Source organism: Pseudomonas fjordensis, from assembly GCF_976987115.1.
This window is the reverse complement of the sequence record NZ_OZ336860.1, coordinates 6,076,281-6,187,485: the sequence shown is the minus strand read 5'-3', so window position 1 is coordinate 6,187,485 and position 111,205 is coordinate 6,076,281. Positions and strand designations below refer to the sequence as shown.

Below are 111,205 nucleotides of genomic sequence, written 5' to 3'. Positions count from 1 at the left end.
TACCGGTGCTGAAGCTCGGCGGCAGGAAGCCGGATTGGCGACGGTCGTCGATCGGGAAGTAGATGTACGGGGTGTACAGGATCGGGATGTTCTTGATCCGCAACGTCGCGTTGGTCGCCGTACCGAAACCGGTGGCCGGGTTCAACGTGATGTTGTTGCCCTTGAGCTGCCAGGCGTTGCTGTCCGGCTCGCAGGTGGTGTACGTACCGTCCTTGAGACGGATAATCGCGTTTTCTGCACGCTTGGCGTACAGCGCGTTACCGCGGATGCGTGACTTGTGCATCACGTATTCGGCGTTGTCGATCTGGGCGGCGCCGGTGTCGAGCTGGACCTGGGCATGGTCGCCCACGATCAGGGCACCGTTGTCGCGCAGGCGCACTTTGCCGTTCAGTTCGCCACGGTTCTCGGCCTGGTACAGGCTGGCTTCGTCCGCTTCCAGCTGCATGCTGCCCTGGCGCATGACCACGTCACCGGCCAGGGTGGCAACCTGCTGCTCCTGCTCGTAACGCGAGGCCTTGGCGCCGATGAAGGTCGGCGCATCGCTTTTGTCCGTCTTGTCGTTCATGCCAGGACGAGTCGGCTCGATGTACGCGCCGCCGCAGTAAGGGCCGGTTTCGGCCAACTGTGCTGCGGTCAGCTTGTCGCGAGGTACCCAGTCCAGGTGGCTGTAGTCGGCACTGCGCGAACGCAGGCCACGGCCCTTGGATTCGGTGACCAGCATGGTCTTGGGCTCGGCGTCGACGCTGCCGCCAGCTTTGCCTTGCGGCGTGCTGTTGGCCGAGCTGACGGCAGCGCCGTCATGCACCGGGCGCGGCGGCAATGGGGCGGCGGCCGTCTTCGGCGCGCAATCCCAGGCACCCGAAGCAGAGACTGAGCAGTCATACTGTTCCGCGGCGACCACGAATGAGGTGGCGAAAGGTTGCAAGGCCAGCAGACTGCCGGTTACCAGCAACGGAAATTTTCTACGAAACGCGGGGGATTTCAATGCCATCTTATTAGTCCGGGCTTCCTGCGTGCCATCTGCCCGCGGTTTGGGCCGCACGCCTCTCGATGGTCTGAAAGTTGGGTAGGAGCAGACCATTTCTGGTCTGCTCCCCCCTAAAAACCGTACGTGCGCCTTTCAGCGCATACGGCTCAAGTCTTTACGAAGCCCCCCCTTGGGGGAGCCGGTTTGTACACTGTTAGTCCACGAGCGTGAAGCTGCTGGTGGCAAATGGGATGCAATAGTACCCGGTTGTCCAGCGAGTCACCACCGCCTTGTGAGCGATAAATGATGTGGTGGTCGTGCCACCCAGTCTCCCTAGATATTGGGCTTTTGCATAGTACGCACAGTCCTTTTTGGGATTGAAATAGATGAAGAATTTGTTTGCGGTACTTCAATTTCCCGAGCATCCGGGACATCCGCAATGCCTCTCCCATTTCTTCCATAGAGGGATCAAACGGATTGAAATCCCCGCTGATCTTCCTGTGCCTCTCAATCGGCGTGGCCTCTAGGGCGTATAACCGAATTGCCTCTTTGCCTCCTGACTCCGTTATGACCGTGGTGGCAAACACCCAGCTTCGATTTTCGTAGGTTTGGAAATACTTCTCCCTTACCCAATCGAGACTTTTATTTGGGTGCCGCCTTTTCGCCCAACGCCAAAGCGCTTGGAATATTTGGTGGTCCATGCGGCTGTACGCCTTCTTGGCGACCACAGGCTGGTGATACAGCGCCCAGCCTCGCAGTATCGGATTAAGCAGGCGGATCAACTCCTCCTGTTTCACCGCTTTGTTAGTGCTGATGACCTCTTTTACCTTCCTATAGAACGCTTTCACGTTCTTTTTGGCAGGTTTGATCAGGAGTTTTCCGCCGTATTTGCGGAAATTCCAACCAAGGAAGTCGAAGCCTTCATCTATGTGGACGACGTGGGTTTTCTCAAGCGACAGCTGCAATCCTCGCACCGCGAGAAACTGCTCAACCCAAGGTTTGATCTCATTTTCGAGCATCTCTTTCGAGCTACCGGTAATCACAAAATCATCCGCATATCGCACCACGTTAATTTTCAGCTTCTTCGCCTTCGTCACGCCCAGATGTCGCTTGAGCTGTGATTCCAGTCCATCCAGCACCAAATTTGCCAAGGTGGGCGAGATAATCCCGCCCTGTGGTGTACCGGCATTCGTTGCCTGTAGCTGGCCTTTGTGAATCACTCCAGCTTTCAACCATTTTCGGAGGATTTCTTTGTCCGTTGGGACATTTTCGATCAGCCAGTCATGGTTGATGTGATCAAAGCAGCCTTTGATGTCCGCTTCCAATACCCATTGGGCCGAAGCCTTCTTGGATAGACAAACGAACAACTGTGCCATCGCATCCGCCGTGGAGCGTTCGATCCGAAAGCCGTAGCTGTTTGGATCGCCGGTGGTCTCAGCGATAGGTGCCAGGGCTAGCAGGTATAGCGCCTGCATAGCTCTGTCAGTCATGGTTGGAATGCCCAGAGGGCGTTCTTTTCCATTCGACTTCGGGATAAACACACGCCGTAGTGGCCGTGGCTTATACCCGTGGCGCTTCAACCCATTTGCCGCTTTCCATTTGGCATCGGGTGTATCCCAGAGCACGCGGTCGACTCCCGCCGTGCGCTTGCCCTGGTTTTCAGTGACTCGCCGTATGGCCAAGTATCTGGCCGAACGAGAGCGGGTTAACATCCGTTGCAGGGCTTTCACCCGGCGCCAGTTGCCTTCCCGACAAGCCTTCGCAATCCGTATCTGCATCGCCCGTACGTTCTGCTGCACACGACACCAATCGATGTCATGCCAATGCTGCGGAACGCCGGAAGGCGCAGACCCGGCCAGTTGGCTAGGTACTAACATGCTGCCTTCCTCTCAAGTTTCCCGAGCAGAAGACGTACGCATCCCCTGACGGGAATGGACGCTCCCGTCAGGAGTGGATGAATAAGAAGCCCATTACTGCCGGACTTCGAAGATGATTGAGACAGGTTTACTCAGCGTTCATGCGATAAAAGACCACGCAGAAGTCTGCCCGGTTTCCCGTGGGGTAATGTTCCAACCCCTGTCCGCGCCATTACAGCTCGGCGTTCGCTTTTTCTGCGATCCCATACCCGCACAGCCAACAGATCCCCTTGCGGTTCACCTGCCCGAAGGCGGCCATACGGGCTTACCACGTTCCCTACCTGTCACACGATTGGTTTAGGGTCTGCCTTTTCACCGGAGGCCTTGTAGCGACGTATTCCCACATCCCACAGGAATAACTGGCCCCATACCTTTTGGTCCATGCCTGACAGCAGTTTTGGCATGTTTATCATTACGGCGTTTATCAGCAGTTCACTTACGTTACCCATGCCAACCAGCCTAGCGTCTCGACCCGGTACTGCTCCGAGCGTCTGTACTTTGCCTCACGGCAAAAGCACACCCTGATGGGGACTACATTGTCGGAAAAGCTTCACACCCCACCGTTACCAGTGACGCATGTTTTCCTAGGCTATCGTTGGTCGCACAACGAGTCCGCTGCTATCTCAAAATAAGATAGTTGGACAATGACAGACAGAGTTTTCGCTCGTGTCTCCGGTTTGATGTGAGCGGAGGACTGCAAGGCAGCACGCTCAAAGAGTATTTCCTCCTGTTTTAAGGCAGGAGGAATCCCTGCGGGGATTCATCCCGCAAGGGTAGGCCTAGGGCCTGAGTGGATTCGCTATCTGATGTAGAAGACGGCGCAAATAATTACGACCGTAAAGGCCGATATCATTCCCGCAAATTTCCAAGTCAGTCGATACAAGACGTCATCGAGAGCTTTGGAGATATCTGTCTGACTTGCCGATACCTCAGCTTTAAGGGCTAGACGTTTCCGCATAGAGACCTCATCAGTAGTGAAGTAGGCACTCCCAGTCCGAAATTCGGACCATAGCCGCGCTTCTGAGTGCTAAGCGGCTTTGGGGTTCGCTATTGTCGCCGCAGCGACAACGAGTCCTTCTAAGCAGTGGGACCCCTGGGCTGTTTTGTTTCCCGGATTGGCTACCGGGCTATCGGTTTTCTTGGGGAAAACCATTGACGGTGACGTCTCACCGCCAACCTGGAGACACGCTACGCGTGTCGCACAAGATGCGTGATAATAAAGCATGCCCCGCTTGACGGCTAGCGCCGTCGGAGACCCTTGTAATGCCCGAGCAAGATCTACGTTTACAACAGCTGGAAGTCTGGCTGGATGAGCAGTTGCCGATCCTCTTCAACGCTCAGGACTGGGGCCCCGTGCCCCCGGCCACATTGACCGCGGCCAGCAGCGACGCGAGTTTCAGGCGTTACTTCCGATGGGAGGGCGGTGCCCATACGTTCGTCGTCATGGACGCGCCACCCCCCCAGGAAAACTGCAAACCTTTCGTCGATATCGCGCATTTGCTCGCGAAATCGGGAATAAATGTGCCAAAAATTTATGCAGAAGATTTGCCCCGAGGCTTTCTTTTGCTCAATGACCTGGGCACAAAAACCTATCTGGACGTGATTGACGGTGAAAACGCCGACCAATTATTTGCCGATGCCATCGACGCGCTGCTGGCTTTTCAGCAATTGCCGATGGATGCACCGTTGCCCAGCTATGACGTGGCTTTATTGCGTCGCGAGCTGGAATTGTTCCCGGAATGGTACGTGCGTCGTCACCTAGGCATCGACCTCGATGCTGAGCAACAGGCCCTCTGGCAACGCGCCAGCCAGCAGTTGATCGACAGCGCCCTGGCCCAGCCCAAGGTGCTGGTGCACCGCGACTACATGCCGCGCAACCTGATGATCAGTGAGCCGAGCCCTGGCGTGCTGGATTTCCAGGACGCGGTCTACGGCCCGGTGACCTACGACATTACCTGCCTGTTCAAGGACGCCTTCCTCAGTTGGCCCCAGGCCCGCGTACGCGAATGGCAGCGTGGCTATTGGCAGCGTGCCGGGCAGTTGGGCATTCCCGTACAGGACGACTTTGAAGAGTTCCTGCGTGCCAGCGACCTGATGGGCGTGCAGCGTCACCTCAAGGTCATCGGCATTTTTTCGCGTATCTGCCACCGCGACGGCAAGCCACGCTACCTGGCCGACGTGCCGCGTTTCTTTGCTTATATAGAAGCGGTGCTGGCCGACCGACCTGAGTTGAGTGACCTGGGCGAGTTACTCGCCAGCCTGCGCGAACCTGTCGAGGCTAGCGTATGAAGGCGATGATCCTGGCGGCGGGAAAGGGCGAACGCATGCGTCCGCTCACCCTGCATACGCCCAAGCCGCTGGTGCAAGCCGGCGGCAAGCGGCTGATCGAGTATCACCTTGAAGCCTTGGCGAAGGCCGGCTTTACCGAGATCGTGATCAATCACGCCTGGCTAGGCCAGCAGATTGAAAACTACTTGGGCGACGGCGCCCAGTTTGGTCTGCGCATCCGCTACTCCCCAGAGGGTGAACCGCTGGAGACGGGGGGTGGGATATTCCAGGCGTTGCCGCTGCTGGGCGACGAACCGTTTCTGGTGGTCAATGGCGATATCTGGACGGACTACGATTTCACCCAGCTCAAGCAGCCGATCCGGGGCCTGGCGCACTTGGTGATGGTCGACAACCCAGCGCACCACCCGTCGGGCGGGGATTTCTACTTGGATCACGGCGTGCTTCATGATGCCGCGCCCGGTGCCGATAACCTGACCTTCAGTGGCATTTCAGTGCTCGACCCTAAATTGTTCGCGGGTTGCAGCGCCGGTGCCTTCAAGCTGGCCCCGCTGTTACGCGCGGCCATGGCCAAAGGTTTGGTAACGGGGGAGCACATGGCAGGACGCTGGGTGGATGTGGGGACGCTGGAGCGACTGGCGCAGGTCGAAACCTTGCTGACAGCGGGGCAGTAGGATGTTGTGGCCAGGGACGCTGATCGGCGCGGGGGCTGGCTTTGCCATTGCCAGTATTCCGGGGGCTCTGTTGGGGGCATTGCTGGGGCAGGCGCTGGACCGCCGCCTGCAATTGCACAGTTGGGCGCAGTTGCGTGAACGCCTGGGTGGGCGCCCGGCCTTGCGCAACGATGAACTGTTGTTTGTGCTGCTGGGGCGCTTGGCCAAGAGTAACGGCCGGGTAGTCGATGGGCATATCCAGCAAGCGCGCCAGGAAATGCGTGCACTGGACATGACTGAGCCGGCCCAGCGCCGCGCGATCAGCGCCTTCAACCGTGGCAAATCTGGCAGCGACCGGGTACGCAGTTACCTGCGGGTGCTCAAGACGCAGCCCCATGCGGCGGAAGGCGTGCTGCGCGCCTGTTGGCGCATGGCGTGGGCGGACGGTCAGGCGGATACTGCCGAGCGCGACCTGATCGACCAGTGGGGCAAGTGGTTGGGCTGGACGCCGCAACAGCTACAGGCATTGGCGAGCGATTACGCGCCGGAGCGCAAGCCACTGGCCAATCGTGGCGGGGCCTATCAGGAGGCATTGCGTATTTTGGGGGTGACGGCAACCACTGAGCCATCGGTGATCAAGCGCGCCTACCGCCGCCTGCTCAGCCGCCACCATCCGGACAAGATCGCCGGCACGGGTGCCAGCCCCGCGCAAGTGCGTGAGGCGACCGAGCGAACCCGAGAGCTGCATAACGCCTATGCATTGATTCGTGAACGGCGGGATTTTCGCTGAGGGGCCATCGCCACTCCACTCCATGTTGTAGGAGCGAGCTTGCTCGCGAAAAACTCCCAGGCGCCGCGTTTATTCAGGAAGCACGCACTATCGTTGACGTTTTTCGCGAGCAAGCTCGCTCCTACAGAAAGCGATGTCGCCCCCGATAGCGGAGTGTCAGTCTGCGCCGCCCTGCGGGCTCAACCACCCGCGCACCCTGCGGTATAACTGCTCTTGCTGCGCTGCGCTATTACCGGGCAACGCCGTGAGCGACACCTGCTTATAGCCGTCATTCTTCGAGCGCTTGGCCGCTTGAAGTCGTTCCTGAGCGTTTTTGCGGTCCTGGGCGCCTTCTTGATAGAACACGTCCGCCGTGGGCACCTTCAAAGCCGGCGCCAGTTGTTGCAGGTCCGGTTGGCGAGCCGCAGGCGTCTTGCCGGCCACCATCACCAACCTCTGCACCTGGGAGGGTTGTTTCTCGCTCAGGTAGCGGGCCGCCCACCAGGCGCCGGTGCCATGGCCGAGCAACACCACGCTGCGGGCGCTTTGGGTCTGGGCGAAGGCGACGGCGGCGTCGATACGGTCGAAGATGCGCTTGGCGTCGGTCTTGTCCTGTTCATCCGCCCCCGGCACCACCGCCGGGTCAGTGCCTTCGGCCTCGGCGCTGGCGGCCTGTTCGACCGGCTTGGCTGCGGTGCTGCCTTCCTTGCTGCTGGTATCGACCGCCGCTGTCGGCGGCTCGATGACCCGTGGCGGCAGGGTGTCTACATTGACGTCAGGCAATGACAGGCTGAGGGTGCCCCAGGCGGCGTCCGGCAACTTGCGCCGCAGAGGCGCGATGGCCTGCGGCCAGTCCGCGTTCTCCCCAGCACCTGGTATGAGGATCACCACACCCTCGGCTTCGGCGCTGTTGGCAGGTTTCCACAGCGCCAGGAACGAATCGCTACCCGCCTGCAATTGTTGTTGCTCCTGCTGCGGCACCTGGCGTTCGAGCGCACTGGCTTCTTGCTGGCTACGCTCGGGCAAAGGCTGGCGTTCAGCCGGTTTTTCGACGGCAGGCGAGGGCGCATCCTCGGCCTGGACAGGCAGTGCGCTGGTAAACAGAAGTGACAGGCACAATGCTGGCAGTGCCGAACGGTGAAGAAAAAGCATCGTTGATTCCCGGCCAGAAGTGATTCCAGCAGCCTAATGGGTTGGTCGGTATTTGTCAGGGGTATGCGGCGCGGTTCTCGTTACCAACAGGCTATCGGCGGTTTGTACGCCGCCTTGATGGGCGCGGCGCGACCATTCAACCAATGAATGGCAGACAACACGCCAGGGGCGGCTATTCTTGTGCCAGCCCATCATTCATAAGAGGCCGCGCACATGAGTACTTCCTCATTCAAGATCGCCCACAAACTGCTGACCGGCGCAGGTGCCATCGAACAACTGGCTGCCGAACTCACGCGCCTGGATGTGGATAACCCGCTGATCGTCACCGACGCCGCGTTGGTCCAGTCCGGCACCGTGGCGCTGGCCCTGGAGCATCTGGGCGATCGAGCCTATGAAATTTTCGACCGAGTACTGCCCGACCCGGAAATTGCCATCGTCGAAGACTGCATGCGTGCGTACCGCGAAGGCGGGCATGACGGCCTGATTGGTGTGGGTGGCGGCAGTGCCATCGACATCGCCAAGAGCGTGGCGGCCTATGCCGGTTATCACGGCGCGCTGGCGGACTTGTTTGGCGTCGATCAGGTGCCGCGCAAAGGCCCGCCGTTGATCGCCATCCCCACCACGGCGGGCACCGGCTCGGAGGTGACCAATGTGGCGATACTGTCTGACAAGGCTGCACAGCTGAAAAAAGGCATCGTCAGCGATTACTTGTTGCCCGATGTCGCGCTGATCAGCCCGCAAATGACCTTGACCTGCCCACGGGGTGTCACTGCTGCCAGTGGTGTAGACGCCTTGGTGCACGCCATCGAGTCCTACCTGTCGCTGAATGCCTCGCCGATTACCGATGCCCTGGCCATCGGTGCGATCAAATTGATTGCCAGCGCGCTGCCCAAGGCTTACGCCAACCCGGCGAACCTGCAGGCCCGTGACGACATGGCCACCGCCAGCCTGATGGCCGGCATGGCCTTTGGCAACGCGGGCGTCGGTGCGGTGCATGCACTGGCGTACCCGTTGGGTGGGCGCTTCAATATTGCCCATGGCGTAAGTAACGCGCTGTTATTGCCGTATGTGATGCACTGGAACAAATTGGCCTGCGTCGAGCGCATGCAGGACATTGCCCAGGCCATGGGCGTCAATATCGCCGGGCTGAGCGTGAATGACGCTGCCGACCAGGCGGTAGAGGCGATGACACGACTGTGTGCGGCAGTGGAGATCCCGTCCGGCCTGCGTAGTTTCGGCGTGCCCGAGGACGCCATCCCGGCCATGGCCAGTGAAGCCGCAGGTATTGAGCGCTTGATGCGCAACAACCCGCGCAGGCTCAGTGCCGCCGATATCGAAAAAATCTACCGGGCAGCTTACTAACCGTTGAGATAGGTCACGGTGCGCGCAGCAAAGCATGAGGTATACAATGCGCGCCATCGTGATTTAGCTCAAAAAAGGTGCGTCATGCAGCCCTTCGTCATTGCTCCATCGATTCTCTCTGCCGACTTCGCCCGCCTGGGTGAGGAAGTGGACAAGGTGTTGGCCGCCGGTGCCGACTTCGTGCACTTCGATGTCATGGACAACCACTACGTACCCAACCTGACCATCGGCCCGATGGTGTGCGCCGCGTTGCGCAAGTACGGCATCACCGCGCCGATTGATGCGCACCTGATGGTCAGCCCCGTGGACCGTATCGTCGGTGACTTCATCGAGGCGGGTGCGACCTACATCACCTTCCACCCGGAAGCCACGTTGCACGTTGACCGCACTTTGCAGCTGATCCGCGAAGGCGGCTGCAAGGCAGGCCTGGTATTCAACCCGGCTACTCCGCTGAGCGTGCTTGAGTACGTGATGGACAAGGTCGACATGGTCTTGCTGATGAGCGTCAACCCAGGCTTCGGCGGGCAGAAGTTCATCCCTGGCACCTTGAATAAGCTGCGTGAAGCCCGTGCGCTGATCGATGCGTCGGGGCGTGACATCCGCCTGGAGATCGACGGTGGGGTCAACGTCAACAATATCCGTGAGATCGCCGCTGCGGGTGCCGATACCTTCGTGGCCGGCTCGGCGATCTTCAACGCCCCGGACTACCAGGCCGTCATCGACCAGATGCGTGCCGAACTGGCGCTGGCGCGTCCATGAGCGGTTTTGAGCAGTTGTTCCCCGGTAAATTGCCACGGCTGGTGATGTTCGATCTGGACGGTACCTTGATCGACTCGGTGCCCGACCTGGCGGCCGCGGTGGACCAGATGCTGCTCAAGCTGGGGCGCAAGCCGGCAGGGATTGATTCGGTGCGCGAATGGGTCGGCAATGGCGCGCCGATGTTGGTGCGCCGGGCCTTGGCCAACGACATCGATGCCACGGGTGTGGATGAGGTCGAGGCAGAACATGCCTTGGAGCTGTTCAATGCCGCTTATGAAAGCAGCCACGAACTGACCGTGGTTTACCCCGGCGTGCGCGATACCCTCAAGTGGTTGAACAAGCAGGGCGTGGAAATGGCCCTGATCACCAACAAGCCGGAGCGCTTCGTTGCGCCGTTGTTGGACCAGATGAAAATCGGTCGCTACTTCCGCTGGATCATCGGCGGCGATACCTTGCCGCAGAAAAAGCCCGACCCGGCGGCCCTGTTTTTCGTGATGAAAATGGCCAATATCCCGGCGTCTCAATCGCTGTTTGTCGGCGATTCGCGCAGTGATGTGCTGGCGGCGAAAGCGGCGGGCGTGCAGTGCGTGGCCTTGAGTTATGGTTACAACCATGGCCGGCCGATTGCGGAAGAGTCCCCAGCGCTGGTCATTGATGACCTGCGACTGCTAATCCCCGGTTGCTTGGGCGCTGGCGCTGAGATAACGTTGCCCGACATTGAATCGTCCCCTTCTGGAAATTCCATCGTGGTGGTCACTCGCAAACTCTGGATGAAAGTCATCAAGGCCTTGGCCCGCTGGCGTTGGCGCGCCTGACTGATCCTGGCCGCGTGTGCGGCACGTTTGCCTACCTGACTGTTTGACCCTCACACCACGAGGCACCTCATGACCCGCGAAGAATTCCTGCGTTTGGCCGCTGCCGGCTATAACCGTATCCCCATGGCTTGCGAAACCCTGGCCGACTTCGATACGCCGCTGTCGATCTACCTGAAGCTGGCCGACGAGCCCAACTCCTACCTGCTCGAGTCGGTACAGGGCGGTGAGAAGTGGGGCCGTTACTCGATCATTGGCCTGCCATGCCGCACGGTGCTGCGGGTACACGACCATCATGTGAGCATCACCCATGACGGCGTGGAGATCGAAAGCCATGACGTAGAAGACCCGCTGGCCTTTGTCGAAGCCTTCAAGGCGCGCTACAACGTGCCGACCATTGCTGGCCTGCCGCGTTTCAATGGCGGGCTGGTGGGATACTTCGGCTATGACTGCGTGCGCTATGTGGAGAAGCGCCTGGGCAAATGCCCGAACCCGGACCCGCTGGGGGTGCCGGACATTTTACTGATGGTGTCCGACGCGGTGGTGGTGTTCGACAACCTCGCCGGCAAGATGCATGCGATTGTTCTCGCCGACCCCGCCCAGGCTGATGCCTTCGAACAAGGCCAGGCCAACCTGGAAGCGTTGCTGGAAAAACTCCGCCAGCCGATCACCCCGCGTCGCGGCCTCGACCTCAGCCGCCCACCCGCGGCCGACCCGGTGTTCCGCTCAAGCTTTACCCAGGATGACTACGAGCGCGCCGTCGATACCATCAAGGAATACATCCTTGCCGGTGATTGCATGCAAGTGGTGCCGTCGCAACGCATGTCCATCGACTTCAAGGCGGCGCCGATTGACCTGTACCGCGCACTGCGTTGCTTCAACCCGACGCCGTATATGTACTTCTTCAACTTCGGCGACTTCCACGTCGTGGGCAGTTCGCCGGAAGTGCTGGTGCGGGTTGAAGACAACCTGATCACCGTGCGCCCGATTGCCGGTACGCGCCCCCGTGGTGCGACCGAAGAAGCCGACGTGGCGCTGGAAGAAGACCTGCTCAGCGATGAAAAGGAAATTGCCGAACACCTGATGCTGATCGACCTGGGGCGCAACGACACTGGGCGTGTTTCGGAAATCGGCTCGGTGAAACTGACCGAGAAGATGGTCATTGAGCGGTATTCCAATGTGATGCATATCGTGTCCAACGTCACCGGCGAGCTGAAGGCCGGGCTGACGGCGATGGACGCCCTGCGGGCGATTTTGCCGGCGGGCACCTTGTCGGGGGCGCCGAAGATCCGTGCGATGGAAATCATCGACGAACTGGAGCCGGTCAAGCGCGGTGTCTATGGCGGCGCCGTCGGGTATTTCGCCTGGAACGGTAATATGGACACCGCCATTGCGATCCGTACGGCGGTGATCAAGGATGGCGAACTGCATGTGCAGGCCGGTGGCGGGATTGTGGCGGACTCGGTGCCGGCCCTTGAATGGGAAGAAACCCTGAACAAGCGCCGGGCGATGTTCCGTGCGGTGGCACTGGCAGAGCAAACCCCACAAGACTAAAGCTGAAATAAAAAATGTGGGAGCGGGCTTGCCCGCGATGGCGGTGTGTCACTTGAGATATTCAGTGACTGATCCACCGCCATCGCAGGCAAGCCAGCTCCCACATTTGTTTTGCGCAGTATTTAGAAATCCAGACTGACCCCGACATTGACGCCTTGCTGGGTCAAATTGTCATCCTTCCGCACGTTATAAGCTGCCCGCAACGCCAGGTCCTGAGTCAGCTTGTGGCTGACACCCAGGCTCAAACGGTCAGAGTTGCTGCGAGGCGTATACCCGTCCAGCTTGAAGTCGATTCCCTGCACGCTGTTGAGCGAGATGTTCACCTTCTGGGTGTCATTTTCAAACTCATGCTCGTGCGCCACTTCGCCAAAAACTTGCGTTTGCGGCGTGATGCGGTAGCTGCCTTGCAGGCCGACGCCCAGGCGCTTGGAGTCACGTTGTTGATCGTCAAAGGTCAGGGCGGTGGAGCGGCTGTTTTTCTCCGAGTAGCCATTGACTTCAACCCGCGCGTAATCGGCGCTGATGAAGGGCGACAGGTGCCAGTCGCTGCCCGGTGCGGCGATGTCATACCCCACGCGGCCACTCAAGGCCCAGAGCCAGCCATCGGTGTCACCTTTCTCCGAACCTTCGCTGACGCCCAGGACGAACTTGCGCTTAAGGCTGTCGAAGTCCAGCTTGCCGCCGGTCAATGCAGCATCGGCCCACCAGTGATTTTGCTGGTACTGAGCGAAAGCCGTGCCCATATAACTGTTGAGCTTGTAGTCCGAATCATTGGCACCGGGTTCGAGTGTCTGCCGATACAGGCCGGCGGCAACGCCCACGCGCCAGTTTTCATCGAGCCGGTAGCTGCCACCGATATTCAGGTTGTAGCCGCTGCCGTCGCCACTGGCCGAGCTGCTTTGATCATCGAAATCCAGGCGTTGGCCGCCACCGGCCACGATGGCGCGCCATTGGCCGACGGCTTGCCAGCTGCCGTTGTCTGCTTGCCATTGGTTGCGCAGTTCGTCCTGGTGGGCGCGCAAGGTGCCTTGGGCCATTTCCGGCAGCAAGGTCAGTTCCCACGGCGCGGCGAGTAGCGAATAGGCGTAGTCGGCAATCAAGCGTTGCCCGGCCACGGTAGGGTGGACCGAGTCGTTGTAGATCAGCTTGGTCGGGTCCGGGTTGGTACCACCGATGCCGTAGGTTGGGTTGGCGGTGCAACTGTTACCGCTGAAGCAGGTGCCCGTCAGGTTCTGCCCGGTGGCGAGGCCGAAGCGGGCCGGATCGGCGAAAGCCTCGTTCAACAACAGCGGGATGTTCAGCGGGATAACCTGCGCATCCACTTGTGACAGACGCTGTACCAGGGACTGGTTGAAAATATTACTCAGGGCCGAAGTCGCTGCTTGCTGTGGGGTGCCATTGATGGCCGGCGTCAGCCCCAGGTCGGGTAGCATCCAGACCATGATGTAGCGCGCGCCGGCTTGTTGCAGGGCCTGGGCGCTGTCCGCCAGCCTGCCACCGGCGGCGACCGCTTGAGCGGGGCTGAGGACCCGGCCCTGCAGGAAGTCATTGCCGCCCCCTGAAAGAAAGTAAAGCGCGTTCGGGTCGGCTCTCCCACCATTAGCCGGCAGATAGCCCTGCCGGCTGCGCAATACAGTGCCGCCCCCGGGGTTGCCTGGGGGAATTGCAGCATTGGAGACTGAGGTAATGGAGTCGAGGATATTGTCAGTGCGGTAGCCACCCACTGCCCAGTTGTTGCCGTCTGGCAAACCCTGGGCTGCGCGAACCGGTGAGGTGGAGGCATTCAGGTCGTTGGGAGCGACGCCCAGTTTTGCGCCCAGCAGGGTCGAGGAGACCAGGCCATATTCACCCTGGAAGTTCGCCCCGGTTCGGTTGGTAAAACGTAATGTGGCGCCGGCCGAACCGTCGGGAAACTGGCCCGCATCCGCCAGGCTGTCACCGAAAACCACCATGGTTGAATAAGGTGACGGGGCTGCGAACGCCTGGGCACAGGCCAATGACAGGAGGCAGCCGGCAAGCGGCGCGTAAAACGCTGGTCTGAGCATGCAAGATTCCATTCGGTTGTTTTTATGTTGGAGGTGAAACACTAGCAAAGTTTTTGGCATTTTTTGTAAGGAAAACCGGAATCCGCCTACGTTGCGCCCCCGTATTTGCGGCTCCATATTGCACCGCTGGCGAGCCTACGTTACTGTGCCTGAACGTATGAATGAGACCCTCCCCGTGTTGATCATCAGCAAACTCTTGATGCGAGTAGTCAAGGCACACGCCCGTTGGCGTTGGCGCGCCTGACATTTTTCTCTGCCGGCCTGGCCGGACCTGTACCGATTTGCCTTCTTCACCCGTTGTCTGACGCCCCTTGCCAACTCCCCCTGGCAACCGGAACGTGCGTCTGGCAGCGGGTCACGCTCTTGGAAGGTGGTCATTTGAAATCAGTGAATTCAAGAGGTTTGAACCCACATGTTGCTGATGATTGATAACTACGACTCCTTTACCTACAACGTTGTGCAGTACCTGGGCGAACTGGGTGCCGAGGTCAAGGTGGTGCGCAACGATGAACTTACTGTTGCCGAAATCGCCGCGTTGAACCCCGAGCGCATCGTCGTCTCACCTGGCCCGTGCACGCCGACCGAGGCGGGCATCTCTCTGGAAGCCATCCAGTATTTCGCCGGCAAGCTGCCGATCCTGGGCGTCTGCCTGGGCCATCAGTCCATCGGACAGGCGTTTGGCGGTGATGTGGTGCGCGCGCGCGAGGTCATGCACGGCAAGACCAGCCCGGTGTTCCATCGCGACCTGGGTGTGTTCCATGGCCTGAACCTGCCGGTGACCGTGACCCGTTACCACTCACTGGTGGTCAAGCGTGAAACCTTGCCCGAATGCCTGGAGCTGACCGCCTGGACCCAGCTGGAAGACGGCTCGGTCGACGAGATCATGGGCCTGCGTCACAAGACACTGAACATCGAAGGGGTGCAATTTCACCCTGAATCAATCCTGACCGAGCAGGGCTACGAGCTGTTCGCCAACTTTCTCAAGCAGAGCGGCGGCACGCGCTAAGGACTTTTCATGGATATCAAGACTGCCCTGAGCCGTATCGTCGGCCATCTGGACCTGAGCACCGCGGAAATGAGCGATGTGATGCGCGAGATCATGACCGGTCAATGCACCGATGCTCAGATCGGCGCTTTTATGATGGCGATGCGCATGAAGAGCGAAAGCATCGACGAAATCGTCGGTGCGGTGTCGGTGATGCGTGAGCTGGCGGACAAGGTCGAACTCAAGACCCTCGACGGCGTCGTCGATGTAGTGGGCACCGGCGGTGACGGTGCGAATATTTTCAACGTGTCGACCGCCTCATCTTTTGTGGTGGCCGCCGCTGGTTGCACCGTCGCCAAGCACGGTAACCGTGCAGTGTCTGGCAAGAGCGGCAGTGCCGACTTGCTGGAAGCGGCCGGTATTTACCTGAACCTCACGCCGGTGCAAGTAGCGCGCTGCATTGACAGCGTTGGCATTGGCTTCATGTTTGCCCAGTCCCATCACGGCGCGATGAAGCACGCTGCCGGCCCGCGCAAGGACCTCGGCCTGCGTACCCTGTTCAACATGCTCGGCCCGCTTACGAATCCGGCCGGTGTGAAGCATCAGGTGGTGGGCGTGTTCAGCCAGGCGCTGTGCCGGCCGCTGGCCGAAGTCTTGCAACGCCTGGGCAGTAAGCATGTGCTTGTGGTGCATTCCAAGGATGGCCTCGACGAATTCAGCCTGGCAGCGCCGACCTTTGTGGCGGAGCTCAAGAACGACGAGGTCACCGAATATTGGGTCGAGCCCGAAGACCTGGGGATGAAAAGCCAGAGCCTGCACGGCCTGGCGGTGGAAAGTCCGGCAGCTTCGTTGGAGTTGATTCGTGATGCCTTGGGGCGTCGCAAGACCGAAAACGGTCAGAAAGCTGCGGAAATGATTGTCCTGAATGCTGGCGCAGCCCTTTACGCGGCCGACCATGCCTATAGTCTCAAGGAAGGTGTTGCCTTGGCCCACGATGCGCTGCATACCGGCCTGGCTCGCGAGAAGCTCGAAGAGCTGGGAGCATTCACCGCCGTATTCAAGATGGAGAATGAAGGATGAGTGTGCCAACCGTTCTGGAAAAGATCCTGGCCCGCAAGGTTGAAGAAGTGGCCGAGCGCCGCGCCCGTGTGAGCCTGGCCGAGTTGGAAGCGCAGACGAAAAGCGCCGATGCGCCACGCGGCTTTGCCAAAGCCTTGATCGCCCAGGCCAAGCTCAAGCAGCCGGCCGTGATCGCCGAGGTCAAAAAGGCTTCGCCGAGCAAAGGGGTGATACGCGAACACTTTGTGCCCGCTGAAATCGCCGTCAGTTATGAGAAGGGAGGGGCGACCTGCCTCTCTGTGCTGACGGATATCGACTACTTCCAAGGTTCCGACCTGTTTCTGCAACAGGCGCGCGCCGCGTGCAAGTTGCCGGTGATCCGCAAGGATTTCATGGTCGACCCGTACCAGATCGTCGAAGCCCGTGCCTTGGGTGCCGACTGCGTGTTGCTGATTGTCTCCGCGTTGGATGACGTGAAGATGGCCGAGCTGGCGGCCGTGGCCAAAAGCGTTGGTTTGGATGTATTGGTCGAAGTGCACGACGGCGACGAGTTGGAGCGCGCATTGAAGACCCTCGATACACCGCTGGTGGGCGTCAACAACCGTAACCTGCATACCTTCGAGGTCAGCCTGGAAACCACCCTCGACCTGCTGCCGCGTATTCCGCGCGATCGTCTGGTGATTACCGAAAGTGGCATCGTCAACCGCGCCGATGTGGAACTGATGGAAATCAGTGACGTGTACTCGTTCCTGGTGGGCGAGACGTTTATGCGCGCCGAGAACCCAGGGGCGGAATTGCAGCGCTTGTTCTTCCCGGAGCGTGGTACGACGATCAGCGGCTCGACATTGGATTGATGTGAAGCCAGCTCCCACATTGCTTTTGTGGTTATTCAGGTAGGTAGGTGTTCGATGCTCCAGCCCGTGATCATGACTGTCGAAGCAGGCCTTGCCGCCGAGCAAGACCTATTGGCAGCCGTTTGCGCGGGTGAGCAGGCGTTCGGATTGCTGTTCTGGCAGCCCAGTGACCAAGCGCTGGTTATGCCGCGCCGTTTGAGCCGGTTGCCGGCATTCGAGGCGGCGAGCCAGGTCTCGGTCGATGCGGGTTGGCCGGTGTTGCTGCGTGAAACCGGCGGTGAGCCGGTGCCGCAGTCCGGCGCCACGGTCAATATCGCCCTGGTCTATGCCCCGCCGCGCAGTGAAGGCGACCCGGGGCGTATCGAAACCGGCTATCGGCGCTTGTGCCAACCGATCTGTGATCTGTTGATCGAGTTGGGCGGCGATGCGTCCGTCGGCGAAATTGACGGTGCTTTTTGCGACGGTCGTTACAACGTCAACCTCAATGGCCGCAAAATGGTGGGCACTGCCCAGCGTTGGCGACAAAGCGGTGGCCGCCCGGTCGGGTTGGTGCATGGGGCGATGTTGCTGGAGAATGATCGTGAGCAATTGATTGCGGCGGTCAACCGCTTCAACCAAGCCTGCGGCTTGGAGCAGCGAGTTCGCGCCGACAGCCATATCGCACTGCACGAAGCCTTTCCCGCACCGGATGCTATCAGTCGGCTCGACACGTTGTACCGTCAGATGCTGGCTGGCTTCCTGCCGGTTTAACGGGTGCCGTACACCACCATCGTCTTGCCTTTGACGTGCACCAGGTTGCGTTCTTCCAAGTCCTTGAGCACGCGGCCAACCATTTCTCGTGAACACCCGACAATACGTCCGATCTCCTGGCGCGTGACTTTGATCTGCATGCCGTCGGGATGGGTCATGGCATCGGGTTGCTTGCATAGCTCCAGCAGGCAGCGAGCAACGCGACCGGTGACATCAAAGAACGCCAGGTCGCCGACTTTGCGCGTGGTGTCGCGTAGGCGCTGGGCGATCTGTCCGCTCAGGGCGTACAAGATATCCGGATCATGCTGGGCCAGTTCGCGAAATTTCGTATAGCTGATCTCGGCCACTTCGCACTCAACTTTGGCCCTTACCCAAGCGCTGCGTTCCTGCTCTTTGCCTGCTTGTTCAAACAGGCCCAGCTCCCCGAAGAAATCCCCGGTGTTGAGGTAGGCAATGATCATCTCACGGCCATCTTCATCCTCGATCAGGATGGTGACCGAGCCCTTGATAATGAAGAACAGGGTTTCTGAACGCTCGCCGGCGCAGATGATGTTGTGCTTGGCCGGATGACGTCGGCGCTGGCAATGCAACAGCAGCTTGTCGAGGTTCTTGATCTTGGGTGTGGGAGTAAGAGCAACCATGGTTGTATCCCGAAAAGACTGCAAGGTGTAGTTGGCGTTGTTTTTATCCAGCGGCCTCTCATTGATAGACGCTGTACAAGTCATGGCAATGCGCCATTCATTTGGCGCCAGCTTACCAGACACCTTCTGTCACGATTAGCCAATTTACCGGGCAAACGCTGTCATTTATCGAATTTATGCAGGGCGCTGCTGTTTCAAAGCCCTGTGCTAAGCTGGCGACCCTTTTTTAGCAGTGGAGTCTGGGCGATGAAGGCACGCATCCAATGGGCGGGCGAAGCCATGTTCCTCGGTGAGTCGGGCAGCGGCCACGTGGTGGTCATGGACGGTCCGCCGGAAGCCGGCGGGCGTAACCTGGGTGTACGCCCGATGGAAATGTTGCTGCTGGGTGTGGGCGGTTGCAGCAATTTCGATGTGGTCAGCATCTTGAAGAAGTCGCGCCAGGCCGTGGAAAGCTGCGAAGCCTTCCTGGAAGCCGAGCGCGCCACTGAAGACCCCAAGGTTTTTACCAAGATCCATATGCATTTCGTGGTCAAGGGCCGGGCGTTGAAAGAAGCCCAGGTCAAGCGTGCCATCGAGTTGTCTGCCGAGAAGTACTGCTCAGCATCGATCATGCTGGGGGCGGCGGGCGTGGTCATTACCCACGACTACGAAATCATCGAGTTGGGTTGATTGCAGCAGGGAAAAGAAAGGGCGCTTCGGGCGCCCTTTTTTTCGGTTCAGATTCGATAGGTGCTTTTGGTCATGACCTTGGCCAACAGGCTCATGCCGAACCGTACCGGGGCTGGAAAGCGGAAGCCGCCCGCATCCAGCGCGCTTTCTGCATGGTGTTCTTCGTCGATACGCATCTGCTCAAGAATGGCCCGGGACTTTTCGTCTTCGGCCGGCAGTTGCTCCAGGTGTTCATCCAGGTGCTTGCACACCTGATGTTCTGTCGCGGCTACAAACCCCAGGCTGACTTTGTCGCTGATCAGCCCGGCAGCCGCGCCGATACCAAACGACAAGCCATAAAACAGTGGGTTGAGCACGCTGGGATGGCTGCCCAACTGGCGGATGCGTTGTTCGCACCAGGCTAGGTGGTCGATCTCTTCCTCGGCCGCGTGCTCCATCGCCGTGCGTACCTGCGGCAACTTGGCGGTCAGCGCCTGGCCCTGGTACAGCGCCTGGGCACAGACTTCACCGGTATGGTTGATGCGCATCAGGCCAGCCACGTGACGGGTATCGGTCTCGCTTAGCTGTACATCTGGCTGCACGATGGCGGGCGATGGACGGTAAGGTTGGCCGCTGAACGGCAGCAGGGTGCGCATGGCCATGTCGGCTTGCAGCAACAGACGGTCAATCGGCGAGTAGTGACGTTGGGTAGTCATGCTGACCTCCGGGAAGAATCTCGGCGGCCAGTTTACCGCAAGAGAGCGTCCAGCGTTTGTGCTGAGTCAATTTGCCCTTGTGCACTCAGCCCGGCGGCCAGTTCATCTGGCGCTGACCCAGCACGTGCATATGGATGTGGTAAACGGTTTGCCCGCCGTCTTCATTGCAATTCATCACCACGCGAAAGCCTTTTTCGCAACCCTGTTCCACGGCCAGGCGCTGGGCGGTGAACAGGATATGGCCGGCCAGCGCCTTATCGTCCTCGGTTAGGTCGTTGAGGGTGCGAATGGGCTTCTTCGGGATAACCAGGAAATGCACTGGCGCTTGCGGGGCGATATCGTGAAAAGCCAGGACTTGATCATCTTCATAGATGATCTTCGCCGGTATTTCTCTGTTGATGATCTTGGTGAACAGAGTATCCACAGCTGTTTCTCCATCGTGAATGTCAGGTGAGTGTACGCAGGCGGTCAGCGTGGGCAATAGGCCTTGTTGATGGCACCGGCAATTTTGCGAGTCAGCCAGCGCGGGCTCAGGCGTGGGCTGAACGTCAGCCAACGGTTGCGGCGCCCGGGAATGATGATGGCTTTGTTCTTTTCCAGCGCACGCACGGTGTAGAGCGCGACTTCTTCCGGGCTCATCAGTTGCTGGCTGCGGTCGAGTTTCGCCGTATCCATCTGCGCGGTGCCGAAGAATGCGGTGCGCGTAGGGCCGGGGCACAGCACTGACACCTTGATGCCGCAGGTCTTCAGTTCTTCGCGCAACCCTTCGGAAAAGTGCAGCACGTAGGCTTTGCTGGCGTAGTAGCTGCTCATCCACGGCCCAGGCTGGAAGGCGGCGACCGAGGCCACATTGAGGATTTGCCCGCCGCCATGCAGGGCCATGGCATTGCCGAGCGCGTGGCACATGCGGGTCAGGGCCAGGATGTTGACTTCGATGAGGTCCTGCTCGGTCATCCAGTCCTGGGCCAGGAACGGCCCGCTGGTGCCGATGCCGGCGCAGTTGACCAGCAGGTCGATCTGCCGCTCACCCTCTTCGAGCTCCAGCAAAAAGCCGGACAAACGCAGAGGTTCGCCCAGGTCACAGGCACGAAACAGCACCTCGACGCCGAAGCGTTGGGTCAATTCCAATGCAATGCTTTCCAACTGATCACGCTGGCGGGCCACCAGAATCAAACTGCGGCCGCGCCGTGCCAAGGCTTCGGCCAATGCCAGGCCGATGCCGCTGGAGGCGCCGGTGATCAGAGCGTAACGGGTCATGCCTTTCTCCATCGCAACGCCGCCGGCCCATGACAGTGCGTCACAGGTGGCAGGCGTTTCTTCACTGTTCTGGAGAGTCTACAGGTTCGGCTGCATCGTCAGCACTTTGCGCTGCGGCTTCATCAACGATAACGCTGTGATCGGCGTCTGCATCGGAGGTGATGGAGCTGCTTTCGTAGCTGCTGTCCATGTTGGCTTCAAGCTGGTCCAGGTAGCCGTTCATGCCCAGGGTGACGACGATGATGAGCATCAAGGGAATGAACGCCAGCCACAGCGAGGCCAGGATTTTCACCGCAGTAGAGTTGCGTGGTGGTGGCGCGCCGTATTGGTTGGCGCCCGTGTTGCCGGGCAATACCAGCAACAGCAGAGGGAAAACACTGTTGACCAGCGGAACCAGGTTCAGCAGGTACAGCCAGCCAGACCAGCCCAGGTCATGCAGGCGCTGCACGCCGATTTGCACGCTCACCACTACCAGTGCCACAAACAGCGCGAAACCCAGCAGCGAGCCAATAATGATGGCGATGGTTGGCGAGGCTGTCGCCACCGCGAAGCCCACGGTACTGATGATGCCCGCGGCCACCAACATCGCGACGGTCAGTGCCAGCGTCCAGGCCAGGTAGCGCAGGCGCCCGATGCGACCGTGGATGGTGAACACCTTTAGAGTGGCGAACTCCGGCAGGTCATCGCCAACAGCGGCGCGTGGCGGTGCATACGGTGAAGCGGCGGCGCGGTCAGCGGTTGACGAGCCTGTCTCGTGGGTTTCTGCCAGGCTGAATGCCACGGGGTGTTCCTCTTCGATGCGTGCGTCCACCCCGGCATTGTGCAGTGCCGTGAGGTAGGTTTCAGCGTCGGGGCGCGACAGGTCGCGCTTGAGCGCGACGGGGCGGCCGGTGAAGAGCTTTTCGATCGCTTCAACATCGCTTTTGAATAACTCGGCGAGGTTCAGCTTGGCGGTGGTGCTTTCGACACCTGGGCGCAAGGCTCCGTCAAACACAATCTTGAAACGGCTGTCGCTCATGCGGGCATCCTTGTCACTTAATCAGGGGAAGTGTGCAGGCCTGTCCAATTGGCAGGCCCGGCAGTGGGTCAGCGTGGCCAGCGCAGTTGCGCGGCATGCTCGCGTGCTTTGCGGTATTCGGCATCCAGGCGCGCTATGAGCTCATCCACACTGGGCACATCATTGATCTCACCGACGCCTTGGCCGGCAGACCATACAGTTTTCCACGCTTTGGCCTCATCGCTCAATGGCTTGAGCTTGGAACCGAAGTTGACTTCCCCTTTGCCTTGAAGCGCAGCGAGGTCAAAACCGGCATTTTCCAGGCTCTGGCGCATAAAGCTGGCAGGTACGCCGGAGACTGCAGGAGTGTGCACGATGTCGGCGGCGCGCGATGTGAGCAGCATCTCCTTATAGGCGTCCGGTGCCTGGCTTTCGGTGGTGCCGATAAAGCGCGTGCCGAAATAAGCGAGGTCTGCCCCCAGCACCTGGGCGGCGAGGATTTCGTGCCCATGGTTAAGGCAGCCCGCCAGCAGCAGGGTTTTGTCGAAGAACTGGCGAATCTCGGCAATCAGTGAAAAGGGGCTCCAGGTGCCAGCGTGGCCACCCGCACCAGCGGCTACGGCAATCAGGCCATCGACACCCGCTTCAGCGGCTTTCTCGGCATGGCGTCGGGTAGTGACGTCATGAAATACCAGGCCGCCGTAGCTGTGAACGGCATCTACCAATTCCTTTACCGCACCCAGGCTGGTGATGACGATGGGCACCTTGTGTTCGACGCAGATCGCCAGGTCGGCCTCCAGCCGCGGGTTGCTGTTGTGCACGATCAGGTTCACGGCATAGGGCGCAGGGTTGTCCAACTGCGCCAAACCCGCTTCGATTTCTTCCAGCCAGGCCTTGAAACCACTGCTTTCGCGTTGGTTGAGCGCCGGGAAACTGCCAACTACCCCGTTGCGGCAGCAGGCCAGGACCAGTTGCGGATTGGAGATCAGAAACATCGGCGCGGCCACCACGGGCAGGCGCAGACGTTGTTCCAGCAGAGCGGGCAGCGACATTGGAGGTTCCCCGAGTAATTGAAGTTAGAACGGTTTGACCACGACCAAAATTACGATAGCCAGCAATATCAGAACCGGGACTTCATTGAACCAGCGATAAAAGACATGGCTGCGGGTGTTCTCGCCACGGGCGAAGCGCTTTACCTGTGCGCCGCACATGTGATGGTAGCCAATCAGCAGGACGACCAGGGTCAGCTTGGCGTGGATCCAGGCGCCCGACTGGAAAATGCCGGGGTTGAGGGCCAGCATCCAGATGCCGAAGACCAGTGTGGCAACCATCGCCGGGCCCATGATGCCCCGGTACAACTTGCGCTCCATGATGCTGAAGCGTTCCTTGCTGACGGTGTCTTCGCTCTGGGCGTGGTAGACGAACAGGCGCGGCAGGTAGAACAGCCCGGCAAACCAGCAGACGATGCTGACGATATGGAAGGCTTTGACCCATAGATAGAGCATTTTAGTTATTCCCAGGTTCACGGTAGCGAAGATAGTAGTGGCTCATGCGCCCGTACGTCACGTTGACGGTTGTCGCAGGACGATACGGCCCCTATTATCGACGGCTTTCCAGTGGGTTCGTTGAGGGCAGGTTTATGGTCAAGGTCGGTATCGTCGGCGGCACGGGTTACACCGGTGTCGAATTGCTGCGTCTGTTGGCTCAGCATCCGCAAGCTGAGGTGGTGGTCATCACTTCCCGATCCGAAGCCGGGCTGGCCGTGGCCGATATGTACCCGAACCTGCGAGGCCACTATGACGGCCTGGCGTTCAGTGTGCCGGACACCAAGACCCTGGGGGCCTGCGACGTGGTGTTCTTCGCCACGCCTCACGGTGTAGCCCATGCGTTGGCCGGTGAGCTGTTGGCGGCGGGTACCAAGGTTATCGACTTGTCGGCAGACTTCCGCCTGCAAGACGCCGATGAGTGGGCCAAGTGGTACGGCCAACCCCATGGTGCGCCGCAGCTGTTGGAAGAGGCAGTCTACGGCCTGCCGGAAGTCAATCGCGAGCAGATCAAGCAAGCACGCCTGATTGCGGTGCCGGGTTGCTATCCGACGGCGACGCAATTGGGCTTCCTGCCATTGCTGGAAGCTGGCCTGGCGGATGCGTCGCGGCTGATCGCCGACTGCAAGTCGGGCGTCAGTGGTGCGGGCCGTGGCGCGGCGGTCGGTTCTCTGTACTCCGAAACGTCGGAAAGCATGAAAGCCTATGCGGTAAAAGGTCATCGTCACTTGCCGGAAATTCGCCAGGGCCTGCGCCGCGCTGCCGGCCGGGAGGTAGGGCTGACCTTCGTGCCGCACCTGACGCCGATGATCCGCGGGATTCACTCCACGCTGTATGCGACTGTCACTGATCGCTCGGTGGACCTGCAGGCGCTGTTTGAAAAACGTTATGCCAGTGAGCCGTTCGTCGATGTGATGCCGGCCGGCAGCCATCCGGAAACGCGCAGCGTGCGAGGCGCCAATGTGTGCCGTATTGCGGTGCATCGTCCGCAGGATGGCGACCTGGTGGTGGTGTTGTCGGTGATCGACAACCTGGTCAAGGGCGCGTCGGGCCAGGCGGTGCAGAACATGAACATCCTGTTCGGCCTGGACGAGAAGTTGGGCCTGTCCCACGCGGGCATGCTGCCTTAACGCAGACTTACCGTTGTGCAAAAGGCCCGTTGATCGGGCCTTTTGCATTTTTAATGGTCGCTGGGCAGATTGATATACCGTAACAATAGTTGACCGCTTTTCTAGGAGAAGCGGATAATACCGGCCATTACGCATATGGCGGCGCTACGCCGGGAGATTATCAGCATGAGCGTTGAATCCTTCACCCCCACGGCTTTGCAATTCACCCACGGTGCTGCGCACAAGGTGAAGAGCCTGGTCGATGAAGAGGGTAATGATCGCTTGAAGCTGCGCGTATTCGTTACGGGCGGCGGTTGTTCAGGGTTTCAGTACGGTTTTACCTTCGATGAAGATGTGGCCGATGACGACACTATCGTTGAGCGCGAGGGTGTGAGCCTGGTCGTGGATCCGATGAGCTTCCAATACCTGGCGGGTGCCGAGGTGGATTATCAGGAAGGTCTGGAAGGCTCGCGTTTCGTGATCAAGAACCCTAATGCCACCACGACATGTGGTTGCGGGTCTTCGTTCTCGATCTGATCGGTAGCAGATACAAAAACGCCGCTTGGCTCTTACGGGCCAAGCGGCGTTTTGCTGTCTGGGGTTCAGGCGGGGTAGATCGCGCCAAGCACTCGAAGCCCGCGAGCGCCAGTGACGCTGGGGCGATTGGCGGCAATGCCTTCAAGGCAGCAATGGGCCAGCCAGGCGAAGGCCATTGCTTCTACCCAGTCCGGGTCTACGCCGTAGGCCGCTGTAGTGCTGACATGGGTGGAAGGCAGTAGCGCGGTCAGCCGGCTCATCAGTGCCCCGTTATGGGCGCCTCCGCCGCAGATCAGCAAGGTCGTAGTGTCAGTTTGGGCGCTTTGCAGGGACTCGACGATGGTCAGGGCCGTCAGTTCCAGCAGGGTGGCCTGTACGTCTTGGGGTTCAAAGGCGGGCAAGCGGCCAAGGTGCTGCTGCAGCCAGGCCAGGTTGAACACCTCTCGGCCCGTGCTTTTCGGGCCTTTGGTCAAGAAGAACGGATCGCTGAGCAACGTGGTGAGCAACTGGGGCTGGACCTTTCCGCTGGCCGCCCATTGCCCGTCCCGATCGAAGTGTTCGCCGCGCTGCAGATGAATCCAGGCATCGAGCAGCACGTTCCCTGGGCCGCAGTCGAAACCGGCGACAGGCTTGCCCGTCTCGATCAGGCTGAGGTTGCTGAACCCGCCGACATTCAATACCGCGCGATTGCCCGTCTGCTCGCCGAACAAGGCTTCATGAAAGGCAGGAACCAAAGGAGCGCCTTGGCCGCCGGCAGCGACATCGCGGCTGCGGAAGTCGCTGACGACGGTGATGCCTGTGAGTTCGGTGAGAAGGGCAGGGTTGCCGATCTGAACGGTAAAGCCTCGGGCGGGTTCATGGCGAATCGTCTGGCCATGGCTACCAATCGCCCGAATGTCCTGAGGCTTGAGGTTCTGTTGATCCAGCAAGGCGTGGATGCCTTGGGCGGCGAGCGTGACCCATTGTTGCTGGGCGATTGCCGAGCGGGCGATCTCATCCGGGCCGCTGGCGCATAGGCTCAGCAGTTCTGTGCGCAAGGCGTCAGGCATCGGGATGTAGCGGGTGGCGATCAGATTGATCGCCGCACCTTGTTCGATAAGGGCGATATCCAGGCCGTCGAGGCTGGTCCCGGACATCACGCCGATATAGAGCGGCATACCTTAACGCTTCGCCGAAGCCAGCAAGGTGGAGCGCTCTTGATCCATCCGTGCCATCAGCGGCTGGCTCTGCTGCATGAAGCGCGCGCGTTCGGCCTTGGCAATCGGGTCGGCCATCGGCAGCTTCTGGCCCAATGGGTCGACGTGTACGCCGTTGACCTGGAACTCGTAGTGCAAGTGCGGGCCGGTGGAGAGGCCGGTGGTACCGATGTAGCCGATCACTTGGCCTTGTTTCACGTTGCCGCCAGTCTTGACGCCCTTGGCGAACCCTTGCATGTGGCCATAAAGCGTACGGTAAGTGTTGCCGTGCTGGATGATCACCGTATTGCCGTAACCACCACGGCGCCCCGCTAACAAGACCTTGCCGTCGCCAGCCGCCTTGATTGGCGTGCCACGCGGCGCGGCATAGTCGACGCCCTTGTGTGCGCGAATTTTGTTCAGAATTGGATGCTTGCGGCCCATGGAGAAACGCGAGCTAATACGGGCAAAGTCAACGGGCGTACGGATGAAGGCCTTGCGCATGCTGTTGCCATCAGCTGTGTAGTAGCTGCTGTTGCCTTGTTTGTTGGTGTAGCGCACGGCGGTGTAGGTTTTGCCACGGTTTGTGAAGCGTGCAGACAGAATGTTGCCAGTGCCGACCACTTTTCCGTTGGCTACTTTCTGTTCGTAGATCACGTCGAATTCGTCGCCTTGACGGATGTCCTGAGCGAAGTCGATGTCGTAGCCAAATACGCTGGCCATGTCCATGGTCATGCTGTGCGACAGGCCCGCACGCGCGGCCGATTGCGACAGGGAGCTGTTGATCACGCCATGTACATAGGCGGAACGCATGACGGGTTTGGTGGTGATTCGGTTGAATGCGAAACCTTTGGCGCCTTTGCTCAGGCTGATGCTTTCCAAGTCACTGATGCTGGTGTGCAGGTTGTTCAACTGGCCGTCTGGCGTCAGCTCAAATTCAAGCTTTTGGCCACGTTTGAGCTGAGTGAATTGCTTGGCTTGTTTATCGCTGGCGAGCACGTCACTTACAGCGGCGGCAGGCAACCCAACCTTTTCGAATAGGGTAGAGAGAGTGTCGCCTTTGCCCACGATGACTTCGCGATGCTGGGGAGTCTTGGCTGCGGCGGCCGCAGGTGCTTCCTGGGCGGCTTGCTGGGTGTCTTCGGGAGTGCTTTCGATCTGTGCGAAAGGTGATTCAGTTGCAGTGTTTGTGGCTTGTTGTGCGTCGGAAGCGTCTTGATCTTGTGTCAGTTGTTCAACTGGGCTTTCCAGATCAAGGCTCAGGGATGTTCGTTTGGCTTCAACGTCACTGGAAGGGAATACCAGCAGTGCCAGGCTGAGAAGGGCGGCGATACCACTTGCGGCGAGCAGGTGGGTCTTCGGGTAAAGCGGCGGCGCTTTAGACGGTTCAGTGGTCATAGGTAATTTTGACTTTGAAGATGAAATGGAAAAGATGAATGACATGATGAAGATGAAATAACTGTATAAAATATAACCAAATCATCTGTGGCGCAAGCTCGCGAACGCTGGGCTTGCTGAACGGTGTCCGTGCGCAGGGCAAAACTTGTAATTAGTCCCTGATCTTGTATGGTTGGTTCCCTTTTGAATCTGAGCCTTGCGGGTCTGTTATGAAGTCGGTTGAAGAGCAGCTAGCGCTGATAAAACGTGGTGCGGAAGAACTGTTGGTCGAGGCCGAGCTGATCGAAAAGCTCAAGCGTGGCCAACCCCTGCGTATCAAGGCTGGCTTTGATCCGACTGCGCCGGATCTGCACCTGGGTCATACCGTGCTTATTAATAAGCTGCGTCAGTTCCAGGAACTGGGCCATCAGGTCATCTTCCTTATAGGTGACTTCACCGGGATGATCGGTGATCCAAGCGGCAAGAGCGCTACGCGCCCGCCGCTGACTCGCGAACAGGTGCTCGATAATGCCGAGACCTATAAGACCCAGGTATTCAAGATCCTTGATCCGGCCAAGACCGAGGTGGCATTCAACTCCACCTGGATGGACAAAATGGGGCCGGCAGATTTCATTCGCCTGACGTCCCAGTACACCGTGGCGCGCATGCTTGAGCGCGATGACTTCGATAAGCGCTATTCGACCAATCAGCCAATCGCCATCCATGAGTTCCTTTACCCGCTGGTTCAAGGGTATGACTCGGTAGCGCTGCGTGCGGACGTCGAGCTGGGTGGCACCGATCAGAAGTTCAACCTGCTGATGGGGCGTGAATTGCAGCGCGCCTATGGTCAGGAGGCTCAGTGCATTCTGACCATGCCATTGCTGGAAGGCTTGGATGGCGTCAAGAAGATGTCCAAGTCCCTGGGTAACTATGTCGGTATCCAGGAAGCACCCGGTGTGATGTACGGCAAGCTGGTGTCCATTCCGGATGCGCTGATGTGGCGTTACTTCGAGTTGTTGAGCTTCCGCTCGATGGACGAAATCAATGCGCTGCGTGCGGATGTCGAGGCGGGCGCTAATCCTCGGGATGTGAAGATTAAGCTGGCTGAAGAAATCGTTGCGCGCTTCCATGGTGAGGAGGCTGCGGCCAGCGCTCACCGTGCGGCAGGTAATCGCATGAAAGATGGCGAGCTGCCTGACGATCTGCCGGAGATTGAGCTGACTGCTGCCGAGGCTATGCCGATTGCGGCTGTGCTTAATAAGGCTGGCCTGGTGAAGAATTCGGCGGTAGCGCGTGATCTCTTGGGTTCGGGTGGTGTGCGTATAGATGGTGAGGTGGTTGATCGCACCTTTATATACGAGCTGGGCGCCACTCACGTTTGTCAGGCGGGGAAGAAGGCATTTGCGCGTATTACGCTCAAATCCGAATAAGTCTGAAATAGGTGTTGACGGCGAATTATAACTGTCTATAATTCGCCCCACTTCCGGCGAAGTCGAAACGGAAAACTCCTTGGTAAACAATGAGTTACGTAGTTCTCGACAGCAAGTTGCTTCAGTTCATCGAAGCCAGAAGGAAGTTGAAAAAGAGGTGTTGACAGCAGCGTGTAACGCTGTAGAATTCGCCTCCCGCTTACGAGAGATCGCAAGCGCAAGTGGTTGAAGTTGTTGAAGAATTCTTCGAAAACTTCTGAAAATAACCACTTGACAGCAAGTGAGGCTGCTGTAGAATGCGCGCCTCGGTTGAGACGAAAGATCTTAACCAACCGCTCTTTAACAACTGAATCAAGCAATTCGTGTGGGTGCTTGTGGAGTCAGACTGATAGTCAACAAGATTATCAGCATCACAAGTTACTCCGCGAGAAATCAAAGATGTAACCAACGATTGCTGAGCCAAGTTTAGGGTTTCTTAAAAACCCAAAGATGTTTGAACTGAAGAGTTTGATCATGGCTCAGATTGAACGCTGGCGGCAGGCCTAACACATGCAAGTCGAGCGGTAGAGAGAAGCTTGCTTCTCTTGAGAGCGGCGGACGGGTGAGTAATGCCTAGGAATCTGCCTGGTAGTGGGGGATAACGTTCGGAAACGGACGCTAATACCGCATACGTCCTACGGGAGAAAGCAGGGGACCTTCGGGCCTTGCGCTATCAGATGAGCCTAGGTCGGATTAGCTAGTTGGTGAGGTAATGGCTCACCAAGGCGACGATCCGTAACTGGTCTGAGAGGATGATCAGTCACACTGGAACTGAGACACGGTCCAGACTCCTACGGGAGGCAGCAGTGGGGAATATTGGACAATGGGCGAAAGCCTGATCCAGCCATGCCGCGTGTGTGAAGAAGGTCTTCGGATTGTAAAGCACTTTAAGTTGGGAGGAAGGGTTGTAGATTAATACTCTGCAATTTTGACGTTACCGACAGAATAAGCACCGGCTAACTCTGTGCCAGCAGCCGCGGTAATACAGAGGGTGCAAGCGTTAATCGGAATTACTGGGCGTAAAGCGCGCGTAGGTGGTTTGTTAAGTTGGATGTGAAATCCCCGGGCTCAACCTGGGAACTGCATTCAAAACTGACTGACTAGAGTATGGTAGAGGGTGGTGGAATTTCCTGTGTAGCGGTGAAATGCGTAGATATAGGAAGGAACACCAGTGGCGAAGGCGACCACCTGGACTAATACTGACACTGAGGTGCGAAAGCGTGGGGAGCAAACAGGATTAGATACCCTGGTAGTCCACGCCGTAAACGATGTCAACTAGCCGTTGGAAGCCTTGAGCTTTTAGTGGCGCAGCTAACGCATTAAGTTGACCGCCTGGGGAGTACGGCCGCAAGGTTAAAACTCAAATGAATTGACGGGGGCCCGCACAAGCGGTGGAGCATGTGGTTTAATTCGAAGCAACGCGAAGAACCTTACCAGGCCTTGACATCCAATGAACTTTCTAGAGATAGATTGGTGCCTTCGGGAACATTGAGACAGGTGCTGCATGGCTGTCGTCAGCTCGTGTCGTGAGATGTTGGGTTAAGTCCCGTAACGAGCGCAACCCTTGTCCTTAGTTACCAGCACGTAATGGTGGGCACTCTAAGGAGACTGCCGGTGACAAACCGGAGGAAGGTGGGGATGACGTCAAGTCATCATGGCCCTTACGGCCTGGGCTACACACGTGCTACAATGGTCGGTACAGAGGGTTGCCAAGCCGCGAGGTGGAGCTAATCCCATAAAACCGATCGTAGTCCGGATCGCAGTCTGCAACTCGACTGCGTGAAGTCGGAATCGCTAGTAATCGCGAATCAGAATGTCGCGGTGAATACGTTCCCGGGCCTTGTACACACCGCCCGTCACACCATGGGAGTGGGTTGCACCAGAAGTAGCTAGTCTAACCTTCGGGAGGACGGTTACCACGGTGTGATTCATGACTGGGGTGAAGTCGTAACAAGGTAGCCGTAGGGGAACCTGCGGCTGGATCACCTCCTTAATCGACGACATCAGCTGCTCCATAAGTTCCCACACGAATTGCTTGATTCATTGAAGAAGACGAAAGAAGCAGCCCGAAATTGGGTCTGTAGCTCAGTTGGTTAGAGCGCACCCCTGATAAGGGTGAGGTCGGCAGTTCGAATCTGCCCAGACCCACCAATTTTGTGTGGGAAACGCCTGTAGAAATACGGGGCCATAGCTCAGCTGGGAGAGCGCCTGCCTTGCACGCAGGAGGTCAACGGTTCGATCCCGTTTGGCTCCACCACTACTGCTTCTGTTTGTATAAAGCTTAGAAATGAGCATTCCATCGTTGTGATGGTGAATGTTGATTTCTAGTCTTTGACTAGTTCGTTCTTTAAAAATTTGGGTATGTGATAGAAAGATAGACTGAACGTTACTTTCACTGGTAACGGATCAGGCTAAGGTAAAATTTGTGAGTTCTCTTAACTGAGAAATTCGAATTTTCGGCGAATGTCGTCTTCACAGTATAACCAGATTGCTTGGGGTTATATGGTCAAGTGAAGAAGCGCATACGGTGGATGCCTTGGCAGTCAGAGGCGATGAAAGACGTGGTAGCCTGCGAAAAGCTTCGGGGAGTCGGCAAACAGACTTTGATCCGGAGATGTCTGAATGGGGGAACCCAGCCATCATAAGATGGTTATCTTGTACTGAATACATAGGTGCAAGAGGCGAACCAGGGGAACTGAAACATCTAAGTACCCTGAGGAAAAGAAATCAACCGAGATTCCCTTAGTAGTGGCGAGCGAACGGGGACTAGCCCTTAAGTGGCTTTGAGATTAGCGGAACGCTCTGGAAAGTGCGGCCATAGTGGGTGATAGCCCTGTACGCGAAAATCTCTTAGTCATGAAATCGAGTAGGACGGAGCACGAGAAACTTTGTCTGAATATGGGGGGACCATCCTCCAAGGCTAAATACTACTGACTGACCGATAGTGAACTAGTACCGTGAGGGAAAGGCGAAAAGAACCCCGGAGAGGGGAGTGAAATAGATCCTGAAACCGTATGCGTACAAGCAGTGGGAGCCCACTTTGTTGGGTGACTGCGTACCTTTTGTATAATGGGTCAGCGACTTATTTTCAGTGGCGAGCTTAACCGAATAGGGGAGGCGTAGCGAAAGCGAGTCTTAATAGGGCGTCTAGTCGCTGGGAATAGACCCGAAACCGGGCGATCTATCCATGGGCAGGTTGAAGGTTGGGTAACACTAACTGGAGGACCGAACCGACTACCGTTGAAAAGTTAGCGGATGACCTGTGGATCGGAGTGAAAGGCTAATCAAGCTCGGAGATAGCTGGTTCTCCTCGAAAGCTATTTAGGTAGCGCCTCATGTATCACTGTAGGGGGTAGAGCACTGTTTCGGCTAGGGGGTCATCCCGACTTACCAAACCGATGCAAACTCCGAATACCTACAAGTGCCGAGCATGGGAGACACACGGCGGGTGCTAACGTCCGTCGTGAAAAGGGAAACAACCCAGACCGTCAGCTAAGGTCCCAAAGTTATGGTTAAGTGGGAAACGATGTGGGAAGGCTTAGACAGCTAGGAGGTTGGCTTAGAAGCAGCCACCCTTTAAAGAAAGCGTAATAGCTCACTAGTCGAGTCGGCCTGCGCGGAAGATGTAACGGGGCTCAAACCATACACCGAAGCTACGGGTATCACGTAAGTGATGCGGTAGAGGAGCGTTCTGTAAGCCTGTGAAGGTGAGTTGAGAAGCTTGCTGGAGGTATCAGAAGTGCGAATGCTGACATGAGTAACGATAATGGGTGTGAAAAACACCCACGCCGAAAGACCAAGGTTTCCTGCGCAACGTTAATCGACGCAGGGTTAGTCGGTCCCTAAGGCGAGGCTGAAAAGCGTAGTCGATGGAAAACAGGTTAATATTCCTGTACTTCTGGTTATTGCGATGGAGGGACGGAGAAGGCTAGGCCAGCTTGGCGTTGGTTGTCCAAGTTTAAGGTGGTAGGCTGGAATCTTAGGTAAATCCGGGATTCTAAGGCCGAGAGCTGATGACGAGTTAACTTTTAGTTAACGAAGTGGTTGATGCCATGCTTCCAAGAAAAGCTTCTAAGCTTCAGGTAACCAGGAACCGTACCCCAAACCGACACAGGTGGTTGGGTAGAGAATACCAAGGCGCTTGAGAGAACTCGGGTGAAGGAACTAGGCAAAATGGCACCGTAACTTCGGGAGAAGGTGCGCCGGTGAGGGTGAAGGACTTGCTCCGTAAGCTCATGCCGGTCGAAGATACCAGGCCGCTGCGACTGTTTATTAAAAACACAGCACTCTGCAAACACGAAAGTGGACGTATAGGGTGTGACGCCTGCCCGGTGCCGGAAGGTTAATTGATGGGGTTAGCTAACGCGAAGCTCTTGATCGAAGCCCCGGTAAACGGCGGCCGTAACTATAACGGTCCTAAGGTAGCGAAATTCCTTGTCGGGTAAGTTCCGACCTGCACGAATGGCGTAACGATGGCGGCGCTGTCTCCACCCGAGACTCAGTGAAATTGAAATCGCTGTGAAGATGCAGTGTATCCGCGGCTAGACGGAAAGACCCCGTGAACCTTTACTATAGCTTTGCACTGGACTTTGAATTTGCTTGTGTAGGATAGGTGGGAGGCTTTGAAGCGTGGACGCCAGTCTGCGTGGAGCCATCCTTGAAATACCACCCTGGCAACTTTGAGGTTCTAACTCAGGTCCGTTATCCGGATCGAGGACAGTGTATGGTGGGTAGTTTGACTGGGGCGGTCTCCTCCTAAAGAGTAACGGAGGAGTACGAAGGTGCGCTCAGACCGGTCGGAAATCGGTCGTAGAGTATAAAGGCAAAAGCGCGCTTGACTGCGAGACAGACACGTCGAGCAGGTACGAAAGTAGGTCTTAGTGATCCGGTGGTTCTGTATGGAAGGGCCATCGCTCAACGGATAAAAGGTACTCCGGGGATAACAGGCTGATACCGCCCAAGAGTTCATATCGACGGCGGTGTTTGGCACCTCGATGTCGGCTCATCACATCCTGGGGCTGAAGCCGGTCCCAAGGGTATGGCTGTTCGCCATTTAAAGTGGTACGCGAGCTGGGTTTAGAACGTCGTGAGACAGTTCGGTCCCTATCTGCCGTGGACGTTTGAGATTTGAGAGGGGCTGCTCCTAGTACGAGAGGACCGGAGTGGACGAACCTCTGGTGTTCCGGTTGTCACGCCAGTGGCATTGCCGGGTAGCTATGTTCGGAATAGATAACCGCTGAAAGCATCTAAGCGGGAAACTAGCCTCAAGATGAGATCTCACTGGAACCTTGAGTTCCCTGAAGGGCCGTCGAAGACTACGACGTTGATAGGTTGGGTGTGTAAGCGCTGTGAGGCGTTGAGCTAACCAATACTAATTGCCCGTGAGGCTTGACCATATAACACCCAAGCAATTTGACTACTCTAACGAGCATCAGATTGCGGTGTGTGAAGACGAAAATGAACCGAAAGTTCGACGCTCACAAAACACCGAGATCTATCACGTACCCAATTTGCTGAAGCGAGGCCAACTGGCCGCGACTCAGTACCCGAATTTCTTGACGACCATAGAGCATTGGAACCACCTGATCCCATCCCGAACTCAGCAGTGAAACGATGCATCGCCGATGGTAGTGTGGGGTTTCCCCATGTGAGAGTAGGTCATCGTCAAGATTAAATTCCGAAACCCCAATTGCGAAAGCAGTTGGGGTTTTGTTTTGGGCGCTCGAAAATCTCGATCCAGGCTGATATCCAGCCTTTCTATGCAATGACCCTGCGCATGGCTATCATGCGTGCCTCATTCTGAGGCGATATGTGCATGCTGACGTTGTTGAAACTTCTGAAAGATGGTCAGTTCCATTCTGGAGAAGCGCTTGGCGCTGCCTTGGGCGTTAGTCGCAGTGCCGTGTGGAAGCAGCTTCAGCATCTTGAGGCAGAATTGAATCTCCCCATTCATAAGGTGCGGGGCCGCGGATATAGATTGGCTGCGCCATTGGTGTTTTTGAATGCGCAGGAGATTTCTCTGGGCGCGGCTTCCTTGGCTTGGCCCGTTCACATTTTCGACTCCATTGATTCCACTAATGCTGAGGCTTTACGTCTTATCGGTGCGGGCAGTGCGGCTCCTTTTGTTGTGCTGGCGGAGCAGCAAACGGCTGGTAGGGGGCGACGAGGCCGAAAGTGGGTCAGCCCATTTGCGCAAAACGTTTACTACAGCCTTGTATTGCGTATTGAGGGCGGTCTGCGGCAACTGGAAGGGCTGAGTCTGGTGGTGGGGCTGGCAGTCCTGCAGGCTCTGCGTGAGTCGGGTGTGCGGGGCGCAGCTTTGAAGTGGCCAAACGACGTCCTGGTTGGGCAAAAGAAAATCTCAGGCATCTTGCTTGAGTTGGTGGGAGATCCTGCAGATATCTGTCACGTTGTGCTAGGGATAGGTATCAATGTGAATATGCAGAAGGCTGTAGAGGTTGATCAGCAATGGACTTCGATGCAGCTCGAGGCTGGCTCTCCTGTGGATCGTAATCACCTGGTGGCGCGTTTGGGTTTGCAACTACAAGCCTACCTAGATCGACACAAGGCTGCGGGTTTTGCAGGGTTGCAAGACGAATGGGAGCAGCATCACGCCTGGCAGGGGAAGTCCGTGTCGCTTATCGCGGGCGTCAATCAGATTGATGGGGTTGTGCTGGGCGTGGATCGTCAGGGCGCCTTGCGTTTGGATGTCGGTGGCGTTGAGAAAATATACAGCGGCGGTGAGTTAAGCCTGAGGTTGCGTGATGATTCTTGAGCTCGACTGTGGAAATAGCTTTATCAAATGGCGTGTTCTTGAGTCGAGTGAGGCAACTGTTCGCGCGGAAGGCATCGCAGGTTCGGATATCGCGCTGATCGATAGTTTGGTGGCTTTGCCTGGTCTATTGCTCACGCGTTGTCGGTTGGTGAGTGTTCGCGCGCTTGAGGAGACCGATAAGCTGATAGCAGCCTTGGTAGCGGCATTTGGCGTTGCTGTTTCCTGTGCCGCGTCTGCTCAAGAAATGGGCGGAGTGCGCAATGGCTACGAAGACTTCCAGCGCCTGGGGATGGATCGATGGCTGGCCATGCTGGGCGCGTTCAAGTTGGCGTCAGGTGCATGCTTGGTACTCGACTTTGGTACAGCGGCGACAGCAGATTTTATTGGTCCGGACGGTGGGCACCTGGGTGGGTTTATTTGCCCGGGTATGCCGCTTATGCGTAATCAACTGCGAACCCATACCCGCAAGATACGCTATGACGATGCGGCCGCTGAGCGGGCTCTGGAGCGTCTCTCTCCTGGTCGTACCACCGTAGAGGCTGTCGAGCGTGGTTGTACGCTCATGCTTAGAGGGTTCGTGCTGACCCAGCTCGAGTTGGCCCGAGGCTATTGGGGGGAGGATTTCACGGTCTTCCTCACTGGAGGCGATGCCGACCTGGTCAGGGAAGCTGCGCCTCAGGCTCGGCTGGTCCCGGACCTGGTGTTTGTTGGTTTGGCGATGGCGTGTCCTTTGTCTTGAGGTGATTATGCGCTGGCTGTTTTTACTTTTACTGGTTCTCAATGTTTTCTATTACGTCTGGCATCAGCAAGAGGCGCCATTGCGGGCCAAGGATGTCACGCCCTTGAGTCTCCATCGGGGAGCACAACAAGATATTCGCCTGCTGAGTGAGTCGGCAGATGCAGTGGCGCGGCGTGATCGGGCTAGGCCGGCGGAGGCGCAAAATACCTGCTTATACATCGGTGGGTTCTCTGATCGACGCCAAGCCTCCTCTCTCGAGCAGAGGCTCACGAGCCTGGATATCAAGGTCAAGGTCCAGTTGCTGAACGCACCGGACGCCTCGGGTTATTGGTTGCGCGTAGCCCCTGAGAGCCGTCGCCTGGCTGACGATCTGCCCTTTGAAAGCCTTGCTAATGAATTCAATGAGTTAAAACATAAAATAATGCTGTGTGAAGGCATTGCAACTCTCGAATAGTTTGCATAGAATGGCGCCCGCTTCGCAGTGAAGACCTTTAAGGGCTACAGTGCAAAGCTACCGTCAATGCAGCTAACCTCATAATTTAAATGAGAAAATGCTTGACAGAAGGTCGGCGTGATGTAAAATGCCGGCTCGCTTAGGAGGGGTTCCCGAGCGGCCAAAGGGATCAGACTGTAAATCTGACGTCTACGACTTCGAAGGTTCGAATCCTTCCCCCTCCACCATTTTTAGCGTGAGCTGCAAGCTCCGCGGGTATAGTTTAGTGGTAGAACCTCAGCCTTCCAAGCTGATGATGCGGGTTCGATTCCCGCTACCCGCTCCAAGTTTGCAGGTTGTGCAAGGTGTTTCGCTCTTGTAGCTCAGTTGGTAGAGCACACCCTTGGTAAGGGTGAGGTCAGCGGTTCAAATCCGCTCAAGAGCTCCATATAACAAGGCAGATATGAAAATATCTGCCTTTGTTTTAACAGCTGCCTCGGCTTGAATGTTGTTCGGTGTTTCAGGTCTTGTGGGGTTGGTTGTTGTAAAGTCTTTTTCAGGCCTGCATAATGGTCGGCCTGATTTTGTTTTAGGTCAGTAGCTCAATTGGCAGAGCGACGGTCTCCAAAACCGTAGGTTGGGGGTTCGATTCCCTCCTGACCTGCCAGATTCACGTGGTGTGTCTGGCTTTCTTTTCACAGGATCTTCATAGATGACTCCTAAGGCTGAAGCTCAAAGCTCTCGTTTCGATCTGGTAAAGTGGCTCGCTGTAGTCGCCTTGGTGGTCGTAGGCGTTGTTGGCAATCAGTACTATTCTGCTTCGCCGATCCTGTACCGTGTACTCGCTTTGCTTGCCCTTGCTGCTGTAGCTGCCTTTGTAGGCCTGCAGACTGCCAAAGGCAAGTCCTTCGCGGTACTGGTTAAGGAAGCTCGCACCGAAATCCGTAAAGTCGTTTGGCCGACTCGCCAAGAAACCACGCAGACCACATTGATTGTCGTGGCTGTTGTTCTGGTTATGGCGTTGCTGTTGTGGGGGCTTGATTCCCTGCTCGGCTGGCTTGTTTCCTTGATTGTTGGCTAAGGGTGTCCCGTGGCTAAGCGTTGGTACGTTGTGCATGCTTACTCGGGTTACGAGAAGCATGTTATGCGCTCTTTGCTGGAGCGCGTAAAGCTGGCAGGCATGGAAGATGGCTTCGGCGAAATTCTGGTTCCCACTGAAGAAGTGGTTGAAATGCGGAATGGGCAGAAGCGCAAGAGCGAACGCAAGTTCTTCCCTGGCTACGTGCTGGTACAGATGGACATGAACGAAGGTACTTGGCACTTGGTCAAGGATACCCCTCGCGTCATGGGTTTCATTGGCGGTACTGCCGATAAGCCTGCTCCGATCACCGACAAAGAGGCGGAAGCAATTCTGCGTCGTGTTGCTGACGGTAGTGACAAGCCCAAGCCGAAGACGTTGTTCGAGCCGGGTGAGGTCGTTCGCGTTACAGATGGTCCGTTCGCTGATTTCAACGGTACGGTCGAAGAAGTTAACTACGAAAAGAGCCGGATCCAAGTGGCAGTGCTCATTTTCGGTCGCTCTACTCCGGTAGAGTTGGAGTTCAGCCAGGTCGAGAAGGTCTAGCTGGGCAAGCATCCCAACCCCGCAGCTTCGGCTGTGGGGTTTTGTCGTCACTGGGATAAACGCGCAAGTAACCGGGGAGCCTTTCGAGGCGTTTGAACCCGTAATTGGAGTGCCTCATGGCCAAGAAGATTACCGCTTACATCAAGCTGCAAGTGAAGGCCGCTCAGGCCAACCCTAGCCCACCCGTCGGTCCAGCTCTGGGTCAGCACGGCGTGAACATCATGGAATTCTGCAAGGCCTTCAACGCCCGTACTCAGGGTCTTGAGCCAGGTCTGCCGACTCCAGTGATCATCACTGTATACAGCGACCGTAGCTTCACCTTCGAAACCAAGTCGACCCCGGCTTCGGTTTTGCTGAAGAAAGCTGCCGGTCTGACCAGCGGTTCCGCTCGTCCTAACACCGTTAAGGTTGGCACTGTAACCCGTGCTCAGCTGGAAGAAATCGCGAAAACCAAAAACGCGGATCTGACTGCAGCTGATATGGATGCAGCCGTGCGTACCATCGCCGGTTCTGCTCGTAGCATGGGCCTTAACGTGGAGGGTGTGTAATGGCTAAGCTGACCAAGCGCCAAAAGGCTATCGCCGGCAAAATCGAAGCAGGCAAGTCCTACAACTTCGTAGACGCTGCTGCCCTGCTGACCGAGCTGTCGACTGTCAAGTTCAGCGAGTCTGTTGACGTTGCTGTAAACCTGGGTGTTGACCCACGTAAATCCGACCAGGTCGTTCGTAGCGCTACTGTGCTGCCACACGGTACTGGCAAGACTGTACGTGTTGCTGTCTTCACCCAAGGCCCAGCTGCTGAAGCTGCTCTGGCCGCTGGTGCTGATCGCGTTGGCATGGACGACCTGGCTGCCGAAATGAAAGGCGGCGACCTGAACTATGACGTCGTAATTGCTTCCCCGGATGCAATGCGCGTTGTAGGTCAGTTGGGTCAGATCCTCGGTCCACGTGGCCTGATGCCTAACCCTAAAGTCGGCACCGTAACGCCAGACGTAGCTACCGCGGTTAAAAACGCCAAGGCTGGTCAGGTTCGTTATCGCACCGACAAAAACGGCATCATTCACACCTCCGTTGGCAAAGTCGGCTTCGATGCCGTCAAGCTGAAGGAAAACGTTGAAGCCCTGATCGCTGATCTGAAGCGTATCAAGCCTGCTTCCTCGAAAGGTATCTACGTCAAGCGCGTTACCCTGAGCACCACTATGGGCCCAGGTCTGGTCATCGACCAAGGCTCGCTGGACGTATAAGACATAAATTGGCGCAAGTAATTGCGCCAATTGAAAGATTGGGGTCCCTGCCTGGCGGGGGCTATCCAAGACCGTAGGCGACGCAAGTCTTAAACCAACAAGCCTACGCAGATGGTGCTCCCGGTTCCTTACCGAATCAGACACCAAAACGACATCAGGCCTAGGCCAGATGAAACGGTAACAAGCAGGAGTTAAACCCGTGGCAATTAATCTCGAAGACAAGAAGGCCATCGTCGCTGAAGTCAACGAGGCTGCCAAAGCTGCTCTGTCCGCTGTCGTGGCTGATGCCCGTGGTGTGACAGTAGGCGCTATGACCGGACTCCGTAAAGAGGCTCGTGAAGCTGGCGTATACGTACGTGTTGTACGTAACACCCTGCTCAAGCGCGCCGTTGCTGACACTGAATACAGTGTTCTCAACGACGTGTTCACCGGCCCGACTCTGATCGCGTTCTCTAAAGATCATCCAGGCGCTGCTGCCCGTTTGTTCAAAGAATTCGCCAAGAGTCAGGATAAGTTCGAGATCAAGGCAGCTGCGTTCGAGGGCAAGTTCCTCGCAGCTAACCAAATCGACGTACTGGCAACACTGCCGACCCGTAACGAAGCTATTTCGCAGCTGATGAGCGTGATTCAAGGCGCTACCAGCAAGCTGGCTCGTACTCTGGCTGCAGTTCGCGAGCAAAAAGAAGCTGCCGCAGCCTAAGGCTGAGCAAATTCTCTCGCGTATTTTTGTTTATTTCGATGGCCGCGTAGGCCGTCCCCCAATTCAGGAAATACAGCAATGTCTATCTCCCAAGACGATATCCTCAACGCCGTAGCTGAAATGTCGGTTCTGCAGGTTGTTGAGCTGATCAAAGCTTTCGAAGAAAAATTCGGCGTTTCCGCTGCCGCTGCTTCCGCTGGCCCAGCTGTTGCTGCTGTCGCTGCTGAAGAGCAAACCGAATTCAACGTCATGCTGCTGGAAGCTGGCGAGAAGAAAGTAAACGTGATCAAGGCAGTACGTGAACTGACCGGTCTGGGCCTGAAAGAAGCCAAGGCTGTAGTTGACGGCGCTCCTGCCCAGGTTCTGGAAGCTGTGTCGAAAGACGCCGCTGACAAAGCCAAAGCTACTCTGGAAGAAGCAGGCGCTAAAGTCGAGCTGAAGTAAGCATCGACCTTGCGTCTCCAGCCCAAGCGTTAAGCTGAAGGCTGATGGCTGGTGGCTCTTGCCACCGGCCTTTTTCCGTTCTTGGCTGTCGACTCGGTCGCCGCCATTAACGCGCTGTAGCCACCCGAAGCGGTGGTGCAAACCATGGGGTTTGCAAGATTTTCTGGCTGCTCCCGTCGGAGGGGCCAAACAAGCAGGTGACCAAGCTGGGGAACGCTGATGGCTTACTCATATACTGAGAAAAAACGTATCCGCAAGGACTTTAGCAAGTTGCCGGACGTCATGGATGTCCCGTACCTTCTGGCTATCCAGCTGGATTCGTATCGTGAATTCTTGCAGGCGGGAGCGACCAAAGATCAGTTCCGCGACGTGGGCCTGCATGCGGCCTTCAAATCCGTTTTCCCGATCATCAGCTACTCCGGCAATGCTGCGCTGGAGTACGTCGGTTATCGCCTGGGCGAACCGGCATTTGATGTCAAAGAATGCGTGTTGCGTGGCGTTACGTACGCCGTACCTTTGCGGGTAAAAGTCCGTCTGATCATTTTCGACAAAGAATCGTCGAACAAAGCGATCAAGGACATCAAAGAGCAAGAAGTCTACATGGGCGAAATCCCACTGATGACTGAAAACGGTACCTTCGTAATCAACGGTACCGAGCGTGTAATCGTTTCCCAGCTGCACCGTTCCCCGGGCGTGTTCTTCGACCACGACCGCGGCAAGACGCACAGCTCCGGCAAACTCCTGTACTCCGCGCGGATCATTCCGTACCGCGGTTCGTGGTTGGACTTCGAGTTCGACCCGAAAGACTGCGTGTTCGTGCGTATCGACCGTCGTCGCAAGCTGCCGGCCTCGGTATTGCTGCGCGCGCTCGGTTACACCACTGAGCAAGTGCTGGACGCTTTCTACACCACCAACGTATTCAGCCTGAAGGATGAAACCCTCAAGCTGGAGCTGATCGCTTCGCGTCTGCGTGGTGAAATTGCTGTCCTGGACATCCAGGACGAGAAGGGCAAGGTCATCGTTGAGGCTGGCCGTCGTATCACTGCGCGCCACATCAACCAGATCGAAAAAGCCGGTATCAAAGAGCTGGAAGTGCCACTGGACTACGTCCTGGGTCGCACTACCGCCAAGGTCATCGTTCACCCGGCTACAGGCGAAATCCTGGCTGAGTGCAACACCGAGCTGAACACCGAGATCCTGGCCAAGATCGCCAAGGCCCAGGTTGTTCGCATCGAGACCCTGTACACCAACGATATCGACTGTGGTCCGTTCATCTCCGACACACTGAAGATCGACTCCACCAGCAACCAATTGGAAGCGCTGGTCGAGATCTATCGCATGATGCGTCCTGGTGAGCCACCAACCAAAGACGCTGCCGAAACCCTGTTCAACAACCTGTTCTTCAGCCCTGAGCGCTATGACCTGTCTGCGGTCGGCCGGATGAAGTTCAACCGTCGTATCGGTCGTACCGAGATCGAAGGTTCGGGCGTGCTGTGCAAGGAAGACATCGTCGCGGTATTGAAGACCCTGGTCGACATCCGTAACGGCAAAGGCATCGTCGATGACATCGATCACCTGGGTAACCGTCGTGTTCGCTGCGTAGGCGAAATGGCCGAGAACCAGTTCCGCGTTGGCCTGGTACGTGTTGAGCGTGCGGTCAAAGAGCGTCTGTCGATGGCTGAAAGCGAAGGCCTGATGCCGCAAGACCTGATCAACGCCAAGCCAGTGGCTGCGGCGGTGAAAGAGTTCTTCGGTTCCAGCCAGCTTTCGCAGTTCATGGACCAGAACAACCCGCTCTCCGAGATCACCCACAAGCGCCGTGTTTCTGCACTGGGCCCGGGCGGTCTGACCCGTGAGCGTGCTGGCTTTGAAGTCCGTGACGTACACCCGACGCACTACGGTCGTGTTTGCCCGATCGAAACGCCGGAAGGTCCGAACATCGGTCTGATCAACTCCCTGGCTGCTTATGCGCGCACCAACCAGTACGGCTTCCTCGAAAGCCCGTACCGTGTGGTGAAAGACGCCCTGGTCACCGACGAGATCGTATTCCTGTCCGCCATCGAAGAAGCTGATCACGTGATCGCTCAGGCTTCGGCCACGATGAACGACAAGAAAGTCCTGGTCGACGAGCTGGTAGCTGTTCGTCACCTGAACGAGTTCACCGTCAAGGCGCCGGAAGACGTCACCTTGATGGACGTTTCTCCGAAGCAGGTAGTTTCGGTTGCAGCGTCGCTGATCCCGTTCCTGGAACACGATGACGCCAACCGTGCGTTGATGGGTTCCAACATGCAGCGTCAAGCTGTACCAACTCTGCGTGCTGACAAGCCGCTGGTAGGTACCGGCATGGAGCGCAACGTAGCGCGTGACTCCGGCGTTTGCGTCGTGGCTCGTCGTGGCGGTGTGATCGACTCCGTTGATGCCAGCCGTATCGTGGTTCGTGTTGCCGATGACGAAGTAGAAACTGGCGAAGCCGGTGTCGACATCTACAACCTGACCAAATACACCCGCTCGAACCAGAACACCTGCATCAACCAGCGTCCGCTGGTGAGCAAGGGTGATCGCGTTCAGCGTAGCGACATCATGGCCGACGGCCCGTCCACCGACATGGGTGAACTGGCTCTGGGTCAGAACATGCGCATCGCGTTCATGGCATGGAACGGCTTCAACTTCGAAGACTCCATCTGCCTGTCCGAGCGTGTGGTTCAAGAAGACCGCTTCACCACGATCCACATCCAGGAACTGACCTGTGTGGCGCGTGATACCAAGCTTGGGCCTGAGGAAATCACTGCAGACATCCCGAACGTGGGTGAAGCTGCACTGAACAAGCTGGACGAAGCCGGTATCGTTTATGTAGGTGCTGAAGTTGGCGCTGGCGACATCCTGGTCGGTAAGGTCACTCCGAAAGGCGAGACCCAACTGACGCCGGAAGAGAAGCTGCTGCGTGCCATCTTCGGTGAAAAAGCCAGCGACGTTAAAGACACCTCCCTGCGTGTACCTACCGGTACCAAAGGTACTGTCATCGACGTACAGGTCTTCACCCGTGACGGCGTTGAGCGTGATGCTCGTGCACTGTCCATCGAGAAGACCCAGCTCGACGAGATCCGCAAGGATCTGAACGAAGAGTTCCGTATCGTTGAAGGCGCGACCTTCGAACGTCTGCGCTCCGCTCTGGTAGGCCACAAGGCCGAAGGTGGCGCAGGCCTGAAGAAAGGTCAGGACATCACCGACGAAATCCTCGACGGTCTTGAGCACGGCCAGTGGTTCAAACTGCGCATGGCTGAAGATGCTCTGAACGAGCAGCTCGAGAAGGCCCAGGCCTATATCGTTGATCGCCGCCGTCTGCTGGACGACAAGTTCGAAGACAAGAAGCGCAAACTGCAGCAGGGCGATGACCTGGCTCCAGGCGTGCTGAAAATCGTCAAGGTTTACCTGGCAATCCGTCGCCGCATCCAGCCGGGCGACAAGATGGCCGGTCGTCACGGTAACAAGGGTGTGGTCTCTGTGATCATGCCGGTTGAAGACATGCCGCACGATGCCAATGGCACCCCGGTCGACGTCGTCCTCAACCCGTTGGGCGTACCTTCGCGTATGAACGTCGGTCAGATCCTTGAAACCCACCTGGGCCTCGCGGCCAAAGGTCTGGGCGAGAAGATCAACCGTATGATCGAAGAGCAGCGCAAGGTCGCAGACCTGCGTAAGTTCCTGCACGAGATCTACAACGAGATCGGCGGTCGCAACGAAGAGCTGGACACCTTCTCCGACCAGGAAATCCTGGATCTGGCGAAGAACCTGCGCGGCGGCGTTCCAATGGCTACCCCGGTGTTCGACGGTGCCAAGGAAAGCGAAATCAAGGCCATGCTGAAACTGGCAGACCTGCCAGAAAGCGGCCAGATGCAGCTGTTCGACGGCCGTACCGGCAACAAGTTCGAGCGCCCGGTTACTGTTGGCTACATGTACATGCTGAAGCTGAACCACTTGGTAGACGACAAGATGCACGCTCGTTCTACCGGTTCGTACAGCCTGGTTACCCAGCAGCCGCTGGGTGGTAAGGCTCAGTTCGGTGGTCAGCGTTTCGGGGAGATGGAGGTCTGGGCACTGGAAGCATACGGTGCTGCATACACTCTGCAAGAAATGCTCACAGTGAAGTCGGACGATGTGAACGGTCGTACCAAGATGTACAAAAACATCGTGGACGGCGATCACCGTATGGAGCCGGGCATGCCCGAGTCCTTCAACGTGTTGATCAAAGAAATTCGTTCCCTCGGCATCGATATCGATCTGGAAACCGAATAACACGTGACGCGAATCGAGAGCGGGGCTGTTTAGCCCGCTCTCTGCTCCGCCAGGAGGAAAGGCCTTGAAAGACCTACTGAATTTGCTGAAAAACCAGGGTCAAGTCGAAGAGTTCGACGCCATCCGTATTGGATTGGCATCGCCTGAGATGATCCGTTCGTGGTCGTTCGGTGAAGTTAAAAAGCCGGAAACCATCAACTACCGTACGTTCAAACCTGAACGTGACGGCCTGTTCTGCGCCAAGATCTTTGGCCCGGTAAAGGATTACGAGTGCCTGTGCGGTAAGTACAAGCGCTTGAAGCACCGTGGTGTGATCTGCGAGAAGTGTGGCGTTGAAGTCGCACTGGCCAAGGTTCGTCGTGAGCGCATGGCGCACATCGAACTGGCTTCGCCGGTTGCCCACATCTGGTTCCTGAAATCGCTGCCGTCCCGTATCGGCTTGCTGATGGACATGACCCTGCGCGATATCGAACGTGTTCTCTACTTCGAGAGCTATGTCGTTATCGACCCAGGCATGACCACCCTTGAAAAAGGTCAGCTGCTGAACGACGAGCAGTACTTCGAAGCGCTGGAAGAGTTCGGCGACGATTTCGATGCTCGCATGGGTGCCGAAGCTGTCCGCGAACTGCTGCACGCTATCGACCTGGAGCACGAGATTGGTCGTCTGCGCGAAGAGATTCCGCAAACCAACTCCGAAACCAAGATCAAGAAGCTGTCCAAGCGTCTGAAGTTGATGGAAGCCTTCCAGGGTTCCGGCAACTTGCCAGAGTGGATGGTGCTGACCGTTCTGCCGGTTCTGCCGCCAGACCTGCGTCCGCTGGTACCGTTGGACGGTGGTCGTTTCGCGACGTCCGACCTCAACGACCTGTACCGCCGCGTGATCAACCGTAACAACCGCTTGAAGCGCCTGCTTGATCTGTCCGCTCCGGACATCATCGTGCGCAACGAAAAGCGTATGTTGCAAGAAGCGGTCGATGCCCTGCTCGACAACGGTCGTCGTGGTCGCGCTATCACAGGTTCCAACAAGCGTCCTCTGAAATCCCTGGCTGACATGATCAAGGGTAAGCAAGGTCGTTTCCGTCAGAACTTGCTCGGTAAGCGTGTTGACTACTCCGGTCGTTCGGTAATTACCGTAGGCCCGACCCTGCGTCTGCACCAGTGCGGTCTGCCTAAGAAGATGGCACTCGAGCTGTTCAAGCCGTTCATCTTCGGCAAGCTGGAAATGCGCGGTCTCGCGACCACCATCAAAGCGGCCAAGAAAATGGTCGAGCGCGAACTGCCAGAGGTTTGGGACGTTCTCGCTGAAGTGATCCGCGAACACCCGGTTCTCCTCAACCGTGCACCGACCCTTCACCGTCTGGGTATCCAGGCGTTTGAACCGGTACTGATCGAAGGTAAGGCTATCCAGCTGCACCCTCTGGTCTGTGCTGCGTACAACGCCGACTTCGACGGCGACCAAATGGCCGTGCACGTACCGCTGACACTGGAAGCCCAGTTGGAAGCGCGTGCGTTGATGATGTCGACCAACAACATCCTGTCGCCAGCCAACGGTGAGCCAATCATCGTTCCGTCGCAGGACGTTGTATTGGGTCTGTACTACATGACCCGTGAAGCGATCAACGCCAAGGGCGAAGGTCGTGTGTTCGCAGACCTGCAGGAAGTTGACCGTGTGTTCCGTGCCGGCGAAGCCGCACTGCACGCCAAGGTCAAGGTGCGGATCCACGAAACGGTCAACGACCGTGACGGCGGCAGCGTGAGCAACACCCGTATCGTCGACACCACTGTCGGCCGTGCGCTGTTGTACCAGGTTGTGCCAAAAGGTCTGTCGTACGATGTCGTCAACCTGCCGATGAAGAAAAAGGCGATCTCCAAGCTGATCAACCAGTGCTACCGCGTGGTTGGTTTGAAAGAGACCGTTATCTTCGCTGACCAGTTGATGTACACAGGTTTCGCTTACTCGACTATCTCCGGCGTTTCCATCGGCGTTAACGACTTCGTTATCCCGGATGAAAAAGCTCGCATCATCAGTGCTGCCACTGACGAAGTGAAAGAGATCGAGAGCCAGTACGCCTCCGGCCTGGTAACCCAGGGCGAGAAGTACAACAAGGTGATCGACCTTTGGTCCAAGGCGAACGACGAAGTTTCCAAGGCGATGATGGCCAACCTCTCGAAAGAGAAAGTCATCGACCGTCACGGCGACGAAGTTGACCAGGAATCCTTCAACTCGATGTACATGATGGCCGACTCGGGCGCGCGGGGTTCTGCTGCGCAGATCCGTCAGCTCGCCGGTATGCGTGGCCTGATGGCCAAGCCGGACGGTTCCATCATCGAAACGCCGATCACTGCGAACTTCCGTGAAGGTTTGAGCGTACTTCAGTACTTCATCTCCACTCACGGTGCTCGTAAGGGTCTTGCGGATACCGCGTTGAAAACCGCTAACTCCGGTTACCTGACTCGTCGTCTGGTAGACGTTGCACAAGATCTGGTTGTAACCGAGATCGATTGCGGCACCGAGCACGGCCTGCTGATGACTCCGCACATTGAAGGCGGTGACGTTGTAGAGCCACTGGGTGAGCGCGTATTGGGTCGTGTTATTGCCCGTGACGTATTCAAGCCAGGTACCGAGGAAGTTATCGTTCCTGCCGGCACCCTGGTTGACGAGAAGTGGGTCGAGTTCATCGAACTCAACAGCATCGACGAAGTGATCGTTCGCTCGCCGATCAGCTGCGAAACCCGCTACGGCATCTGCGCCAAGTGCTACGGCCGTGACTTGGCTCGTGGTCACCAGGTGAACATCGGTGAAGCGGTCGGCGTTATCGCTGCCCAGTCCATCGGTGAGCCGGGTACCCAGCTGACCATGCGTACGTTCCACATCGGTGGTGCGGCAAGCCGGACCTCCGCAGCCGACAGCGTTCAGGTGAAGAATGGCGGTACCGTCCGCCTGCACAACCTCAAGCACGTTGAGCGAGTGGATGGCCACCTGGTTGCTGTGTCCCGTTCCGGTGAGCTGGCCATCGCTGATGACTACGGTCGTGAGCGTGAGCGTTACAAGCTGCCGTACGGTGCTGTGATTTCGGTTAAAGAAGGTGACAAGGTCGACGCTGGCGCAATCGTGGCCAAGTGGGATCCGCACACTCACCCAATCGTTACCGAAATGAAAGGTACCGTGACCTACGTGGGCATGGAAGAAGGCATCACGATCAAGCGTCAGACTGACGAATTGACCGGTATGACCAACATTGAAGTACTCGACGCCAAAGATCGTCCAGCTGCCGGTAAAGACATCCGTCCTGCCGTGAAGATGGTCGATGACAACGGCAAGGATCTGTTGCTGCCAGGCACTGACGTAATCGCTCAGTACTTCCTGCCAGCCAACGCCCTGGTCGGTGTAGCGGATGGTGCGAAGATCGCGATCGGTGATGTTATCGCGCGTATCCCGCAAGAAACTTCGAAAACCCGTGACATCACCGGTGGTCTGCCGCGTGTTGCCGACTTGTTCGAAGCTCGTCGTCCGAAAGAAGCGTCGATTCTGGCTGAAGTCAGCGGCACCATCGCGTTCGGTAAAGAGACCAAGGGCAAGCGCCGTCTGGTCATTACCCCGAACGACGGTAGCGATCCGTATGAAGAGCTGATTCCGAAGTGGCGTCACCTGAACGTGTTCGAAGGCGAACAGGTAAACCGCGGCGAAGTTATCTCCGACGGCCCGAGCGATCCACACGACATCCTGCGTCTGCTGGGTGTGAGTGCGCTGGCCAAGTACATCGTTAACGAGATCCAGGACGTTTACCGTCTGCAAGGCGTGAAGATCAACGACAAGCACATCGAGACCATCCTGCGTCAGATGCTGCGTAAAGTTGAAATCGCTGAATCCGGCGATTCCAGTTTCATCAAGGGCGACCAGATGGAACTGACTCACGTACTGGTAGAAAACGAGCGCCTGGCGAACGAAGAGAAATTTGTCTCCAAGTTCACTCGCGTGCTGCTGGGTATCACCAAGGCGTCGTTGTCCACTGAGTCGTTCATCTCGGCGGCCTCCTTCCAGGAGACCACTCGCGTACTGACCGAAGCAGCGGTAACCGGCAAGCGCGATTACCTGCGCGGCCTGAAAGAAAACGTAGTCGTGGGTCGTCTGATCCCGGCGGGTACCGGTTTGGCTTATCACAGCGAGCGTAAGCGTCGCCGTGATGCTGACAAGCCGCTGCGCGTAAGCGCCAGTGAAGTGGAAGCTGCACTGACCGAAGCGCTGAACTCAAGCGGTAACTGAGTTCTGCGATAGATGAGTCTGGGCCCTGACACTCCCATTCGTCGGATCGAGGCATTTTTGCCCCGGTTCGACGCGAGGGGAGGTCGGGGCCTTGCCTTGACTGGGGACAAGATCCTCTTTAGACTCTTGTACCCCTAAATTTGGCGGGAATTCGTTCCTGCCATTTTGCTTTTCTTGCAAGACAATAGCGTCGCAAGACAACAGTGGAGCTAGTAGATGGCAACTATCAACCAGCTGGTACGTCAGCCGCGTAAGCGTATCGTCGAGAAATCCGACGTACCTGCGCTGCAGAACTGCCCGCAACGTCGTGGCGTATGCACCCGTGTGTATACCACCACGCCGAAAAAACCTAACTCGGCACTGCGTAAAGTATGCCGTGTGCGTCTGACCAACGGTTTCGAGGTTTCCTCGTACATCGGCGGTGAAGGCCACAACCTGCAAGAGCACAGCGTGGTACTGATCCGCGGCGGTCGTGTAAAAGACTTGCCAGGTGTTCGTTATCACACCGTACGCGGTTCTTTGGATACTTCCGGCGTTAAAGGTCGTAACCAGGGTCGTTCGAAGTACGGTACCAAGAAGCCTAAGTAGTAGCGGCTTTTTGTAAACCTGAATCATCTTATTTTCTGAGTCGATAAGAGTAAGGTCGGAGGCGTCCCGAAAGGGCACCGATTCCGAGCGAACCTGAAGACCGTTTGAGGGCTTATCCATGCCAAGAAGACGCGTAGCAGCCAAGCGCGAAGTGCTTGACGATCCAAAATACGGAAGCCAAATTCTGGCCAAGTTCATGAACCACGTGATGGAAAGCGGCAAGAAAGCCGTTGCCGAGCGTATCGTTTATGGCGCGCTGGAAAAGGTTAAAGAACGCAAGAACAGCGACCCCCTGGAAATCTTCGAGAAAGCTCTCGACGCCATCGCTCCGCTGGTCGAAGTGAAGTCGCGCCGTGTAGGCGGTGCTACTTACCAGGTTCCGGTTGAAGTTCGCCCGTCCCGTCGTAACGCTCTGGCAATGCGCTGGTTGGTAGACTTCGCCCGTAAGCGCGGCGAGAAGTCTATGGCTCTGCGTTTGGCCGGCGAACTGTTGGACGCTGCTGAAGGTAAAGGTGCTGCTGTTAAGAAGCGTGAAGACGTGCACCGTATGGCTGAAGCCAACAAAGCTTTCTCGCACTACCGCTTCTAATTTTAGCTTCACTAATTTTGCGAGGGCTTTATGGCTCGTACTACTCCGATTAGCCGCTACCGTAACATCGGTATCGTCGCTCACGTGGATGCTGGTAAAACCACCACCACCGAGCGCGTACTGTTTTACACCGGCAAAAGTCACAAAATGGGCGAGGTGCATGACGGCGCCGCGACCACAGACTGGATGGTTCAGGAGCAGGAGCGTGGTATTACCATTACTTCTGCTGCTATTACCGCCTTCTGGAAAGGTTCCGAGAAGCAGTACAAAGACGAGCATCGCTTCAACGTAATCGATACCCCGGGCCACGTAGACTTCACCATTGAAGTTGAGCGTTCCCTGCGCGTACTCGACGGCGCTGTCGTTGTGTTCTGCGGCACCTCGGGTGTTGAGCCTCAGTCGGAAACCGTATGGCGTCAAGCCAACAAGTACGGCGTTCCACGTCTTGTTTATGTAAACAAGATGGACCGTGCTGGTGCCAACTTCCTGCGCGTGATCGGTCAGATCAAGCAGCGTCTGGGTCACACTCCGGTGCCTATCCAGTTGGCTATCGGTTCCGAAGACAACTTCCAGGGTCAGATCGATCTGATCAACATGGAAGCTGTTTACTGGAACGATTCCGACAAAGGTATGGTTCCTGTTCGTAAGCCTATCCCTGAAGAGCTTCAGGAGCTGGCTGACGAGTGGCGCAACAACATGGTTGAGGCTGCTGCCGAAGCCAGCGAAGAGCTGATGAACAAGTACCTCGAAGGTGAAGAGCTCACCAACGTGGAAATCAAGGCCGCTCTGCGTCAGCGTACTATCGCTGGTGAGATCGTCTTGGCTGTTTGCGGTTCTTCGTTCAAGAACAAGGGTGTTCCCCTGGTTCTCGACGCCGTTATCGACTACCTGCCTGCTCCAACCGACATTCCTGCTATCAAGGGTTCCAACCCTGATAACGAGGAAGAAGAAATGGAGCGTCACGCCGATGACAACGAGCCGTTCTCGGCTCTGGCGTTCAAGATCGCTACCGACCCATTCGTGGGTACTTTGACCTTCGTCCGCGTTTACTCGGGCGTGTTGGCCTCCGGCGACGGCGTGATCAACTCGGTTAAAGGCAAGAAAGAGCGCGTGGGTCGTATGGTGCAAATGCACGCAAACGCCCGTGAAGAGATCAAGGAAGTGCGCGCTGGTGACATCGCGGCCCTGATCGGCATGAAGGACGTCACCACTGGTGAGACTTTGTGCGACGCTGCCAAGCCAATCATCCTGGTTCGCATGGACTTCCCGGAGCCGGTTATTTCGGTTGCCGTAGAGCCTAAGACCAAGGATGACCAGGAAAAAATGGGTATCGCTCTGGGCAAGCTTGCTCAGGAAGATCCATCTTTCCGCGTCAAGACTGATGAAGAGACTGGTCAAACGATCATCTCCGGCATGGGCGAGCTGCACCTGGACATCCTGGTTGACCGGATGCGCCGTGAGTTCAACGTCGAAGCCAACATCGGTAAGCCTCAGGTTTCCTATCGTGAGCGCATCACGAAGAACTGTGAAATCGAAGGCAAGTTCGTTCGTCAGTCCGGCGGTCGTGGTCAGTTCGGTCACTGCTGGATCCGTTTTGCTCCTGCTGACGAAGGTCAGGAAGGTCTGCAATTCGTGAACGAAGTAGTAGGTGGTGTTGTTCCTAAGGAATACATCCCTGCTATCCAGAAGGGTATCGAAGAGCAGATGAAGAACGGTGTTGTTGCCGGCTATCCGCTGATCGGCCTGAAAGCAACCGTTTTTGACGGTTCTTACCACGACGTCGACTCCAACGAGATGGCGTTTAAGGTGGCTGCTTCCATGGCAACCAAGCAACTGGCCCAGAAGGGCGGTGGTGAGTTGCTTGAGCCAATCATGGCGGTAGAAGTTGTTACACCTGAAGACTATATGGGTGATGTCATGGGCGACCTTAACCGTCGTCGCGGCATGATCTTGGGTATGGAAGACACGGTTTCCGGCAAAGTGATTCGCGCCGAGGTTCCGTTGGGCGAGATGTTCGGTTATGCGACCGACGTTCGTTCCATGTCCCAGGGTCGCGCAAGCTACTCTATGGAATTCAAAAAATACAACACAGCTCCGGCGCACATCGCTGAAACTGTATCCAAAAAACAAGGCTGATTCAGTCCTTTAGGCAAGGAGTTAATTGTCGTGGCTAAAGAAAAATTTGATCGTTCCCTACCGCACGTCAACGTTGGCACCATCGGTCACGTTGACCACGGTAAAACCACTCTGACTGCTGCTCTGACTCGCGTTTGCTCCGAAGTATTCGGTTCCGCAATCGTTGATTTCGATAAAATCGACAGCGCGCCAGAAGAGAAAGCTCGTGGTATCACCATCAACACCGCGCACGTTGAATACAACTCGCTGATCCGTCACTACGCTCACGTTGACTGCCCAGGTCACGCTGACTATGTGAAGAACATGATCACCGGTGCTGCCCAGATGGACGGCGCAATCCTGGTTTGCTCGGCCGCTGATGGTCCGATGCCACAAACCCGTGAGCACATCCTGCTGTCCCGTCAGGTTGGCGTTCCGTACATCGTGGTTTACCTGAACAAGGCTGACCTGGTAGACGACGCTGAGCTGCTGGAACTGGTTGAGATGGAAGTGCGCGATCTGCTGAGCACTTACGACTTCCCAGGTGACGACACTCCGATCATCATCGGTTCTGCTCGTATGGCTCTGGAAGGCAAAGACGATAACGAAATGGGCACCACGTCCGTTCGTAAACTGGTTGAGACTCTGGACAGCTACATCCCAGATCCAGTCCGTGTTATCGACAAGCCGTTCCTGATGCCAATCGAAGACGTATTCTCGATCTCCGGTCGCGGTACTGTTGTAACTGGTCGTATCGAGCGCGGTATCGTCAAGGTTCAAGATCCACTGGAAATCGTTGGTCTGCGTGACACTACCGTCACCACCTGCACCGGTGTTGAAATGTTCCGTAAGCTGCTCGACGAAGGTCGTGCTGGCGAGAACTGCGGCGTTCTGCTGCGTGGTACCAAGCGTGACGACGTTGAGCGTGGCCAGGTTCTGGTCAAGCCAGGTTCGGTTAAGCCGCACACCAAGTTCGAAGCTGAAGTGTACGTGCTGAGCAAAGAAGAAGGCGGTCGTCACACTCCGTTCTTCAAAGGCTACCGTCCACAGTTCTACTTCCGTACTACTGACGTGACTGGTAACTGCGAACTGCCGGAAGGCGTAGAAATGGTAATGCCAGGCGACAACATCAAAATGGTTGTCACCCTGATCAAAACCATCGCTATGGAAGACGGTCTGCGTTTCGCTATCCGTGAAGGCGGCCGTACCGTTGGTGCTGGCGTTGTAGCTAAAATCATCGAGTAATCTCTCTTTTGAGTGAGCTTTGATGTTTTGAGAAAGCCCCCGCTTAGCGGGGGCTTTTTTATTGGGTTGACACCTATCTAGGGCGTCTATAGAATTGCGCCTCCTTTTAACGGGCGTATTGCGCCCGGTGGGAATAGCAGCCGGAGTCTGAAATCCAATGCAAAATCAGCAAATCCGTATCAGGTTGAAGGCTTTTGACCATCGCCTGATCGACCAATCCACCCAGGAAATCGTGGAAACCGCGAAACGTACTGGTGCTCAAGTGCGTGGTCCAATTCCACTGCCTACCCGTAAAGAGCGGTTCACCGTTCTGGTCTCCCCGCACGTCAACAAAGACGCGCGTGACCAGTACGAGATCCGTACTCATAAGCGCGTACTGGACATCGTCCAGCCAACGGATAAAACCGTTGATGCACTTATGAAGCTCGATCTGGCGGCCGGTGTGGAAGTACAGATCAGCCTCGGCTAAGACTTGGGTCTTAGTCGTGTAACGCTCTGAAATGGGCGGCCATAGCGGGTGAAAGCCCCGTACACTCATGAGGTTTACAACATGACTATTGGTGTAGTCGGTCGTAAATGCGGTATGACCCGTATTTTCACCGAAGAAGGTGTCTCCATTCCGGTCACGGTCATTGAGATCGAACCGAATCGCGTCACCCAGTTCAAAACTGAAGAAACCGATGGCTATCGTGCAGTGCAAGTCACTGTCGGCGAGCGTCGTGCTTCGCGCGTGACTGCTGCTCAAGCAGGTCACTTCGCTAAAGCAAACGTTGCAGCTGGTCGTACTGTCATGGAGTTCCGTCTTGAAGACGGCGACTACCAGGCTGGCGATCTGATCAACGCTGAAATCTTCGCCGCTGGTCAACTGGTTGATGTAACCGGTCAGTCCAAAGGTAAAGGCTTCCAGGGTACGATCAAGCGTTGGAATTTCCGTGGTCAAGACAACACTCACGGTAACTCCGTTTCCCACCGCGTCCCGGGCTCTATTGGCCAGTGCCAGACTCCTGGTCGTGTATTCAAGGGCAAAAAAATGTCCGGTCATATGGGCGCTGAGCGCGTGACCGTGCAGTCCCTCGAAGTAGTGCGCGTCGACGCTGAACGCAATCTGTTGTTGGTCAAGGGTGCTGTTCCTGGCGCTACTGGCGGCAACCTGGTTGTACGTCCAGCGGCCAAGGCTCGCGGTTAAGGGGAAGCTGACATGCAATTAAATGTAAATGACGCTCAAGCGATCGAAGTTTCCGAACTGACATTTGGCGGCGAATTCAACGAGACGCTCGTTCACCAAGCAGTCGTGGCCTACATGGCCGGCGGCCGTCAAGGTAGCAAGCAGCAAAAGACCCGTTCCGACGTACGTGGTGGCGGTAAGCGCCCTTGGCGTCAGAAAGGCACTGGCCGTGCTCGTGCCGGTACTATCCGTAGCCCAATCTGGCGTGGCGGCGGTACCACTTTCGCAGCTCGTCCACAGGATCACTCTCAGAAGCTCAACAAGAAGATGTACCGCGCAGCACTGCGCTCCATCCTTGCTGAACTCGTGCGTACTGATCGTCTGGTCGTGGTTCAGGACTTCGCTGTTGAAAGTCCAAAAACCAAAGATCTGCTGGGCAAACTGAACAACATGAGCCTGACCGACGTTTTGATCGTGTCCGAAGCTGTTGATCAGAACCTGTACCTGGCTGCTCGCAACCTGCCACACGTTGATGTACGTGACGTGCAAGGTTCCGATCCAGTTAGTCTGATCGCATACGACAAGGTGTTGATCACCGTGTCGGCCGTGAAGAAATTCGAGGAGCTGCTGGGATGAACCAGGAACGCGTATTTAAAGTTCTGCTTGGCCCGCACGTTTCCGAAAAGGCTACGGTTCTGGCTGACAAGAAAGGCCAGTTCGTTTTCAAGGTTGCAACTGACGCAACCAAGCTGGAAATCAAGAAGGCCGTCGAAAGCCTGTTCAGCGTGAAAGTAGAGCGTGTTACTACCCTGAATGTTCTGGGTAAGAGCAAGCGCACTGCTCGCGGTCTGGGCAAGCGTAATGACTGGAAGAAGGCAGTTATCTCCCTTCAGCCAGGCCAAGATCTCGATTTCAGCAGCAGTGCTGAGTAAGGAAGGGGTGCATCATGGCAATCGTTAAATGCAAACCGACTTCCCCTGGCCGCCGTTTTGTGGTCAAGGTGGTCAACCAGGAGCTGCATAAAGGCGCTCCTCACGCACCGCTGCTCGAGAAAAAATCGAAGTCTGGTGGTCGTAACAACAATGGTCGCATTACCACTCGTCACATCGGTGGTGGCCATAAGCAGCATTATCGTCTGGTCGACTTCCGTCGCAACGACAAAGATGGCATCGCTGCCACTGTCGAGCGTATCGAATACGATCCAAACCGTACTGCTCACATCGCTCTGCTGCTGTACGCAGATGGCGAGCGTCGCTACATCATCGCCCCTAAAGGCGTGAGTGCTGGCGACCAGCTGATCGCAGGTGCTCTGGCACCGATCAAGCCGGGCAACGCTCTGCAACTGCGTAACATTCCAGTTGGTAGCACCGTACACGGCATCGAATTGAAGCCAGGTAAAGGCGCACAGATCGCTCGTTCCGCTGGTGCTTCGGCTCAGCTGATCGCTCGTGAAGGTGTCTACGTGACCCTGCGTCTGCGTTCTGGTGAGATGCGTAAAGTACTGGCTGAATGCCGTGCGACCCTGGGCGAAGTCTCGAACTCCGAGCACAGCCTGCGTTCGTTGGGTAAAGCTGGTGCCAAACGCTGGCGTGGCGTTCGCCCAACCGTTCGTGGTGTTGCCATGAACCCGGTTGACCACCCACACGGTGGTGGTGAAGGTCGTACCTCTGGTGGTCGTCATCCGGTATCGCCATGGGGCTTCCCGACTAAGGGCGCGAAGACTCGTGGTAATAAGCGTACCGACAAAATGATCGTCCGTCGTCGCAAGTAAATAGAGGGATACGACAGTGCCACGTTCTCTGAAAAAAGGTCCTTTTATTGATCTTCACCTACTGAAGAAGATCGAAGTGGCGGCGGAAAAGAACGATCGCAAACCAGTTAAAACCTGGTCGCGTCGTTCGATGATCCTGCCACAAATGGTCGGTCTGACCATCGCAGTACACAACGGTCGTCAACACGTCCCAGTTCTCGTTAACGAAGACATGGTCGGCCACAAACTGGGCGAGTTTGCCGGTACCCGCACTTATCGTGGGCACGTGGCAGACAAGAAAGCCAAGCGTTAAGGGGTTAGGAAATGGAAGTAGCCGCTAAGTTGTCGGGCGCTCGAATCTCCGCCCAGAAAGCCCGCTTGGTCGCCGACCAGATCCGCGGGAAGAAGGTGGGCGAAGCGCTCAACCTGTTGGCTTTCAGCAGTAAGAAAGCCGCCGAGATCATGAAGAAAGTGCTGGAGTCGGCCGTAGCCAACGCCGAGCATAACGAAGGCGCAGACGTTGATGACCTGAAGGTCAGCACCGTTTTCGTCAACGAAGGGCGTTCGCTGAAGCGCATCATGCCACGTGCCAAAGGCCGTGCTGATCGCATCGTCAAGCGGTCTTGCCATATCACTGTCAAGGTTGCTGACAAGTAACGGAGTCGAAGAGATGGGTCAGAAAGTACATCCCATTGGCATTCGCCTGGGAATCGTCAAGGAGCACACCTCCGTCTGGTACGCAGACGGTCGGACTTATGCGGACTACTTGTTCGCTGATCTGAAGGTGCGTGAGTATCTCCAAGACAAACTAAAAAGCGCGTCCGTAAGCCGTATCGATATCCATCGTCCGGCCCAAACTGCACGTATCACCATCCACACCGCTCGTCCAGGTATCGTTATCGGGAAGAAAGGTGAAGATGTTGAGAAACTGCGTCAGGACCTGACCAAGCAAATGGGTGTGCCTGTGCACATCAATATCGAAGAGATCCGCAAGCCGGAGCTCGACGGTATGCTGGTTGCGCAGAGCGTAGCTCAGCAGCTGGAGCGTCGCGTAATGTTCCGTCGCGCTATGAAGCGCGCCGTACAGAACGCCATGCGCATTGGTGCCAAAGGCATCAAAATCCAAGTGAGCGGTCGTCTCGGCGGTGCTGAAATCGCACGTACTGAATGGTATCGCGAAGGTCGTGTGCCACTGCACACCCTGCGTGCCGACATCGACTATGCCAACTACGAAGCTCACACCACTTACGGTGTGATCGGTGTAAAGGTTTGGATCTTCAAAGGCGAAGTAATTGGTGGTCGCCAAGAAGAACTGAAACCACAAGCACCAGCGCCTCGTAAAAAAGCTGCTAAGTAAGGGGTACGCCAAATGTTGCAACCTAAGCGTACGAAGTTCCGCAAGCAGATGACAGGCCACAACCGTGGTCTGGCTCAGCGCGGTAGCAAAGTCAGCTTCGGCGAGTTCGCGCTGAAGTCTGTAGCTCGTGGTCGTCTCACCGCTCGTCAGATCGAGTCAGCGCGTCGTGCTCTGACCCGTCACGTAAAACGTGGCGGCAAGATCTGGATCCGTGTATTCCCGGACAAGCCGATCTCCAAAAAACCTCTCGAGGTTCGGATGGGTAAAGGTAAGGGTAACGTGGAATACTGGGTAGCCCAGATTCAGCCAGGCAAAGTCCTGTATGAAATCGAGGGTGTTTCTGAAGAGCTGGCGCGTGAGGCTTTCGCCCTGGCTGCTGCAAAGCTGCCGCTCGCCACCTCCTTTGTTAAACGGACGGTGATGTGATGAAAGCGAATGAACTTCGTGAAAAATCCGCACAGCAGCTGAACGAGCAACTGCTCGGCCTGCTGCGCGACCAGTTCAATCTGCGTATGCAGAAAGCAACTGGCCAGTTGGGGCAGTCTCATCTGCTCTCGCAAGTTAAGCGTGACATCGCTCGCGTGAAGACTGTGCTCAACCAGCAGGCAGGTAAGTGATCATGGCTGAAGCCGAAAAGACTGTCCGTACGCTGACTGGCCGTGTTGTCAGCGACAAGATGGACAAAACCATCACCGTTTTGATCGAGCGTCGCGTTAAGCACCCGATCTACGGTAAATATGTTAAGCGTTCGACTAAGCTGCACGCGCACGACGAAACCAATCAGTGCCACATCGGCGACAAAGTCACTATTCGTGAAACTCGTCCGATGGCCAAGACCAAGTCTTGGGCACTGGTTGATGTTCTCGAACGCGCTGTGGAAGTCTAAGGACTAGGGGTCGGAGAAATTATATGATTCAGACTCAATCCATGCTCGATGTGGCCGATAACAGCGGCGCTCGCCGTGTTATGTGCATCAAGGTGCTGGGTGGCTCCCATCGTCGTTACGCTGGTATCGGTGACATCATCAAAGTTACCGTGAAGGAAGCAATTCCTCGCGGTAAGGTGAAAAAAGGCCAAGTGATGACTGCTGTTGTAGTCCGCACTCGTCACGGCGTACGTCGTGCTGATGGCTCCATTATCCGCTTTGATGGCAACGCTGCTGTTCTTCTGAACAACAAGCAAGAGCCGATCGGCACCCGTATCTTTGGGCCAGTGACCCGTGAACTTCGTACTGAGAAGTTCATGAAGATCGTCTCGCTCGCCCCAGAAGTGCTGTAAGGAGATCCGACATGCAAAAGATTCGTCGTGACGACGAGATCATCGTGATCGCCGGCAAAGACAAAGGTAAGCGCGGTAAGGTGCTTAAGGTTCTCGCTAATAACCGTCTGGTTATCGGTGGTCTGAACCTGGTCAAGCGTCATACCAAGCCTAACCCGATGTCGGGCGTGCAGGGCGGTATCGTCGAGAAAGAAGCTCCGCTGGATGCTTCTAACGTCGCCATCTTCAACGGCGAAACCAACAAGGCTGACCGCGTTGGTTTCAAAGTAGAAGACGGTAAGAAAATTCGTGTCTTCAAGTCGACCCAAAAAGCGGTTGATGCTTGAACACTGCTAGGTAGATTAGACCATGGCACGACTACAAGAGATTTACCGGAAGGAAATCGCCCCTAAGCTTAAGGAAGAACTTAAGCTCGGGAACGTGATGGAAGTTCCGCGCGTCACCAAAATCACCCTGAACATGGGTCTGGGCGAAGCGATCGGCGACAAAAAAGTCATCGAGCACGCTGTTGCCGACCTGGAAAAGATCACCGGTCAGAAAGTCGTTGTGACTTACGCTCGGAAATCCATCGCTGGCTTTAAAGTCCGTGAAGGTTGGCCGATCGGCGTCAAAGTGACTCTGCGCCGTGAGCGTATGTACGAATTCCTGGATCGTCTGCTGTCGATCTCCCTGCCTCGGGTCCGCGACTTCCGCGGCCTGAATGCCAAGTCCTTCGATGGTCGTGGTAACTACAGCATGGGCGTGAAAGAGCAGATCATCTTCCCGGAAATCGACTACGACAAGATCGATGCTCTCCGCGGTCTGGACATCACCCTGACCACCACTGCCAAGAACGATGATGAAGGTCGCGCCCTGTTGCGTGCTTTCAAATTCCCGTTCCGCAACTGATTGGAGTAGGACCATGGCCAAGATGAGCATGAAAAACCGCGAGCTGAAGCGTCAGCTCACGGTTGCCAAGTACGCCAAGAAGCGTGCAGCACTGAAAGCAATCATCGTTGATCTGAACGCAAGTCCAGAAGCGCGTTGGGAAGCTACAGTTGCTCTGCAGAAGCAGCCACGTGACGCAAGCGCTTCGCGCATGCGTAACCGCTGCCGCCTGACCGGTCGTCCACACGGCGTTTACCGCAAGTTCGGCCTCGGCCGTAACAAACTGCGTGAAGCGGCAATGCGTGGTGACGTACCAGGTCTGGTTAAAGCCAGCTGGTAAGTACTTTCAACGTCCAGGTGGTCGGAATCGCAAGATACTGACCGCCGGTGACCTTGAATCTGGATCAAGCCCCTTTTGGGGCTTGTTTCATTTCTGGAGTATGTCTAAAATACGCGGCTCGCCTGAGCCCGTGTTTTTTGTGCTCGGAGATTCTCGGCGACATATGTAGCCGCAAGGCTAATTTTTTTGTATTAGGAGCGTCTAGCCCATGAGTATGCAGGACCCGTTAGCGGACATGCTAACTCGTATCCGTAATGCCCAGATGGCTGAAAAGTCCGTCGTAAGCATGCCATCTTCCAAGTTGAAGGTAGCTGTTGCCAAAGTCCTGAAAGACGAAGGCTACATTGCGGGTTATCAGATCAGCAGCGAAATCAAACCACTGCTGTCCATCGAGCTGAAGTACTTCGAAGGCCGTTCGGTCATCGAGGAAGTGAAGCGCGTTAGCCGTCCAGGCCTGCGTCAGTACAAGTCCGCTGAAGATCTGCCGAAAGTTCGTGGCGGTCTGGGCGTGTCTATCGTCTCCACCAACAAAGGTGTGATGACGGATCGTGCTGCGCGCGCTGCCGGTGTCGGCGGCGAAGTTCTTTGCACTGTGTTCTAAGGGGGGATAAGCATGTCTCGCGTCGCTAAGAACCCCGTTAAGCTGCCAGCCGGTGTCGAAGTCAAATTCGCAGGCCAACAGCTTTCGGTGAAGGGTGCCAAGGGTACTCTTGAACTGAACATCCATTCGTCCGTTGAGATCGTTGAAGAAGCTGGTGAGCTGCGTTTCGCTGCTCGCAATGGCGATCAACAAACTCGCGCAATGGCCGGTACCACGCGTGCGTTGGTAAACAACATGGTCCAAGGCGTAAGCCAAGGCTTCGAGCGTAAGCTCCAGCTGGTCGGTGTTGGTTACAAAGCGCAAGCAAAAGGCACGGTTTTGAACCTTGCCCTTGGCTTCTCGCACCCAGTGGATTACGAACTGCCAGCGGGCATCACTGCTGAGACTCCTAGCCAGACCGATATCCTGATCAAGGGCATCGATAAGCAGCTGGTAGGTCAAGTGGCCGCTGAGATCCGCGACTTCCGTCCACCAGAGCCGTACAAAGGCAAAGGTGTGCGCTACGCGGACGAAGTCGTCCGTCGTAAAGAAGCCAAGAAGAAGTAGGGCATAGCAAATGACCGACAAAAAAGTTACTCGACTGCGTCGCGCTCGCAAAGCACGCCTGAAAATGCACGAACTCGAAGTCGTGCGTCTCTGCGTGTTCCGCTCGTCGCAGCACATCTACGCCCAGGTCATCTCGGCCGACGGCAACAAAGTCCTGGCAAGCGCCTCGACTTTGGATAAAGAACTGCGTGATGGTGCCACTGGCAACATCGACGCGGCCACAAAGGTTGGCCAGCTGGTCGCTACGCGTGCTAAGGCCGCTGGCGTCTCGCAAGTGGCTTTCGACCGCTCTGGCTTCAAGTACCACGGTCGCGTGAAAGCGCTGGCTGATGCTGCTCGTGAAGCTGGGCTGGAGTTCTAAGTTATGTCAAATAACGACCAAAAGCGCGACGAAGGCTACATTGAGAAGCTGGTTCAAGTTAACCGCGTAGCCAAAACCGTTAAAGGCGGCCGTATCTTCACTTTCACCGCGTTGACCGTGGTGGGTGATGGTAAAGGGCGTGTTGGCTTCGGCCGTGGCAAGTCACGTGAAGTGCCTGCTGCGATCCAGAAGGCAATGGAAGCTGCTCGTCGCAACATGATCCAAGTTGATCTGAACGGCACCACTCTGCAGTACGCAATGAAGTCCGCTCACGGCGCTTCGAAGGTGTACATGCAGCCTGCTTCTGAAGGTACCGGTATCATCGCTGGCGGCGCTATGCGTGCTGTCCTCGAAGTTGCTGGCGTGCAGAACGTTCTGGCCAAGTGCTACGGCTCGACTAACCCGGTAAACGTGGTTCACGCCACTTTCAAGGGTCTGAAGGCTATGCAATCTCCTGAGTCCATCGCTGCCAAGCGTGGTCTGACTGTCAAGGAGATCTTCTGATCATGGCTACCGTTAAAGTAACGCTGATCAAAAGCATGACCGGCCGCATCCCTAACCACAAATTGTGCGTTAAAGGTTTGGGTCTGCGTCGCATCGGTCACACTGTAGAAGTCCAGGATACTCCCGAGAATCGCGGGATGATCAACAAGGCTTACTACATGCTGCGTGTAGAGGGTTAATCGATGAAACTCAATGATCTGAGTCCAGCGCCGGGTTCCCGTCGCGAAAAGCATCGTCCGGGCCGTGGTATCGGTAGTGGTTTGGGTAAGACCGGTGGCCGTGGCCACAAGGGTCAAACCTCCCGCTCCGGTGGCACCATTGCTCCAGGCTTTGAAGGCGGTCAACAGCCGCTGCATCGTCGCCTGCCTAAGTTCGGTTTCGTATCCCTGAAGGCCATGGACCGCGCAGAAGTGCGTCTGTCCGAGCTGGCTAAAGTGGAAGGCGACATCGTTACTGTGCAGACCCTGAAAGATGCCAACGTGATCAACGTCAACGTACAGCGTGTGAAAATCATGCTGTCCGGTGAAGTGACTCGCGCTGTCACTATCGGCAAGGGAATCGGCGCCACCAAAGGTGCGCGTTCGGCTATCGAAGCAGCTGGCGGCAAGTTCGAGGAATAAATGGCTAAGCAAGGTGCTCTCTCAGCGCTCGGCAAAGGCGGTATGTCTGAACTTTGGGCTCGTCTGCGTTTTCTGTTCCTGGCGATTATCGTCTACCGAATAGGCGCACACATCCCGGTTCCAGGTATCAACCCGGACCGACTCGCAGACCTGTTTCGACAGAATGAGGGGACCATTCTTAGCTTGTTCAACATGTTTTCCGGCGGCGCGCTGGAGCGGATGAGCATCTTTGCACTGGGGATCATGCCGTACATCTCGGCATCGATCATCATGCAGCTGATGACAGCCGTCAGCCCGCAGCTGGAGCAGTTGAAGAAGGAAGGTGAAGCTGGCCGTCGCAAGATTAGCCAGTACACCCGCTACGGCACTGTCGTCCTCGCCCTGGTTCAAGCTATCGGCATGTCCGTTGGCCTGGCCGGGCAGGGCGTTGCGTTCACTGGTGACTTTGGCTTCCATTTCGTCGCAGTATCCACGTTTGTGGCTGGTGCGATGTTCATGATGTGGCTGGGTGAGCAGATTACTGAGCGTGGTGTTGGCAACGGTATCTCGATGTTGATTTTCGCAGGTATCGTCGCCGGTCTTCCGAGAGCAATCGGGCAGTCTTTCGAGTCTGCGCGTCAGGGTGATATCAATATCTTCGCCTTGGTTGCCATCGGTTTGCTGGCAGTAGCGATTATCGGTTTTGTGGTGTTCATTGAGCGTGGCCAGCGTCGTATTGCTGTTCACTACGCCAAGCGTCAGCAGGGCCGTAAGGTCTTTGCTGCGCAGACCAGCCACTTGCCGCTGAAAGTGAATATGGCCGGTGTTATTCCGGCAATTTTCGCGAGCAGCATCTTGCTGTTTCCGGCTTCGTTGGGTACCTGGTTTGGTCAGTCTGAAAATATGGGCTGGCTGCAGGACCTCTCTCAGTCGATCGCTCCTGGTCAGCCGTTGAATATTCTGCTGTTTAGTGCAGGGATTATTTTCTTCTGCTTCTTCTATACGGCGTTGATGTTCAATCCGAAAGACGTAGCGGAAAACCTGAAGAAGTCCGGTGCCTTTATTCCGGGCATCCGTCCAGGTGAGCAGTCGGCACGCTACATTGATGGCGTTCTGACTCGTTTGACCCTGTTCGGTGCTCTATATATGACGGCCGTGTGTCTGTTGCCCCAGTTCCTGGTGGTTGCAGCAAACGTTCCGTTCTACCTTGGCGGGACCTCGTTGCTGATCGTGGTCGTGGTTGTGATGGACTTCATGTCCCAAGTACAATCGCACCTCGTTTCGCACCAGTACGAATCCCTGATGAAGAAAGCCAACCTGAAGGGCTACGGCAGCGGCATGTTGCGCTGAGTACCCCATAAGGTTCGAGGAGTTGGTGATGAAAGTTCGTGCATCGGTGAAAAAGCTGTGCCGTAACTGCAAGATTATTCGCCGCGAAGGTGTTGTTCGAGTAATTTGCAGCGCGGAACCGCGTCACAAACAGCGCCAAGGCTGAGTGTGATCCGCTTGAAGCCCGGCAGCTAGTGCGCTGCCGGGTTGATTATTTGTTATTACAGCGATATTATCTCGCGCCCTATTTCTTGGCTTCCGGGGCGTAGGTAGCTGTCAATTGGAGTCCCACTGAATGGCCCGTATTGCAGGCGTTAACATTCCAGATAACAAGCACACTGTTATCTCGCTGACCTACATCTATGGTGTTGGTCGCACTACTGCGCAGAAAATTTGCGCGGTCGCTGGGGTAAACCCAGCCGCTAAGATCAAGGATCTGAGCGACGAGCAGATTGAACAGCTGCGTGGCGAAGTGGCGAAGTTCACCACTGAAGGTGACCTGCGTCGCGAAATCAACATGAAAATCAAGCGTTTGATGGACCTCGGTTGCTATCGCGGTCTGCGTCATCGTCGTGGTCTTCCAGTACGCGGTCAGCGTACCAAGACTAACGCGCGTACCCGTAAAGGTCCGCGTAAGCCGATCCGCAAGTAATCGCCCCAGCGAATCGACAGGAAAATTATCATGGCAAAACCTGCTGCTCGTCCTCGTAAAAAAGTTAAAAAGACAGTGGTTGATGGCATCGCCCACATCCATGCATCTTTTAACAACACCATCGTGACCATCACCGACCGTCAAGGTAACGCGCTTTCTTGGGCTACCTCCGGTGGTTCGGGTTTCCGCGGTTCCCGCAAGTCCACTCCGTTTGCTGCTCAAGTAGCTGCTGAACGTGCTGGTCAAGCTGCGCTGGAATATGGCCTGAAAAACCTCGACGTTAACGTCAAAGGTCCAGGTCCAGGTCGTGAGTCTGCTGTCCGTGCTTTGAACGGCTGTGGCTATAAGATCGCCAGCATCACCGACGTGACGCCAATCCCGCACAACGGGTGCCGTCCGCCGAAGAAGCGCCGCGTGTAATCCAGGAGATTGTAAAGAATGGCTCGTTACATTGGTCCAAAATGCAAACTCGCTCGTCGCGAAGGCACCGATCTCTTCCTGAAGAGCGGCGTGCGCGCGATCGAATCGAAGTGCAACATTGAAGCAGCACCTGGTATCCACGGCCAACGCCGCGGTCGCCAGTCCGACTACGGCACCCAACTGCGTGAAAAGCAGAAGGTCCGTCGTATCTACGGCGTTCTCGAGCGTCAGTTCAGCGGCTACTACAAAGAAGCTGCTGGCAAGAAAGGTGCAACCGGTGAAAACCTGCTGCAACTGCTCGAATGCCGTCTGGACAACGTTGTATACCGTATGGGCTTTGGTTCGACTCGTGCCGAATCCCGTCAGCTGGTATCGCACAAGTCGATCAGCGTTAACGGTCAGACCGTAAACGTTCCGTCCTACCAGGTTCGTGCTGGTGACGTGGTCGCAGTTCGCGAGAAAGCAAAAAACCAACTTCGCATTGTCCAAGCTCTCGATCTGTGTGCCCAACGTGGCCGCGTAGAATGGGTAGAAGTAGACACTGAGAAGAAGTCGGGCGTTTTCAAGAACGTTCCTGCTCGCAGTGATCTGTCCGCCGACATCAACGAAAGCCTGATTGTCGAGCTCTACTCCAAGTAAGGGCTAGAAAATAGGTGCATCCATGCAGATTTCGGTAAATGAGTTCCTGACACCCCGCCACATTGATGTGCAGGTTGTCAGTCCAACCCGCGCCAAAATTACTCTCGAGCCTCTCGAGCGTGGTTTTGGCCACACCCTGGGCAACGCGCTGCGCCGCATCCTGTTGTCCTCAATGCCCGGCTGTGCAGTAGTCGAGGCCGAGATTGACGGTGTGCTCCACGAGTACAGCGCCATCGAAGGTGTACAGGAAGACGTAATTGAAATCCTGTTGAACCTTAAAGGTCTGGCTATCAAGCTGCACGGCCGTGACGAAGTTACGCTGACCTTGTCGAAGAAGGGTTCGGGGGTGGTTACCGCTGCCGATATTCAGCTGGATCATGATGTCGAGATCGTTAACCCCGATCACGTAATCGCTAACCTGGCGTCTAACGGCGCCCTGAACATGAAGCTCACTGTAGCTCGTGGTCGTGGTTATGAACCGGCCGACTCGCGTCAGAGCGATGAAGACGAAAGCCGCAGCATTGGTCGCTTGCAGCTTGACTCTTCGTTCAGCCCGGTTCGCCGTATCGCATACGTGGTGGAAAACGCCCGTGTCGAACAGCGTACTAACCTGGACAAGCTGGTTATTGATCTGGAAACCAACGGTACCCTGGATCCTGAAGAGGCTATCCGCCGCGCTGCAACCATTCTGCAACAGCAGTTGGCTGCGTTCGTCGACCTCAAAGGTGACAGCGAACCAGTGGTAATCGAGCAGGAAGACGAGATCGATCCGATCCTGCTTCGCCCGGTTGACGATCTGGAACTGACTGTACGTTCGGCTAACTGCCTTAAGGCGGAAAACATTTACTACATCGGTGACCTGATCCAGCGCACCGAAGTAGAACTGTTGAAGACTCCGAACCTGGGCAAGAAATCCTTGACTGAAATCAAGGACGTTCTGGCCTCCCGCGGTCTGTCCCTCGGCATGCGCCTCGACAACTGGCCGCCTGCAAGTCTTAAGAAGGACGACAAGGCGACTGCCTGATCGTCGTAATCACCGAACGTGAGTTTGGTAAGGAATGAACCATGCGTCATCGTAAAAGTGGTCGTCACCTGAGCCGTACCAGCTCGCACCGCAAGGCCATGTTCCAAAACATGGCGGTGTCGCTGTTCGAGCACGAGCTGATCAAAACTACACTGCCGAAAGCTAAAGAACTGCGTCGCGTTGCTGAGCCGCTGATCACTTTGGCCAAGACAGACAGCCTGGCTAACCGCCGTCTGGCTTTCGACCGTACTCGTTCGAAAGCTATCGTTGGTAAGCTCTTCAACGACCTGGGCAAGCGTTACGCTACCCGTGAGGGTGGCTACCTGCGCATCCTCAAGTGCGGTTTCCGCGCTGGCGACAACGCGCCTATGGCGTACGTCGAGTTGGTTGATCGTGCTACTGCCGGCGAAGCTGTAAGCGCCGAGTAAGACGATAAGCTACAACGAAAAACCGGGCCTAGTGCCCGGTTTTTTGTGCGCGTAACAAAAGCGCGCTGCGTACAAGAATCCTCAAGCGACACGCTTCACTATGAGCGTTGGGTATGTTGGTAGTTATTTTCTATTGATGCCTACAATTTAATGAATTTGTAGGTGTCATGTGGATGGTCAATACTCCCTCCAAGCCGATTAGCCGGCAGTTCCAAGCCCGACCTGAGGAAGATGCGCATGAGCCAGAATAAAGTCCTTACCACCGCCAGCGGCGCGCCCGTTGCGGACAATCAGAACTCACGTTCCGCCGGCCCACGTGGCCCCTTGCTGCTCGACGATTTCCACCTGATCGAGAAGCTTGCTCACTTCAACCGTGAAAATATCCCTGAGCGTCGCGTGCACGCCAAAGGTTCAGGTGCCTTCGGTACCTTTACCGTGACAAAAGACATGACCCAGTACACCAGCGCCAAGTTGTTCGAGTCCGTTGGCAAGCAGACGCCTACGTTCCTGCGTTTCTCCACCGTAGGCGGTGAGCGTGGTTCGGCTGATACTGAGCGCGATCCACGTGGCTTCGCCTTGAAGTTCTACACCGAAGAAGGCAACTGGGACATTGTCGGTAACAACACCCCGGTGTTCTTTATCCGTGACCCGCTGAAATTCCCGGACTTTATCCACACCCAGAAGCGTCTGCCGCAAAGCAACCTGAAAAGCGCACAGATGATGTGGGATTTCTGGTCGCACTCCCCAGAGGCTTTGCACCAGGTCACCATTCTGTTTTCGGACCGTGGCATTCCGGACGGCTACCGTCACATGCACGGTTTCGGCAGCCACACTTACAGCCTGATCAACGCTCAGGGCGAGCGTCATTGGGTGAAGTGGCACTACAAGACCAAGCAAGGCATCAAGAACCTGGCGCCGGCCGAGGCTGCCCGTTTGGCGGGTACCGACCCTGACTACGCCCAGCGTGATCTGTTTGGTGCAATCGAACGCGGTGACTTCCCTAAGTGGCGCGTGTGCATCCAGATCATGACCGAGGCGCAGGCGAACGCCCATTACGAGAACCCGTTTGACGTGACCAAGACCTGGTCGCAAAAAGAATTCCCGTTGATTGAAGTGGGTGAGCTGGAGCTCAACCGTAATCCGCAGAACTACTTCGCCGAAGTCGAGCAGGCTGCATTTGGCCCAAGCAACATGGTCCCAGGTGTTGGTCTGTCTCCGGACCGTATGCTGCAAGGTCGGGTTTTTGCCTACGCCGATGCGCACCGCTACCGTGTGGGCACCAACCACCAGCAACTGCCGGTGAATGCGCCACGTAGCCCGGTTAACAGCTATCAGCGTGACGGTTCCATGGCTTTCGGCAGCAACGGTGGTGCAGCTCCGAACTATGAGCCAAACAGCTATGCCGACGCACCGAAACAAGCCCCGCACTATGCAGAGCCAGCACTGGCCTTGAGCGGCGCCGCTGATCGTTACGATCACCGCGAAGATACGGACTACTACAGCCACGCCGGTGCGCTGTTCCGTCTGATGAATGACGAGCAGAAAGCCCTGCTTACCAATAACATCGCCGGTGCAATGGGTGGCGTTTCCAGCGATGTCGTCCAGCGTCAACTGCAGCACTTCTATAAAGCCGACCCGGCTTATGGAGAAGCAATCGCAAAGGCACTGGGTGTATCGCTTAACTGACTCTAAACGATAAGCAGAACCGCCCTCATTTGGGCGGTTTTTGCGTTATTTCAGCTACTTTTCCCTGATAATCTTCACTTTTCTGCCGTTTGTCCCGTGACCTTCAAGTCAGCATGGTTCAAACTACAGTCTTTCAAGCAGGGAGATGTAGGGCGATGCAAGGTCACCCCGACGTAATCGATTACCTCAACACGTTGCTGACGGGCGAACTGGCAGCTCGTGACCAATATTTCATCCATTCGCGTATGTACGAAGATTGGGGCTTTACCGAGCTCTACGAGCGTATCAATCACGAGATGGAAGAAGAGGCACAGCACGCTGATGCCCTGATGCGCCGCATTCTGATGCTCGAAGGCACACCGCGTATGCGTCCTGATGATCTGGACGTGGGTACCACAGTGCCTGACATGCTCGCTGCCGACCTACGCCTTGAGTACAAGGTCCGTGCCGCACTCTGCAAGGGCATCGAGCTTTGCGAGCAGCATAACGACTATGTCACCCGGGAAATACTGCGGGTGCAGTTGAATGACACCGAAGAAGATCACACCTACTGGCTGGAAAAGCAGTTGGGCCTGATCAAGCTGATCGGCCTGGAGAATTACCTGCAATCGCAGTTCTGATTCCCGGTTACAAAAAAGCCCCTGTCACTGCAAAGTGACAGGGGCTTTTTATTGGACCTGAAAAATCAGGCCCGGTCGCGTTCCAGCAACGGTTTCAAGTAGTAACCGGTGTGCGACTGCGGCATTTCGGAAACCTGCTCCGGCGTGCCCACTGCGATGATCTGGCCACCCTTCGAACCGCCTTCTGGCCCCAGGTCTACCAGCCAGTCGGCCGTCTTGATCACATCAAGGTTGTGCTCGATCACCACCACGGTATTGCCGTGGTCTCGCAGGCGGTGCAGTACGTCCAGCAACTGCTGAATATCCGCGAAGTGCAGGCCAGTGGTCGGCTCGTCGAGGATGTACAAGGTTTTGCCGGTATCACGCTTGGACAACTCGCGAGACAGCTTGACCCGCTGCGCTTCGCCACCCGACAGCGTGGTCGCTGATTGCCCCAGCTTGATGTACGACAGGCCCACATCCATCAGCGTCTGCAGCTTGCGCGCCAACGCCGGCACCGCGTCGAAGAACTCGCGAGCTTCCTCGATGGTCATTTCCAGGGTCTCATGGATGCTCTTGCCCTTGTACTTGATCTCCAGGGTCTCGCGGTTGTAGCGCTTGCTCTTGCACACATCGCACGGCACGTAGATGTCCGGCAGGAAGTGCATCTCCACCTTGATCAGGCCATCGCCCTGGCACGCTTCACAGCGGCCACCCTTGACGTTGAACGAGAACCGACCCGGCCCATAACCCCGTGAGCGCGACTCTGGCACGCCAGCGAACAACTCGCGGATAGGCGTAAACAGCCCGGTGTAGGTGGCTGGGTTTGAACGCGGCGTACGTCCAATCGGGCTCTGGTCGATGTCGACCACCTTGTCCAGATGCTCCAGGCCCTTGATGCTGTCGTGGGCCGCTGCTTCCAGGGTGGTCGCGCCGTTCAGGGCGGTAGCACTCAGGGGGAACAGGGTGTTGTTGATCAGCGTCGACTTGCCCGAACCGGAAACACCGGTCACGCAAGTCAGCAGGCCCAGCGGAATCTCCAGGTCGACATTGCGCAGGTTGTTGCCGCGCGCGCCCTTGAGATGCAGCGCCATCTTCTTGTTACGCGGTGTGCGCTTGGCGGGCACTTCAATCTTCACACGGCCGGACAAGTATTTGCCGGTCAGTGAATCGGGATGTGCCATCACCTCGGCAGGCGTGCCTTCAGCAACAATATGGCCACCATGCACGCCCGCGCCGGGGCCGATATCGACCACGTAGTCCGCCAGGCGGATAGCATCTTCATCATGCTCGACCACGATCACGGTATTGCCGATATCGCGCAGGTGTTTGAGCGTGCCCAGCAGGCGGTCATTGTCCCGTTGGTGCAAGCCAATCGACGGCTCGTCGAGGATATACAGCACGCCCACAAGGCCGGCGCCAATCTGGCTGGCCAGGCGAATACGCTGTGCCTCACCGCCAGACAAGGTGTCGGCGCTGCGGTCCAGCGACAGATAGTCCAGGCCCACGTTAACCAGGAACTGCAATCGCTCGCGAATCTCCTTGAGGATCTTGTCGGCAATTTCCCCGCGACGACCGGTCAGCTTCAGCACGCCAAAGTATTCACAGGCATCGCCGATCGGCAGGTTGGTCACTGCCGGCAGGGTCTTCTCGCCCACCCATACATGCCGGGCTTCACGGCGCAGACGCGTGCCACGGCAATCCGGGCATGGCTGTGTGCTGAGGAATTTCGCCAACTCCTCGCGCACGCTCGCCGATTCGGTTTCACGGTAACGGCGTTCCAGGTTCGGCACGATGCCTTCGAACGGGTGCGAGCGCTTGACGATATCGCCGCGGTCGTTCAGGTATTTGAAGTCGACATTCTGTGAACCGCTGCCATTGAGAATGACCTTCTGCTGGTCTGCCGGCAGTTGGTTGAATGGCACTTCCAGGCTGAACTTGTAGTGGGACGCCAACGACCCGAGCATCTGGAAGTAGTAGACGTTACGCCTGTCCCAGCCACGTATCGCACCCTCGGCCAAGGTCAGTTCGCCATTGACCAGGCGCTTGATATCGAAAAACTGCTTCACACCCAGGCCGTCGCAAGTCGGGCAGGCGCCGGCCGGGTTGTTGAAGGAAAACAGCTTGGGTTCCAGCTCGCTGATGGCATGGCCACAGATCGGGCAGGCGAAACGCGCGGAGAAGATGATCTCTTCGCCGGGCTCGTCATCCATCGGCGCTACCAGGGCAATGCCATCGGCCAGCTTCAGCGCGGTTTCGAACGATTCCGCCAAACGCTGCTGCAGGTCGGCGCGCACCTTGAAACGGTCGACCACCACATCAATGGAGTGCTTTTTCTGCTTGTCCAGCTTCGGCGCTTCGTCCAGCTCATAGAGCTTGCCGTTGATGCGCGCCCGCACGAACCCCTGGGCTCGCAGCTCTTCGAAGACCGAAAGGTGTTCGCCCTTGCGCTCGCGAATCACTGGCGCCAGCAGCATCAGCTTGGCGCCTTCGGGCTGGGTCAGCACCAGGTCGACCATCTGGCTGACGGTCTGGGCTTCCAGGGGAATATCGTGGTCCGGGCAGCGTGGGATACCCACGCGTGCGTAAAGCAGACGCAGGTAGTCGTAGATCTCGGTAATGGTGCCCACAGTGGAACGCGGGTTGTGTGAAGTAGACTTCTGCTCGATGGAAATAGCCGGCGACAGGCCTTCAATGGTGTCGACGTCGGGCTTTTCCATCATCGACAGGAACTGCCGGGCGTAGGCCGACAGCGATTCCACATAGCGACGCTGACCTTCGGCATACAGCGTGTCGAACGCCAGGGACGATTTGCCGGAGCCGGACAAGCCGGTGATGACGATCAGTTTGTCCCTGGGCAGGGTCAGGTCGATGTTCTTCAGGTTGTGGGTTCTAGCCCCACGAATCAGGATCTTGTCCAAGATGGCCTCGCACGGCGGGCGTAAATGATGCCGGAGTATACGGCTAAAGACTGGATGAATATACACTGTCAAAACGCCGCTTGCAGCCTTACATGAAAGCTGCGCGGCAAAGCGCCGCATATACCCTCTCAATCGATGGGACTGGTAGAATCGCCGCCGGTTCACACGAGGTTTTTCCATGCACGATCCCCACAGCGAACGCATGAGTAGCGGCGAGACCCGAGCGGCAAGCGGGCTGGCCCTGGTGTTCGCCTTCCGTATGCTGGGCATGTTTATGGTGTTGCCGGTGCTGGCCACCTATGGGATGGATCTCGCAGGTGCGACCCCCGCCTTGATCGGCCTGGCGATTGGCGCCTATGGCCTGACCCAGGCAATTTTCCAGATTCCGTTCGGGATCATTTCCGACCGCATTGGCCGTCGCCCGGTGATCTATCTCGGGCTGATCGTATTCGCCCTTGGCAGTGTGCTAGCGGCCCAGTCCGATTCGATCTGGGGCGTGATCGCCGGCCGCATCCTGCAGGGCGCCGGTGCGATTTCCGCCGCCGTGATGGCGCTGCTGTCCGACCTGACCCGCGAACAACACCGCACCAAGGCCATGGCGATGATCGGCATGACCATCGGCCTGTCGTTTGCCGTGGCCATGGTGGTCGGCCCCTTGCTCACGCGCGCGTTCGGCTTGCATGGGCTGTTCCTGGCCACGGGCGGCATGGCGTTGTTCGGCATCCTGATCGTGGCCTTTATGGTGCCGCGCTCCACCGGCACACTGGCGCACCGTGAATCGGGCGTTGCACGCAAGGCGTTGCTGCCGACGCTCAAGCACCCGGACCTGCTGCGCCTGGATTTAGGTATCTTCGTATTACACGCCATGCTGATGTGCAGCTTCGTCGCCTTGCCCCTGGCCCTGGTGGAAAAAGCCGGGCTGCCCAAGGAGCAGCACTGGTGGGTCTACCTCACTGCGTTGTTGATTTCGTTCTTCGCCATGATCCCGTTCATCATCTATGGCGAGAAGAAACGCAAAATGAAACGAGTTTTACTCGGCGCCGTCGCGACATTGATGCTCACTGAACTATTCTTCTGGCAGTTCGGCGACAGCCTGCGCGCACTGGTGATCGGTACGGTGGTGTTTTTCACCGCGTTCAACCTGCTCGAAGCGTCGTTGCCGTCACTGATCAGTAAAGTTTCACCGGCAGGCGGCAAGGGCACGGCCATGGGGGTGTACTCCACCAGCCAGTTCCTGGGCTCCGCGTTGGGCGGCATCATGGGCGGCTGGATGTTCCAGCATGGCGGTTTGTCGGTTGTGTTCCTCGGATGCGCCGCGCTGGCTGCACTTTGGCTGGTCTTTGCTGTTACCATGCGCGAACCTCCCTACGTCACCAGCCTGCGTTTGCCGCTATCGCCCGAGGCGATCCGCGAAGCCGGCCTGGTCGAGCGCCTGAAGGCCGTCGTAGGGGTAACGGATGCAGTGGTGGTCGCTGAAGAGGCGGCCATTTACATCAAATTGGACACCGAATTATTGGATCGCGCGACGCTCGAGCAACTGGTCAACCCAGTGCCGACAGCGCGCCCAGCCTAGGAGAACGTTATGGCCCGTGGGGTTAACAAAGTCATATTGGTCGGTACTTGCGGCCAGGATCCCGAAGTTCGCTACTTGCCTAACGGTAATGCCGTGACCAACCTGAGTCTGGCGACCAGCGAGCAATGGACTGATAAGCAGACCAACGAGCGCAAAGAGAAAACCGAGTGGCACCGCGTGTCGTTGTTCGGCAAGGTCGCGGAGATCGCCGGTGAATACCTGCGCAAAGGTTCGCAGGTGTACATCGAAGGCAAACTGCAAACCCGCGAGTGGGAAAAAGACGGCATCAAGCGTTACACCACCGAAATCGTGGTCGACATGCAAGGCACCATGCAACTGCTGGGCGGCCGTCCACAGGGCGACCAACAGGGCCAGGGCGGCATGTCCAACTCGGCACCGCGCCCACAGCAGTCGCGTCCGCAGCCAAGCCAACAGCCACAGCGTGAGTCGCGCCCAGCGCCACAACAGGCTGCTCCGCAACCGGCTCCGGATTTCGACAGCTTTGATGACGATATCCCGTTCTAAGGTCCAAGACCGACCCTGAACAAACAAAACCCCCGATAGCGAAAGCATCGGGGGTTTTTTATGGGCAATGCCCAGGTGTCGGTGCACGGGATGCCGTTGTGCAGACAGCACACCAACCCCGACATTTGTTCTCATGGCTCACAAGATTTAGGCTGTCGCCACCTCTAGCAAGAAGGAAAGCTGTGATGACCTGGTCCGCCAAGCAGTACACGATGTTCGAACAGCAGCGCACTCGCCCCGTCCGTGACCTGGTGGCGGCCATTCCCAACACCGAGGTGAACACTGCCGTCGATCTGGGATGCGGGCCGGGGAACTCCACCGAGGTGCTGGCCGAGCGTTTCCCCCATGCGCACGTCACTGGCATGGACAGCTCCGACGACATGTTGGTAGACGCCCGCAAGCGCCTGCCCAGGTTGAACTTCGAGCTGGCAGACATCGGCGCCTGGCATCCGGCGCAACGCTTGGATGTGATCCTGGCCAATGCCTCGCTGCAATGGCTACCCGACCACGCCACGCTGTACCCGCACTTGGTCCACCAATTGAACCCAGGCGGTACGCTGGCGGTGCAAACCCCGGACAATCTGGACGAGCCCGCCCATCGCCTGGCCCGTGAAGTTGCGGCCGATGGCCCATGGGCGGCAAAGATAGGGGCGGTTAAACACAATGAGCGGCACACCGCCAGTTACTACTACGAACTGCTGAGCAAGTATTGCAGTACCGTGGATGTGTGGCGCACCACCTATCAGCACCCGTTGGCCGACCACGGGGCGGTGGTGGAGTGGTTCAAGGCTTCGGCATTGCGGCCTTTTCTTGCGCCGTTGACCGACGATGAAAAAGCCGCCTTCCTGCAGCAATACCATGCGCGAATTACCCAGGCTTATCCCGCCCTGGCCGATGGCACGGTGTTGTTGCCCTTTCCGCGGCTGTTCATCATCGCCACGCGCTAAAGCGATCGGCCCGTGTGGCGGTCACGCGGCCGCTGCTTGGGCCTTCAAATATTCCTCTGCCGACACCACACCCGCATAGCCAAATGCCAGGGAAGCCATGTACGCCCCGTGCACCTGCGCCGCCGGAATCACCTGGCCGTTGAATTCCTGGTCGCGGGTCGCGCAGGCGTCATGGATCACCGTAACTTTGTAGCCCAGGTCCGCCGCCGCCCGCACTACGGCGTCAACGCACATATGGCTCATGCTGCCCACTACCACCACATCGGTGATGCTGCGCTGTTCCAGCAATTCGCGCAGGTTGGTTTGGCGAAACGCATTCACGAAGTGTTTGAGCACCACCGGTTCATCGCCCTCGTTGAGCACCTTGGCATGCAAGTGCGCGCCTTCGGAGCCCGGGGTGAAGAAGGGTGCGTCGTCGCCAGCGAACTCATGGCGTACATGAATCACCGCATCGCCTGCCTGCCGAAACGCCTGTAGCACCTGCGCCGCCTTGTCCGCTGCGGCTTCCACGCCGTCGAGCGGCCACTTGCCCTGGGGGAAGTAGTCGTTCTGGATATCGATTAGGATGAGCGCCTGCTTGGCCATGTGTGTTGCCTCGTGATGGGTTGATGGGCCTAGTATCTTAGCTGGCGATCACACCGAGAATTGGCTGCACCGACAATAACAGGGGGAAAACTGACAATGGCCGCGCAACGCAGCACTGTCGAGCTGGGTGTGTTGATCTACCAAGGCGCGCAACTCGCCGCAGTCCACGGGCTGACCGACCTGTTCGGGGTCGCCAACCGCATCGCCGCCGAGCATGAATCTGCGCAACTACCGCTGCTGCGAGTCAGCCACTGGCAGGTAGATGCCCACGGCACACCCGCCCGCGCGTTCGACAGCCACCCCGGCCCCCACCAACCGATGATGGCCGTGCTGGTGCCCCCCTCGATTGCCGAGTTCACCGAAGACCAGGCGCCGCCTGCACTGCTGCAATGGCTGCGCCAGCAACATGCGGCCGGCACCGTGCTGGGCGGCGTGTGCATCGGTTCGATCATGCTGGCGCGCAGCGGCCTGTTGGATGGCCGCAGCGCCACCACTCACTGGTCTTCCGCGAAGTCCTTTGCGGCCAGTTACCCGGCGGTGCGCCTGGAAGCGGATAAACCCATCGTCGATGACGGCGACCTGATCACCTCCGCTGGGCTGATGGCCTGGTCCGAACTGGCCCTGCGCCTGGTCGACCGGCTGATGGGCCCAAGCGTTGCGGCCGACACGGCGCGTTTTTTGGTGATCGAACACAGCGCCAGTGCCAGCCAGTGCGGCAGCAATTTTGCGCCGATTCTCAGGCACGGCGATGGTGCAGTCCTCAAGGTCCAGCATTGGCTGCAGGCCAGTGGCGCGGTGGATGTGTCCGTGGCGGCGATGGCGCAGGCGGCCAACCTGGAGGAGCGCACGTTCTTGCGGCGCTTTCGCAACGCCACCGGCTTGAAACCCACCGAGTACTGCCAGCACCTGCGGGTCGGCAAGGCGCGGCAGATGCTGGAGTTCACCAACGGCACCATCGATCACATTGCCTGGACCGTGGGCTATCAGGACCCCAGCGCCTTTCGCGCCATTTTCAAGAAAATCACCGGCCTGTCTCCCAGCGATTACCGCAACCGTTTTGGGGTTTGAATCGTGCAGAACGCCGCAGGGTTAACCTGGGGTCGTGCAGAATAAAACAGGCTAACGGCCATCACTTTTTGCGCAACTGATTGATTTAACAACCATCTCGTCAAACCCGGCGTTGGCCCGATCCATGCAGCCCTCCTGCTACACAACGGCTGATAGAAAGGGGAACGCATGACCCCCATAAGTCGCAAGAAGCTGGTGGTTGCTCACTCCATGCGAGAGGGGGCGCCTCTGCATGAAATCGAAACCAACCGTGCCCTCGCACGCTGGCTGGCGCAGATCCTGGGACTCAAGTTCGGTGGCAGCTATGACCCCAATCTGCATGCGGGCCGGGAACTGTACCTGCTGCCCACGCAAACGCTGGTCGGACCTGCCCAAGCGCAACGGCTCAATATCAAGGGGCCACAAGATTTGTGGGGCGGCTATGTCGATCACGCCTTCATCTGCACCAAAGCCATCAGTCACGGCCTGCTGAGTTCCGAGGCCAAGGCGCCCGAAGGCTGGTCGCCGACATTCTGCGAGCGTGTGCGTGACGTGGTGTTGGACGGCGTGAGTGTGTTCGCCCTTGAGGACGCGCGGCCTGCCGCGACCCGCTTGCTCTACAGCGGCCCGATTCGTCTGAAGCCCGTAAATGCCTGTGCAGGGCGGGGGCAGGAAGTTATCCACAGCCTGGATGAGTTCGACGCGATAGTGGCCCGCCCGGAAGCGGCCCGAATGTTCAATCAAGGCGTGGTGCTGGAACAAGACCTGCACGAGGTGGTCACCCACAGTGTGGGCCAGAGCTTTATTGGCGATCATCTCATCAGCTACTGCGGCGAGCAGCACTTGACCCAAGACGGGCAGGGCGAAGAGGTCTACGGCGGTTCCGATCTGCTGGTCGTCCCCGGTGATTACGCTGCCCTGCTCAAACTGGATCTGCCTGAAGACGTGCGTAAGGCTATCGAACAAGCGTTGGTTTTCGACCGAGCTGCCAATGAAGCCTACCCAAGCTTCTTCGCCTCGCGTCGCAACTACGATATCGCTCAGGGCCTGGACAGCACAGGCCAGCGCCGCAGTGGCGTGCTCGAACAATCCTGGCGCATGGGCGGGGCCAGCAGCGCGGAAGTCGCGGCGTTGCAGAGCTTTATCAACCATCCGGGCATTAAGGCCATCCGTGTGTCCTCGGTAGAAACCTATGTAGACCAAGCGCTGCCGGCGGATGCCATCGAGGTATACCGAGGCCCGGCCGAAAACAGCGACTTTCTCCTCAAGTATGTGACGGTCAAGACTTATGACGGCTAGAAGCGAGAGCATCAGCATCGATATAGACGACGAACAAATGAGCGGGACGTTCCTGAGTCCCAAGTCCAAAGTGCCCGGCGTGTTGTTCGTGCACGGGTGGGGCGGCAGCCAGGAGCGCGACCTGGAGCGGGCCAAAGGCATCGCAGGCCTTGGGTGTGTGTGCCTGACCTTCGACCTGCGTGGCCATGCTGGCACCGGCATCCCCTTGTCCCGCGTCACCCGCGAAGACAACCTGCGCGACCTGCTGGCCGCCTACGACCGTTTGCTGTCTCACCCGGCGATCGACACCTCGGCGGTGGCGGTGGTGGGCACCAGTTATGGCGGCTACCTGGCCGCGATCCTCACCTCATTGCGCCCGGTACGTTGGCTGACGCTGCGAGTGCCGGCGCTGTACCGCGACCAGGAATGGCTCAAGCCCAAGCGCGACTTAGATAAAGCCGACCTGATGGATTACCGCGGCACCCTCGTGCACGCCGAAACCAACCGGGCCCTGCATGCCTGTGCGCAATTTACCGGCGATGTGCTGATTGTCGAGTCGGAAACCGACGACCATGTACCCCACGCCACCATCATGAGTTACCGCGCGGCGTGCCAGCAGACCCATTCCCTGACCCACCGCATCATCGACGGCGCCGACCATTCCCTGAGCGACCCGGTGTCGCAACAGGCGTACACCTCGATCCTGGTGGACTGGATTACCGAGATGGTGGTAGGGGAGCGGTTGAGCATCATTCAGTCCCGATAGGTGTCGCCCTTTTGATCGCTATCGCGGGCAAGCCCGGCTCCCACAGGGGAATGCGTTCCGAGGTGGGAGCCGGGCTTGCCCGCGATAGCGATTCAACAGTCACCACGGCCTCATCAGGCTGTCTTCTTCACCCGCAACGCCTTGGCCTTGGCCTCCACCCCCAAATACATCACCAGTGCAATCAACAACGGGCAAATAAAATAAATCGCTCGGTAAGCGATCAACCCAGCCAGCAAACTCCCCCGCGACGCCTCATGCTGTAACAACGCAATGAACACCGCCTCCAACACCCCCAACCCGGCGGGGATATGAGTGACCACCCCGGCAATCGCACTGATCAACAGCACCCCCAGCACCAACGGGTAATCCAGTTTGGCCGGCAGCAAGGTGAATATCACTGCGGCCATCAACGACCAGTTCAACGCACCCAGAGCCAGCTGCAAACAGGCCATGCGCAGCGACGGCAAGTTGATCTCGATACCGCGAATCGACCACGCGCGCTTTTTAGAAAACCGGCACGCCGCCAGGTAGCCCAGGCTCGCGAGCACCAATAACACCCCGACCCCTTGCAAGGCGCCGCTACTGAGCTTCCAGCCCGGCGGCAGGGTCACCAACCCGCTGCTGAACACCACCCCGGCCAACGCCATATAGCCGAACCAATTGGTGGCCAGGCTCAGGCCGAGGATCTTGGCGATATTGCTGGTGCTCACGCCCAGGCGCGAATACAGCCGGTACCGCATGGCAATGCCGCCGACCCAGGCGCTGAGGTTGAGGTTGAACGCGTAGCTGATGATGCCCACCGGCAATATCTGCTTCCAACGCAACGGCTGGCGAATGTAGGTGCGGCCGATCAGGTCGAAACAGGCGTAGACAATGAAACTGCACAGCGTCAGCGCGCCGGCGATGAACAATGTGCGCAGCTTGAACTCGCTCAGGGTCTGGAACACTTCGCTCCAGTCGATGCGCCGGGCGAGCAGGGTAAACAACACGATCAGCAGCACGAAGAATGCAATCGTCAGCGGTTTCTTCCAGCGCTTGAACCCAGAGGCTTGCGCTTGGGGGCGGGCTTCAGATGTCATGGGGCGTGGCCTCAAAAGGTCTCAAGCGCGGTTTGTGGGCCGGCAACCAACTGGCCAGTACCGGGAAATGGCGCATCACATGAAACACCAGGAAACCCACGGTCAGGCGCCAGAGCCACAGGCGTGGCTTGCGCTTTTCCGGCATGGTCTGGCAATGATTGTGGGCGAGGGCTTCCAGGCGTTCGTAGAGCTGCTGATTGAAAGCCCGGTCGCGAATCAGCACATTGGCTTCCAGGTTCAATGCCAGGCTCAGTGGGTCCAGGTTGCTGGAGCCGACGGTGCTCCATTCGTCATCCACCAACGCCACCTTGCCGTGCAGCGGGCGTTGGCAATATTCGTGGATCACCACGCCATCCTTGAGCAAGTAGTCATAGAGCATGCGCGCGGCCAGTTTCGCCAACAGCACGTCGGGCTGGCCCTGCATGATCAACTGCACATGCACGCCACGGCGCGCCGCGTTACGGATCTCGCGAAGCAGGCGATAGCCGGGGAAGAAATACGCGTTGGCGATTACCACCCGCTGCCGGGCCTGACTCAAGGCATGGATATACGCGTCTTCGATGTCGTCACGATGCTGGATGTTGTCGCGATAGATCAGGCGTACCAGGCCGTCGCCTGGCTCGTTCGTCCAGGGCGAGGGTCGTTGCTGGCGTCGTCGCCAACCGCGACGGCTGCGCACCTGGCGGCCACTTTGGGCGAGGGCGAAATGGTGCAGGTCGGCCACAGCCGGGCCGATCACTTGTACTGAGTAATCCTGCTTGGCTTCGGGGCCGAAATCCGCCAAGTGGTCGGCAGAAAAATTGATCCCGCCGATAAACGCCACGCGGGCGTCCACCACGACAATCTTGCGGTGCAGGCGGCGAAACCAGTTAGTGCGTATGCCGAGCGTCTTGGGCGCCGGGTCGAACATCTGCACCATCACCCCGGCCTCGGCCAATTCCCGCAGGAAGCCCGGGCTCAGTTCGCCGCAGCCAAAACCGTCGAGGCTGACCACCACCTTCACCCCGCGCTTGGCCGCCTCGATGAGGATGCTGTGCAGCTCAAAGCCGACCTTGTCTTCAAAGAGGATAAAGGTCTCCAGCAGGATCTCGCGCTCGGCGCTGCGCAACGCCTCGAATACGGCAGGAAAGTACGCCTCGCCGTTCTCCAGCAACTCCACGCGGTTGCCGCTTTGCCAGCCGTAATCCAGATCCCGCGCCTTGCTGTCGTCTGGCGGTTGGTCTGTGGCGATATGGTCTACCGCAACGTTCATAGCTCCACCTCCACCGACAGCGGCACATGGTCTGAGAGATGGGACCAGGGGCGAGTGGTGAGCACGCGCGGGTTGTGCACCGTCAAATTGCGCACATAAATGCGGTCCAGCGGCAGTAGCGGCAGGCGTGCCGGGAAGGTGCGCGCCGGTTTGCCGAGGGTGTGCATGAACACTTCCTGCAAACCGCTGTGGCTCAGGTCGGCTTTTTGCCGCCAGTCGTTGAAGTCGCCGGCGACCACCAACGGCGCATCGGCCGGAATCTCGCTGATACGTTGTTCCAACAACCGCAATTGCTGTTGGCGATGCACCTCGCGCAAGCCCAGGTGGATGCAGATCGCGTGCACTTGCTGGCCGCTGCCCGGCAGGCGCAGCACGCAATGCAGCAGGCCACGGTTTTCATGGCCGCTTTGCGAGATGTCGAGGTTGTCGTAGCGAATGATCTGAAATTTGGACAGCAGCGCATTGCCGTGGTCGCCATGGGGATAAACCGCATTGCGCCCATAGGCGAACTGCGGCCAGATGCTGTCGGCGAGAAATTCATACTGCGGCATTTTCGGCCAGTCGCTGTAGCGCTGCGGATGGCGTTCGTGGGTGCCATGGATCTCCTGCAAAAACACCATGTCCGCGCCCACACTGCGCACCGCTTCACGCAGCTCGGGCAAGATGAAGCGGCGATTCAGCGCGGTGAAACCCTTGTGGATATTGACCGTCAGCACCGTGAAACGGGTGATGGCGGTGGTCGGCGGGGTGGGGATCAGCTCTGGATGCGTCATGGCAATACTCCTGGTTCCGGCAGCCGGCCAGGTTCGGTGAGCAGGTGTTGGTCCAGCCCGAAACGTTGCAGCAATTGGCGTGCATCGAAGGGCGCGCGAACTTTGATGTCGTTGTCGAAAAAGCAGAACACATCGCGCTGTTTACGCCTGCGGGGCGTGTGGTGCGCGTCGACCAGGTGTGCATCGGCAGGCTGCTTGCCGTGGGCCCAGCGCTCGATGCGGTCACCCCAGCGCTGGAGCGCTTCGGCGCTATAACCGCTGGCGTATAACTGCTTGTCGCCGTGCAAGCGCAGGTACATGAAGTTGGCGGTCACGTCTTCCATGTACGGCCACTTGCCTGCGGTGTCCGCGACCACCAGGGCCACCCCGTGTTTATCCAGCATCTGGATGAACTCCGGCACGGCAAAACTCGTATTGCGAATCTCCACGGCATGGCGCAACGGCTTCTTGGCATAGGCCTTCATGCTCGCCTTGCCGTTAAGGCGCGGCTCATGCTGGCGGGCGAGGGCGGCGGCCTGTTGGGTGTCGGTGGGTAATTCAGCCAAAAAGGTTTCGAACAGCGTGGCGTCGAATTTGAAGCTGGGCGGAAACTGCCAGAGGATGGGGCCGAGTTTCTCCTTGAGCTCCAGCACGCCGGAAGCGAAGAAATTCGCCATCGGTTTGTGCACATCCCGCAGGCGCAGGATATGCGTGATGAACCGGGGCGCCTTGACACTGAACATGAAACCTTCGGGCGTATCGGCATACCACTCGGCATAGCGCTTGGGGGTTTGCAGCGCGTAGAACGAGCCGTTGATTTCGATGCTGTTGACGGCGCGTGACGCAAACTGCAACTCGCGTTTCTGGGTCAGCCCTTCGGGGTAGAAATCGCCGCGCCAGGGCGTGTAGCGCCAGCCGGAAATGCCGATGTGAATCGCCGCCATGTGTGCTCCCGTGGTTGGTGGGTGAGGTGACCTCCGTTATGGGATGACTGCGCTATTTGGCTGAAAGTTTCCACATTCCTACAGGCGGTACAGGGTAGGAAAAGATCGGAGGGCATCGCCCATGCGGGGAACGATCAAGGCCTAAACCCGTCAGTTCCTTACAGACCCTGCTGAAGGAGCTCGCTGTTTTGCTGAATCTAAAGACTGCATTACTGCTCGGTGCGTTGCTGCTTTGCGGTAACGGCGCACTGCAAGCCGCGGCCACCGCGCCGGCCAACGAGGCCCCGGCCAAGCCGGAACTGCTGGTGCAAGGCGGGCTGCTGGGGGCCATCAGTTCCAGTATTGATGACGTGCAAGACAAGCTCGACCTCAACCAGAACCTCATTGACGCCTGGCGCCTGCGGGCCGACCGCGCCGCAGACGAAGTAGGGCGCCTGGTGGACCAGACCACCGCACGCTCGCCGTGGAGCGTGGCCGGCGATTTCCTGCTGTTGTCTGGCGTGTGGGTCGGTGCCTTTGCTGTGCTGACGATGCTGGGGCGCTTGGTTGTGAAACGCGCGAGCCGTCGCCCATTCCTTGCGCGGCGTCAACGGCTGCAAGGCTTGCTGGGCTATGTGGTGCCCTACACGATTCCAGCGCTGATCTGCCTGCCGTTGACCCTTTATGTCAGTCACTTTTTAGCCGCGTCTGTCGGCCGAGCCCTGGCGCTGTGTTTCGCCTACGCCACCAGCAGTGGCATCTTTTCCACATCGTTGCTGCTGTGCGTCATTGTGATGTTTAACGTCGGGCACAAGCGGCCTGCCGTGCAGATCATTCGTGACTATTGCCCCAAGCCGCTGTTCCTGATCGGCTTTCTCGCGGCCCTCAGCGATGCGTTGACCAGCCCGCAAATCGCTCGTCAGTTGGGCGGCAATATCACCAGCAGCATCGCCGTGTTTACCGGCCTGTTTGCTGCGGTCATCTTTGGCGTGCTGGTGGTACGCCTGCGTCGCCCGGTGGCCCATTTGATCCGCAACCGACCGCTGGCCCAGCGCCTCAAGCACCCGGCATTGCAACAATCGTTGCGGGTGTTTTCCGGGCTCTGGTACTGGCCGATTCTGTTGATGGTGCTGGTCTCGGCGGTCAACCTGATTGGCGCCGGTGACGACAACCAAGAGGCCCTGCGCTGCGCGCTGCTCACTACACTGTTGCTGATCGGCACGGTGTTTCTCAGCACCGTGCTGCAACATCTGTTCAAGTCCCGCAGCCAGGTGTCGATCCAACGCAGCAGCGCCTACAAGGAACGCTTCCTGAGTTTGCTGCACGCGATTTTGCGCATCGTCATGGCCATCGCGTTTATCGAAATACTCGGGCGTATCTGGGGTGTCTCGCTGTTCGAATTCGCCCAGCGCAACTCCGTGGGCCGGGCCATCAGTGACTCCCTCAGCAGCATCGGCCTGATCCTGTTGGTGACCTGGCTGTTCTGGGTGGTGCTTGACACCGCGATCCAGGAAGCCCTCAAACCACCGGTGAATAAACGCTCCAGTCGCCAGCCCAGTACCCGAGTCAAAACCATCCTGCCGCTGTTGCGCAATGCGGTGAAGATCATCCTGGTGGTGATCTGCGCGATCACCACCATGGCCAACCTGGGCATCAATGTCGCGCCGTTGCTGGCGGGCGCCGGGGTGGTGGGCCTGGCCATCGGTTTCGGTTCCCAGCAACTGGTGCAGGACGTGATCACCGGCCTGTTCATCATTATCGAAGACACCCTGTCCATCGGCGATTGGGTGGTGCTCGACTCCGGCCACGCCGGCACCGTCGAAGGCCTGACCATCCGCACCCTGCGCCTGCGCGACGGCAAGGGCTTTGTGCATTCGGTGCCGTTCGGGCAGATCAAGGCGGTCACCAACCAGTCCCGTCAGTTCGCCTATGCGTTTTTCTCGGTGCAGTTCACTTACGACACCGACGTGGACAAGGCCGTGGAGCTGATCCGCGAAGCCGGCCAGTCGATCCGCGACGATGTGTTCCTCAAGTACAACCTGCAAGGGCCGTTGGAAGTGTTCGGGGTGGACAAGATGGACCTCAATGGCGTGGTGCTCACCGCGCAGTTCCGCACCGTGTCGGGTGGCCAATACGCGGTCAGCCGTGCGTTTAACCAGCGTCTGAAAAAGCTTGTGGATAACTGTGAGGCGGTGCACTTCGCCCAGACTTATCCACAGCAGCTGTTGCTCGCACCCCGCACGGCACTGAAACAGGAGGCCGCCGAACCCGACGTCAAGACACTTAATCCGTGACGGTTGCGCTACAAGCCCGCAAAATGCAACGATTCTGGCAATGACCTATGACAGCGCACACGCGCCTGTCGATAATAACCATCGTTCCAAACAGACCGGGCCTGCTCAATCTATGCGAATGCGCCTTATGTTACTGGGCGGCGGGAATGCCCTCGGGCAGGCGCTGATTCGCCTCGGTGCGGAGGAAGACATCGGTTTCCTCGCCCCCAAACCGCCCCAAGACGGCTGGGATGCCGCAAGCCTCACCCAATTGCTCGACGACACCCGTCCCGATGCCTTGATCAACCTCGCCTACTATTTCGACTGGTTCCAGGCCGAAGCCGTGAGCGAATCCCGCTTGGCCGCCCAGGAATTTGCCATCGAACGCCTGGCCGAGCTGTGCCAGCATCACAGCATCACCCTGCTGCAGCCGTCCAGTTACCGCGTGTTCGATGGCTCCCGCGCCACCGCCTACAGCGAGAAAGACGAGCCGGTGCCCCTGGGCCTGCGCGGCCAGGCGTTGTGGCGCATCGAACAAAGCGTGCGCGCCACCTGCCCGCAGCATGTGCTGCTGCGGTTTGGCTGGCTACTGGATGACAGCGTCGACGGCACGCTCGGGCGCTTCCTGGCCCGGGCTGAAAAACCGGATGAGCTGTTGATGGCCGACGACCGTCGTGGCAACCCGACGCCGGTGGACGACGCCGCACGGGTAATTATCTCGGTGCTCAAGCAACTCGATTGCGCCGCGCCACTGTGGGGCACTTACCACTACGCCGGCCACGAGGCGACCACGCCGTTGGCGTTGGGCCAGGCGATTCTCACTGAAGCGCGCAACTTCCATCCGCTCGCCATCGAGTCCCCCACCGCCCAGGCTCACGCAGCACGGCCGGATGCGGCGGATGAACCGCAGCATGCGGTGCTGGCCTGCAAGAAAATCCTGCATACCTTTGGCATCAAGCCACGGGCATGGCGGGCAGGCTTGCCGGCGCTACTGGATCGCTTCTACCGCCACAGCTGACACCCCCAAAACCAAAAGTGGGAGGGGACTTATGTGGGAGCTGGCTTGCCTGCGATAGCATCACCTGGGTATCACTGATACACCGAGGTGTCTGCATCGCGGGCAAGCCCGGCTCCCACATAAGCCCTCTCCCACATGGGTTATGCGGTGTGGCTTATATCGGACTTAGAACTTGTAACCGATACCCACCATGTAAACCATCGGGTCTACATCCACATTGACCTTGGCCCGAGTGCCCTGGCCCAGCGCGTTGTTATCCACAGTCGCCTTGGTGCTGATGTCGATGTAGCGCGCCTGGGCGTTGATCATCCACTTGTCGTTGATCATGTAGTCGGCGCCGATCTGTGCAGCCCAGCCCCAGGAGTTCTCGGCCTTGAAGTTGCTGAAACCAGCCTGTTCGGCACGGCTGCCCACGTGTTCGTCGTAGATCCAGGTGTAGTTGATACCGGCGCCCACATACGGTTGGAACGCGGATTTGTGATCCAGCGGGTAGTACACGACGCTCAAGGTCGGCGGCAGGTGCTTCAGCGTGCCGAGCTTGCCGTTGGCGGCGCCCAGGGCGGTGTTCTTGATCTTCACGTCATGCTCGAACGGCGTGGCCGCTAGCAATTCGATGCCGACGTGGTCGGTGATCATGTAGGCGAAGTTCAAGCCCAATTGGGTGTCGCTGCTCATGGTCGCCTTGCCGCCCAGGTTGGTGCCGGCCAGCGGGCCCTGGTCAACCTTGACGCTGCTGCTGTCGGCCTTCGGGTTCACGGTAATTGCACCGGCGCGAACCAGAATATCGCCCGCCTGGTGAGCGTGTGCGACGGGGGCGACGAGGGCGAGCGCGAAGAGGGACGCGCCGAGCAGAGACTTGTTCATGGGAGCTCCAAAGGACGTTTAAAAGTTGTACGTCCAATGGTAAAGATCGTTCCGTTCGGTCTTTTGACTCAGCTCAATGAAAGGGCGATCAGTCACTTGCGCCACTGATCTAAACCTGTGGGAGCTGGCTTGCCTGCGAAGACGGTCTTACAGCCGACACCTATCTACCTGGCACCCCACGATCCAACTGTGGGAGCGGGCTTGCTCGCGAAGGCAGCCTGGCAGTCAACACAGTTGTGTTGTGTACATATCCATTCCTGCGGTAACGGCCACTTAGGGTTCCGCCCTGACGGCGGCTCACTTTTGAAAAGCGCAAAAGTAAGCAAAACGCTCTTGCCCCACCACTCGGCACCTCGCTTAGGCTCGGTGTGCCCGTAATCCGCCAGTGATTTGGGGGGCCGCCGCCACGCGCCATCCATGGCGCGGGGCGGCTAAACCGGCATCCCTGCCGGTTTACCCCCCAAATCCCTGTCGAATTCCGGCCAGCGTGGTTTAACGGGGCGCCTAAGATCAAAAGCAGATCAAGATCAAGAGCGGCTCGCTTCGCATCGTGGTTACCGTCCACCGTTACAGCGTTGTGTAGATACCTATGCTGCGATAGCGGTGGTTCAGTTAAAGACTCAGTGACTGATACACCGTCTTCGGGAGCAAGCCCGCACACATTTGGATCTTCGGTGTGTTTGCTGGTGGGGTTATTCCTCCAGCTCGTACATATAAATCTTCTGGGCATCCATCTGGTAACCCGCGTCGGCCAACTCGCTGGACGATGGCTTGACCTGCATCGCGCCTTCGATCCAGTACGGTTGATACAGCTCATCGAGCTTTACACCCACCTCGCTTTTCACATGCACGATCTGGTTCGACGGCGGTGGCGGCACATGGATACAGGCGCCGAAATACGGCACCAGCAGAAACTCCGTGGTGCGGCCTTCTTCGCTGACTTCCAACGGCACGATATACCCCGGCAGGCGAATGTGCTGGCCATCCAGGCTCTGTACCACCGGCGCGTTGGGCATGTCCTGCTTGGCCGCAGGCGCGGCTTCGGCGGACAAGGCATCGGCCATGTTCGACAGGTCGTGCAGCGGCTTCATATTGGGCACTTCAGGTGGCGCATCCGGCGGGATCATCTCCTGCCAGGACAAATCCTTGGGCTGCTCCTGCGCCCAGGCAGGCACGGCCATCAACAACAACAGGGCAAACAGGGCACGACGCATCGAAGCCTTCCTCATAAACGGATGGACAGGCCATCGGCCAAAGATTGGCGGTAGGCGCGCCACGCGGGCACGCTGCCCATCAACAGGGCGGCTACCAGGATACCGGCGAGCAACGTCCATTCATATTCGCTCGGCCACGACATCGGCAGGTCCAGGCCGTAATTGGCCTGCAAATAACCCCGCGAGGCGGCGATGCACAGGTACAGCAACCCCAGGCCCGCCATTACGCCGGACAAGGCCAGAGCGAAGGCTTCGAAGATCAGCAGCGTTGCGATGTGCCAAGGCCGCGCGCCCACCGAACGCAGGATCGCCATCTCGCGGCGGCGCTCGTTAAGGCTGGTGAGGATCGCCGTGAGCATGCCGATCAAACCGGTCAGTACTACGAACAGCGAGATCACAAACAAGGCTTTTTCGGCAGTGCCCATCATGCTCCACAGTTCTTGCAGCGCGACGCCGGGCAGGATCGCCAGCATCGGCTCGCCACGGAATTCATTGATCTGCCGTTGCAAGGCAAAGGTGGAAATCTTGTTTTTCAGGCCCAGCATGAACGCGGTAATGGCCTGCGGCGTCAGGTCCATATTGCGCGCCTGGTCAGCACTGATGCGGCCTTTGCCCTGGGCCGGCACGCCGTTGTGCCAGTCGATATGAATCGCTTCCATGCCGCCGAGGCTGATATGCAGCGTGCGGTCCACCGGCGTGCCGGTGCGCTTGAGAATGCCCACCACCGTGAACGGCTTGTCGTCATGCTTGACCAGGCTGACCACCGCCACGCCGTGGGCCAGCACCAGCTTGTCGCCGAGTTTGTAATGCAGGGCGTCGGCCACTTCGGCGCCGAGCACCACTTCGAACGGGTCGGTGGCGAAGGCACGGCCGCTGGCCAGCTCGAGATTTTGCTTGCGCCCGTACTGGTAGTGCTCGAAATAGGTTTCGTTGGTGCCCATCACCCGGTAGCCGCGGTGGGAGTCGCCGAGGGACATCGGGATCGCCCATTTCACTTGTGGGCTGGCGGCGAAGTGCTCAAAGCTGTCCCAACGGATGTTGTTGGTGGCGTTGCCAATGCGGAACACCGAATACAGCAGCAGGTTGACCGAGCCGGAACGAGCGCCGACGATCAGGTCGGTGCCGCTGATGGTGCTGGCGAAACTGTTGCGCGCCTCGACGCGCACACGCTCCACCGCGAGCAGCAAGCAGACGGACAGTGCGATGGCAAACGCGGTGAGGATCGCGGTAAAGCGGCGGTTAGCCAGGCTGGCCATGGCTAGACGGAACAGATACATCTCAAACCTCTGCGGGCATGGCGGCGCGATTGAGTTCGGCCAGCGACAGGTTGCGGTCGAACAGCGACGCCAGGCTTTGGTCATGGCTGACAAACAACAGGCTGGCGCCCGCTTCGCGGCATTCTGCGAACAGCAACTGCAGGAAGGCTTCGCGGGCGTCGTAGTCCAGGGCCGAGGTGGGTTCGTCGGCGATCACCAGCTCCGGCTGGCCGATCAGCGCTCGGGCAGCGGCCACCCGTTGTTGCTGGCCGATGGACAGCGAATCGGCACGGCGTTCCAGCAGGCTTGGATCCTTCAAACCCAGGTGTGCGAGCAAGGTCGCAGCGGCCTGGTCGACACTGCCGTGGCGCTGCTTGGCCCGTTGCGCGCGCAGCTTGGAAAAGTGGCAAGGCAGCTCGACGTTCTCGCGCACTGACAGAAACGGCAGCAGGTTGAACTGCTGGAAGATATAGCCGGTGTGGTCCACACGGAAGCGATCACGAGCGCCGGCCGAGAGTTCGGTCAACTCCTGGCCGAGCAGGCGGATGCTGCCTTGGCTGGGCTTCTGCACACCGCCCAACAGCCCCAGCAAAGTGGTCTTGCCACTGCCGCTTGGGCCCTTGAGGAACAAGGTTTCCCCGGGTTCCAGGCGGAACGCGGGGATGTCCAGCAACTGCGGGTGACCGGGCCAGTTGAAGCCCAGGTCGGACAGTTCGATCAGTGCTTGGGTCATGTGAACTCAGAACTTCAGAGTGGCTGCGGTCGCTGTCGCGTCAACACCTTGCTGACCGCTCGGGCCGATCAGTTGTACCTGAATTTTCTGGGTGGCGGGGAAGGTCTTGAACACCTGGCTCAAGTCCAGGTTGCCCAGGGCCGCCGGTGTGGCGCAGGTGAACTGGTAATGGGCGTGGATTTCACTGTGGTCGTGATCATGCTTGTGGGCGGCGGCGCCTTTGCCGTCGGTGGCGTGGTCATCGTCGTCATGCTCGGCTTCTGGTTTGTCACCGAACAACGGGCTGTTGAGTTCCTGGCTGCTGACCACGCAACCTGCGGCCTTGGGCAGGTTGAACAGGGCCGATGGATTTTCCAGCTGTTTGCGCACGGCGGCGACCTTGGCTTTGTCGGCGGCGCTGGTGGCTACATGCTCGAAACCCACCAGGTTCATGGCCGGGCTGTCCAGTTCCAGCTCCAGGGCCTGGCCGTCCAGCACGGCATTCAGGCGCCCGACGCCATGTTCATGGGCACCGAGGCTGCCGTGTTCGTGGTCATGGTCTTCATGGGCATGAGCGACAGCCAGAGGCAGCAGGGCAAACGGCAAAGCGAGCAGCAAACGGCGCATGAGAGGGCTCCAGGATGAAAGTTTTGTTATGTGATCTTATAACAATTGAGCCGAGAGTTTGACCGCCCGCTTGGTGTTGCGCAAGCTGCGTGGGAGCATGCCCGTCAGAAAAATGCAGGAGTAAGGACGATGTTGCGAATTCGTGGAACCATCGGCGACCTGCCGGTGGACTTGACCTTGGAGCTGGACGACGGCGATTGGGCGCGATTGGGCGCACAACTTCAGGCCGCGCCAACGCCCAGCGCGCCCACTGCGGCACCGGTCAAACAGAACGAAGACCTGTGGCAGAACGCCCAGGATTTACTGCGCAAGGCCGGGCAACTCAATGGCCTGGAATTGCTCGACCAACTCGAAGGCCTGGCTGGCGATGCCGGGGCGGGCAAGCGCCTGCTGGTGCGCCTGCGCCACAGCGCGAACGTGAAGGTGGCCAGCGGCGGCGACACCCCGCTCTACACCTGGGTCGGCCCTTTGTAGGCGCGAGCTCGCTCGCGAAAAACCCTCAGGCACCGCGTTCATTCCGGATGCCCGCGTTATCGTTGTCGTTTTTCGCGAGCAAGCTCGCTCCTACACGGTTGGGTTAGTACAGCGCGGCAAACAACTTGCGGCGGTACACCGTGACCAGCGGGTGATCATTGCCCAGCAATTCGAACACCTGCAGCAAGGTCTTGTGGGGCAGGCCTTCGCTGTAGCTGCGGTTGCGGATAAACAACTTGAGCAAACCTTCCAGCGCCGCGTCGTATTGCTGGCGCGCCAGTTGCTGGATCGCCAACTGATAGGCGGCTTCGTCATCCTGCGGGTTTTGCGCCAGACGGCTTTTCAGCTCGGCGGCGTCCGGCAAGTCCGCAGCCTGGCGCAGGAAGGTGATTTGCGCCTTGGCCCCGGCCAGCGCGGCCTTGTGGTCGTCGCTCTTGACCGCGTCGAGTACGGCCTGGGCTTCACCCAGCTCACCGCGCTCAGCCAGGCAACGTGCGTACAGGATCAGGGCGGCGGCGTTGGTGTTGTCCTCGCCCAACAACTGCACCAGCAGCGCTTCGGCCTCGCTGATGCGCCCTTCGCTGAACAGCGCCTGAGCCTGCTCCAGCGGGTCCGCCGCAGCCGGTGGCGGCATCTGCACATGGGGTTCCAGCATTGCCCGTACTGCCGATTCCGGCTGTGCCCCGGCAAAACCGTCCACCGGTTGGCCATCCTTGAACAGCACCACCGTCGGCAGGCTTTGAATGCCAAAACGCGCCACGATGTCTTGTTCGGCTTCGCAGTCGACTTTGGCCAGCAGCAACTCGCCCTGATAACTCTCGGCAATCTTCGCCAGCATTGGCATCAGTGCTTTGCAGGGTGCGCACCACTCGGCCCAGAAATCGACCAATACGGGCTTTTCGAAGGAGTTCTGAATAACGGCCTGGTCGAAGCTGGCGGTGGTGACGTCGAAGATATACGGCGTGGGCTCACTCATGGGGCATCTCGAAAAAAGCGGGAATGGGGGCAACTATAAGGGCTGGCGAGGTTGGCTGAAAGCCCACCTTGAAATGCATCCCTCGTGGGAGCGGGGCTTGCCCTAATGCCAGTCAGCTAAGCGGTCATCGCCTTTTGTAGGAGCGAGCTTGCTCGCGAAAAACGTCAACGATAACGCGTGCTTGCTGAATGAACGCGGCGCCTTTGAGTTTTTCGCGAGCAAGCTCGCTCCTACAAAAAAACCTTAACTGACTGGCATTAGGGCTTGCCCGCGATGGCCTCAAGCACGCCGCGAATGGTACAGGCTCACCTTACGAAACTCCCAAGGCTCGGCCAGATCCGGCAGGGTCAAAGCCTCGAGGATCTCCAGCCGCCGGTAATCCGGATGCTGGAAGTCCCGTACCCGCGAATCCGCCACCAGCGCTTCGCGGCCGCGGGTCAGGAACTGATCCAGCAACGGCAAGTTAGCGCGGTCGTAGAGCACGTCGGCCACCAGGATCAGGTCGAAGCGGTCGGCTTCGGCAAAAAAGTCTGCCGAATAACTCAGCGCCACCTGGTTGAGCTCGGCATTCGCACGGCAAGCGGCCAAGGCCAGTGGGTCCAGGTCGCAGGCCACCACCTCCAGGGCGCCAGCCTTGACGGCAGCGATCCCGGCCACGCCCGAACCTGCGCCGAAATCCAGCACGCGTTTGCCGGCGACCCACTCGGGATGCGCTGCCAGGTAACGCGCCAATGCCAGGCCGCTGGCCCAGCAAAAGCTCCAGTAGGGCGGCTCATGCAGAATGCGCCGGGTTTCTTCCTGGCTGAAGGCGCGGTCCATGTTGTCGGCGTCCAGCAGCCAAAACGACAACGCGGTACCCGGCAACGGGCAGGGCACCAATTGCGCATCGCCAATCAACGCGCTCAAGGCGTGTTGCAGGCCCAGCGGTGGCGTCATGGCGCCTTGACGAGTTGCAGGGGGCCGGTGCTCTGGGTGATCGCCTGGGTGACGCGCACGGCAGGCAGGTGCAGGATCAACTGGCCGGACTGGCTGGCGCGACCGCGCAATTCCACGCGCGCTCCTGCCGGAAAAGCTTCAGGGTTGAAACGCAGGCGGAAGGCCAGGGGCTTGCCGTTGCCGCTCAGTACGCTGCTGGCGAGCAGTTGCTGCGGGCGTGAACGGTCGTCGATCACCAAGAGCGCCATCTCGACTTCGGCGCCGGCCGGCACGTTGGTCAGGCTGCCGCTGATTTCGCGCTGATAGGCGGGCAGGGGGCCGAGGTCTTCAATGCCCGGGACTTTTTTCTCTTGCGCTGGTGTCGGTTGAGGCGCGGCCGGCTTGGGGGCTTCGCTGCTGCAGGCGACCAGAAAACTGAACAGGCTGAGTAGAACGAGTGGTCGTAACTGCATGTACGGCTCCAGAAAGGACAAAATCCGTGGCTTAAAAATATGAAACATATAAGCCTGCCTATATACCGTAAAGGCTATGGCTTGTCTTGCCACAGGGATGCGCTACCATGGCCCTCCCATTTTTTGTTGCCTGCCAACCATGCACTGTCCCTTCTGCGGTGCCAACGACACCAAGGTCATCGACTCGCGTCTGGTCGCCGAGGGCGACCAAGTGCGTCGCCGGCGCGAATGCCTGGCCTGTGGTGAACGTTTCACCACCTTCGAAACCGCCGAACTGGTGTTGCCCCGTCTGATCAAGTCCGACGGCAGCCGCCAGCCTTTCGACGAAGAAAAACTGCGCGCCGGTATGCAGCGCGCCCTGGAAAAACGCCCCGTGAGTGTCGAGCGCCTGGAAGCGGCGCTGGTACACATCAAGCACAAGCTGCGGGCGACCGGCGAGCGCGAGGTCAAGAGCCTGGTGGTCGGCGAGTTGGTGATGGGCGAGCTGCAAAAGCTCGACGAAGTCGCCTATATCCGTTTTGCCTCGGTGTATCGACGCTTCCAGGACCTCAATGAGTTCCGCGAAGAGATCGACCGCCTGGCCCGTGAGCCCTCCAAACAATGACCTCTGAACAGGCTGTGCTCGACGCCCACTACATGGCCCGCGCCCTCGAATTGGCGCGCAAGGGCCTGTACACCACCCACCCCAACCCGCGGGTTGGCTGCGTGATCGTGCGTGACGGGCAGATTGTCGGCGAAGGCTGGCATGAGCGTACCGGCGAACCCCATGCCGAACCGAATGCCCTGCGCGCCGCTGGCGACAAGGCCCGTGGCGCGACGGTGTATGTCACCCTTGAGCCTTGCAGCCATCATGGTCGTACGCCGCCCTGCGCCGATGCGCTGGTGACCGCGGGCGTCGCGCGGGTGGTGGCCGGCATGCAGGACCCGAACCCGGAAGTGGCCGGGCGGGGCATGCAGCGCCTGGCTCAAGCGGGTATCGAGGTGCGCAGCGGTGTGCTGGAAGCCGAAGCGCGGGCGCTTAATCCCGGCTTCCTCAAACGCATGGAACACGGCCTGCCGTTTGTGCGGGTCAAGCTGGCAATGAGCCTGGACGGTCGCACGGCGATGGCCAGCGGCGAAAGCCAGTGGATCACCGGCCCCGCCGCCCGTGCTGCGGTGCAACGCCTGCGCGCCGAAGCCAGTGTGGTGTTGACCGGTGCCGACACGGTACTGGCCGACGGCGCCCGCTTGACCGTACGCGCCGCCGAACTGGGCCTGGACGCAGCAACCACCGCCCTGGCCATGTCGCGCCCGCCGCTGCGCGTGTTGATCGATGGTCGCCTGCGGGTGCCGCTCAACGCGCCGTTCTTCAAGGCCGGCCCGGCATTGGTCATCACCTGCGTCACCCCGGAGAACCAGTTCCCCCGTGGCCCCGAGTGCCTGGTAGTACCGGGCGTGGAAGGCCAGGTGGACCTGCGCTCGGCATTGGTCGCCCTGGCTGCCCGTGGCGTCAACGACGTGTTGGTGGAAGCCGGCCCAAGCCTGGCGGGCGCGTTTGCCCAGCAAGGCCTGGTGGATGAGTACGTGATATTCATCGCCGGCAAGTTCCTCGGCTCCGCTGCCCGCCCGTTGCTGGATTGGCCGCTTGAGAAGTTGGCCGACGCCCCCCAACTCAAGATCACCGAAATGCGCGCTGTGGGCGACGACTGGCGAGTCACTGCCATCCCCGTCCCAGCAGCGAGCGTATAATTCCCGGCCTGCGCCTAAGCGCCAGCCTCTCGTTTTCAGGAGAACGAAATGTTCACCGGCATTATCGAATCCATCGGCAGCATCCGTGCAATGACCCCCAAAGGCGGCGATGTCCGCCTGCTGGTTGAAACCGGCAAGCTGGACCTCGGCGACGTCAAGCTGGGCGACAGCATCGCCGTCAGCGGCGTGTGCCTGACCGTCATCGAGCTGCCGGGCAACGGCTTTGCCGCCGATGTCAGCCGGGAAACCCTGGACTGCACCGCAATGAATGATCTTGCGGCCGGCAGCCCGGTCAACCTGGAAAAAGCCCTGACGCCGACCACGCGCCTAGGCGGTCACCTGGTCAGCGGCCACGTCGACGGTGTCGGCGAAGTGGTCGCCCGCAGCGAAAACGCCCGCGCCGTGGAATTTCGTATCCGCGCGCCCAAAGAGCTGGCCAAGTACATCGCCCACAAAGGCTCGATCACCGTCGATGGCACCAGCCTGACCGTGAACGCCGTGAATGGCGCCGAATTTGAACTGACCATCATTCCCCACACCCTCAGCGAAACCATCATGGCCTCGTACCAGCCGGGCCGCCGGGTGAACCTGGAAGTGGACTTGCTTGCCCGTTACCTGGAGCGCCTGTTGTTGGGCGAAAAGGCCGCAGAGCCTGCAGCCGGTAACATCACCGAAAGTTTTCTGGCCGCTAACGGCTACCTGAAATCCTGACCAAGGGGGTGCCGCGTGGCGCTCAATAGCATCGAAGAACTGGTTGAAGACATCCGCCAAGGCAAGATGGTCATCCTCATGGATGACGAAGATCGCGAGAACGAAGGCGATATCATCATGGCCGCCGAGGCGTGCAAGCCCGAGCACATCAACTTCATGGCCAAGCACGCCCGTGGGCTGATTTGCATGCCCATGAGCCGCGAACGCTGCGAATTGCTCAAGCTGCCCCTGATGGCGCCGCGCAATGGCTCGGGTTTTGGCACCAAGTTCACCGTATCCATTGAAGCCACCACGGGCGTCACCACCGGCATTTCCGCCGCTGACCGCGCCCGCACCGTGCAAGCCGCTGCTGCCAAAGACGCCAAGGCCGAAGACATCGTCAGCCCGGGCCACATCTTCCCGCTGATGGCCCAACCGGGCGGTACCCTGGCCCGCGCCGGCCACACCGAAGCCGCGTGCGACCTGGCGCGCATGGCCGGTTTCGAGCCAAGCGGGGTGATCTGCGAAGTGATGAACGATGATGGCACCATGGCCCGTCGTACTGAACTCGAAGCCTTTGCTGCCGAACACAACCTCAAGATCGGCACCATCGCCGACCTGATTCACTACCGCATGATCCACGAACGTACCGTTCAGCGGATTGCCGAGCAGCCGCTGGACAGCGAACTGGGCCAATTCAATTTGGTGACCTACCGTGATTCAGTGGAAGGCGACGTGCACATGGCCCTGACCCTGGGCAACATTTGCGCCGAAGAACCGACCCTGGTACGCGTGCACAACATGGACCCCCTGCGTGACCTGTTGATGGTCAAGCAGCCGGGCCGCTGGAGCCTGCGCGCCGCCATGGCCGCGGTTTCCGAGGCGGGCAGCGGTGTGGTGCTGTTGCTCGGTCACCCGCTGGATGGTGATGTGTTGCTGGCGCATATCCGCGAAACCGCTGATGCCGTGCCGGTGAAAAAGCCGACCACCTACAGCATCGTCGGTGCCGGTTCGCAGATCCTGCGCGACTTGGGTGTGCGCAAAATGCGCCTGATGAGCGCACCGATGAAATTTAATGCGATATCCGGATTCGACCTGGAAGTTGTAGAATACGTGCCCTCCGAATAAAGGCCGGCGATTCTTGCCCCTTGTTCGCGGTTAAATCATCACTGAGGGACGCACTTTTCGCGTCCCGGCTCTTTAAGAGATTTGTCGAATGACCCTGAAGACCATCGAAGGTACCTTCATCGCCCCCAAAGGCCGCTATGCCCTGGTGGTTGGCCGCTTCAACAGCTTCGTGGTTGAAAGCCTGGTAAGCGGTGCGGTTGACGCCCTGGTTCGCCACGGTGTGAGCGAGAGCGATATCACCCTTATCCGCGCGCCTGGCGCCTTCGAAATTCCACTGGTTGCGCAAAAAGTTGCTCAGCAGGGTGAATACGCGGCGATCATCGCCCTGGGCGCAGTGATTCGTGGCGGTACCCCGCACTTCGAATACGTGGCCGGCGAATGCACCAAGGGCCTGGCCCAGGTGTCCATGGAGTTCGGCGTACCAGTCGCTTTCGGCGTACTGACCGTGGACTCCATCGAGCAAGCCATCGAGCGTTCCGGCACCAAGGCCGGTAACAAAGGCGCCGAAGCTGCCTTGTCCGCCCTGGAAATGGTCAGCCTGCTGTCGCAGTTGGAGGCCAAGTGATTTCCGACGAAAGCGATCAGTTCAACCCTCAGGAGCCGCGTCCTGCTGATGCCGGCAAGCCGTCCAAGAGCGAGAAGCGTCGCAAGGCGCGTCAACTTGCGACCCAGGCGCTGTACCAGCGTCACCTGGCAGGCGCTTCGCTGAACGAAATCGAGGCACAGTTTCGCGTCGATAACGATTTCACCTTCGCCGACCAGAGCTACTTCCACGACATCCTGCACGGCGTGCACGCCAACCTGAGCGAGATCGACACAGCCCTGGCGCCTTGCCTGGACCTGACCATCGAAGAACTCGACCCGGTTGAGCTGTGCGTAATGCGCCTGTCCACCTGGGAACTGCTCAAGCGCGTTGACGTGCCGTACCGCGTGGTGATCAACGAAGGCATCGAACTGGCGAAAGTCTACGGTTCGACCGACGGCCACAAGTTCGTCAACGGCGTGCTCGACAAACTGGCCCCGCGTCTGCGTGAAGCCGAAGTGAAGGAACACAAGCGCTAACCTGCGCTTGAGTCTTCAATGGGTGAGTTTGAGCTGATCCGCACTTACTTCGCCGCCGCGCCCTGTGCGCAAGGCGGCGAAGGCATTGCCCTGGGGATCGGCGACGACTGCGCCTTGCTGGCGCTTCCCGCCGGGGAGCAACTGGCAGTCTCCACCGATACGCTGGTGGCTGGCGTGCATTTTGCCGACCCCTGTGACCCGTTCCTGCTCGGCCAGCGCTCGCTGGCCGTAGCGGTGAGCGACCTGGCCGCCATGGGCGCCCACCCCCTCGCCTTTACCCTTGCCCTGACCACGCCGAGCGTCGAAGCTGATTGGCTGCAACGCTATGCCCAAGGCTTGAACGCCATGGCGCAAAGCTGCGGCGTAGGCTTGGTGGGCGGCGATACCACCCGTGGGCCGCTGAGCCTCACCCTGACCGTGTTCGGGCGTGTGCCGGCTGGCCAGGCCTTGACGCGCAGCGGTGCTCAGCCGGGTGATTTGCTGTGTGTCGGCGGCGAGCTGGGCAATGCTGCGGGCGCCTTGCCGCTGGTATTGGGGCAGCGCACGGCTGACGCAGCAATCGCCGAGCCGCTGCTGGCGCATTACTGGTCGCCGCAACCGCAGCTGGCCCTGGGGCTGGCGTTGCGGGGCAAGGCGACAGCAGCCATGGATATCTCCGATGGGCTGTTGGCCGACTGTGGGCATATCGCCAAGGCGTCAGCGGTGCGCCTGGTGGTTGAGCGTCAGCGGTTGCCGTTGTCTGCGGCCTTGCTGGCGTTTGTCGGTAAAGACCAGGCTCACGTGGCGGCGTTGAGCGGGGGCGACGACTATGTGTTGGCGTTCACCTTGCCACCGTCCCAGTTGGCACCGTTGCAGGCCGCTGGCTGGCCAGTGCATGTGGTCGGCCGCGTCGAAGCGGGGCAGGGCGTGACGCTGCTCGACGGCAACGGCCAGGACATCACCCCGGCCGTGCGTGGCTACCAGCATTTTCGCCAGACGCCCTAAGCCGGCGGTCTGCGCTACCCTTTAGACGATTATCCCGAGTAAGAGGCCGTGACCATGGCTGCATGCCGCTGGCTGCTGATCGTGCTGTGTACCTTCGCTTCCCTGGCCCAGGCGAGCACTCCCGTGCCCGGCAAAATCGTGCTGGCCAGTGAGGAATGGAACGACTACACCAACAAAGATGGCAGCGGCCTGGCCTGGGACGTGTTGCGCCAAGTCTTTGAACCGGCTGGCATCACCGTGCACACCCGCAGCGTGCCCTACACCCGCTCGATCGGCCTGGCCCAGCGTGGTGAGGTGGATGGGTGTGTCGGCACCTATCGCGAGGAGGCCAGTGGTGTGCTGTACCCGCGCTGGAACTTCGACGCCGATCATGTCTACGCCCTCGGGCTGGCCACTGCACCCACGCCGACGTTGGCGACCCTGGGCAAGTACCGCCTGGCCTGGGTGCGTGGTTACAAGTACGAGGGTTACCTGCCCAATGTGCAGCGCTTCAACCAGATCGAGCGGCGTGACGGCATTCTGCCGATGTTGCAACACGGTCGCGCCGATTTCTATATCGATGCTCTCACCGAAGCCCAATACGTGCTCAGTCAGTCCCAAGACCCGACACCATTCAAGCTCACCCATATCGCTGAATTGCCGCTCTACATAGGTTTTGCCGACACCGAGCGCGGCAGGGCATTGATGGGCGTGTATGACCAGCGTCTGGCCAGCCTGGTCAAGACCGGTGAGTTGAAAGCGATTTTCGAGCGCTGGAAACAGCCGTATCCGTTCTGACGCCCATAGAACTGACTCGAAGGCCAATCGAACCTATTGATCTTTATCAGCGATAATTCAGCTTAAGCGTCTGTAGGAACGTGCTGTTACAATGCCCGCCTCTGTGAAATCTGAAATCAGGAGCACACGGTGCCCGTCGTTTTCGTCGCCGCTTCCAAGCTGCCTACCCCTTTTGCCACGTTCACCATGAACGGCTTTCTTGAAGAAGCCACCGGGCGCGAGCACGTTGTGCTCAGCCTCGGCGACATCACCGATGGTGAGCCGGTGCTGGGGCGTGTGCATTCCGAGTGCCTGACCGGCGATGCGCTGTTCAGCCAGCGCTGTGACTGCGGCTCGCAACTGGAGGCCGCACTGCAGGCCATCGCCCGTGAAGGTCGTGGCGTGTTGCTGTACTTGCGTCAGGAAGGCCGGGGCATTGGCTTGTTGAACAAGATCCGCGCCTACGAGCTGCAAGACGGCGGCGCCGATACCGTCGAGGCCAACGAGCGCCTGGGCTTTGCTGCCGACCAGCGCGACTACGCCATCTGCCTGCCGATGCTCGAGCACCTGGGGGTCAAATCCCTGCGCCTGATGACCAACAACCCCCGCAAGGTCAAAGCCTTGACCGAGATGGGCATCACCGTGGCCGAGCGTGTGCCGCTGCACACTGGGCACAACCCGCACAACAAACTCTACCTGGCCACCAAAGCCAGCAAGCTCGACCACATGATGGGCAACGAGCACCAGGGCGAGGTCGACCGCGCGTGACCCGTGGCCAGGTGAAACGGCGACTGTCCTTCAACTGGTGGCAGTACCTGGCCCTGGCATTGCTGCCCTTGTTCGTGATCAACCTGCTGTTTGGCCGTGCTGAATCCTTGTTGCCCGTCTTGGCCATGCCGTTTTTCATCGCCGGCGTGGCCTCGATGTTTCTCAGCCTGCGTTATTTTCATGCCTATAAACACGCGCTGATCGCCACCGCCAAAGCCCTTGATACTGCTGAAGAGCCCGCAGCCTGGATCACCCTGGCGGCGCGTCGGCGCACGGCGTTGCTGGTTGCAGCGCTACCGGCCTGGATCGGTGCGCTGGCGGTGTTCGTCGGCCTGGAGGCGGTGCCGCTGTTTCTGTTGGCGCTGTCGACGCTGGTGCTGTTCTACCTCTATCGCATACCGCGTCAGTTGGGATGAAGCGCTACTGGCTGGCGTTGTTGCTGGTATTCAGTGCCCAGGGCTGGGCGGTCGAGCGAGTTGTCAGCCTGGCGCCGTCACTGTCTGAAATCGTGCTTGAACTGGGTGCCGAGGACTTGCTGGTCGGCGTGCTTGATGGTGGTGACCGCCCGGCGGCGTTGGCGAAGGTGCCCTCGGTCGGGCGCTACGGCCAGTTGGACATGGAGCGCCTGCTCAGCCTCAAGCCCGACCTGATCCTGCTGTGGCCTGGCAGCGTCGGCCCGGCCCAGCGCGAGCAGCTCCAGCGGTTGAACATCCCGGTGTACGTCGCCGAACCCCACAGCCTTGAACAACTGACCACTCAGGTGCAAGCCATTGCCGAGCAATTGGGCCGAGCTGAGGCGGGGCGCGAGCGTGCCGCACAATTGCGCCAGCGCTTGGCCGAGTTGCGCCAGCGCTACCGGCGGGCCGAGCCGCTGCGGGTGTTCTACCAAGTGTGGAACCAGCCGCTGTACACCGTGGGCGGTGGGCAGATCATCAGCGATGCCCTCAGTGTGTGCGGGGCGCGCAATGTGTTTGATGACCTGAAGTTGCCGGCGCCGCAGGTGAATATTGAGTCGGTGCTGGCGCGTGATCCGGAGGTGATCCTGGTAGGGGATCAGGCTCAGAAGGACGCTTGGAAGGCATGGCCAATGATGGCTGCTCGGGTACGGTTGGTGCCGGACAAGGGGCTGGAACGGCCGAGTGGGCAGATGCTGGAGGCGGTAGCGCGGTTGTGCCAGGTGATTGCGCCGAACCTGTAACACCGCTATCGCAGGCAAGCCAGCTCCCACAGGGGAATGCATTTCAATTGTGGGAGCTGGCTTGCCTGCGATGACGTCGGTTCAGGCTACTCAGATCTCAGGCGTCCACGTCACCCCGAACATCCACACCCGACCTTCTTCACGATAATTCTGGCTTTCCCCGAGGTAGCTGTACTTGGCCCGTGCATAAGACTTATCCAGCACGTTATCCACCTTCAGCGACAACGACACCTCCCGGTTCAACGCCCAACTACTGCGCAGCCCCAACAAGGCATAACCGCCCAGACGGTTGCGGTTGGCTTCATCGTCGTAGCTGCTGCTGATCGCCTGCCAACTCGCGCCGAGACCGAGCTGATCAAATTGCCGGTCCAGATCCAGGTTCACCGTGCGCCGCGCGCGACGTGCCAGGGTGTGGCCGCTGTCACGGTCACGCGGGTCGATAAGCGACAGGCCCAGGTTGCCCTGCCAGCCAAACAGTTCCTGCTTGAGCGCCGCTTCAAAGCCGTTGATCCGCGCCGAGGCCACGTTTTGCGGCTTGCCGGCGTCAAGGATGATCGCGTCGCTCAGGTCGGTGCGATACAGCGAGGCTTCCAGGCGTGTGCTGTCGGTCAGTTGGCTGCGCCACTGCAGCTCGTAGCTCTTTGAGGTCTCGGGCTGCAGGTTGGGGTTGCTGTACTGCGTGTCGGGGTAATAGAGGTCGTTGAAGGTCGGCGCCCGGAAGCCTTCGCTGTAGCTCAAGAGCAGGTCATTGTCAGGGTTGACCGGCACGGTCAGGGTGCCGCTCCAACTGTTCTGGCCGCCGAACTGCTGGTTCTGGTCGCGGCGCAGGCCCAGCTCGGTGGAAAACCACTGGCTCTTGAAACGGTGCTGCACAAAGGCCGCCCGGTTCCAGCGGCTGTTCTCGGTAAAGGTGGTGGAGCCGTGGAAACGGTCTTCGTACCAGTCGCCGCCGACGATCAGGCTGTTTTGCTCATCCAGGGTCAGGTCGTTCTGCCAATTGACCGAGTCGCGGTAGGTGTTGAATGCACTGTAATCATCGCTGAGGGTATCGCGCTTGGTGTCGCGGTTTTCACTGTGGCCCAGTTCCAGGCGCGACTGCCAGTTGTCATTGAGCTTGGCATCGACATAGCCGCTGGCGCTGCTCACGGTGTAGTCGGTGTAGGGTTTCTGGCCGAGGCTCTGCCCGGTGGCGCCGTCGTAGCGGCCATAGCTGTTGTCGTACTCCGACTTGCCACGGTTATCCAGCAGATTGAAGCCCACCTCCAGCTCATCACTGAACGAATGGCTGAGGTTCAGGCTGATGGACTGGTTGCGGTAGGCATCATGGTCGCCGTCACTGGGGAACGACGCGTGGCTCGCGTTGATACCGGCAGTTTCATCCAGGCTCGCGCCCAGGTTGAAGCGCGTGTGTTCATCGCCGCCCGACAGGCCCAGGCTGCGCTCCCAGGTCTGGTTGCTGCCAAACCCCAGTTTCAAGCGCGGCTGCAAGCCTTGCTCGGCATTACGCCGGGTGAACACCTGAATCACCCCACCAATCGCATCGCTGCCGTAAATCACCGAGCGCGAACCGCGCAGCACTTCCACCCGTTCAATCTGATCGACGTTGAGGTATTGCAAGCCGCTGTCGCCGGAGGTGGTGTTGGCGATGCGTTGGCCGTCCACCAGCACCAGGCTCTGCGCCGACTTGGTGCCACGAATAAAAATCCCCGGCAAACTGCCACGCCCACCGGTTGGCGCAACCTGCACGCCGGGCACGCGGTTGAGCAGGTCGGTGACGCTGGTGGGCTGAAGGCGGTCGATGTCGGCGCGGGTGAAGACGGTGTTGGCGGCGCTGCTGTCGTTACGCGCCTGGACTTGGCGGTTGGCGCTGATAACCACGTCGGAGAGCTTCAGGGCCTGGTCGCGGGTGTCGGCGAGCAGGTCGGCGCAGGGAAGCAGTAGCAGGGCAAGGCACAGGCGTTTCATGGGCTGTCCATAGCATTCGAATGTCATGCAAAACCACTGTGGGAGCTGGCTTGCCTGCGATAGCGGTGTATCTGACACATTGTTAGCGAATGTGCCGCCGTCATCACAGGCAAGCCAGCTCCCACAGTTGGGGCTGATTACAGAGTCAGTAGCGCCAGGCGCTCGCGAACGGACGCCTCGATACCCGCTTCATCCAGCCCGCACTCAGCCAGCATCTGCGCCGGCTTGGCGTGTTCGACGTACACATCCGGCAAGCCCAGGTGCAGCACCGACTTGAGGATGTTCTCCCGCGCCAGGAACTCGCTGACCGCCGCACCGGCGCCGCCCATGATGGCGTTTTCTTCGACGGTCACCAGCAGCTCATGGCTGGCGGCAATTTCGCGTACCAACGCTTCATCCAGTGGCTTGACGAACCGCATGTCGACCACGGTGGCGTCGATCTTCTCAGCGACTTTCAAGGCTTCGGCCAGTTGCACACCAAACACCAGGAACGCGGTTTTGCTGCCTTGGCGACGCACGATGCCTTTACCGATTTCAATCGGCTCCAGGTCTTTTTCGATCACGGCGTTCGGGCCGGTGCCGCGCGGGTACCGCACAGCGGCCGGGCCGTTGTACAGGTGGCCGGTGCTGAGCATCTTGCGCAGTTCGTTCTCGTCGCTCGGAGTCATCACCAGCATGCCGGGGATGCAGCGCAGGTACGAGAGATCGAAACTGCCGGCATGGGTCGGGCCGTCTTCGCCTACCAGGCCGGCGCGATCGATGGCGAACAGCACATCGAGGTTCTGTACCGCTACATCGTGAACCAGCTGGTCATAACCGCGTTGCAGGAAAGTGGAGTAGATCGCCACCACCGGCTTGGCGCCTTCGCAGGCCATGCCGGCCGCGAAGGTCACGGCGTGTTGCTCGGCAATCGCCACATCGAAGTAACGCAGCGGGAAACGCTCGCTGAACGCCACCAAGTCGGAGCCTTCCTTCATCGCCGGGGTCACACCCACCAGGCGCGGGTCGGCGGCGGCCATGTCGCACAGCCATTCGCCAAACACCCCGGAATACTTCGGCCCGCTGGCCTTTTTCGGCGCGGCGGCGGGGGCATCGAGGGGTTCGAGTTTGGTGATCGCGTGGTAACCAATCGGGTCGACTTCCGCCGGAGCGAAGCCTTTGCCTTTTTTGGTGACGATATGCAGGAACTGCGGGCCCTTGAGGTCGCGCATGTTGCGCAACGTGGCGATCAGGGTGGGCAGGTCGTGGCCGTCGATAGGGCCGATGTAGTTCCAGCCCAGCTCTTCGAACAGGGTGCCGGGGACCAGCATGCCCTTGGCATATTCTTCGGTGCGACGCGCAATTTCCCACGCGCCAGGCAGACGCGACAGCACTTTCTTACTGCCTTCGCGCATGCTGGCATAGGTACGGCTGGAGAGGATCTTCGCCAGGTAATTGGACAGGCCACCCACGTTGCGCGAAATCGACATGTCGTTGTCGTTGAGGATCACCAACATGTTGGCGTCCACTTCCGGCGCATGGTTCAGCGCTTCGAAGGCCATGCCGGCAGTCAGCGCGCCATCACCAATCACCGCAATCGCCTTGCGCTCACTGCCTTGCAGGCGGGCGGCAATCGCCATGCCCAGCGCTGCACTGATAGAGGTGCTGGAGTGGCCGACGCCAAAGGTGTCGTACTCGCTCTCGGCACGGCGCGGGAAGGCGGCCAGGCCGTCCTTCTGGCGCAGGCTGGCCATGCGCTCGCGACGGCCGGTGAGGATTTTATGCGGATACGCCTGATGGCCCACGTCCCACACCAGCCGGTCGTCCGGGGTGTCGAACACGTAATGCAAGGCGATGGTCAGCTCGATCACGCCCAGCCCGGCGCCAAAATGCCCACCGGTCTGGCCGACCGTGTAGAGCAATTCCAGGCGCAGCTCATCGGCCAGGGTTTCCAGCTCGGCTTCACCCAGTCGACGCAGGCCGTCCGGCGTGGCAGCACGGTCGAGCAGGGGCGTAGACGGGCGTTTGCGGGGAATCTCTTGAAACGTCGTGGGCATCAGGCGAATCGTTATAGGTATAGAAGAGGCGGCAGTTTACCTCAAGCCGTGCAAACTGCCCACGCAGAGCGCCGAACTTGGCCGATATGCGGCGCAAATGGCCGCGGCTGTCAGTGGCGACGTTCGACGATATACCGCGCCAGGTCACGCAGTGGCTCGGCCGCCGCGTCGAAAGGTCGCAGGGCGTCCAGGGCTTGGTCACGCAGCTCGATGGCATACGCCTTGGCGGCTTGCAGCCCGAGCAATGCAGGATAAGTCGGCTTGTCCCGTGCGATATCGGCGCCTTGGCGTTTGCCCAGGGTGGCGGTGTCACTTTCCACGTCGAGAATATCGTCCTGCACCTGGAAGGCCAGGCCGATAGCGCGGGAGTAGGTTTGCAAGGCTGCCAAGTGCTCGGCGTCGGCGCGGCCACTGGCCAGGGCGCCCAACTGCACAGCGGCTTCAATCAGCGCGCCGGTCTTGTGACGATGCATGTGTTCCAGGGCTTTTTGATCCAGCTTGAGGCTGACCGAGCCCATGTCGATGGCTTGCCCGCCGACCATCCCGGCCGGGCCTGCGGCGTGAGCCAGGGCGGTGACCATGCGCAGGCGGATCTCGGCGCTGACACTGCTCAGGCGCGGGTCCAGCAATGCGCTGAACGCCAGGCTCTGCAAACCATCGCCCGCCAGGATCGCGTAAGCCTCGTCGAAGGCTTTGTGAGTGGTGGGCTGGCCGCGGCGCAAATCGTCGTCGTCCATGGCTGGCAAATCGTCATGCACCAAGGAGTAAGCGTGGATCAACTCCACCGCGCACGCCGCACCATTGGCCTCGGCCGCCGGCGCGCCGAGGGCTTCGCAGGCCGCATAGGCCAGCAACGGGCGCACGCGCTTGCCGCCATTCATCACGCTGTAGCGCATGGCTGCATAGAGGCGCGTCATTTCCGGGCTTGGCGCAACAAACAAGGGCTCCAACGCCGCATTCACCCGGGCTTGGCTACTGGCCTGATACGCGCTGATCATTCCGGCTGTTCCGCATCGAAAGGTTCTTCGGCCAACTCCCCGTCACGCTCGAGCAACACCTGAACCTTCTGCTCCGCCTGCGCCAGCGCGCTCTGACAGTCGCGGGTCAGGCCGATGCCTTGCTCAAACGCCGTCAACGAGTCTTCCAGCGACAACTCGCCGTTCTCCAGACGCTCGACCAAAGCTTGCAGGTCGGCGAGGGATTGTTCGAAATCGAGTGCAACTTTTTTGCGGGCCATGGCGGCAATTCCGGTAGACGGTAAACCGGCGCGACACTAGCAGACATGGGGGATTGGGGCAAATGAGTGGGGGGCTACTCCTAGGGGGGATTGACGTGATAACGCGTACTGCGGCCGCCCCCGGGGAGGCGCACCAGGCAGTTTTTCTCCAGCAGGTCTGCCAGGTGCCGCGTCGCAGTGGCCTTGGACACTTTGGCCACCGCTTGGTATTGCGCGGCGCTGATGCCCTGTTCGAAGCCCTGCTCACCACCCTCGAGCAGGCGATTGAGTACCTTGACTTGCTCGACGCAGAGCGAGACGTCACGGTGCTGCTGCCAGAACCGGCTTTTGGCCAACACCCGGTCTATCCGTGTCATCGCCTGTTGCAGGCTGCGCAACAGGGTTTTAAGAAACCATTCCAGCCAGTCGGTGATATCCAGTGTGGCCTTTTGACTGGACTCCAAGGCGGTGTAGTAACCGGCCCGGTCCTCCAGGATGCTGGCCGACATGGCGTAAAAGCGAATGGCGTGGTGTTCACCCTGAGCCAAGGCCAAGTCAGTGATAGCGCGTGTCAGGCGACCATTGCCATCATCGAAAGGATGCAAGGTGATGAACCAGAAGTGCGCAACACCTGCACGAACCAATGGATCCAGTTCAGGTTGATTGCGACTGGTTTCGAACCACTCCAGGAAATCTTCCACAGCGTGCTCCAGGCCCTGACGTGGCGGCGTCTCAAAATGCACGGTTGGCCGATCAAGCTTGCCCGACACCACCTGCATCGGCTCATTGCCCCTCAACGTCCCGATGCTGAGTTCTCGTGTGGCAAAGCCTGCCTCAGGCTCTGGGAACAACAAATGGTGCCAATTCATCAGGCGCGCGAGGGTGAACGGCTGCGCAAATTGCTCGGTGGCATCCATCATCAGATCGGCTAGCCCTTCACTGCGGCGGCTGACCTGGCCGTCCTTCGTGGCTTGCAAACCCATTCGTCGTGCCAGGGAGGAGCGCACCGAACCAACGTTCAACTGCTCACCCTCGATGGCCGAAGAGGTCAGGATATTTTGCAGCAGGGCATCCAATTCATTCTGCGCGCTGACTGCCTGGGTGACAGAACCCAGCATGCCCAGTAGCTTGCCTTGGGCCTGCCCACACTCGCGCAGCAAGGCCGCCAGCCGCCCAGGCTGCCAGTGAAAGTGAGGCCAGTCGGTGTGTTGCCAGATCCAGTTCGGATGATCCATGGATGAGTGCCTGGGTGCGTGAGCCGAATAGAGGGTCTATTCGGCTCATTTTGTGAGCCGATTGTGCTGGGTATTCGGCTCATCGTCTAGAAGGCTCCGAGCAATGGGCTTGCAAAAGGCGGCACTAATTCATACGCAAGGGCTGCTTCAAATGGCGACGCTACTGAGTGACGAGCAGTCCCCTTGAGCACCTTTGAGTTGGGTTTCGAACTCAATCAGCCCAGCCTGCATCTGTTGCAATACGGCGATTTGCGCGGCCAGCGTGCGCTTCTTGTCGGCGATGGCTTGTTCAGCCCGGTCCCAAGGAAGCGCATCACCCTCGTACCCCAGCAAAATTTCCTGCAATTCCTTGAGCTTGAACCCCAGCTGTTGCGCGCACTTTATAAACATCAGCCGTTCGACATTCTGCTCGGTATAAACGCGATAACCGCCGTGGCGCGCAGGCGCGGGCATCAGCCCGATCGCCTCATAGTGACGAATCGCCTTGATGGTCGTGCCGGACAACTGCGCGGCTTTGCCGATGTACATGAAAACTCCCTTTTTCAAATAGTGCGCTGGCCTGTTTCAGCCACTTGGCCCGCTGCGTCAGCATAGAGCCCAGCACCGGCCCCAACAGCAGTGTCTTGCTCGTCGTGATGCCACAGAGCGCCAGCGTGGTACGACGCATCTGGTGGATGGCCGGCATGCGATAAACCCAGCGGTAATACCACGGCGGCGTGTCGAGGGTCACTAACAAGTGCGCGGTTCGGCCCTTTAACAGCTTGTCTGGGAATGCCTTGCCTGCGCGGTATTTGAAGGCAAAGCCGGGGAGGAAAACGCGGTCGATAAAGCCCTTCATCAGTGCCGGGATACCGCCCCACCAGACAGGGAAAACCCACGCCAGGTGCTCGGCCCAAAGGATGTCGGCTTGGGCACTGAGCAAGTCGGGCTCCAGCGTCTGAGCCTGGGTATAACCATGATTAAGGGTGGGGTCGAAGCTGAGATCACCCAGGCGCAGGACGCGGACTTCGTGGCCGGCCGTTTTAGCGGCGTGGATATAAGTGTGCGCGAGAGCGGAACAAAAACTATCGGCGGACGGGTGGCCGAGGATGACCAGGATGCGCTGACTCATGGTGATAGGTCCTGAAAAGGGCATTCAGGGTAGGGGTTGCCGTATAGGGGAGAGTCAAGGGCCAGCAGGACCTTTCTGTGAGGTGCGCAGGACCTTCCTGAAGTGCTCATGAACGCTTGTGACGGTACTGTGGGCTGGCTAGCCTGCCTTCCCTGACATCAGGGTTCTTCGCCGCGCGATTTCAAGTACAGGCGTGCTTTTGCTAAGGCGTGGTCGGGTTCGGAAAATTGTGCAACAGGCTGCTGCACAATTGTCTTGGTGCCATCAAGTCGCGCTTTTGGACAAACT

Annotated in this window: 114 protein-coding genes, 6 tRNA genes and 3 rRNA genes (1 of these 123 running past the window's edge); 89 read left to right on the top strand and 34 right to left on the bottom strand. The window is 58.4% G+C overall.

What is annotated here, in order from left to right:
* Positions 1–991, bottom strand: the 5' end (the start) of a protein-coding gene (locus ACWHXD_RS28420) for an LPS-assembly protein LptD (protein WP_032895043.1). The gene continues 1,787 nt to the left of window position 1, outside the view; only the first 991 of its 2,778 coding nucleotides appear in the window; the start codon lies at positions 989–991; its stop codon lies beyond the left edge, outside the window.
* Positions 992–1,134: 143 nt separating this feature from the next.
* Positions 1,135–2,844: a group II intron reverse transcriptase/maturase gene (gene ltrA / locus ACWHXD_RS28415; RefSeq protein ID WP_046489156.1), complete on the bottom strand. Its 1,710-nt coding sequence runs from the start codon at positions 2,842–2,844 to the stop codon at positions 1,135–1,137.
* A 1,302-nt stretch (positions 2,845–4,146) separates the two neighbouring features.
* Here ltrA and ACWHXD_RS28410 point away from each other — a divergent pair.
* The 3 genes from ACWHXD_RS28410 to ACWHXD_RS28400 are packed head-to-tail and all read left to right on the top strand — an operon-like array spanning position 4,147 to position 6,612.
* Complete coding sequence (locus tag ACWHXD_RS28410) at positions 4,147–5,172, top strand: aminoglycoside phosphotransferase family protein (RefSeq protein ID WP_032895044.1); 1,026 nt, start codon at positions 4,147–4,149, stop codon at positions 5,170–5,172.
* On the top strand, positions 5,169–5,843 hold the full coding sequence (murU, locus tag ACWHXD_RS28405; RefSeq protein ID WP_003194713.1) for an N-acetylmuramate alpha-1-phosphate uridylyltransferase MurU: 675 nt from the start codon (positions 5,169–5,171) through the stop codon (positions 5,841–5,843). The genes ACWHXD_RS28410 and murU overlap by 4 nt, the downstream gene beginning before the upstream one ends.
* A gap of 1 nt (position 5,844) precedes the next feature.
* Complete coding sequence (locus tag ACWHXD_RS28400; protein ID WP_138762836.1) at positions 5,845–6,612, top strand: TerB family tellurite resistance protein; 768 nt, start codon at positions 5,845–5,847, stop codon at positions 6,610–6,612.
* 156 nt (positions 6,613–6,768) lie between these two features.
* Here ACWHXD_RS28400 and ACWHXD_RS28395 read toward each other — a convergent pair whose 3' ends face one another.
* Complete coding sequence (locus ACWHXD_RS28395) at positions 6,769–7,743, bottom strand: alpha/beta hydrolase family protein (RefSeq protein WP_138762835.1); 975 nt, start codon at positions 7,741–7,743, stop codon at positions 6,769–6,771.
* 213 nt (positions 7,744–7,956) lie between these two features.
* On the opposite strand from ACWHXD_RS28395, the gene ACWHXD_RS28390 reads away from it, so the two are divergent.
* From ACWHXD_RS28390 to trpE, 4 genes are all read left to right on the top strand, one after another.
* Positions 7,957–9,105, top strand: a complete 1,149-nt coding sequence (locus tag ACWHXD_RS28390) for an iron-containing alcohol dehydrogenase (protein ID WP_057710306.1) — start codon at positions 7,957–7,959, stop codon at positions 9,103–9,105.
* 84 nt (positions 9,106–9,189) lie between these two features.
* Entirely contained in the window at positions 9,190–9,864 is a 675-nt protein-coding gene (gene rpe / locus ACWHXD_RS28385; RefSeq protein ID WP_032895049.1) for a ribulose-phosphate 3-epimerase, read from the top strand.
* Positions 9,861–10,679: a phosphoglycolate phosphatase gene (locus ACWHXD_RS28380; RefSeq protein ID WP_138762834.1), complete on the top strand. Its 819-nt coding sequence runs from the start codon at positions 9,861–9,863 to the stop codon at positions 10,677–10,679. Before rpe ends, ACWHXD_RS28380 begins: the two co-directional genes overlap by 4 nt.
* Positions 10,680–10,748: 69 nt before the next feature.
* Positions 10,749–12,230, top strand: a complete 1,482-nt coding sequence (gene trpE, locus ACWHXD_RS28375) for an anthranilate synthase component I (protein WP_003194700.1) — start codon at positions 10,749–10,751, stop codon at positions 12,228–12,230.
* A 122-nt stretch (positions 12,231–12,352) separates the two neighbouring features.
* On the opposite strand, the gene estP is transcribed toward trpE, so the two are convergent.
* Positions 12,353–14,275 carry an esterase EstP gene (gene estP, locus ACWHXD_RS28370; protein ID WP_138762833.1) on the bottom strand — a complete coding sequence of 641 codons (1,923 nt, stop codon included), beginning with the start codon at positions 14,273–14,275 and terminating at the stop codon, positions 12,353–12,355.
* Positions 14,276–14,687: 412 nt separating this feature from the next.
* On the opposite strand from estP, the gene ACWHXD_RS28365 reads away from it, so the two are divergent.
* The 4 genes from ACWHXD_RS28365 to ACWHXD_RS28350 are packed head-to-tail and all read left to right on the top strand — an operon-like array spanning position 14,688 to position 17,923.
* Positions 14,688–15,281 carry an aminodeoxychorismate/anthranilate synthase component II gene (locus tag ACWHXD_RS28365; RefSeq protein WP_032895052.1) on the top strand — a complete coding sequence of 198 codons (594 nt, stop codon included), beginning with the start codon at positions 14,688–14,690 and terminating at the stop codon, positions 15,279–15,281.
* Between the two features lie 9 nt (positions 15,282–15,290).
* Entirely contained in the window at positions 15,291–16,340 is a 1,050-nt protein-coding gene (gene trpD, locus ACWHXD_RS28360) for an anthranilate phosphoribosyltransferase (protein WP_003194694.1), read from the top strand.
* Positions 16,337–17,173, top strand: a complete 837-nt coding sequence (trpC, locus tag ACWHXD_RS28355; protein ID WP_098950205.1) for an indole-3-glycerol phosphate synthase TrpC — start codon at positions 16,337–16,339, stop codon at positions 17,171–17,173. The genes trpD and trpC overlap by 4 nt, the downstream gene beginning before the upstream one ends.
* Positions 17,174–17,227: 54 nt before the next feature.
* Complete coding sequence (locus tag ACWHXD_RS28350) at positions 17,228–17,923, top strand: lipoate--protein ligase family protein (protein WP_098950206.1); 696 nt, start codon at positions 17,228–17,230, stop codon at positions 17,921–17,923.
* On the opposite strand, the gene crp is transcribed toward ACWHXD_RS28350, so the two are convergent.
* Positions 17,920–18,564: a cAMP-activated global transcriptional regulator CRP gene (gene crp / locus ACWHXD_RS28345; RefSeq protein WP_138762831.1), complete on the bottom strand. Its 645-nt coding sequence runs from the start codon at positions 18,562–18,564 to the stop codon at positions 17,920–17,922. The two genes, ACWHXD_RS28350 and crp, sit on opposite strands and share 4 nt — an antisense overlap.
* A gap of 246 nt (positions 18,565–18,810) precedes the next feature.
* On the opposite strand from crp, the gene ACWHXD_RS28340 reads away from it, so the two are divergent.
* Positions 18,811–19,233, top strand: a complete 423-nt coding sequence (locus ACWHXD_RS28340; RefSeq protein WP_003194686.1) for an OsmC family protein — start codon at positions 18,811–18,813, stop codon at positions 19,231–19,233.
* 47 nt (positions 19,234–19,280) lie between these two features.
* Here ACWHXD_RS28340 and coq7 read toward each other — a convergent pair whose 3' ends face one another.
* From coq7 to hemJ, 6 genes are all read right to left on the bottom strand, one after another.
* Positions 19,281–19,928, bottom strand: coding sequence for a 2-polyprenyl-3-methyl-6-methoxy-1,4-benzoquinone monooxygenase (gene coq7, locus ACWHXD_RS28335; protein WP_003194684.1), 648 nt, complete (start codon positions 19,926–19,928; stop codon positions 19,281–19,283).
* Between the two features lie 85 nt (positions 19,929–20,013).
* Complete coding sequence (locus tag ACWHXD_RS28330) at positions 20,014–20,352, bottom strand: histidine triad nucleotide-binding protein (protein ID WP_003194682.1); 339 nt, start codon at positions 20,350–20,352, stop codon at positions 20,014–20,016.
* Positions 20,353–20,396: 44 nt separating this feature from the next.
* Entirely contained in the window at positions 20,397–21,185 is a 789-nt protein-coding gene (locus ACWHXD_RS28325) for an SDR family NAD(P)-dependent oxidoreductase (protein WP_003194680.1), read from the bottom strand.
* Positions 21,186–21,246: 61 nt separating this feature from the next.
* Complete coding sequence (locus ACWHXD_RS28320) at positions 21,247–22,203, bottom strand: DUF805 domain-containing protein (RefSeq protein WP_138762830.1); 957 nt, start codon at positions 22,201–22,203, stop codon at positions 21,247–21,249.
* Positions 22,204–22,271: 68 nt separating this feature from the next.
* Positions 22,272–23,234, bottom strand: coding sequence for an NAD(P)H-dependent flavin oxidoreductase (locus tag ACWHXD_RS28315; protein ID WP_044269422.1), 963 nt, complete (start codon positions 23,232–23,234; stop codon positions 22,272–22,274).
* A gap of 24 nt (positions 23,235–23,258) precedes the next feature.
* Complete coding sequence (gene hemJ / locus ACWHXD_RS28310) at positions 23,259–23,687, bottom strand: protoporphyrinogen oxidase HemJ (RefSeq protein ID WP_003194674.1); 429 nt, start codon at positions 23,685–23,687, stop codon at positions 23,259–23,261.
* Positions 23,688–23,821: 134 nt separating this feature from the next.
* On the opposite strand from hemJ, the gene argC reads away from it, so the two are divergent.
* Positions 23,822–24,856 carry an N-acetyl-gamma-glutamyl-phosphate reductase gene (gene argC / locus ACWHXD_RS28305; protein WP_138762829.1) on the top strand — a complete coding sequence of 345 codons (1,035 nt, stop codon included), beginning with the start codon at positions 23,822–23,824 and terminating at the stop codon, positions 24,854–24,856.
* Between the two features lie 165 nt (positions 24,857–25,021).
* A complete protein-coding gene (erpA, locus tag ACWHXD_RS28300) occupies positions 25,022–25,372 on the top strand; it encodes an iron-sulfur cluster insertion protein ErpA (RefSeq protein WP_003176443.1) in 351 nt (116 codons plus the stop codon).
* Positions 25,373–25,437: 65 nt separating this feature from the next.
* On the opposite strand, the gene ACWHXD_RS28295 is transcribed toward erpA, so the two are convergent.
* Positions 25,438–26,529, bottom strand: a complete 1,092-nt coding sequence (locus tag ACWHXD_RS28295; protein WP_138762828.1) for an anhydro-N-acetylmuramic acid kinase — start codon at positions 26,527–26,529, stop codon at positions 25,438–25,440.
* Positions 26,530–26,532: 3 nt separating this feature from the next.
* Entirely contained in the window at positions 26,533–27,945 is a 1,413-nt protein-coding gene (locus ACWHXD_RS28290; protein ID WP_138762827.1) for a peptidoglycan DD-metalloendopeptidase family protein, read from the bottom strand.
* A 209-nt stretch (positions 27,946–28,154) separates the two neighbouring features.
* Here ACWHXD_RS28290 and tyrS point away from each other — a divergent pair, with 209 nt between their 5' ends.
* The 55 genes from tyrS to bfr all read left to right on the top strand — a co-directional run bounded on the left by tyrS (position 28,155) and on the right by bfr (position 70,611).
* Positions 28,155–29,354, top strand: a complete 1,200-nt coding sequence (gene tyrS / locus ACWHXD_RS28285; RefSeq protein ID WP_005791998.1) for a tyrosine--tRNA ligase — start codon at positions 28,155–28,157, stop codon at positions 29,352–29,354.
* Positions 29,355–29,849: 495 nt separating this feature from the next.
* Positions 29,850–31,386 (top strand): 16S ribosomal RNA (locus tag ACWHXD_RS28280).
* 81 nt (positions 31,387–31,467) lie between these two features.
* Positions 31,468–31,544: transfer RNA gene (locus tag ACWHXD_RS28275), tRNA-Ile, on the top strand.
* Between the two features lie 30 nt (positions 31,545–31,574).
* A tRNA-Ala gene (locus ACWHXD_RS28270) sits at positions 31,575–31,650 on the top strand.
* Positions 31,651–31,897: 247 nt separating this feature from the next.
* Positions 31,898–34,789, top strand: a 23S ribosomal RNA gene (locus ACWHXD_RS28265).
* A 158-nt stretch (positions 34,790–34,947) separates the two neighbouring features.
* Positions 34,948–35,063, top strand: a 5S ribosomal RNA gene (rrf, locus tag ACWHXD_RS28260).
* Together the 16S, 23S and 5S rRNA genes with 2 tRNA genes alongside form the textbook arrangement of a ribosomal RNA operon.
* A gap of 145 nt (positions 35,064–35,208) precedes the next feature.
* On the top strand, positions 35,209–36,168 hold the full coding sequence (birA, locus tag ACWHXD_RS28255; RefSeq protein ID WP_032897751.1) for a bifunctional biotin--[acetyl-CoA-carboxylase] ligase/biotin operon repressor BirA: 960 nt from the start codon (positions 35,209–35,211) through the stop codon (positions 36,166–36,168).
* Positions 36,158–36,907 carry a pantothenate kinase gene (locus ACWHXD_RS28250; RefSeq protein WP_138761823.1) on the top strand — a complete coding sequence of 250 codons (750 nt, stop codon included), beginning with the start codon at positions 36,158–36,160 and terminating at the stop codon, positions 36,905–36,907. Before birA ends, ACWHXD_RS28250 begins: the two co-directional genes overlap by 11 nt.
* A gap of 7 nt (positions 36,908–36,914) precedes the next feature.
* Entirely contained in the window at positions 36,915–37,361 is a 447-nt protein-coding gene (locus ACWHXD_RS28245) for a hypothetical protein (RefSeq protein ID WP_138761824.1), read from the top strand.
* Between the two features lie 142 nt (positions 37,362–37,503).
* A tRNA-Tyr gene (locus tag ACWHXD_RS28240) sits at positions 37,504–37,588 on the top strand.
* Between the two features lie 24 nt (positions 37,589–37,612).
* Positions 37,613–37,686, top strand: a tRNA-Gly gene (locus tag ACWHXD_RS28235).
* A gap of 26 nt (positions 37,687–37,712) precedes the next feature.
* A tRNA-Thr gene (locus ACWHXD_RS28230) sits at positions 37,713–37,788 on the top strand.
* Between the two features lie 143 nt (positions 37,789–37,931).
* A tRNA-Trp gene (locus tag ACWHXD_RS28225) sits at positions 37,932–38,007 on the top strand.
* A 45-nt stretch (positions 38,008–38,052) separates the two neighbouring features.
* Positions 38,053–38,421: a preprotein translocase subunit SecE gene (gene secE / locus ACWHXD_RS28220; protein WP_003194658.1), complete on the top strand. Its 369-nt coding sequence runs from the start codon at positions 38,053–38,055 to the stop codon at positions 38,419–38,421.
* A 9-nt stretch (positions 38,422–38,430) separates the two neighbouring features.
* On the top strand, positions 38,431–38,964 hold the full coding sequence (gene nusG / locus ACWHXD_RS28215) for a transcription termination/antitermination protein NusG (RefSeq protein ID WP_003176436.1): 534 nt from the start codon (positions 38,431–38,433) through the stop codon (positions 38,962–38,964).
* Between the two features lie 116 nt (positions 38,965–39,080).
* Entirely contained in the window at positions 39,081–39,512 is a 432-nt protein-coding gene (gene rplK, locus ACWHXD_RS28210) for a 50S ribosomal protein L11 (protein ID WP_003176435.1), read from the top strand.
* Complete coding sequence (rplA, locus tag ACWHXD_RS28205; protein WP_003176434.1) at positions 39,512–40,207, top strand: 50S ribosomal protein L1; 696 nt, start codon at positions 39,512–39,514, stop codon at positions 40,205–40,207. Before rplK ends, rplA begins: the two co-directional genes overlap by 1 nt.
* A 199-nt stretch (positions 40,208–40,406) precedes the next feature.
* Positions 40,407–40,907 (top strand): 50S ribosomal protein L10, encoded by a 501-nt coding sequence (rplJ, locus tag ACWHXD_RS28200; RefSeq protein ID WP_003176433.1) that lies wholly within the window; start codon positions 40,407–40,409, stop codon positions 40,905–40,907.
* A gap of 78 nt (positions 40,908–40,985) precedes the next feature.
* The gene (gene rplL / locus ACWHXD_RS28195; RefSeq protein ID WP_003176432.1) at positions 40,986–41,351 is read left to right on the top strand and encodes a 50S ribosomal protein L7/L12; all 366 of its coding nucleotides are present in this window, start codon (positions 40,986–40,988) and stop codon (positions 41,349–41,351) included.
* A gap of 219 nt (positions 41,352–41,570) precedes the next feature.
* Positions 41,571–45,644: a DNA-directed RNA polymerase subunit beta gene (rpoB, locus tag ACWHXD_RS28190; RefSeq protein WP_010206926.1), complete on the top strand. Its 4,074-nt coding sequence runs from the start codon at positions 41,571–41,573 to the stop codon at positions 45,642–45,644.
* Between the two features lie 64 nt (positions 45,645–45,708).
* Entirely contained in the window at positions 45,709–49,908 is a 4,200-nt protein-coding gene (gene rpoC, locus ACWHXD_RS28185; protein ID WP_003194653.1) for a DNA-directed RNA polymerase subunit beta', read from the top strand.
* Positions 49,909–50,124: 216 nt separating this feature from the next.
* On the top strand, positions 50,125–50,496 hold the full coding sequence (gene rpsL / locus ACWHXD_RS28180) for a 30S ribosomal protein S12 (protein WP_002555494.1): 372 nt from the start codon (positions 50,125–50,127) through the stop codon (positions 50,494–50,496).
* Between the two features lie 118 nt (positions 50,497–50,614).
* Positions 50,615–51,085: a 30S ribosomal protein S7 gene (gene rpsG / locus ACWHXD_RS28175; RefSeq protein ID WP_002555493.1), complete on the top strand. Its 471-nt coding sequence runs from the start codon at positions 50,615–50,617 to the stop codon at positions 51,083–51,085.
* Positions 51,086–51,115: 30 nt separating this feature from the next.
* On the top strand, positions 51,116–53,221 hold the full coding sequence (fusA, locus tag ACWHXD_RS28170; protein WP_003194651.1) for an elongation factor G: 2,106 nt from the start codon (positions 51,116–51,118) through the stop codon (positions 53,219–53,221).
* A 30-nt stretch (positions 53,222–53,251) separates the two neighbouring features.
* Positions 53,252–54,445 (top strand): elongation factor Tu, encoded by a 1,194-nt coding sequence (gene tuf, locus ACWHXD_RS28165; protein ID WP_003176426.1) that lies wholly within the window; start codon positions 53,252–53,254, stop codon positions 54,443–54,445.
* 157 nt (positions 54,446–54,602) lie between these two features.
* Positions 54,603–54,914: a 30S ribosomal protein S10 gene (gene rpsJ / locus ACWHXD_RS28160; protein ID WP_003186070.1), complete on the top strand. Its 312-nt coding sequence runs from the start codon at positions 54,603–54,605 to the stop codon at positions 54,912–54,914.
* A gap of 81 nt (positions 54,915–54,995) precedes the next feature.
* Positions 54,996–55,631 carry a 50S ribosomal protein L3 gene (gene rplC, locus ACWHXD_RS28155; RefSeq protein WP_003194649.1) on the top strand — a complete coding sequence of 212 codons (636 nt, stop codon included), beginning with the start codon at positions 54,996–54,998 and terminating at the stop codon, positions 55,629–55,631.
* A 12-nt stretch (positions 55,632–55,643) separates the two neighbouring features.
* Positions 55,644–56,246, top strand: coding sequence for a 50S ribosomal protein L4 (rplD, locus tag ACWHXD_RS28150; RefSeq protein ID WP_003176424.1), 603 nt, complete (start codon positions 55,644–55,646; stop codon positions 56,244–56,246).
* Positions 56,243–56,542 carry a 50S ribosomal protein L23 gene (gene rplW, locus ACWHXD_RS28145; protein WP_002555488.1) on the top strand — a complete coding sequence of 100 codons (300 nt, stop codon included), beginning with the start codon at positions 56,243–56,245 and terminating at the stop codon, positions 56,540–56,542. The genes rplD and rplW overlap by 4 nt, the downstream gene beginning before the upstream one ends.
* A gap of 14 nt (positions 56,543–56,556) precedes the next feature.
* Positions 56,557–57,381 (top strand): 50S ribosomal protein L2, encoded by an 825-nt coding sequence (gene rplB / locus ACWHXD_RS28140; protein WP_003186055.1) that lies wholly within the window; start codon positions 56,557–56,559, stop codon positions 57,379–57,381.
* Between the two features lie 16 nt (positions 57,382–57,397).
* The gene (gene rpsS / locus ACWHXD_RS28135) at positions 57,398–57,673 is read left to right on the top strand and encodes a 30S ribosomal protein S19 (protein WP_002555486.1); all 276 of its coding nucleotides are present in this window, start codon (positions 57,398–57,400) and stop codon (positions 57,671–57,673) included.
* 11 nt (positions 57,674–57,684) lie between these two features.
* Positions 57,685–58,017 (top strand): 50S ribosomal protein L22, encoded by a 333-nt coding sequence (rplV, locus tag ACWHXD_RS28130; RefSeq protein ID WP_003103908.1) that lies wholly within the window; start codon positions 57,685–57,687, stop codon positions 58,015–58,017.
* A gap of 13 nt (positions 58,018–58,030) precedes the next feature.
* Positions 58,031–58,717, top strand: coding sequence for a 30S ribosomal protein S3 (rpsC, locus tag ACWHXD_RS28125; RefSeq protein WP_003176422.1), 687 nt, complete (start codon positions 58,031–58,033; stop codon positions 58,715–58,717).
* 12 nt (positions 58,718–58,729) lie between these two features.
* Complete coding sequence (rplP, locus tag ACWHXD_RS28120) at positions 58,730–59,143, top strand: 50S ribosomal protein L16 (RefSeq protein WP_003176421.1); 414 nt, start codon at positions 58,730–58,732, stop codon at positions 59,141–59,143.
* Positions 59,143–59,334: a 50S ribosomal protein L29 gene (gene rpmC, locus ACWHXD_RS28115; RefSeq protein ID WP_002555481.1), complete on the top strand. Its 192-nt coding sequence runs from the start codon at positions 59,143–59,145 to the stop codon at positions 59,332–59,334. Before rplP ends, rpmC begins: the two co-directional genes overlap by 1 nt.
* A gap of 2 nt (positions 59,335–59,336) precedes the next feature.
* Positions 59,337–59,603 (top strand): 30S ribosomal protein S17, encoded by a 267-nt coding sequence (gene rpsQ / locus ACWHXD_RS28110; protein ID WP_003194644.1) that lies wholly within the window; start codon positions 59,337–59,339, stop codon positions 59,601–59,603.
* A 23-nt stretch (positions 59,604–59,626) separates the two neighbouring features.
* Positions 59,627–59,995, top strand: a complete 369-nt coding sequence (gene rplN, locus ACWHXD_RS28105; protein WP_002555479.1) for a 50S ribosomal protein L14 — start codon at positions 59,627–59,629, stop codon at positions 59,993–59,995.
* 11 nt (positions 59,996–60,006) lie between these two features.
* Entirely contained in the window at positions 60,007–60,321 is a 315-nt protein-coding gene (rplX, locus tag ACWHXD_RS28100; protein WP_003176416.1) for a 50S ribosomal protein L24, read from the top strand.
* A gap of 22 nt (positions 60,322–60,343) precedes the next feature.
* Positions 60,344–60,883 carry a 50S ribosomal protein L5 gene (gene rplE / locus ACWHXD_RS28095; RefSeq protein ID WP_003194642.1) on the top strand — a complete coding sequence of 180 codons (540 nt, stop codon included), beginning with the start codon at positions 60,344–60,346 and terminating at the stop codon, positions 60,881–60,883.
* Between the two features lie 13 nt (positions 60,884–60,896).
* Positions 60,897–61,202, top strand: a complete 306-nt coding sequence (gene rpsN, locus ACWHXD_RS28090; RefSeq protein ID WP_003176414.1) for a 30S ribosomal protein S14 — start codon at positions 60,897–60,899, stop codon at positions 61,200–61,202.
* 208 nt (positions 61,203–61,410) lie between these two features.
* Complete coding sequence (rpsH, locus tag ACWHXD_RS28085) at positions 61,411–61,803, top strand: 30S ribosomal protein S8 (RefSeq protein WP_003176413.1); 393 nt, start codon at positions 61,411–61,413, stop codon at positions 61,801–61,803.
* 12 nt (positions 61,804–61,815) lie between these two features.
* Positions 61,816–62,349, top strand: a complete 534-nt coding sequence (gene rplF, locus ACWHXD_RS28080) for a 50S ribosomal protein L6 (protein ID WP_003194640.1) — start codon at positions 61,816–61,818, stop codon at positions 62,347–62,349.
* A 10-nt stretch (positions 62,350–62,359) separates the two neighbouring features.
* Positions 62,360–62,710, top strand: a complete 351-nt coding sequence (rplR, locus tag ACWHXD_RS28075; RefSeq protein WP_003186037.1) for a 50S ribosomal protein L18 — start codon at positions 62,360–62,362, stop codon at positions 62,708–62,710.
* Between the two features lie 3 nt (positions 62,711–62,713).
* Positions 62,714–63,214 (top strand): 30S ribosomal protein S5, encoded by a 501-nt coding sequence (rpsE, locus tag ACWHXD_RS28070; protein WP_003176409.1) that lies wholly within the window; start codon positions 62,714–62,716, stop codon positions 63,212–63,214.
* A 2-nt stretch (positions 63,215–63,216) separates the two neighbouring features.
* Positions 63,217–63,393, top strand: a complete 177-nt coding sequence (gene rpmD, locus ACWHXD_RS28065) for a 50S ribosomal protein L30 (protein ID WP_003176408.1) — start codon at positions 63,217–63,219, stop codon at positions 63,391–63,393.
* Between the two features lie 3 nt (positions 63,394–63,396).
* Positions 63,397–63,834: a 50S ribosomal protein L15 gene (rplO, locus tag ACWHXD_RS28060; protein WP_003176407.1), complete on the top strand. Its 438-nt coding sequence runs from the start codon at positions 63,397–63,399 to the stop codon at positions 63,832–63,834.
* Positions 63,835–65,163, top strand: coding sequence for a preprotein translocase subunit SecY (gene secY / locus ACWHXD_RS28055; protein ID WP_003194637.1), 1,329 nt, complete (start codon positions 63,835–63,837; stop codon positions 65,161–65,163).
* Between the two features lie 28 nt (positions 65,164–65,191).
* Entirely contained in the window at positions 65,192–65,308 is a 117-nt protein-coding gene (gene rpmJ / locus ACWHXD_RS28050; protein WP_002555468.1) for a 50S ribosomal protein L36, read from the top strand.
* Between the two features lie 129 nt (positions 65,309–65,437).
* Positions 65,438–65,794, top strand: a complete 357-nt coding sequence (gene rpsM / locus ACWHXD_RS28045; protein WP_003194635.1) for a 30S ribosomal protein S13 — start codon at positions 65,438–65,440, stop codon at positions 65,792–65,794.
* Between the two features lie 30 nt (positions 65,795–65,824).
* The gene (gene rpsK / locus ACWHXD_RS28040) at positions 65,825–66,214 is read left to right on the top strand and encodes a 30S ribosomal protein S11 (protein WP_002555466.1); all 390 of its coding nucleotides are present in this window, start codon (positions 65,825–65,827) and stop codon (positions 66,212–66,214) included.
* 18 nt (positions 66,215–66,232) lie between these two features.
* Positions 66,233–66,853 carry a 30S ribosomal protein S4 gene (gene rpsD, locus ACWHXD_RS28035; protein WP_003176404.1) on the top strand — a complete coding sequence of 207 codons (621 nt, stop codon included), beginning with the start codon at positions 66,233–66,235 and terminating at the stop codon, positions 66,851–66,853.
* Positions 66,854–66,875: 22 nt separating this feature from the next.
* Positions 66,876–67,877, top strand: coding sequence for a DNA-directed RNA polymerase subunit alpha (locus ACWHXD_RS28030; RefSeq protein ID WP_003176403.1), 1,002 nt, complete (start codon positions 66,876–66,878; stop codon positions 67,875–67,877).
* Between the two features lie 41 nt (positions 67,878–67,918).
* Positions 67,919–68,305 (top strand): 50S ribosomal protein L17, encoded by a 387-nt coding sequence (rplQ, locus tag ACWHXD_RS28025; protein WP_003176402.1) that lies wholly within the window; start codon positions 67,919–67,921, stop codon positions 68,303–68,305.
* A 237-nt stretch (positions 68,306–68,542) separates the two neighbouring features.
* Entirely contained in the window at positions 68,543–69,991 is a 1,449-nt protein-coding gene (locus ACWHXD_RS28020; RefSeq protein ID WP_138761825.1) for a catalase, read from the top strand.
* A gap of 155 nt (positions 69,992–70,146) precedes the next feature.
* The gene (gene bfr, locus ACWHXD_RS28015; protein WP_003176400.1) at positions 70,147–70,611 is read left to right on the top strand and encodes a bacterioferritin; all 465 of its coding nucleotides are present in this window, start codon (positions 70,147–70,149) and stop codon (positions 70,609–70,611) included.
* Positions 70,612–70,676: 65 nt separating this feature from the next.
* On the opposite strand, the gene uvrA is transcribed toward bfr, so the two are convergent.
* Entirely contained in the window at positions 70,677–73,511 is a 2,835-nt protein-coding gene (uvrA, locus tag ACWHXD_RS28010; protein ID WP_138761826.1) for an excinuclease ABC subunit UvrA, read from the bottom strand.
* A 178-nt stretch (positions 73,512–73,689) separates the two neighbouring features.
* Here uvrA and ACWHXD_RS28005 point away from each other — a divergent pair, with 178 nt between their 5' ends.
* The 3 genes from ACWHXD_RS28005 to tam all read left to right on the top strand — a co-directional run bounded on the left by ACWHXD_RS28005 (position 73,690) and on the right by tam (position 76,556).
* Positions 73,690–75,084 (top strand): MFS transporter, encoded by a 1,395-nt coding sequence (locus ACWHXD_RS28005; protein ID WP_034133877.1) that lies wholly within the window; start codon positions 73,690–73,692, stop codon positions 75,082–75,084.
* A gap of 9 nt (positions 75,085–75,093) precedes the next feature.
* Positions 75,094–75,609 (top strand): single-stranded DNA-binding protein, encoded by a 516-nt coding sequence (locus ACWHXD_RS28000; RefSeq protein ID WP_003194626.1) that lies wholly within the window; start codon positions 75,094–75,096, stop codon positions 75,607–75,609.
* 185 nt (positions 75,610–75,794) lie between these two features.
* Positions 75,795–76,556 carry a trans-aconitate 2-methyltransferase gene (tam, locus tag ACWHXD_RS27995; protein ID WP_138761827.1) on the top strand — a complete coding sequence of 254 codons (762 nt, stop codon included), beginning with the start codon at positions 75,795–75,797 and terminating at the stop codon, positions 76,554–76,556.
* A gap of 21 nt (positions 76,557–76,577) precedes the next feature.
* Here the strand turns inward: tam and ACWHXD_RS27990 are convergent, their stop codons facing one another.
* A complete protein-coding gene (locus ACWHXD_RS27990; RefSeq protein WP_032895077.1) occupies positions 76,578–77,141 on the bottom strand; it encodes a cysteine hydrolase family protein in 564 nt (187 codons plus the stop codon).
* Between the two features lie 96 nt (positions 77,142–77,237).
* On the opposite strand from ACWHXD_RS27990, the gene ACWHXD_RS27985 reads away from it, so the two are divergent.
* The 3 genes from ACWHXD_RS27985 to ACWHXD_RS27975 all read left to right on the top strand — a co-directional run bounded on the left by ACWHXD_RS27985 (position 77,238) and on the right by ACWHXD_RS27975 (position 80,232).
* Complete coding sequence (locus ACWHXD_RS27985; RefSeq protein WP_032895078.1) at positions 77,238–78,209, top strand: GlxA family transcriptional regulator; 972 nt, start codon at positions 77,238–77,240, stop codon at positions 78,207–78,209.
* Between the two features lie 168 nt (positions 78,210–78,377).
* On the top strand, positions 78,378–79,487 hold the full coding sequence (locus tag ACWHXD_RS27980) for a DUF3182 family protein (protein ID WP_032895079.1): 1,110 nt from the start codon (positions 78,378–78,380) through the stop codon (positions 79,485–79,487).
* Positions 79,477–80,232 carry an alpha/beta hydrolase family protein gene (locus ACWHXD_RS27975; RefSeq protein ID WP_499084910.1) on the top strand — a complete coding sequence of 252 codons (756 nt, stop codon included), beginning with the start codon at positions 79,477–79,479 and terminating at the stop codon, positions 80,230–80,232. Before ACWHXD_RS27980 ends, ACWHXD_RS27975 begins: the two co-directional genes overlap by 11 nt.
* Before the next feature lie 113 nt (positions 80,233–80,345).
* On the opposite strand, the gene ACWHXD_RS27970 is transcribed toward ACWHXD_RS27975, so the two are convergent.
* From ACWHXD_RS27970 to ACWHXD_RS27955, 4 genes are read right to left on the bottom strand one after another with little or no spacing between them, the layout of a single operon-like run.
* Positions 80,346–81,311: a lysylphosphatidylglycerol synthase domain-containing protein gene (locus ACWHXD_RS27970; protein WP_003194614.1), complete on the bottom strand. Its 966-nt coding sequence runs from the start codon at positions 81,309–81,311 to the stop codon at positions 80,346–80,348.
* Positions 81,301–82,563 carry a cardiolipin synthase ClsB gene (gene clsB / locus ACWHXD_RS27965; protein WP_138761828.1) on the bottom strand — a complete coding sequence of 421 codons (1,263 nt, stop codon included), beginning with the start codon at positions 82,561–82,563 and terminating at the stop codon, positions 81,301–81,303. The genes ACWHXD_RS27970 and clsB overlap by 11 nt, the downstream gene beginning before the upstream one ends.
* The gene (locus tag ACWHXD_RS27960; RefSeq protein ID WP_098950221.1) at positions 82,560–83,336 is read right to left on the bottom strand and encodes an endonuclease/exonuclease/phosphatase family protein; all 777 of its coding nucleotides are present in this window, start codon (positions 83,334–83,336) and stop codon (positions 82,560–82,562) included. Before ACWHXD_RS27960 ends, clsB begins: the two co-directional genes overlap by 4 nt.
* Positions 83,333–84,259: a DUF72 domain-containing protein gene (locus ACWHXD_RS27955; RefSeq protein ID WP_098950222.1), complete on the bottom strand. Its 927-nt coding sequence runs from the start codon at positions 84,257–84,259 to the stop codon at positions 83,333–83,335. The genes ACWHXD_RS27960 and ACWHXD_RS27955 overlap by 4 nt, the downstream gene beginning before the upstream one ends.
* A gap of 188 nt (positions 84,260–84,447) precedes the next feature.
* Between ACWHXD_RS27955 and ACWHXD_RS27950 the strand changes: the two genes are divergently transcribed.
* Both ACWHXD_RS27950 and ACWHXD_RS27945 read left to right on the top strand, forming a co-directional pair.
* Positions 84,448–86,532: a mechanosensitive ion channel family protein gene (locus tag ACWHXD_RS27950; RefSeq protein ID WP_098950223.1), complete on the top strand. Its 2,085-nt coding sequence runs from the start codon at positions 84,448–84,450 to the stop codon at positions 86,530–86,532.
* A gap of 112 nt (positions 86,533–86,644) precedes the next feature.
* Positions 86,645–87,529: a sugar nucleotide-binding protein gene (locus ACWHXD_RS27945; protein WP_032897752.1), complete on the top strand. Its 885-nt coding sequence runs from the start codon at positions 86,645–86,647 to the stop codon at positions 87,527–87,529.
* Positions 87,530–87,694: 165 nt separating this feature from the next.
* On the opposite strand, the gene ACWHXD_RS27940 is transcribed toward ACWHXD_RS27945, so the two are convergent.
* The 5 genes from ACWHXD_RS27940 to ACWHXD_RS27920 all read right to left on the bottom strand — a co-directional run bounded on the left by ACWHXD_RS27940 (position 87,695) and on the right by ACWHXD_RS27920 (position 92,202).
* Positions 87,695–88,393 (bottom strand): OmpW/AlkL family protein, encoded by a 699-nt coding sequence (locus ACWHXD_RS27940; protein ID WP_014720136.1) that lies wholly within the window; start codon positions 88,391–88,393, stop codon positions 87,695–87,697.
* A 692-nt stretch (positions 88,394–89,085) separates the two neighbouring features.
* Positions 89,086–89,607 (bottom strand): DUF3299 domain-containing protein, encoded by a 522-nt coding sequence (locus ACWHXD_RS27935; protein WP_032895087.1) that lies wholly within the window; start codon positions 89,605–89,607, stop codon positions 89,086–89,088.
* 11 nt (positions 89,608–89,618) lie between these two features.
* Complete coding sequence (locus ACWHXD_RS27930; RefSeq protein ID WP_138761830.1) at positions 89,619–90,884, bottom strand: ABC transporter permease; 1,266 nt, start codon at positions 90,882–90,884, stop codon at positions 89,619–89,621.
* A 1-nt stretch (position 90,885) separates the two neighbouring features.
* Positions 90,886–91,596, bottom strand: coding sequence for an ABC transporter ATP-binding protein (locus tag ACWHXD_RS27925; RefSeq protein ID WP_044269070.1), 711 nt, complete (start codon positions 91,594–91,596; stop codon positions 90,886–90,888).
* Between the two features lie 6 nt (positions 91,597–91,602).
* On the bottom strand, positions 91,603–92,202 hold the full coding sequence (locus ACWHXD_RS27920) for a DUF2796 domain-containing protein (RefSeq protein WP_078803919.1): 600 nt from the start codon (positions 92,200–92,202) through the stop codon (positions 91,603–91,605).
* 129 nt (positions 92,203–92,331) lie between these two features.
* Here ACWHXD_RS27920 and ACWHXD_RS27915 point away from each other — a divergent pair, with 129 nt between their 5' ends.
* Positions 92,332–92,676, top strand: a complete 345-nt coding sequence (locus ACWHXD_RS27915) for a hypothetical protein (protein ID WP_032895093.1) — start codon at positions 92,332–92,334, stop codon at positions 92,674–92,676.
* 103 nt (positions 92,677–92,779) lie between these two features.
* Here ACWHXD_RS27915 and trxA read toward each other — a convergent pair whose 3' ends face one another.
* From trxA to ACWHXD_RS27900, 3 genes are all read right to left on the bottom strand, one after another.
* Positions 92,780–93,652 (bottom strand): thioredoxin, encoded by an 873-nt coding sequence (trxA, locus tag ACWHXD_RS27910; protein WP_032895094.1) that lies wholly within the window; start codon positions 93,650–93,652, stop codon positions 92,780–92,782.
* A 279-nt stretch (positions 93,653–93,931) separates the two neighbouring features.
* On the bottom strand, positions 93,932–94,588 hold the full coding sequence (locus ACWHXD_RS27905) for a class I SAM-dependent methyltransferase (protein WP_138761831.1): 657 nt from the start codon (positions 94,586–94,588) through the stop codon (positions 93,932–93,934).
* Positions 94,585–95,040, bottom strand: a complete 456-nt coding sequence (locus tag ACWHXD_RS27900; RefSeq protein ID WP_003194586.1) for a YbaY family lipoprotein — start codon at positions 95,038–95,040, stop codon at positions 94,585–94,587. The genes ACWHXD_RS27905 and ACWHXD_RS27900 overlap by 4 nt, the downstream gene beginning before the upstream one ends.
* Before the next feature lie 139 nt (positions 95,041–95,179).
* On the opposite strand from ACWHXD_RS27900, the gene nrdR reads away from it, so the two are divergent.
* The 11 genes from nrdR to ACWHXD_RS27845 all read left to right on the top strand — a co-directional run bounded on the left by nrdR (position 95,180) and on the right by ACWHXD_RS27845 (position 103,354).
* Complete coding sequence (gene nrdR, locus ACWHXD_RS27895) at positions 95,180–95,644, top strand: transcriptional regulator NrdR (protein WP_019818855.1); 465 nt, start codon at positions 95,180–95,182, stop codon at positions 95,642–95,644.
* Positions 95,641–96,768, top strand: coding sequence for a bifunctional diaminohydroxyphosphoribosylaminopyrimidine deaminase/5-amino-6-(5-phosphoribosylamino)uracil reductase RibD (ribD, locus tag ACWHXD_RS27890; protein ID WP_499084904.1), 1,128 nt, complete (start codon positions 95,641–95,643; stop codon positions 96,766–96,768). Before nrdR ends, ribD begins: the two co-directional genes overlap by 4 nt.
* Positions 96,769–96,816: 48 nt before the next feature.
* Entirely contained in the window at positions 96,817–97,479 is a 663-nt protein-coding gene (locus ACWHXD_RS27885; RefSeq protein ID WP_047711880.1) for a riboflavin synthase, read from the top strand.
* Positions 97,480–97,494: 15 nt separating this feature from the next.
* Positions 97,495–98,586 carry a bifunctional 3,4-dihydroxy-2-butanone-4-phosphate synthase/GTP cyclohydrolase II gene (ribBA, locus tag ACWHXD_RS27880; RefSeq protein ID WP_003194579.1) on the top strand — a complete coding sequence of 364 codons (1,092 nt, stop codon included), beginning with the start codon at positions 97,495–97,497 and terminating at the stop codon, positions 98,584–98,586.
* 88 nt (positions 98,587–98,674) lie between these two features.
* Positions 98,675–99,151, top strand: a complete 477-nt coding sequence (gene ribH / locus ACWHXD_RS27875; protein ID WP_003194576.1) for a 6,7-dimethyl-8-ribityllumazine synthase — start codon at positions 98,675–98,677, stop codon at positions 99,149–99,151.
* Entirely contained in the window at positions 99,148–99,648 is a 501-nt protein-coding gene (gene nusB / locus ACWHXD_RS27870; protein WP_098950231.1) for a transcription antitermination factor NusB, read from the top strand. Before ribH ends, nusB begins: the two co-directional genes overlap by 4 nt.
* 18 nt (positions 99,649–99,666) lie before the next feature.
* Positions 99,667–100,632 (top strand): thiamine-phosphate kinase, encoded by a 966-nt coding sequence (gene thiL, locus ACWHXD_RS27865; protein ID WP_138761833.1) that lies wholly within the window; start codon positions 99,667–99,669, stop codon positions 100,630–100,632.
* Positions 100,633–100,686: 54 nt separating this feature from the next.
* A complete protein-coding gene (locus tag ACWHXD_RS27860) occupies positions 100,687–101,409 on the top strand; it encodes a substrate-binding periplasmic protein (protein ID WP_078803914.1) in 723 nt (240 codons plus the stop codon).
* A 129-nt stretch (positions 101,410–101,538) separates the two neighbouring features.
* Positions 101,539–102,156 carry a GTP cyclohydrolase II gene (gene ribA, locus ACWHXD_RS27855; protein ID WP_003194569.1) on the top strand — a complete coding sequence of 206 codons (618 nt, stop codon included), beginning with the start codon at positions 101,539–101,541 and terminating at the stop codon, positions 102,154–102,156.
* The gene (locus ACWHXD_RS27850) at positions 102,153–102,572 is read left to right on the top strand and encodes an MFS transporter (RefSeq protein ID WP_098950234.1); all 420 of its coding nucleotides are present in this window, start codon (positions 102,153–102,155) and stop codon (positions 102,570–102,572) included. The genes ribA and ACWHXD_RS27850 overlap by 4 nt, the downstream gene beginning before the upstream one ends.
* Positions 102,569–103,354 carry a cobalamin-binding protein gene (locus ACWHXD_RS27845; protein WP_138761834.1) on the top strand — a complete coding sequence of 262 codons (786 nt, stop codon included), beginning with the start codon at positions 102,569–102,571 and terminating at the stop codon, positions 103,352–103,354. Before ACWHXD_RS27850 ends, ACWHXD_RS27845 begins: the two co-directional genes overlap by 4 nt.
* Positions 103,355–103,444: 90 nt before the next feature.
* Here ACWHXD_RS27845 and ACWHXD_RS27840 read toward each other — a convergent pair whose 3' ends face one another.
* From ACWHXD_RS27840 to ACWHXD_RS27810, 7 genes are all read right to left on the bottom strand, one after another.
* Positions 103,445–105,319, bottom strand: a complete 1,875-nt coding sequence (locus tag ACWHXD_RS27840; protein WP_138761835.1) for a TonB-dependent receptor domain-containing protein — start codon at positions 105,317–105,319, stop codon at positions 103,445–103,447.
* A 137-nt stretch (positions 105,320–105,456) separates the two neighbouring features.
* Positions 105,457–107,355: a 1-deoxy-D-xylulose-5-phosphate synthase gene (gene dxs, locus ACWHXD_RS27835; protein ID WP_056785229.1), complete on the bottom strand. Its 1,899-nt coding sequence runs from the start codon at positions 107,353–107,355 to the stop codon at positions 105,457–105,459.
* Between the two features lie 110 nt (positions 107,356–107,465).
* Positions 107,466–108,353, bottom strand: coding sequence for a (2E,6E)-farnesyl diphosphate synthase (gene ispA / locus ACWHXD_RS27830; RefSeq protein ID WP_138761836.1), 888 nt, complete (start codon positions 108,351–108,353; stop codon positions 107,466–107,468).
* Positions 108,350–108,592, bottom strand: coding sequence for an exodeoxyribonuclease VII small subunit (locus ACWHXD_RS27825; RefSeq protein WP_003194556.1), 243 nt, complete (start codon positions 108,590–108,592; stop codon positions 108,350–108,352). The genes ispA and ACWHXD_RS27825 overlap by 4 nt, the downstream gene beginning before the upstream one ends.
* Before the next feature lie 80 nt (positions 108,593–108,672).
* Positions 108,673–109,806, bottom strand: a complete 1,134-nt coding sequence (locus ACWHXD_RS27820; RefSeq protein ID WP_138761837.1) for a Fic family protein — start codon at positions 109,804–109,806, stop codon at positions 108,673–108,675.
* A gap of 147 nt (positions 109,807–109,953) precedes the next feature.
* Positions 109,954–110,334, bottom strand: coding sequence for a MerR family transcriptional regulator (locus ACWHXD_RS27815; protein ID WP_138761838.1), 381 nt, complete (start codon positions 110,332–110,334; stop codon positions 109,954–109,956).
* Complete coding sequence (locus ACWHXD_RS27810) at positions 110,273–110,917, bottom strand: NAD(P)H-dependent oxidoreductase (RefSeq protein ID WP_138761839.1); 645 nt, start codon at positions 110,915–110,917, stop codon at positions 110,273–110,275. Before ACWHXD_RS27810 ends, ACWHXD_RS27815 begins: the two co-directional genes overlap by 62 nt.
* Positions 110,918–111,205 lie beyond the last annotated feature (288 nt).

Excerpts from the sequence above, each read along its gene's own strand:
- ltrA (WP_046489156.1), bottom strand. The coding sequence starts at position 2,844 with ATGTTAGTACCTAGCCAACTGGCCGGGTCTGCGCCTTCCGGCGTTCCG.
- ACWHXD_RS28410 (WP_032895044.1), top strand. The coding sequence starts at position 4,147 with ATGCCCGAGCAAGATCTACGTTTACAACAGCTGGAAGTCTGGCTGGAT.
- murU (WP_003194713.1), top strand. The coding sequence starts at position 5,169 with ATGAAGGCGATGATCCTGGCGGCGGGAAAGGGCGAACGCATGCGTCCG.
- ACWHXD_RS28400 (WP_138762836.1), top strand. The coding sequence starts at position 5,845 with ATGTTGTGGCCAGGGACGCTGATCGGCGCGGGGGCTGGCTTTGCCATT.
- ACWHXD_RS28395 (WP_138762835.1), bottom strand. The coding sequence starts at position 7,743 with ATGCTTTTTCTTCACCGTTCGGCACTGCCAGCATTGTGCCTGTCACTT.
- ACWHXD_RS28390 (WP_057710306.1), top strand. The coding sequence starts at position 7,957 with ATGAGTACTTCCTCATTCAAGATCGCCCACAAACTGCTGACCGGCGCA.
- rpe (WP_032895049.1), top strand. The coding sequence starts at position 9,190 with ATGCAGCCCTTCGTCATTGCTCCATCGATTCTCTCTGCCGACTTCGCC.
- ACWHXD_RS28380 (WP_138762834.1), top strand. The coding sequence starts at position 9,861 with ATGAGCGGTTTTGAGCAGTTGTTCCCCGGTAAATTGCCACGGCTGGTG.
- trpE (WP_003194700.1), top strand. The coding sequence starts at position 10,749 with ATGACCCGCGAAGAATTCCTGCGTTTGGCCGCTGCCGGCTATAACCGT.
- estP (WP_138762833.1), bottom strand. The coding sequence starts at position 14,275 with ATGCTCAGACCAGCGTTTTACGCGCCGCTTGCCGGCTGCCTCCTGTCA.
- ACWHXD_RS28365 (WP_032895052.1), top strand. The coding sequence starts at position 14,688 with ATGTTGCTGATGATTGATAACTACGACTCCTTTACCTACAACGTTGTG.
- trpD (WP_003194694.1), top strand. The coding sequence starts at position 15,291 with ATGGATATCAAGACTGCCCTGAGCCGTATCGTCGGCCATCTGGACCTG.
- trpC (WP_098950205.1), top strand. The coding sequence starts at position 16,337 with ATGAGTGTGCCAACCGTTCTGGAAAAGATCCTGGCCCGCAAGGTTGAA.
- ACWHXD_RS28350 (WP_098950206.1), top strand. The coding sequence starts at position 17,228 with ATGCTCCAGCCCGTGATCATGACTGTCGAAGCAGGCCTTGCCGCCGAG.
- crp (WP_138762831.1), bottom strand. The coding sequence starts at position 18,564 with ATGGTTGCTCTTACTCCCACACCCAAGATCAAGAACCTCGACAAGCTG.
- ACWHXD_RS28340 (WP_003194686.1), top strand. The coding sequence starts at position 18,811 with ATGAAGGCACGCATCCAATGGGCGGGCGAAGCCATGTTCCTCGGTGAG.
- coq7 (WP_003194684.1), bottom strand. The coding sequence starts at position 19,928 with ATGACTACCCAACGTCACTACTCGCCGATTGACCGTCTGTTGCTGCAA.
- ACWHXD_RS28325 (WP_003194680.1), bottom strand. The coding sequence starts at position 21,185 with ATGACCCGTTACGCTCTGATCACCGGCGCCTCCAGCGGCATCGGCCTG.
- ACWHXD_RS28320 (WP_138762830.1), bottom strand. The coding sequence starts at position 22,203 with ATGAGCGACAGCCGTTTCAAGATTGTGTTTGACGGAGCCTTGCGCCCA.
- ACWHXD_RS28315 (WP_044269422.1), bottom strand. The coding sequence starts at position 23,234 with ATGTCGCTGCCCGCTCTGCTGGAACAACGTCTGCGCCTGCCCGTGGTG.
- hemJ (WP_003194674.1), bottom strand. The coding sequence starts at position 23,687 with ATGCTCTATCTATGGGTCAAAGCCTTCCATATCGTCAGCATCGTCTGC.
- argC (WP_138762829.1), top strand. The coding sequence starts at position 23,822 with ATGGTCAAGGTCGGTATCGTCGGCGGCACGGGTTACACCGGTGTCGAA.
- erpA (WP_003176443.1), top strand. The coding sequence starts at position 25,022 with ATGAGCGTTGAATCCTTCACCCCCACGGCTTTGCAATTCACCCACGGT.
- ACWHXD_RS28295 (WP_138762828.1), bottom strand. The coding sequence starts at position 26,529 with ATGCCGCTCTATATCGGCGTGATGTCCGGGACCAGCCTCGACGGCCTG.
- ACWHXD_RS28290 (WP_138762827.1), bottom strand. The coding sequence starts at position 27,945 with ATGACCACTGAACCGTCTAAAGCGCCGCCGCTTTACCCGAAGACCCAC.
- tyrS (WP_005791998.1), top strand. The coding sequence starts at position 28,155 with ATGAAGTCGGTTGAAGAGCAGCTAGCGCTGATAAAACGTGGTGCGGAA.
- birA (WP_032897751.1), top strand. The coding sequence starts at position 35,209 with ATGCTGACGTTGTTGAAACTTCTGAAAGATGGTCAGTTCCATTCTGGA.
- ACWHXD_RS28250 (WP_138761823.1), top strand. The coding sequence starts at position 36,158 with ATGATTCTTGAGCTCGACTGTGGAAATAGCTTTATCAAATGGCGTGTT.
- ACWHXD_RS28245 (WP_138761824.1), top strand. The coding sequence starts at position 36,915 with ATGCGCTGGCTGTTTTTACTTTTACTGGTTCTCAATGTTTTCTATTAC.
- secE (WP_003194658.1), top strand. The coding sequence starts at position 38,053 with ATGACTCCTAAGGCTGAAGCTCAAAGCTCTCGTTTCGATCTGGTAAAG.
- rplK (WP_003176435.1), top strand. The coding sequence starts at position 39,081 with ATGGCCAAGAAGATTACCGCTTACATCAAGCTGCAAGTGAAGGCCGCT.
- rplA (WP_003176434.1), top strand. The coding sequence starts at position 39,512 with ATGGCTAAGCTGACCAAGCGCCAAAAGGCTATCGCCGGCAAAATCGAA.
- rplL (WP_003176432.1), top strand. The coding sequence starts at position 40,986 with ATGTCTATCTCCCAAGACGATATCCTCAACGCCGTAGCTGAAATGTCG.
- rpoB (WP_010206926.1), top strand. The coding sequence starts at position 41,571 with ATGGCTTACTCATATACTGAGAAAAAACGTATCCGCAAGGACTTTAGC.
- rpsL (WP_002555494.1), top strand. The coding sequence starts at position 50,125 with ATGGCAACTATCAACCAGCTGGTACGTCAGCCGCGTAAGCGTATCGTC.
- rpsG (WP_002555493.1), top strand. The coding sequence starts at position 50,615 with ATGCCAAGAAGACGCGTAGCAGCCAAGCGCGAAGTGCTTGACGATCCA.
- fusA (WP_003194651.1), top strand. The coding sequence starts at position 51,116 with ATGGCTCGTACTACTCCGATTAGCCGCTACCGTAACATCGGTATCGTC.
- rpsJ (WP_003186070.1), top strand. The coding sequence starts at position 54,603 with ATGCAAAATCAGCAAATCCGTATCAGGTTGAAGGCTTTTGACCATCGC.
- rplC (WP_003194649.1), top strand. The coding sequence starts at position 54,996 with ATGACTATTGGTGTAGTCGGTCGTAAATGCGGTATGACCCGTATTTTC.
- rplD (WP_003176424.1), top strand. The coding sequence starts at position 55,644 with ATGCAATTAAATGTAAATGACGCTCAAGCGATCGAAGTTTCCGAACTG.
- rplW (WP_002555488.1), top strand. The coding sequence starts at position 56,243 with ATGAACCAGGAACGCGTATTTAAAGTTCTGCTTGGCCCGCACGTTTCC.
- rplB (WP_003186055.1), top strand. The coding sequence starts at position 56,557 with ATGGCAATCGTTAAATGCAAACCGACTTCCCCTGGCCGCCGTTTTGTG.
- rplV (WP_003103908.1), top strand. The coding sequence starts at position 57,685 with ATGGAAGTAGCCGCTAAGTTGTCGGGCGCTCGAATCTCCGCCCAGAAA.
- rpsC (WP_003176422.1), top strand. The coding sequence starts at position 58,031 with ATGGGTCAGAAAGTACATCCCATTGGCATTCGCCTGGGAATCGTCAAG.
- rplP (WP_003176421.1), top strand. The coding sequence starts at position 58,730 with ATGTTGCAACCTAAGCGTACGAAGTTCCGCAAGCAGATGACAGGCCAC.
- rpmC (WP_002555481.1), top strand. The coding sequence starts at position 59,143 with ATGAAAGCGAATGAACTTCGTGAAAAATCCGCACAGCAGCTGAACGAG.
- rpsQ (WP_003194644.1), top strand. The coding sequence starts at position 59,337 with ATGGCTGAAGCCGAAAAGACTGTCCGTACGCTGACTGGCCGTGTTGTC.
- rplN (WP_002555479.1), top strand. The coding sequence starts at position 59,627 with ATGATTCAGACTCAATCCATGCTCGATGTGGCCGATAACAGCGGCGCT.
- rplX (WP_003176416.1), top strand. The coding sequence starts at position 60,007 with ATGCAAAAGATTCGTCGTGACGACGAGATCATCGTGATCGCCGGCAAA.
- rplE (WP_003194642.1), top strand. The coding sequence starts at position 60,344 with ATGGCACGACTACAAGAGATTTACCGGAAGGAAATCGCCCCTAAGCTT.
- rpsN (WP_003176414.1), top strand. The coding sequence starts at position 60,897 with ATGGCCAAGATGAGCATGAAAAACCGCGAGCTGAAGCGTCAGCTCACG.
- rpsH (WP_003176413.1), top strand. The coding sequence starts at position 61,411 with ATGAGTATGCAGGACCCGTTAGCGGACATGCTAACTCGTATCCGTAAT.
- rplF (WP_003194640.1), top strand. The coding sequence starts at position 61,816 with ATGTCTCGCGTCGCTAAGAACCCCGTTAAGCTGCCAGCCGGTGTCGAA.
- rplR (WP_003186037.1), top strand. The coding sequence starts at position 62,360 with ATGACCGACAAAAAAGTTACTCGACTGCGTCGCGCTCGCAAAGCACGC.
- rpsE (WP_003176409.1), top strand. The coding sequence starts at position 62,714 with ATGTCAAATAACGACCAAAAGCGCGACGAAGGCTACATTGAGAAGCTG.
- rpmD (WP_003176408.1), top strand. The coding sequence starts at position 63,217 with ATGGCTACCGTTAAAGTAACGCTGATCAAAAGCATGACCGGCCGCATC.
- rplO (WP_003176407.1), top strand. The coding sequence starts at position 63,397 with ATGAAACTCAATGATCTGAGTCCAGCGCCGGGTTCCCGTCGCGAAAAG.
- secY (WP_003194637.1), top strand. The coding sequence starts at position 63,835 with ATGGCTAAGCAAGGTGCTCTCTCAGCGCTCGGCAAAGGCGGTATGTCT.
- rpmJ (WP_002555468.1), top strand. The coding sequence starts at position 65,192 with ATGAAAGTTCGTGCATCGGTGAAAAAGCTGTGCCGTAACTGCAAGATT.
- rpsM (WP_003194635.1), top strand. The coding sequence starts at position 65,438 with ATGGCCCGTATTGCAGGCGTTAACATTCCAGATAACAAGCACACTGTT.
- rpsK (WP_002555466.1), top strand. The coding sequence starts at position 65,825 with ATGGCAAAACCTGCTGCTCGTCCTCGTAAAAAAGTTAAAAAGACAGTG.
- rpsD (WP_003176404.1), top strand. The coding sequence starts at position 66,233 with ATGGCTCGTTACATTGGTCCAAAATGCAAACTCGCTCGTCGCGAAGGC.
- ACWHXD_RS28030 (WP_003176403.1), top strand. The coding sequence starts at position 66,876 with ATGCAGATTTCGGTAAATGAGTTCCTGACACCCCGCCACATTGATGTG.
- rplQ (WP_003176402.1), top strand. The coding sequence starts at position 67,919 with ATGCGTCATCGTAAAAGTGGTCGTCACCTGAGCCGTACCAGCTCGCAC.
- ACWHXD_RS28020 (WP_138761825.1), top strand. The coding sequence starts at position 68,543 with ATGAGCCAGAATAAAGTCCTTACCACCGCCAGCGGCGCGCCCGTTGCG.
- bfr (WP_003176400.1), top strand. The coding sequence starts at position 70,147 with ATGCAAGGTCACCCCGACGTAATCGATTACCTCAACACGTTGCTGACG.
- ACWHXD_RS28005 (WP_034133877.1), top strand. The coding sequence starts at position 73,690 with ATGCACGATCCCCACAGCGAACGCATGAGTAGCGGCGAGACCCGAGCG.
- ACWHXD_RS28000 (WP_003194626.1), top strand. The coding sequence starts at position 75,094 with ATGGCCCGTGGGGTTAACAAAGTCATATTGGTCGGTACTTGCGGCCAG.
- tam (WP_138761827.1), top strand. The coding sequence starts at position 75,795 with ATGACCTGGTCCGCCAAGCAGTACACGATGTTCGAACAGCAGCGCACT.
- ACWHXD_RS27990 (WP_032895077.1), bottom strand. The coding sequence starts at position 77,141 with ATGGCCAAGCAGGCGCTCATCCTAATCGATATCCAGAACGACTACTTC.
- ACWHXD_RS27985 (WP_032895078.1), top strand. The coding sequence starts at position 77,238 with ATGGCCGCGCAACGCAGCACTGTCGAGCTGGGTGTGTTGATCTACCAA.
- ACWHXD_RS27980 (WP_032895079.1), top strand. The coding sequence starts at position 78,378 with ATGACCCCCATAAGTCGCAAGAAGCTGGTGGTTGCTCACTCCATGCGA.
- ACWHXD_RS27975 (WP_499084910.1), top strand. The coding sequence starts at position 79,477 with ATGACGGCTAGAAGCGAGAGCATCAGCATCGATATAGACGACGAACAA.
- ACWHXD_RS27970 (WP_003194614.1), bottom strand. The coding sequence starts at position 81,311 with ATGACATCTGAAGCCCGCCCCCAAGCGCAAGCCTCTGGGTTCAAGCGC.
- clsB (WP_138761828.1), bottom strand. The coding sequence starts at position 82,563 with ATGAACGTTGCGGTAGACCATATCGCCACAGACCAACCGCCAGACGAC.
- ACWHXD_RS27960 (WP_098950221.1), bottom strand. The coding sequence starts at position 83,336 with ATGACGCATCCAGAGCTGATCCCCACCCCGCCGACCACCGCCATCACC.
- ACWHXD_RS27955 (WP_098950222.1), bottom strand. The coding sequence starts at position 84,259 with ATGGCGGCGATTCACATCGGCATTTCCGGCTGGCGCTACACGCCCTGG.
- ACWHXD_RS27945 (WP_032897752.1), top strand. The coding sequence starts at position 86,645 with ATGCGAATGCGCCTTATGTTACTGGGCGGCGGGAATGCCCTCGGGCAG.
- ACWHXD_RS27940 (WP_014720136.1), bottom strand. The coding sequence starts at position 88,393 with ATGAACAAGTCTCTGCTCGGCGCGTCCCTCTTCGCGCTCGCCCTCGTC.
- ACWHXD_RS27935 (WP_032895087.1), bottom strand. The coding sequence starts at position 89,607 with ATGCGTCGTGCCCTGTTTGCCCTGTTGTTGTTGATGGCCGTGCCTGCC.
- ACWHXD_RS27930 (WP_138761830.1), bottom strand. The coding sequence starts at position 90,884 with ATGTATCTGTTCCGTCTAGCCATGGCCAGCCTGGCTAACCGCCGCTTT.
- ACWHXD_RS27925 (WP_044269070.1), bottom strand. The coding sequence starts at position 91,596 with ATGACCCAAGCACTGATCGAACTGTCCGACCTGGGCTTCAACTGGCCC.
- ACWHXD_RS27920 (WP_078803919.1), bottom strand. The coding sequence starts at position 92,202 with ATGCGCCGTTTGCTGCTCGCTTTGCCGTTTGCCCTGCTGCCTCTGGCT.
- ACWHXD_RS27915 (WP_032895093.1), top strand. The coding sequence starts at position 92,332 with ATGTTGCGAATTCGTGGAACCATCGGCGACCTGCCGGTGGACTTGACC.
- trxA (WP_032895094.1), bottom strand. The coding sequence starts at position 93,652 with ATGAGTGAGCCCACGCCGTATATCTTCGACGTCACCACCGCCAGCTTC.
- ACWHXD_RS27905 (WP_138761831.1), bottom strand. The coding sequence starts at position 94,588 with ATGACGCCACCGCTGGGCCTGCAACACGCCTTGAGCGCGTTGATTGGC.
- ACWHXD_RS27900 (WP_003194586.1), bottom strand. The coding sequence starts at position 95,040 with ATGCAGTTACGACCACTCGTTCTACTCAGCCTGTTCAGTTTTCTGGTC.
- nrdR (WP_019818855.1), top strand. The coding sequence starts at position 95,180 with ATGCACTGTCCCTTCTGCGGTGCCAACGACACCAAGGTCATCGACTCG.
- ribD (WP_499084904.1), top strand. The coding sequence starts at position 95,641 with ATGACCTCTGAACAGGCTGTGCTCGACGCCCACTACATGGCCCGCGCC.
- ACWHXD_RS27885 (WP_047711880.1), top strand. The coding sequence starts at position 96,817 with ATGTTCACCGGCATTATCGAATCCATCGGCAGCATCCGTGCAATGACC.
- ribH (WP_003194576.1), top strand. The coding sequence starts at position 98,675 with ATGACCCTGAAGACCATCGAAGGTACCTTCATCGCCCCCAAAGGCCGC.
- thiL (WP_138761833.1), top strand. The coding sequence starts at position 99,667 with ATGGGTGAGTTTGAGCTGATCCGCACTTACTTCGCCGCCGCGCCCTGT.
- ACWHXD_RS27860 (WP_078803914.1), top strand. The coding sequence starts at position 100,687 with ATGGCTGCATGCCGCTGGCTGCTGATCGTGCTGTGTACCTTCGCTTCC.
- ACWHXD_RS27845 (WP_138761834.1), top strand. The coding sequence starts at position 102,569 with ATGAAGCGCTACTGGCTGGCGTTGTTGCTGGTATTCAGTGCCCAGGGC.
- ACWHXD_RS27840 (WP_138761835.1), bottom strand. The coding sequence starts at position 105,319 with ATGAAACGCCTGTGCCTTGCCCTGCTACTGCTTCCCTGCGCCGACCTG.
- dxs (WP_056785229.1), bottom strand. The coding sequence starts at position 107,355 with ATGCCCACGACGTTTCAAGAGATTCCCCGCAAACGCCCGTCTACGCCC.
- ispA (WP_138761836.1), bottom strand. The coding sequence starts at position 108,353 with ATGATCAGCGCGTATCAGGCCAGTAGCCAAGCCCGGGTGAATGCGGCG.
- ACWHXD_RS27825 (WP_003194556.1), bottom strand. The coding sequence starts at position 108,592 with ATGGCCCGCAAAAAAGTTGCACTCGATTTCGAACAATCCCTCGCCGAC.
- ACWHXD_RS27820 (WP_138761837.1), bottom strand. The coding sequence starts at position 109,806 with ATGGATCATCCGAACTGGATCTGGCAACACACCGACTGGCCTCACTTT.
- ACWHXD_RS27815 (WP_138761838.1), bottom strand. The coding sequence starts at position 110,334 with ATGTACATCGGCAAAGCCGCGCAGTTGTCCGGCACGACCATCAAGGCG.
- ACWHXD_RS27810 (WP_138761839.1), bottom strand. The coding sequence starts at position 110,917 with ATGAGTCAGCGCATCCTGGTCATCCTCGGCCACCCGTCCGCCGATAGT.